Raw genomic sequence first — 112,460 nt, 5'->3', positions numbered from 1 at the left:
TGCTGGCTCAGCCCCGGCAGCACCTCGCACTGGAGACACCCCGCGTGCAGACCCCCGCCCTCCCGGAACTGGCCCACACCCGCACCCGGCCCGTCCACTGGGTCGCCACGGCGGCGGCCATGGCCGCGGTGGTCGCGGGCGCCGGACTGCTCCAGCCCCAGCGCGCCGCCGGCACCGCCCACGCGGCCCCGGGACCCGCGCCCTCCGCGCCCGACCCCACCGGGGTCGACTTCCCCCTCGACTGCCACGGCTTCCCCGAGAAGATCACCGCCCGCGCCGCGGGCGACCTCGACGGCGACGGCCGCCCCGAGACCGTGGCGGCCGTCCGCTGCGACGCCGGATCGGGCACCCCGCCGCACGGGATCTACGTACTCACCCGCGAAACGGCCGAAAACGCTCACCCCCGCGTCGTCGCGACCCTGCTCACGCCCGCGAAACGGCAGATCGTGACGGCCCTCGCCGTCCGCGACGGCGCCGTCACCGCCCAGCTCAGCGGCTACTCGTCACTCGACGTGCCCCGTTGCTGTCCCGACCTCACCCGTGACGCCGCCTGGCGCTGGACCGGCACGGCCTTCCTCGAGAGCGACCGATCGGAACCGGCCACCTCGGGGAGTGTGTGATCCGTCACTCCGCGTCAGGGCCGTAGACCTCGACCCTGTCCGAAACACGCCTTACGTGGATGCAGTCGCCCGGGCACTCCTTCGCCGAGTCCACCACGTCCCGCAGCAGCGGCAGCGGCACCGGCGTCGTCGCCCCCGCCTCCTGCAGCAGCTCGTCGTCGGCGCTCTTCACGTACGCCAGACCGTCGATGTCCAGCTCGAAGACCTCCGGCGCGTACTGCACGCAGATCCCGTCCCCGGTGCACAGGTCCTGATCGATCCAGACCTCCAGGGCCTCCTGGCCCTCGCCGGCGGACTCCGCGGCCACCTCGTGCTGCACGGTCATCTCTCCTGCACTTCCCTGCGCGCTGTGGTCCAACACGACGCAAGTCGCGCCAGCCCCGACGGGTGTTGAACAGTTCGACCTTACAACCGGCCGCTTTCAGATGTTGATGGGTGGGTATTCCCCTGGCGTGAGGGAGTACGCAAGGGTGAAGATCAGACACACCTCTACCGTCTTTGTGATCTAGGGGTTTCAATCACCACCAGCCCAGGTAGGGTCAGGAAGCGTCCAGCTCCCCTTGGAGGAGGTGAGGACCGTGGCAGCCCACGACGACGACATCAACCGCGGCATCCGGCCGGGGCGGGGGTCCGAAGACCCCGCCGGTCAGGTTGCCTATCTCGAGCAGGAAATCGCCGTCCTGCGCCGGAAGCTCGCCGACTCTCCGCGACACACGAGGATTCTCGAAGAGCGGATCGTCGAGCTGCAGACCAACCTGGCCGGCGTCTCCGCTCAGAACGAACGACTGGCGAACACACTCCGTGAGGCCCGCGACCAGATCGTCGCCCTCAAGGAAGAGGTCGACCGCCTCGCACAGCCGCCCGCCGGATTCGGCGTCTTTCTCCAGGCCAACGAGGACGGCACCGTCGACATCTTCACCGGAGGCCGAAAGCTCCGCGTGAACGTGAGCCCCAGCGTCGAGCCGGAAGACCTCCGGCGCGGCCAGGAGGTCATGCTCAACGAAGCGCTCAACGTGGTCGAGGCCATGGAATACGAGCGCTCCGGCGACATCGTCACCCTCAAGGAGGTCCTCGAGGACGGCGAGCGCGCCCTCGTCATCGGCCACACCGACGAGGAGAGGGTGGTCAGGCTCGCCGAGCCCCTGCTGGACATCACCCTCCGCTCCGGCGACGCCCTCCTGCTCGACCCCCGCTCCGGGTACGTGTACGAGGTCATCCCCAAGAGCGAGGTCGAGGAGCTCGTCCTCGAAGAGGTCCCGGACATCGACTACGACAAGATCGGCGGCCTGGGCAACCAGATCGAGCTGATCCGCGACGCCGTCGAGCTCCCCTACCTCTACCCCGACCTCTTCAAGGAGCACGAACTGCGGCCGCCCAAGGGCGTCCTGCTGTACGGGCCCCCCGGCTGCGGCAAGACGCTCATCGCCAAGGCCGTCGCCAACTCCCTTGCCAAGAAGGTCGCCGAGGTCTCCGGCCAGCCCGCCGGGAAGTCCTACTTCCTGAACATCAAGGGCCCCGAGCTCCTCAACAAGTACGTCGGCGAGACCGAGCGGCACATCCGCCTCGTCTTCCAGCGGGCCCGCGAGAAGGCCAGCGAGGGCACCCCCGTCATCGTCTTCTTCGACGAGATGGAGTCGCTCTTCCGCACCCGCGGCTCCGGCGTCAGCTCCGACGTCGAGAACACCATCGTCCCCCAGCTCCTCGCCGAGATCGACGGCGTCGAGGGCCTGGAGAACGTCATCGTGATCGGCGCCTCCAACCGCGAGGACATGATCGACCCGGCCATCCTGCGCCCCGGCCGGCTCGACGTGAAGATCAAGATCGAGCGTCCCGACGCCGAAGCGGCCAAGGACATCTTCACGAAGTACCTCAAGGCCTCCCTGCCCCTGCACACGGACGACCTGTCCGAGCACCAGGGCTCCCCGGAGACCACGGTCGCCAGCATGATCCAGACCGTCGTCGAGCAGATGTACGCGGAATCCGAGGAGAACCGCTTCCTCGAAGTCACGTACGCGAACGGCGACAAGGAAGTCCTCTACTTCAAGGACTTCAACTCCGGCGCCATGATCCAGAACATCGTGGACCGGGCCAAGAAGATGGCGATCAAGAACTTCCTCGACCACAACCAGAAGGGCCTCCGCGTCTCCCACCTGCTCCAGGCGTGCGTGGACGAGTTCAAGGAGAACGAGGACCTCCCGAACACCACCAACCCCGACGACTGGGCCCGGATCTCCGGAAAGAAGGGCGAGCGGATCGTGTTCATCCGTACCCTCGTCACCGGAAAGCAGGGCGCGGACACCGGACGCTCCATCGACACGGTGGCCAACACCGGTCAGTACCTCTGAAAAACAGGGCGGCTGCGGGTGCCCTACCAGGGGCACCCGCAGCCGACTGCATTTCCGGCCGGAACCGCACCCACGGCAATGACCGAAATGATCTCCCCAGCAGCGCGGAGCCGTTCTAGGCTCTTCCGTACCGCCGGCCGCGCGAATGCGGAGACGGGCACCGCACACGCACCCACCGCACACGCACCGGAGCACCAGCGGTACTGAGCGCCGCTCCCGAAGCGGAGCGCCGCCGGGCAAGGAGGGCCGCATGACCGTACGGCGAGTAATGGGCATCGAGACGGAGTACGGGATCTCCGTCCCCGGCCACCCCAACGCCAATGCCATGCTCACCTCGTCCCAGATCGTCAACGCCTACGCGGCGGCGATGCACCGGGCGCGCCGCGCCCGCTGGGACTTCGAGGAGGAGAACCCGCTGCGGGACGCCCGCGGCTTCGACCTCGCCCGTGAGGCCGCCGACAGCAGCCAGCTCACCGACGAGGACATCGGCCTCGCCAACGTCATCCTCACCAACGGCGCCCGCCTCTACGTCGACCACGCCCACCCCGAGTACAGCTCGCCCGAGGTCACCAACCCCCGCGACGCCGTCCTCTGGGACAAGGCCGGCGAACGGATCATGGCCGAGGCCGCCGAGCGCGCCGCCCAGCTCCCCGGCGCCCAGCCCATCCACCTCTACAAGAACAACACGGACAACAAGGGCGCCTCCTACGGCACGCACGAGAACTACCTGATGAAGCGGGAGACCCCCTTCTCGGACATCGTGCGCCACCTGACGCCCTTCTTCGTCAGCCGCCAGGTCGTCACCGGCGCCGGCCGCGTCGGCATCGGCCAGGACGGCCGCGAGCACGGCTTCCAGATCAGCCAGCGTGCGGACTACTTCGAGGTCGAGGTCGGTCTGGAGACCACCCTCAAGCGGCCCATCATCAACACCCGCGACGAGCCGCACTCGGACGCGGAGAAGTACCGCCGGCTGCACGTGATCATCGGCGACGCCAACCTCTCCGAGATCTCCACCTACCTCAAGCTCGGCACCACGGCCCTGGTCCTGTCCATGATCGAGGACAACTTCATCACCGTGGACCTGGCCGTGGAGCAGCCGGTGCGGACCCTGCACCAGGTCTCCCACGACCCCGGCCTCACCCAGCTGATCACGCTGCGCAGCGGCCGCACGCTGACCGCCGTGCAGCTCCAGATGGAGTACTTCGAGCTCGCCCGCAAGTACGTCGACGAGCGTTTCGGGGCCGACGCGGACGAGCAGACCAAGGACGTCCTCACTCGGTGGGAGGACGTGCTGAACCGGCTCGAGGGCGACCCGATGAGCCTGTCGGGCGAGCTCGACTGGATCGCGAAGCGGGAGATCCTGGAGGGCTACCGGCGCCGGGACGGACTCGGCTGGGACGCGGCCCGGCTGCACCTGGTCGACCTGCAGTACTCCGACGTACGGCCGGACAAGGGCCTGTACAACCGTCTGGTGGCCCGCGGCAAGATGAAGCGGCTCCTGTCCGAGGACGCCGTGGAGCGGGCCGAGAGCAAGCCGCCGGAGGACACCCGGGCCTACTTCCGCGGCCGCTGCCTGGAGCAGTACGCGGACGACGTCGCGGCCGCCTCCTGGGACTCGGTGATCTTCGACCTCCCGGGCCGCGACTCCCTCCAGCGGGTCCCCACCCTGGAACCCCTCCGGGGTACCCGCAAGCACGTCAAGGAACTGCTCGACCGATGCCGGACCGCGGAGGACCTTGTCCGGGTCCTGTCGGGCAGCTGAACGCGGCTGAAAGCCGGTCCGTCCGGGAATCATGGAAGTAATCCCGGACGTACGAAAAGTACGGGACCGAAAGTCGGACCCTCCTTGTAGGGTCTGAGCAGGGTCTGATCTTGAGATCTCGAACCGAGTAGCGGGGTGAGGTAGACATGGCGACCAAGGACACCGGCGGCGGACAGCAGAAGGCGACGCGCTCCACCGAGGAGGTCGAGGAGCAGACCGCGGAGGCGGCCACCGACCTCAAGGAGCGGCAGGAGAAGCTCTCGGACGACGTCGACTCCGTCCTCGACGAAATCGACGACGTCTTGGAGGAGAATGCGGAGGACTTCGTGCGCTCCTTCGTTCAAAAGGGTGGCCAGTAAGGCCATTTGACCTTCGAAACGAAGGGCGAGGGGCGGGAATGGCGGGCTTGGAGATGAAGCGCTGTGCGCGGTGCGGGGAGGAGAAGCCGCGCACGGCGTTTGCGATCAAGAGGTCCAACCTGGACGGCAGGCAGCGTGAGTGCCGGGACTGCCAGGCTGAGCTTCACCGTAACCGGCAGGTCGCCTTGGGGCGCAAGGTGCGCCCCAAGGTCGACGTACCGGACGGGCACAAGCTCTGCCTGCGCTGCGGTGAGGTGAAGCCGCACTCCGACTGGCATCGCAACAGCAGCGCCTCCGACGGTCTCTCTACTCGCTGCAAAACGTGCACGGCGGCCGAGGGCAGAGCAGGCCACCTCAAGCGCCAGTACGGCATCACCGAGGCCGAGCGCGATCAGATGATCAAGGACCAGTTCGGCATCTGCCCGATCTGCCTGACTCCGGGGCCCGTGCATGTGGATCACTGCCACGAGACGGGTAAGGTCCGTGGCGTACTGTGCTTCAACTGCAATTCCGGCATCGGCAAGTTGGGCGACGACCCCGACACACTGCGTCGGGCCATCAATTACTTGGAGGGACAGGCGTGGAAGCCAATTTTGATCGCACCGGGCGTCTACCAGCTGCCTTCCTGACGCCGGGGTCCTCGTCCTTCATGGACTTCCTGGGGAACCACGCGCCGGAGATGCTGCCGGGCAACCGGAGGCTGCCCGAGGGCATCGTCGAGGCGCCGCACGGCACCACGATCGTGGCCGCGACGTTCCCCGGAGGCGTCGTGCTCGCCGGTGACCGGCGGGCCACGATGGGCAACATGATCGCGCAGCGCGACATCGAGAAGGTCTTCCCGGCCGACGAGTACTCCGCGGTGGGCATCGCGGGTACGGCCGGCCTGGCCGTCGAGATGGTCAAGCTGTTCCAGCTCGAGCTGGAGCACTTCGAGAAGGTCGAGGGCGCCACGCTCTCGCTGGAGGGCAAGGCCAACCGCCTCTCCACCATGATCCGCAGCAACCTCGGCATGGCCATGCAGGGCCTGGCCGTGGTGCCCCTCTTCGCCGGCTGGGACGAGGGCAGGGAGAAGGGCCGGATCTTCTCCTACGACGTCACCGGCGGCCGCTCCGAGGAGCACGGGTACGCCGCCACCGGCTCCGGTTCGATCTTCGCCCGGGGGTCGATGAAGAAGCTCTACCGCGACGACCTGACGGAGGAGCAGGCCACGACCCTGGTCGTGCAGGCCCTCTACGACGCGGCCGACGACGACTCGGCGACCGGTGGCCCGGACCTGGCCCGCCGGATCTTCCCGATCGTCACCGTCATCACCGACGAGGGCTTCCGGAGGCTCACGGACGACGAGTCCGCGGCACTGGCCCGCTCCATCACCGAGCGCCGCCTGGAACAGCCCGACGGGCCGCGCGCCGCGCTGCTCTGATCATTCGTCATCGAGTTCGTCACTGAGAAGGAAGGGACGGATAGCCGGTGTCGACGCCGTTCTATGTGTCACCCCAGCAGGCCATGGCCGACCGGGCGGAATACGCCCGCAAGGGCATCGCCCGCGGCCGCAGCCTCGTCGTGCTGCAGTACGCCGACGGAATCGTGTTCGTCGGCGAGAACCCGTCCCGTGCGCTGCACAAGTTCAGCGAGATCTACGACCGGATCGGCTTCGCGGCCGCCGGCAAGTACAACGAGTACGAGAACCTGCGCATCGGCGGTGTCCGGTACGCGGACCTGCGCGGCTACACGTACGACCGTGACGACGTCACGGCCCGCGGTCTGGCCAACGTGTACGCCCAGACGCTCGGCACGATCTTCTCGTCGGCGGGCGAGAAGCCGTACGAGGTGGAGCTGGTGGTCGCCGAGGTCGGTGCGACGGCGGCGGGCGACCAGATCTACCGGCTGCCGCACGACGGCTCGATCGTGGACGAGCACGGCTCGGTCGCGGTCGGCGGGAACGCGGAGCAGATCAGCACCTACCTCGACCAGCGGCACCGGGACGGGATGTCCCTGCCGGAGGCGCTGAAGCTGGCGGTGCAGGCGCTGTCCAGCCAGGCCAACGGGTCGGACCGGGACATCCCGGCGGACCGCTTGGAGGTGGCGGTGCTGGACCGTACGCGGAGCCAGCAGCGCAAGTTCAAGCGGATCCGGGGGCGGCAGCTGGAGCGGCTGCTGCAGCCGGAGGTGTCCAAGGAGACGCAGGCGGAGGTCGTCTCGAGCGACGGCGCCTCGGAGGACGACGGGGAGTAGTCCCTCCCCGCGCAGTCCCTCCGGTCGTGCCCCGGTCCCGTGGTTTCCGCGGGGCCGGGGCTCCGTCGTGTCCGGGGGGAGCGCGCCGCGGCCGGGCCGGGGACCGGGTCGGGGGCGGGCGCGCGGGTGCGCACGGGGAGGCGCCGGGCCGGGAGGGCCGGTGTCCGTGCCCTCGGCGGGCGTCAGGCGGTGCGCGGCGGTGCGGCCGTGGAGCCGCGGACGACCAGTTCGACGGGGAGCTCGGGGGCGTCCCAGGTGCGGCCGTCGAGGACCGCGAGAAGGGCGTTCATGCCGTGCTCGCCGACCTGCTCGGCGGGGAGGGCGACGGTCGTGAGCTCGGGCTCGACGGCGGTGGCCAGGGCGAGGTCGTCGAAGCCGGTGACGGAGAGGTCGTCGGGGACGCGCAGGCCGAGGCGGCGGGCGGCCTTGCAGGCGCCGGCGGCGAGGATGTCGTCGTCGCAGACGATGGCGGTGGGGCGGTCGGAGCCCGCGCTGCGGCGGGTGAGGGCGGCCTCGGTGGCGGCGCGGGCGGCGTCGACGGTGAGGGCGGCGCGGGTGCTCGCGAGGCGGGTGCCGGGTGTTTCGGCGAGGGCTTCCGCGACGGCCAGGGCGCGGACGTGGAAGGTCCAGGTGTCGACGTCCGCGGCGAGGTGGAGGACGTGGCGGTGGCCGAGTCCGACCAGATGGCGGGTGGTGCGGCGGATGCCGTCGGCGATGGCCGGGTTGACGTACGCGGCCGCCCCGCCGGCGGCGGGGTCGCTGTCGAGCATCACGAGGGGGAGGTCGGCACCCTTGATGGCCTCGAGGGCGTCGACGGCCATCGACGAGGCGATGACGCCGTCGAGGGCGGTGCGGGCGGAGGCGAAGGGGTCGCGGGCGGGGCCGATGCCGCCGGGGCTGGGGTTGGGGTAGAGGACGACGCCGAAGTCGTGGGCGGCGGCGACGCGGGCGGCGCCGGTGTAGACGCGGGCGAAGAACTCGTTGGTGAGGGCGGGGACCACGAGCAGGGCGGTGCGGGTGGTGCCGAGCCGTAGGCCGCGGGCGGCGAGGTTGGGGCGGTAGCCGAGCTCGGCGGCGGCACTGCGGACGAGGTCGGCGGTGCGGGGGGAGACCCGGCCGGTCCACTTGTCGCCGAGGACGAGCGAGACGGTGGCCTGGGAGACGCCGGCGGCGCGGGCCACGTCACGGCTGGTGGGCCTCGTCACGTTCTGCCTCCAAAGGGCCTGGTCAGGGGATCCGGAGTGGACCGGTCGGCTGGGCTCATGGTACGTATGACTTCTGAAGTTATACGTAAAACCCCGGTGGGTGCCGGGCGGGAAGGTGGCGGGGATGGCCGCGGGATACGCGGAGCTGCTCAGGACTCGGTACGCCGCGCGGCTGCTGGTGGGCACGCTGGTGGGCCGGCTGCCCACGGCGACGGCGAACATCGCCGTCGTGCTGTTCATCCGGGCGGAGGGCGGCAGCTACTCCCTCGCGGGCGCGCTCGCGGCCGCCTACGGACTGGCGACGGCGGTGGGCCAGCCGCTGCTCGGCCGGGCGGTGGACCTCTACGGCCAGCCGCGCGTCCAGCTCCCGGCCGCGGTGGTGTCGGCGCTGGCGATGGGTGTGCTGGCGGTGGCGGGCACGGGCTCGCTGGTGCTGGCGTACGCCGCCGCGGTGGTGGCGGGCCTGTTCACGCCCCCGCTGGAGGGCGGCCTGCGGGCGCTGTGGCCGAGCGTGCTGGGCGGCCGCGAGGAGCGGGTGCACCAGGCGTACGCCATGGACGCGGTGGCCCAGGAGATCATGTACACGGTCGGCCCGCTGCTCGTGACGCTGCTGGTGGCGCTCTGGTCGCCGGCGGCCGCGCTGATGGTGATCAACTTGCTGGGCGTGCTGGGCGCGCTGGCGGTGGTGACCGCGCAGCCGGCCCGGGTGTGGCGCTCGGCGCCGCGCGAGGCGCACTGGCTGGGCGCGCTGCGGTCCAAGGGGCTGCTGGCGCTGCTGACGGCGTTCTTCTTCGTGGGCTCGGCGCTGGGTTCGATCAGCGTGGCGGGCGTGGCGTACGCGGACGACCACGGCGGCCAGGCGGTGTACGGCTGGCTGATGGCGGCCGTGGGTCTGGGTGCGCTGGTCGGCGGTGTGGCGTACGGGGCCCGGCAGTGGGCCGGCGCGCCGGAGCGGCGGCTGCGGGTGCTCGTCGGGCTGCTGGCGGCGGGGTACGTGCCGCTGCTGCTGGTGCCGGGTCCGTGGGCGATGTCGGCACTGGCGGCGCTGGCGGGCGTGTGTCTGGCGCCCTCGCTGGCCTGTGCGTTCCTGGTGGTGGACCGGCACGCTCCGACCGGCACGGTGACCGAGGCGTTCTCGTGGCTGGTGACGTTCTTCGGCGTGGGCGCGGCGATCGGTACGGCGGCGGCCGGTCCGGTGGCGGAACTGGCGGGCACGTCGGCGAGCTTCGCGGTGGCCGCGGGCGGCGGCGCTGCCGCGTTCGTGGTCCTGATGGTCACTCAGCGGGTGATGTCGACGGGCGGCCGGAGCGTGGCCGTGGCGGTCTCGGAGCCGGCCGGCGAGGCCGGGGACCGGGTCGCGGACGCGGCGGCGGACCGGGTCGCGGACGCGGCGGCGGGCGTGTCCGCCTAGCGGCGCGGGCCCTTGGGGTCCTCAGGGCGGAAGGCCCGTCGGCGGTGGCGCCGGCGGGCCTTCCGCGCGTCCGGGTCCGGTGTGTCGTGGGAGCGTCGCGCGGTCCGGTCGGGAAAATGATCGAAACGGCGCTGCCGAACCCGGTTTGCGAGCAGTGCGGAAGGCGTAATGTTCAGACATGGACCGCCGCATTTTCGGGCTGGAGAACGAGTACGGCGTCACGTGCACGTTCAGGGGACAGCGCCGACTGTCTCCTGACGAAGTGGCGCGCTACCTCTTCCGCCGTGTCGTGTCATGGGGCCGCAGCAGCAACGTGTTCCTGCGGAACGGCGCCCGCCTGTATCTGGACGTGGGTTCGCATCCGGAATACGCAACTCCCGAATGCGACAACGTGACCGAACTGGTCACCCACGACAAGGCCGGCGAGCGCATTCTCGAAGGTCTGCTGGTCGACGCGGAGCGCCGCCTGCACGAGGAGGGAATCGCGGGCGACGTCTATCTCTTCAAGAACAACACCGACTCGGCGGGCAACTCGTACGGTTGCCACGAAAACTATCTGGTGGCGCGGCACGGGGAATTCTCCCGGCTCGCGGACATCCTGATCCCGTTCCTGGTGACGAGGCAGCTGATCTGCGGCGCGGGGAAGGTGTTGCAGACCCCCCGTGGTGCGGTCTACTGCGTGAGCCAGCGTGCGGAGCACATCTGGGAGGGCGTCAGCTCGGCGACCACCCGCTCGCGCCCCATCATCAACACCCGTGACGAGCCGCACGCGGACGCCGAGCGCTACCGCCGGCTGCACGTCATCGTCGGCGACTCGAACATGTCGGAGACGACGATGCTGCTGAAGGTCGGGGCGACCGACCTGGTGCTGCGGATGATCGAGGCCGGGACCGTGATGCGGGACCTGACGCTGGAGAACCCGATCCGGGCGATCCGCGAGGTCAGCCACGACATCACGGGGCAGCGCAAGGTGCGGCTGGCCAGCGGCCGGGAGGCCTCGGCGCTGGAGATCCAGCGGGAGTACTACGACAAGGCGGTGGACTTCGCAGAGCGCCGCGGGATCCGTACCGGCACGGTGGAGCAGGTCCTGGAGCTGTGGGGCCGCACGCTGGACGCGGTCGAGGCGCAGGACCTGGACCGGATCGACACCGAGATCGACTGGGTCATGAAGTACAAGCTCATCGAGCGGTACCGGGCCAAGCACAACATGACCATGTCGAACCCGCGGGTGGCGCAGATAGACCTGGCGTACCACGACATCCACCGCCGGCGGGGCCTGTACTACCTGCTGGAGCGCAAGGGCCAGGCGGCGCGGGTGTGCAACGACGTCAAGATCTTCGAGGGCAAGTCGGTGCCGCCGCAGACGACTCGGGCGCGGCTGCGCGGCGACTTCATCCGGCGGGCGCAGGAGCAGCGCCGGGACTTCACGGTGGACTGGGTGCACCTGAAGCTCAATGACCAGGCGCAGCGGACGGTGCTGTGCAAGGACCCGTTCCGGTCGGTGGACGACCGGGTGGAGAAGCTGATCGCGGGCATGTGACGCGGGGAGCGGCGGGCCGGACGGGGGGCCGTCCGGCCCGCCGCGGTGCGTGTCCCCGGTGGTGCGGGCCCGGTGCGTTCTCGTGCGGGCCCTCGGCACGCCTTAGAGTGGCGGCGACCGATGTGCCGTGAGAGAGATCTGAGGAACACGTGCGCCGACTTGCCGGCCTGCTGGTCGTCCCCCTTCTGCTGCTGTCGACTGCGGCGTGCGGGGACGACAAGGAGGGCTCCGACTCCGCCAAGACGTCCGACGGCGCGCCCGCGATCACCGCGGGTGCGAAGTTCGGGGAGAAGCCGACCCTCGCGAAGGGGGAGGGGAAGCCGCCGAAGCAGCTGAAGGTCGTCGTCCTCTCCGAGGGCAAGGGCCCCGCCCTGAAGAAGGGCGATGCGACCGATGTGAACTACTACGGTCAGCAATGGGACAAGGACAAGCCGTTCGACAACAGCTTCGACCGCGGTGAGCCCTTCAACCTGACGATCGGCGCCGGCGGCGTCATCAAGGGCTGGGACCAGGGCCTGGAGGGCCAGAAGGTCGGCAGCCGCGTCGAGCTGGTCATCCCGCCGGAGCTGGGTTACGGGGCGCAGGGCCAGGGCGACATCAGCCCGAACGCGACGCTGGTGTTCGTGGTGGACATCCTGAAGGCGAAGCAGATCCCGGCGTCCGCGCAGGGCAAGGTCGTCCCGCAGGAGGACAAGAACCTGCCGGTGGTGGGGACGAACACCGACGGCAAGGCCCCAGAGCTGACGATTCCGAAGGTCGCCGCGCCGACGAAGCTCGTGTCCAACTACGTGCTCGAGAGCGCGGGCGCGGTCGTGAAGCCGACCGACAAGGTTGCCGTGAAGTACGTGGGCAAGCTGTGGAAGGACGGCAAGGTCTTCGACAGCACGTACGCCACGGGTACGGGCAACCCGGTGACGTTCCCGCTCGACCAGCTGACGCTGAAGGGCCTGAAGGACGGCATCGTGGGCAAGAAGGTGGGCAGCCGCATCCTGCTGGTCATCCCGCCGGACCAGGGTCTGGGCAACAAGGAGTCCAACGGTATTCCGGCCAACTCGACCCTGGTGTTCTCGCTGGACATCCTGGCCGTGATGTAAGACTGTCCGGGTTGCCCAGCTTTAAAAGTTTCAAGGAGCAGTGTCTGTGAACATCGAGAAGCCCGAGATCGACTTCCCCGAGGGCCCGGCGCCGTCCGAGCTCGAGATCGTCGACATCTGGGAGGGCGACGGGGCCGTCGCCAAGAAGGGCGACTTCGTCAAGGTCCACTACGTCGGCGTGGCCTTCTCCACGGGCGAGGAGTTCGACGCGTCCTGGAACCGCGGCACCCCGCTGCAGTTCCAGCTCGGTGTCGGCCAGGTCATCGCGGGCTGGGACCAGGGCGTGCAGGGCATGAAGGTCGGCGGCCGCCGCAAGCTCACGATCCCGGCGCACCTCGCGTACGGCGACCGCGGCGCGGGCAGCGCGATCGCCCCCGGCGAGACGCTGATCTTCGTCTGCGACCTGATGGGCGTCTGATCCGCCCGATCGCGATCGCTTGAGGGACCCCCGCCGCCCGGCGTGGGTCCCTCGCTTTTGTCCGGGCGCGCCGGGGCGGTACGGTCAACGGTCACAAGGACTTTGAGAGGGGCGAGGGGCGTCGTGGCGATTGCCAAGGCCGAGCGGCTGATGAATCTGGCACTGTGCCTGCTCGGCACCCGCCGACCGCTCAGCAAGCGGGAGCTGCGCGGCTCCATCGAGGCCTACATGGAGGCCGGCACCGACGACTCCTTCAACCGCATGTTCGAGCGGGACAAGGACGACCTGCGCGAGCTGGGCCTGGTGATCGAGACCGTCGAGGCGCTCGACGGGGAGATCGGCTACCTGGCCCGCCGGGACAGCAACCGGCTGCCGCCGGTGTCGTTGGACGCCGAGGAGGCCGCGGCCCTGGGGCTGGCGGCCAAGGTGTGGCAGCAGGCCCGGCTGGCGGGCGCCGCGAGCGGCGCGCTGCAGAAGCTGCGGGCCGCCGGGATGCCGGAGGCGGGGGACCCGTACGAGGGCCAGCACAGCGCCATCGAGCCGCGGATCCCGGTGCACGAGGCGGCGTTCGAGCCGCTGATGCTGGCCTGCCGCGACCGTCGGCCGGTGACCTTCGACTACCGCAAGTCCAACGCGGTGCGCCCCCAGCAGCGCCAGGTGGAGCCGTGGGCGCTGGAGTGCTGGCGCGGCCAGTGGTACCTGGCCGGCTTCGACCGGGAGCGGGGCGCGGAGCGGGTGTTCCGGCTGTCCCGGATCACGGGGAAGGTGAAGTCGCGCGCCGGGAAGTACACGGCCGACGTGCCGGACGTGGTGACCGTGCGCGAGACGGTGGCGAGCTGGGCCGGTGAGACGGCGGACCGCTCGGCGCGCATCCGGCTGCGCCAGGGCGCGGGGTACCCGCTGCGGGCCCGCGCGACGGCCGTGCGGGACGCCGGCGGCGGCTGGGACGAGCTGGAGATCCCGTACGGGCACGGGCTGGACGCCTGGCTGGTGGAGTTCGGGCCGGACGTGATGGTGCTGGAGCCCGCCGATCTGCGGGCCGACGTGGTGGACCGGCTGCGCGCCGTGGCCAAGGGCTGAGGGGGACTCGAACGACATGGCCGCCAACGCCATCGACCAGACCCGGCGGATGCTGTCGCTGGTGACGTACCTGCGGGAGCGCCCGGGAGCGCGGATCGCTGACGTCGCCCGCGCCTTCGGGATCAGCGAGGACGAGCTGATCTCGGACCTCGACGTGCTGCCCATGTGCGGGACGAGCTTCCGCGGCGGGGACCTGCTGGACATCGACACCGACGGCGAGCGCATCTGGTGGCGCAACCCGGACGCGTCGGGGGAGTCCACGGCGGAGCCGCTGCGGCTGGCCGCCGACGAGGCGACCGCGCTCCTGGTGGCCGCGCGGGCCGTGGCGACGCTGCCGGGCCTGCGCGAGAGCGACCGGCAGGCACTGCTGCGGGCCACCGCGAAGCTGGAGGCGGCGGCCGGCGAGGCGGCCGGGGCCAGCTCCCGGCTGAACGTGACCTTCGAGTCCGAGGGCGGGGTGTTCGCCGACGTCGACCGGGCGATCTCGGAGCGGCGGCGGCTGTGGCTGCGCTACTACTCGCCGGCCCGCGACGAGCTGACCGAGCGCACGGTGGACCCGATCCGGCTGTTCGCGGTGGGCCACACGTACATGGAGGGCTGGTGCCACCTCTCGGAGGCGCGGCGCACCTTCCGGCTGGACCGGGTGGCCGAGATCCGGCTGCTGGACGAGCGGGCCGAGCCGCCGGCGATCGAGCCGCGGGACCTGTCGGAGGGGCTGGTGCAGCCTTCGGCGGAGGACCCTGAGGTGGTCGTCGAGGTGGGGCCCGGCGGACGGTGGGTGGCCGAGTACTACCCGCACGACAGCGCCCGCGAGCTGGCGGACGGCGGTCTGCGGATCACGCTGCGCACCCCAGATCCGGCCTCCTTGCGCCGGCTGGCGCTGCGGCTGGGCCGGGACGGGCGGATCGCCGCACCGCAGGAGCTGGCGGACAGCGCGCGGCGGGCGGCCCGGGAGGCGCTGGCGGCGTACGAGGAAGAGCACTGAGGCCGGGCGGGGAAGCGCACCGGGGCGGTACGAGGAACTGAGGGGGACGCGCGGATGAGGATGGTGCAGTTCAAGGCCGCCTGCCCGGACTGCCGGGCGCGCTTCGAACTCGACGCCGGCCAGTTGCGGCTGGCCATCGGGGGCAGCCGGCGCAGCACGTTCTACTCCTTCACCTGTCCCGAGTGCGGGGTGGCCGTGCGCAAGCCGGCGGGGGAGCGGATCGTCGAGCTGCTGACCGGCGGCGGCGTGCGGACCCTGCGCAGCGTCTGAGTAGGCTCGTCCCCATGCTGTGGCCGATGCTCGCAATTGCCCTGGGTTTCCTCGGACTGTCCGTGCTGGGCGTGCTCGCGATCCGCGTGTACGTCGAGGTGCGGCGGCTGGCCCGCCAGGTGGACCGGGCCAGCCGGCGGATCGCGGGCGCGGCGGGCGACCTGGAGCGGGCCGCGGTGGACCTGGCCCGGACCGGCGGCGAGCTGCATTAGCACGGGCCTTCGGCATTCGACCGCAATACCGTGGTCTCCACCCCGCGAGACGGGCGAGGTATTGTCGGATGCCGCGCCCCGTTCTGCCCCGCAGGGGCGGCCACCGGGAGTACGCACGGGCGTTGCACCGTGTTTGCACTCGGCGGTTACGATCACTGCGATCCACAGGGCCGGAACCGACCGTCCGGCCGGTAGAGAACCGACCGACCCGCCGCCTCCGTGAGAAGGTACCGCTTATGTTTGGAAGGCTCGGCGCACCCGAGATCATCCTCATCCTCGTCGTCATCATCCTGCTGTTTGGCGCGAAGAAGCTTCCGGACATGGCTCGGTCCCTGGGCAAGTCCGCTCGCATCCTCAAGAGCGAGGCGAAGGCGATGAAGTCCGAGGGCCAGCAGACCGCGCCCACCGGTCCGGCCCCCGACCCGGCCCAGGACCAGCCGGCTCCCCGCACCATCCAGGCCGCGCCCGGTGACGTGACCAGCGCGCGCCCGGTGACCGAGCCGACCGACACCACCCAGCGCTGACACCCCGCCCGCGCTGACACAGGGCCACACGCAGCCGTCGGAAACCGGCGACGGCCTGCCGCACGAGATGAGGACGTGGGTTGCTCAAGTCTGCCCGCAAGCAGGAGAAGGACCCCGAGGGGCGGATGCCCCTCGTCGAGCACCTGCGTGAACTCCGCAACCGGCTCGCGAAGGCGCTGCTGGCGATCGTCGTCGTCACGATCGTCGCGGCCTTCTACTACCGGGGGATCATCGAGCTCTTCACCAACCCGATCCTGAAGGCGGTGGGCTGCGAGTCCACCTTCGCGGAGCTGGCGAAGCAGCGGGACGGGACGTGCGCCCGAATCGTGCTCAACGGCCTGCTGACGCCCTTCACCCTGGCGCTGAAGGTCTCCCTGATGGCGGGTGTCACCCTCGCCTCGCCGATCTGGCTGTACCAGCTGTGGGCCTTCGTCGCCCCCGGGCTGCACCGGTCGGAGAAGCGGTACGCGCTCTCGTTCGTGGCGGCCGGCTTCCCGCTCTTCCTGTGCGGCGGCTACTTCGCGTACGAGACGCTGCCGACCATGGCCCAGGCCATGATCAGCCTGTCGCCGGCGGACCTCGACAACCAGCTGCCGCTGGACGACCTGCTCGACCTGATCACGCGCATGGTGGTGGTCTTCGGCCTCTCCTTCGAGATGCCGCTGCTGCTCGTGCTGCTGAACTTCGGCGGGGTGATCACCGGCAAGCGGATGCTCGGCTGGTGGCGGGGCATGATCCTCGGCATCACCGTCTTCGCCGCCGTCGCCACGCCCAGCACCGAGCCCATCAGCATGCTGGCCCTCTCGGTGCCGATCTGGGTGCTGTACTTCGCGGCCACCGCGATCGCGCTGCTCAACGACCGGCGCAAGGCCCGCCGCGAGGCCCAGGGCCCCGGCGACGACGAGGCCTCCGACCTGGATCTGACCCCCGAGGCGATCGGCGCGGTCGAACCGGTGGGCTCGGTGCCGTCGCTGCCCGAGCAGGCCGACGGCGGCCGGTCCCGGATCAACGGCTACGACGACGCCACCTGACCGACCCGCCCCGCCCCCCCGCCCCGCCCCGGCCACGGCCCCCGAGCGCCCGGGCGACGGGCGGGCCACCGGGTCCTCCCCTCCCACCGCGCGACCGCGGCCGGGGCGCGCACACCGCGCCGCCGGCCGCTTTCGCGTTTCCGTCCCGCCTGCGCGTTCCCGGCCGCTTTCGCGTTCCCGGCCGTGTTCGGGTGCAGAACGGGTGCTGTACGGGTACTGACCGGTTTGTCAGACCTTCAGTAAAGATCGCGACGGCTGTCAGAGGGGCCGGGTAGTCTCGGAGACAAGATGACAGAGGATCTCTCACCCGCCGAGCGGTACGCCGCCGCGCGGATCCGCGCCGCCGAGGAGGCCACCGCGCTGGCCCCCTTCCGCGAGCTGTACGACTTCGGGCTCGACCCGTTCCAGATCGAGGCCTGCCGGGCCCTGGAGGCGGGCAAGGGCGTGCTGGTGGCCGCGCCCACCGGCTCGGGCAAGACGATCGTCGGCGAGTTCGCCGTGCACCTGGCCCTGCGGCAGGGGCGCAAGTGCTTCTACACCACCCCCATCAAGGCCCTGTCGAACCAGAAGTACGCGGACCTGGTCAAGCGCTACGGCGCCGAGAAGGTCGGCCTGCTCACGGGTGACAACAGCGTCAACTCCGAGGCTCCCATCGTGGTCATGACCACCGAGGTGCTGCGGAACATGCTGTACGCCGGCTCCCAGTCGCTGCTGGGCCTGGGGTACGTGGTGATGGACGAGGTGCACTACCTCTCCGACCGGTTCCGCGGCGCCGTCTGGGAGGAAGTGATCATCCACCTCCCCGAGTCGGTGACCCTGGTGTCGCTGTCCGCGACGGTCTCCAACGCCGAGGAGTTCGGCGACTGGCTGGACACCGTCCGCGGCGACACCGAGGTGATCGTCTCCGAGGAGCGGCCGGTCCCGCTGTGGCAGCACGTCATGGCCGGGCGGCGGATCTACGACCTCTTCGAGGAGGAGAGCGACCACGGCGGCCGCGGCTCCGCCCGCCGCGAGGTCAACCCCGACCTGCTGCGCATGGCCCGCATGGAGAACAGCCGCACGTACAACCCGCGGGACCGGCGGCGCGGCAAGATGGTCCGCGAGGCCGACCGCGAGCGCGAGCGGCGGGCCCGCAACCGGGTCTGGACCCCGGGCCGGCCCGAGGTCATCGAGCGCCTCGACAGCGAGGGCCTGCTGCCCGCCATCACCTTCATCTTCAGCCGCGCCGGCTGCGAGGCGGCCGTCCAGCAGTGCCTGTACGCGGGGCTGCGGCTGAACGACGACGCGGGCCGCCTCCAGGTCCGCGAGATCGTCGAGGAGCGCACCGCCTCCATCCCGGCCGAGGACCTGCACGTCCTGGGCTACTACGAGTGGCTGGAGGGACTGGAGCGGGGCATCGCCGCGCACCACGCGGGCATGCTGCCCACCTTCAAGGAGGTCGTGGAGGAGCTGTTCGTCCGCGGCCTGGTCAAGGCGGTCTTCGCCACCGAGACCCTCGCACTGGGCATCAACATGCCGGCCCGCACGGTGATCCTCGAGAAGCTGGTCAAGTGGAACGGCGAGCAGCACGCCGACATCACCCCCGGCGAGTACACGCAGCTGACCGGCCGGGCCGGTCGGCGCGGCATCGACGTCGAGGGCCACGCCGTGGTGCTGTGGCAGCGGGGCATGGACCCGGCCGCGCTCGCGGGCCTGGCGGGCACCCGTACGTACCCGCTGCGCTCCAGCTTCAAGCCGTCGTACAACATGGCCGTGAACCTGGTCCAGCAGTTCGGGCGGCACCGCTCGCGGGAGCTGCTGGAGACCTCCTTCGCGCAGTTCCAGGCCGACCGCTCGGTGGTCGGCATCTCCCGGCAGGTGCAGCGCAACGAGGAGGGCCTGAGCGGCTACAAGGCGGGCATGACCTGCCACCTCGGGGACTTCGAGGAGTACGCCCGACTGCGCCGCGACCTCAAGGACCGGGAGAACGAGCTCGCCAGGCACGGCGCCGCGCAGCGCCGGGCCCAGGCCGCGGCCTCGCTGGAGAAGCTGAAGCCGGGCGACGTCATCCACGTGCCGACCGGCAAGTTCGCCGGCCTGGCGCTCGTCCTGGACCCGGGCGTGCCCGGCGGGCGGTCGAACGGCCACCGCGGGTACGAGTACCAGGAGGGCCCGCGCCCGCTGGTGCTGACCGCGGAGCGGCAGGTCAAGCGGCTGGCCGCGATCGACTTCCCGGTGCCGGTGGAGGCGCTGGAGCGGATGCGGATCCCCAAGTCCTTCAACCCGCGTTCCCCGCAGTCCCGCCGCGACCTGGCCTCGGCGCTGCGCACCAAGGCCGGGCACATCGAGCCCGAACGGCACCGGCGCGGCCGGGCCGCCGCGGCCGACGACCGCGAGATCACGCGGCTGCGGGCCGAGCTGCGGGCGCACCCCTGCCACGGCTGCGACGAGCGCGAGGACCACGCCCGCTGGGCGGAGCGCTACCACCGGCTGCAGCGGGACACCAGGCAGCTGGAGCGGCGCATCGAGGGCCGGACGAACACCATCGCCCGGACCTTCGACCGGATCCACCGGCTGCTCACCGAGCTGGACTACCTGCGCGAGGACGAGGTCACCGAGCACGGCAGGCGGCTGGCGCGGCTGTACGGCGAACTGGACCTGCTGGCCTCGGAATGCCTGCGGGAGAAGGTCTGGGAGGGCCTGACCCCGGCGGAGCTGGCGGCCTGCGTGTCGGCGCTGGTCTTCGAGGCGCGGCAGTCCGACGACGCGGTGGCGCCGAAGCTGCCGGGTGGCGGCGCGAAGCCGGCGCTGGGTGAGATGGTGCGCATCTGGGGCCGGTTGGACGCCCTGGAGGAGGAGCACCGGATCAACCAGGCGGAGGGCGTGGGCCAGCGGGAGCCGGACCTCGGCTTCGCGTGGGCGGCGTACCAGTGGGCCTCGGACAAGAGCCTCGACGAGGTGCTGCGCGAGGCCGAGATGCCGGCCGGCGACTTCGTGCGCTGGTGCAAGCAGGTCATCGACGTCCTCGGCCAGATCGCGGCCGCGGCACCGGCGGAGGGCAGCACGGTGGCGAAGAACGCCCGCAAGGCGGTCGACGCCATGCTGCGCGGCGTGGTCGCGTACAGCTCGCTCGGCTGACCCGGCCTCAGGGGGAGGCCTCCCAACCCGGGAGGTCCTCCCAGGCCTGCAGGGTGCGGGAGGACTCGAACCGGTGGTTCAGCCCCGTCACCGGGTCGGTGAACTCCAGTGTGCGGGCCAGGAGTTGGAGGGGGCGGCGGTAGTCGTCCGGGTCCGGGTCGAGGACGGCCGGGTACACCGGGTCGCCCAGGATCGGCACGCCGAGGGCGTTCATGTGCACCCGCAGCTGGTGGGTGCGGCCGGTGGCCGGGGTGAGGCGGTAGCGGCCCAACCCGGCCCGGTGGGCCAGGAGTTCGACGTGGCTCTCGGCGTTCGGCTCGCCCGGAAGCTCCTCGGCGGCGATCACCCCGCGGGTCTTCTCGATCCGGCTGCGCACGGTGCGCGGGAGCGCCAGGGCGGGGTCGTACGGGGCGACCGCCTCGTACTCCTTGCGTACCCGCCGGTCCTGGAACAGGCCCTGGTACGCGCCGCGGTCGGCCGGCCGCACGCTGAACATCACCAGGCCCGCGGTGAGCCGGTCCAGCCGGTGCGCGGGGCTCAGGTCGGGCAGGCCGAGCCGGTGGCGCAGCAGGGCCAGCGCGGTCTGGGTGACGTGGCTGCCGCGCGGGGTGGTGGCCAGGAAGTGCGGCTTGTCGGCCACGAGCAGGTGGTCGTCGCGGTACAGCACCGGCAGCGGGAACGGCACCACCGGCTCGGCCGGCAGGTCCCGGTGGAACCAGACGAACGCCCCCGCCGTGTACGGGTCCCCGGGACGGACCGGGGTGCCGTCGGCCCCGTACACCTCGCCGCGCTCCAGCAGCCGCGCCATCGCGCCGGCCCCGGCGCCGCCCTCGTACCGGTGGCGCAGGTACGTGCCCGGGTCCGGCCACGCGCCCTCCGGGAGCCGCAGCCGCACCGGGTCGATGCCGAGGCGCTGGGGGAGGGGCGAGGCGGGGATCGGGGCTCTGCGTCTCATCGTGGCCAAGGCTACGGGGTGCCGGCGGGGCCAGGGGCCCCGGGCAGCCGGCCCCGGGGCCCCTGGCGGGCGGCGCTCAGTGGGCGCGCTGGAAGGTGCCCAGGCCGTTCTCGTCGAGGTACTCGATGCGGACGGTGCCGTCCTTGAAGGTCACCCCGGTGCGGCCGACCGCGTTCTCCCCGACCGTCTCGAAGCTGAACGTGTCGCCGTCGTAGTGAGTCAGCGGGAAGTCCATGGGCTTCGGGCCCAGGTGCAGGACGAGCCCTCCGCCGCCGGGCTCGGCGGTGACGGTCAGCTTGCCGTAGTACGGGTTGTCGTACGTGCCCGTGTACGCGCTGTCGGCGCGGGCCGGCCGGGCGTCGGCCGGCGGGTGGGCGTAGTCCGTCTCCGACTTCCCCTGGCCCAGCTGCTCCTCGTAGGCCTTGGAGACCACCGGTAGCCAGTCGCGGGTCGGCTTCCCGTGCTCGACGGTGTCGAAGAAGTTGAGGGCGATGACGTCGGCCTGGCCGAGGGGGGCGCCGTTGGTGAGGACGACGATGCCGAGGTGCTCGGCCGGGACCATGGTGACGTTGGTGTTGGCCCCGAGCGCGAAGCCGCCGGAGTGGCTCAGGTGCAGCCGGCCCTTGTCGTCGTTGCGGACGTTCCAGCCCAGGCCGTAGAAGCCCGGCATGGTGTTCGCGGCCGGCGGGTGGGTCACGATCTCCGGCACGTGCGTGGCCGCCAGTCCGTCGGCGTCGATGATCTGCTGGCCGTCGAGCTTGCCGTCGGCGAGCTGCAGGCGCAGCCAGCGGGTCATGTCCCGGGCGTTGGAGCTGACCCCGCCGGCGGGGGACTGGGCGTCGGCGTCGCGCTGGTAGCGCGGCTTCCAGGTGCCGTCGGGCTCCTTGACGTGCGTGAGCGCGCGGTCGGGGGCGTTGAGGTAGTCCTCGTACCGCGAACTGGTGTGGTTCATTCCGGCCGGCTTGTAGAGGACGTCGGCGGAGAGCTTGTCCCACGGGACGCCCTTGGCCTGGGCGACGGCCTCGGCGGCGGCGGTGAGGCCGAAGTTCGTGTACGCGTAGCTGGCGCGGAACGGCGTCAGCGGCTCGTAGCGCAGGTGGGACAGGATGTACGAGCGGTCGTAGCCGAGGTCTTCGAGGAGGTCCCCGGCGTGGTCCGGCAGGCCCGAGCGGTGCGAGAACAGGTCGGCCGCGGTGACGTGCTCGCTGACCCAGGGGTCCTTGAGCGTGACGCCCGTCAGGGGCTTGGCCCAGCCGTCCGCCCCGATCGCGCCGGCCACCACCGTGCTGGCCAGCGGCTTGGAGACCGAGGCGAGTTGGAAGACGGTGTCGGGGTCAATCTTCCGGGAGGGGTCCTCGGTGCTGCGGACGCCGTAACCCTTGAGGTAGACGAGCTTGTCGTTCTGGACGACGCCGACCGCGACGCCGGGGACGCCGGTGCGGCGCATGACCTCCTCGACCTGGGAGTCGAGTCTGCCGAGGGCGCTGCGGACGGGGTCGGGGGACGGGGTGGGGCTGGGTGCGGCGGTGGCGGCTGCCACGGCTCCCGCCGCCAGGGTGAGCCCGGTGGCCAGGGCCAGTCCTCTACGTCGGTGGCGCATGGTCCCATTGAACGACGGTCGACGGGGGCGCGCGCGTCGGCGGGGCCGGGCCTGCGGCCCCGCCGGGTCAGGACTCCTGCTCGGCCTCCACCTGGGCGTTCCAGGCACGCTTCGTGTTGCGCCAGGCCTCGTCCGTGTGGCCGAGGCGCCAGTAGCCGGAGATCGAGAGCCGCTCGCGCGGCACGCCGCGCTCCAGGCGCAGGTGGCGGCGCAGCTCCTTGACGAAGCCGGCCTCGCCGTGGACGAAGGCGTGCACCGAGCCGACCGGGAAGTCCAGGCCGGTGACGGCCTCGACCAGGCGCTCGCCCACCGGGCGGCCGCCCCGGTGCAGCCACACCGGCTGCACCCCGTCGGGCGTGGCGACCTTCACCTCGTCGGCCTTGCCCTCGACCTCGATGAAGCAGCGCACCTGCGCGCCGGCCGGCATCCGCTCCATCGCCGCCGCGATCGCCGGCAGTGCGCTCTCGTCGCCGACCAGCAGGTGCCAGTCCGCCGCGGCGTCGGGGGCGTAGCCGCCGCCGGGGCCGAGGAAGTGCACCCGCTCGCCCGGTCGCACCCGCGCCGCCCAGGGGCCGGCCAGACCCTCGTCGCCGTGCAGGACGAAGTCGATGGTGAGCTCGCGGTGGGCCGGGTCCCAGGACCGCACGGTGTACGCGCGCTGGCGCGGCCACTGCTCGCGGGGGAAGGAGGCGCGGATCTCCTCCATGTCCCAGGGCTCGGCGTAGGTGACGCCGTCGGCGGGGAACAGCAGCTTGACGTAGTGGTCGGTGAACTCGCCCGCCTCGAAGCCGGCCAGTTCCGGTCCGCCCAGCACCACGCGCACCATGTGCGGACCGAGCCGCTCGGTGTGTACGACGGTGGCCGTGCCGACCATGCGTGTGCGCGCCTCCTTGAGGGCCACTACTCCTGCCACGGTGGTACCCCGTTTCCCCTGACGTGTCACTTAGGTTTGCCTAACCTAGCACCTCAGGCCCGAAGTGTGGAGAGCAACCTCTCCACCGCTCCACCCAGACCCCACCGTCGCACCAGGTCGGAGAGGGCCTCGGGGTCCGCCGGAGCCTTCGGCAGCGTGGGGTCGAACGGCGGAAGCGGAACGTCGGAGGCCACCTTGACGACCTTGGGGGCGACCGCGACGTACGGCCGCGCCTCGTCGAGGCGCCGGCGCTGCGCCGGGGTCAGCTTCGACGCCGGATCGTCGACCGCGGCCATGATCCCGTCGAGGCTGCCGTAGGCGTCCAGCAGCTTCGCCGCCGTCTTCTCGCCGATGCCGGGCACTCCCGGCAGGCCGTCGCTCGGGTCGCCGCGCAGCAGCGCCAGGTCCGCGTACCCGGGGCCGTCGACCCCGTACTTCTCCGCGAGGACCGCCTCGTCGGTGATCTGGAGCGTGCCCACGCCCTTGAGGGGGTAGAGCACGCGCACCTGCCGGGCGTCGCTCACCAGCTGGTACAGGTCGCGGTCGCCGGTGACGATGTCCACCGGGCCGGTGGCCCGGCCGGCCAGCGTGCCGATCACGTCGTCCGCCTCGTACCCGGCGACGCCCACGCGCGCGATGCCGAGGGCGTCCAGGGCCGCCTCGATCACCGGCACCTGCGGGGCGAGGGTGTCGGGGACCTCCTCCTCGTCCGGTCCGGCCGCCGTCTCCACGGCGACGCGGTGCGCCTTGTAGGAGGGGATGAGGTCCACCCGCCAGTGCGGCCGCCAGTCGGCGTCCATGCACGCCACCAGCTCGTCGGGGTGGTGGTCCTGGACGAGCCGCGCGATGAAGTCGAGCAGCCCGCGCACGGCGTTGACGGGCGTCCCGTCGGGGGCGCGCACGGAGTCGGGGACGCCGAAGTAGGCGCGGAAGTAGAGGGATGCGGTGTCGAGGAGCATCAGGCGTCGGGTCACGCTGACGATGATGCCGCAGCCCGCCCGCGGCCCCGGCGCGCACCCGGGCGGCCACGCTGCGTGAGCGTACGGATGCGGAGTTCGCCGTGCGCGCGAATCCGGGGGCGGAAGCTGCGTAAGGTGCTTACAGCACACCCCTGTGCGACCCGGACCAAGGGGAGGGCAGCCCCGGCCATGGACGAGAAGGACAAGGACAAGGACAAGGAGAGGGACGGCAAGGAACCGCTTCGGGTGGGTGCCGCGGTCCGCAAACGGCGCCGGCAGCTCCAGCTCACCCTCGCCGCCGTCGCGGCGCGAAGCGGCCTCTCGGTGCCGTTCCTGAGCCAGATAGAGAACGAGCGGGCCCGCCCCAGCATGCGCTCCCTGGAACGGGTCGCGGACGCGCTGGAGACCACCGCCGTGGAGTTGCTGGCCGCCTCCGACAGCACCCGCACCGTCGACCTCGTGCGTGCCGGCGACGCCTCCGGGCTCGCGCCCGCCGGGGTGCGCCCCCTCGTCCGCGGCCACCACCAGCTGCACGCCCTGGAGTTCACCGGCGAGCAGGACGCGGGCCGCGAGTACCAGCACCGCAACGACGAGCTGATGTACGTGGTCGAGGGCTCCTGCCAGGTCGAGGCCGAGGGCCGGGCCTACCGGCTGGAGGCCGGGGACTCGCTGTTCCTGTCCGGCGGGGTGCGCCACCGCTGGCGGTCCACCGGGGAGGGCACCCGCCTGCTGGTCGTGGCGGTCGGCGGCCACGTCGACGCCGTCACCGAGCCCCCCGGCCGGTGAGCGCGGACCGGGGCCCCAGGGTCGTCTCCCTCGTGCCGTCGCTCACCGAGGCCGTCGCCGCGACGGCCCCGGGGCTCCTGGTCGGCGCCACCGACTGGTGCAGCCACCCGCCCGGCCTGGACGTCGTACGCATCGGCGGGACGAAGAACCCGGACGTGGCCGCGGTCCTGGCCCTGCGCCCGGACCTGGTGGTCGCCAACGAGGAGGAGAACCGGGCCCCGGACCTCGACGCGCTGCGCGAGGCCGGGGTCGAGGTGCTGGTCACCGAGGTGCGCGCGCTGCCCGACGCCTTCCGGGAGCTGGAGCGGGTGCTGGTGGCCGGCTGCGGGCTGTCCCGCCCGGCGTGGCTGGGCGCGGCCGAGGAGGCCTGGGCGTCGGTGGCGCCGGCGGGGGAGTGGCGCGCGGTCGTACCGATCTGGCGGCGGCCCTGGATGGTGCTCGGCCGCGACACCTTCGCCGGCGACCTGCTGGCCCGGCTCGGGGTGCGCAACGTGTACGCCGACCACCCCGAGCGGTATCCGAAGGTGCCGCTGCCGGAGCTGGTGGGCTCCGGCAGCGACCTGGTCGTGCTCCCCGACGAGCCGTACGCCTTCACCGCGGCGGACGGTCCCGAGGCCTTCCCGCAGGTGCCCGCCGCCCTCCTCAGCGGGCGGCACCTGACCTGGTACGGGCCCTCGCTCGTACGGGCCCCGGAGGTGCTCAGCGCGGGGCTGCGAGCAGCCGTCCGCTGACCAGCCCGCGGAGGGTGTGGGCGGCGGCGGCCAGCCAGGCCAGCACCAGCAGGGCGTAGAGCCCGGCGGCCAGCCACTCCAGTGCGACCAGGCCGGTGTGCCGGGCGAGGCCGGCGGCACCGGTGACGCAGGTGCCGACCGGGAAGGTGAAGGCCCACCAGGTCATCGCGAATCCCATGCCCCGCCGGGCGGCGCGCACCACCAGGGCGGTGGCCAGGGCGAGCCACAGCAGGGCGAAGCCCATGACGGGGACGCCGTAGACGACGGCGAACACGGACAGGCCCTCGGCGTAGGGGGCGCCGATCGCGCGGGGGGCCTGGTCGGCGAGCTGGTTGACGGCCGTGGTCGACTGGCCGAGCGGGCCGAGCACCAGGAACAGGGTCGGGGTGAGCGCCGGCGGCAGCGGCCCGCCGACGATCAGCCGGCCGAAGATCAGGGGCAGCATCAGCAGGGTGGCCAGCAGGCTGAGCCCGAACATGGCGTAGCAGGCCAGCAGCAGGGCCTCGCGGGCCTGGCCGGCGGCCAGGTGCGGGATCAGCAGGGGGCCGAGCGCGGCCGAGACCATGGGGGCGACCAGCGGCAGCAGCCACACCGGGCCGGCCGAGCCGGCATCGACCTTGTGGCGGGCCACCATCAGGTACGGCACGGCCACGGCGGCCACCAGGCCGACGGCGGTGCCGGCCGCGTACAGCACGGTGTCCACGGCGACGGCCGGGCCCTGGCCGATGAGGTCCCCGCCGACCAGCAGGGTACCGGCGCCGACGGCCAGCAGGGCCATCGACAGGCAGCCGTAGAAGGGGGCGACCGCCGGGTCCAGCAGGTGGGCGCGGGCCTGGTCGCGGTGGTGCAGCCAGTGCCCGGCGCGGGCGGTCAGGACGGTGACCAGCGCGGCCGCCGACAGGACCCACATGGACTGGGAGAGCCCGCGCAGGCCCGGGAACTGGTACGGCAGGCCGGCGCCGGCGTTGGCGATGATCGCCGTGCCCATGACGGGGGCGTACCAGTGGGGACCGAGGTGGCGCAGGGCGGGGAGCCGGCGCCGCTCTTCCCGCCGTTCGGTTGCGGCGGTGAGGGTGCTGGGGTGGTGCATGACGGTGGCCATGGCCCCAGCGTCGCGCGGGGGGAACGGACGCAGTAGAGATGATCTCCCTATGGGCCCATAAACTGGATTTATGAGTGAGGGAACGTCCAGGGGCGGGGGTGCACCGGCTGTGCCGCTGTCCCACCGGGTGCCCGACCTGGGATCGCTGGAGCTGCTGCTGGCCGTGGCCCGGCTGGGCAGCCTCGGAGCCGCGGCGCGCGAACTGGGGATCACCCAGCCGGCCGCCAGTAGCCGGATCCGGGCCATGGAGACCCGGCTGGGGGTGTCCCTGGTCGAGCGCTCGCCGCGCGGCTCGCGGCTGACCGAACAGGGGGCGCTGGTCACCGACTGGGCGCAGCGGATCATGGAGGCGGCGGCCGCCTTCGACGCCGGGGCGCAGGCGCTGCGCGGGCGGCGGGACTCGCGGCTGCGGGTGGCCGCCAGTCTGACGATCGCCGAGTACCTGCTGCCGGGCTGGCTGATCGCGCTGCGCGCGGAGCGGCCGGGCACCGCGGTCTCGCTGCAGGCCGGGAACTCGGCGGCGGTCGCCGAGCGGGTCCTCGCGCGCGAGGCGGACCTGGGGTTCGTGGAGGGGCGCGCGGTGCCCGACGGACTGGACTCGGCGGTGATCGCCCACGACCGGCTGGTGGTGGCGGTCGCGCCCGGACACCCGTGGGCGCGACGGGCCTCCGGGGTCCCGGCCCACGAGGTGGCGGCCACGCCGCTGATCCTGCGGGAGCGCGGTTCGGGCACCCGGGAGGTGCTGGGCGCGGCGCTGGCCGCGTACGGCGGACTGGCGGACCCGCTCCTGGAACTGGCCTCCACCACGGCGGTGAAGGCGGCCGCGGAGAGCGGGGCCGGTGCGTGCGTGCTGTCGGAGCTCGCGGTGCGCGAGGAGCTCACCGCCCGCCGGCTGGTGGCCGTACCGGTGGCGGACACGTCACTGGAACGGTCGCTGCGGGCGGTCTGGCCCGGGGGCGCCCGCCCCGCCGGCCCGGCCCGCGACCTGCTGTCGCTGACGCGCCGGCGGGGGTAGGGGGTCTACGCCACCGGGGCCGGCGCGGGAGCCGCGGCGGGGGCCGGGACCGCGGCCGGGGCGGTGGCGGCGGTCTCGACGAGCGAGCGCATCACGCGCAGGTCCGTGCCCCGCTCGGGGTGCCACTGGACGCCCAGGACCCACTGCTCGCCCGGGAGTTCGACGGCCTCCACGGTGCCGTCGTCGGCCCACGCGGAGACGACGAGCCCGCGGCCCAGGGTCTCGACGGCCTGGTGGTGGTAGGTCGGCACGTCGGTGGGCTCCGGCGCCAGGGTGCCGTACCGGGTGCCGGCCACCGGCGCCACACGGTGGTCGCACATGACGCCGGGTGCCTTCACATGGCCGTCGATGTGCTGGACGAGGGTCCCGCCGAGGGCCACGTTCAGGGCCTGCATGCCCCGGCAGATGCCCAGCAGCGGGATGCCGCCGTCCTCCAGCGCGGCCCGGATCAGCGCCAGCTCCCAGGTGTCCCGGGCCGGGTTGGGGGCCCCGGTACGGGGGTCGCGCTCGGCCCCGTAGCGCGCCGGGTCGATGTCCGGGCCGCCCGCGACGACCAGGCCGTCGAGCCGGGTCAGCAGCTCCGCCGCCCGTTCCGGATCGTCCGGGGGCAGCAGGACCGCCGTACCGCCCGAGGCCTGTACGTACTCGTGGTAGCCGGACGGCGCCAGGGCCGCCGGTACGTCCCACGGGCCGTAGCGGGCGGACGCCTCGAGGTAGGTGGTGATGCCGATGAGCGGCCTGGGCACGGCGGGAACCTCCCGGAGCAGGGGTGAGCGGGTCGCGGCGGGGCTGGGTCGGTTTCGGAGTCGGTCGGGGTCGGTGGGGTTGGCCTTGGGCGGGCGGGGCCGGTCGGGTGTCAGTCCCGGTCGAGTTCTGCCTCGGCCGCCGCCAGCGCCGCGAACTCCTCCTCCGGCGCGGAGGCCACCAGGTGGTGCCGACTGTAGAGCGCGAAGTACGCCAGGGCGGCCGCGTACACGGCCAGTGCGATGAACGCGGCCTCCTTGTCCACCAGGAAGGTGGCGACCAGCGCCGAAAGGGCGAGCACGAAGGCGGCCGTGGAGGTCGCCACCCCGCCGGGCGTCCGGTACGGCCGGGCCAGCCCCGGCTCGCGGCGGCGCAGCACGATGTGGGACAGGGCCATCAGCGCGTACGAGATGGTGGCGCCGAAGACCGCGATGTTGAGCATGCGGGGGCCGTCGCCGGTGCCGGCGGCCAGCGCGAAGCCGAGCGCGCCCGGGATCAGCAGGCCCAGGTACGGGGCCTTGCGGCGGCTGGTCAGGGACAGGAAGCGGGGCAGGTCGCCGGCCCGCGAGAGGGCGAAGAGCTGGCGGGAGCCGGCGTAGATCAGGGAGAAGAACGAGGCGACGAGGCCGGCCAGGCCCGCGTAGTTCACGAAGGTCTTCAGCCACGACAGGCCCGGGTCGCCCTCCAGGGCCACCACGAGGGGGTTGCCCGCCGCCTGGATGGCGTCGGCGCCGCGCGCCCCGGTGGCGACGAGGAAGGTGACCAGCGCGAGCAGGGCGAGGATGCCCATCGAGGTGGCCAGCGCCCGGGGCATGGAGCGGACCGGGTCCTTGGCCTCCTCGGCGGCCAGCGGTACGCCCTCCACGCCCAGGAAGAACCACATGCCGAACGGGAAGGCGGCCCAGATCCCGAGCACGCCGAACGGCAGCCAGGAACTCGACCCGAAAGCCGAGGCGTCCACGGCGATGTCGTCGAGCCGGCCCGCGTCGAAGTGCCCCAGCGCGCCCACCGCGAAGACCAGCAGGGCGGCCACGGCCACCGCCGTCACGATCAGGCTGAAGCGCAGCGCCTCGCCGACGCCCCACAGGTGGATGCCGATGAACAGGGCGAAGCAGGCCAGGTAGACGGGCCAGCTGGAGGTCAGTCCGAAGAGGTGCAGGGACTCGACGTAGTCGCCGATGAAGATGGCGATCGCGGCCGGGGCCAGCACGTACTCGATGAGGATGGCGGTGCCCGTCAGGAAGCCGCCCCAGGTGCCCAGCGCCCGGCGGGCGAAGCCGTAGCCGCCGCCCGCGGTGGGCAGGATCGCCGACAACTCGGCGAGGGAGAAGACCAGGCAGGCGTACATCGCGCCCATGAGGAGGGTGGCCAGGGCCAGGCCGCCGAAACCGCCGTGCGCCAGACCGGTGTTCCAGCCGGAGAAGTCGCCGGAGACGACGTACGCGACGCCGAGGCCGGTCAGCAGCAGCCAGCCGGCGCTGCCGCGGCGCAGCGTGCGCCGCTCCAGGTAGGCGGCGTCGGGGGAGGGGTCGGCCCCGGCGGACGGGGCGGGCGGAGGGACGGGGGTGAGGCGCGCCTCGGTGTCTTCGGCCATGGGTGGTCCTGCCTCGGGGTGATGGAGGGGAGGAGCAGGGGCAATGGTTCGAGGGCATACCTTTGCCGCATGCGGGGAGACGGCGCAAGACCCCTGGGTTAAACCGGCGTTACGGGTCGGCCGCCGCGGGCGTCGCCGCAGCCGCAGCCCGGCGAGCCGCGGCCGGACCGGTCACGTCAGGAACCCCCGCAGCAGCGCCGCCGTCCCGCAGCAGTGCTCGCGCATCACCTCGCGGGCCGCCTCCGGATCGCGGTCCAGGATCGCGTCGACCAGGGCGGCGTGCTGGCGCTGGGAGTGCTCCAGGTTGCGCACCAGCAGCGGGATGCAGTCCAGCAGGTCGTTGACGGTCGCCCGGACCGCCGCGTACTGGGCCGTCAGCGTGGCGGAGCCGGAGAGCTCGGCCAGCGTCAGGTGCAGCAGTGTGTCGAGGCGGCGGTATTCGGTCAGCGGGGCGTCCTCGGTCGCCGCGAGGGCGCCCCTGAGGCGCGCCGCGCCCTCCTCGTCGAGCCCCTGGGCGGCGCACAGCCCGGCCGCGCCGGTCTCCAGCACCTCGCGGAAGCGCAGCACGTCCTCGATGTCCACCCCGGCCACGCGCCGGCGCAGTTCCGCCTCGGCGCCGCTCGCCGGGGTGTCGGGGCGCGGCCGTACGAACGTACCGCCGTACCGCCCGCGTCTGCTCTCCACCAGTCCCTGGTCCTGGAGCACCTTGAGCACCTCGCGCAGCGTCACCCGGCTGATGCCCATGCGGTCGGCCAACTCGCGCTCGGGGGGCAGGCGTTCGCCGCCGGGTACCAGGCCGAGCCGGACGACCTGCAGGATCTGCTCCAGGGCCTCCTCGAAGCCGTTGCCCGCGCGCACCTGACGGAGCACCGGGCCGAGCCGGTCGGGTCCCGCGCCGTCCCTCGTCGGTTCGCCCTGCTGCCGTGCTCCCCCGCCGTGCGCCTGCGGGCCGTCGTTGACGCTTTCCGGTGCCATGTTCCGCCATCCCCTTCCCAATCAATGGTCTCTCCCCATACCTTAGGCCTCCTCGGCTCACCCGAAGGAGAGAATCCCGTGGTAGACCGCACACCGCCGCTTTCGCCGGACGAGCTCCGCGCCCTGGTCGCGAACGGCGAGATCGACACAGTGGTCCTGGCCTTCACCGACATGCAGGGCAGGCTGCAGGGCAAGCGGTTCGCCGCACCGTTCTTCCTCTCCGACGTGCTCGACCACGGCACCGAGGGATGCAACTACCTCCTCGCCGTCGACGCCGACATGAACACCGTCGACGGGTACGAGATGTCCTCCTGGGACCGCGGCTACGGCGACTTCGCCATGCACCCCGACCTGTCCACCCTGCGCCGCCTCCCCTGGCACCCCGGCACCGCCCTCGTCATGGCCGACCTCGCCTGGGAGGACGGCTCGCCCGTGGTCGCCGCCCCCCGGCAGATCCTGCGCCGCCAGCTGGACCGGCTCGCCGAACTCGGCCTCGCCGCGCAGGTGGGTACGGAGCTGGAGTTCATCGTCTTCAAGGACACGTACGAGCAGGCCTGGGAGGCGAACTACCGGGGCCTGACCCCCGCCAACCAGTACAACATCGACTACTCGGTGCTCGGCACCGGCCGCATCGAGCCCCTGCTGCGCCGCATCCGCAACGAGATGGCCGGCGCGGGACTGACCGTGGAGTCCGCCAAGGGCGAGTGCAACCTCGGCCAGCACGAGATCGCCTTCCGCTACGACGAGGCCCTCGTCACCTGCGACCAGCACGCGGTCTACAAGACGGGCGCCAAGGAGATCGCCGCCCAGGAGGGCGTCTCCCTCACCTTCATGGCCAAGTTCAACGAGCGCGAGGGAAACTCCTGCCACATCCACCTCTCGCTCACCGACGCCGACGGCCGGAACGTCATGGCCGGTGACGGGCCCGGCGGCATGTCGGACACCATGCGCCACTTCCTGGCAGGACAGCTCGCCGCCCTGCGCGAGTTCTCCCTCCTCTACGCGCCCAACATCAACTCCTACAAGCGGTTCCGGCCCGGCTCCTTCGCCCCGACCGCCGTCGCCTGGGGCCGCGACAACCGCACCTGCGCCCTGCGCGTCGTCGGGCACGGCCGCTCGATGCGGTTCGAGAACCGCGTACCCGGCGGCGACGTCAACCCGTACCTCGCCGTCGCCGGCCTGGTCGCCGCCGGCCTGTACGGCATCGAGAACCGTCTGGAGCTGCCCGAGGCCTGCGCCGGCAACGCCTACACCGCCGACTACGAGCACGTCCCCGGCACCCTCCGCGAGGCCGCCGAGCTGTGGGAGAACAGCGCCGTCGCCAAGACCGCCTTCGGCCCCGAGGTCGTCGCGCACTACCGCAACGCGGCGCGCGTCGAACTCGACGCCTTCGACTCCGCGGTGACCGACTGGGAACTGCGCCGCTCCTTCGAACGCATGTGAGGCACGACTTGTCGCTCCCCCCGCACCAGCACCCGCTCGACGCGCCCACCGAGCACCAGGTCCTCAACCCGGCCACCGAGGAGGTGGTCGCCACCGTCCCCGCCGCCTCCGCCGCGGACGTCGACGCCGCCGTGGCGCGGGCCGCCGCGGCGCAGCGCGCCTGGGCGGCCGCCGCGCCGGCCGACCGGGCCCGGCTGCTGCGCCGGTTCGCGACCGTGGTCGACGAGCACCGCGAGGAGCTCGCCCGGCTGGAGGTCACCGAGGCCGGCCACACCGTCGGCAACGCCCGCTGGGAGGCGGGCAACGTCCGCGACCTGCTCGACTTCGCGGCCGGCGGCGTGGAGCGGCTGTCGGGCCGTCAGATCCCGGTGCCCGGCGGCCTCGACGTCACCTACCTCGAACCGCTCGGCGTGGTCGGCGTCATCGCGCCGTGGAACTTCCCCATGCCCATCGCCGCCTGGGGCGCCGCCCCCGCGCTGGCCGCCGGCAACGCGGTGCTCCTCAAGCCCGCCGAGACCACCCCGCTGACCGCGCTGCGGCTCGCCGAGCTGGCGCTGGCGGCCGGGCTGCCCGAGCACCTCTTCCAGGTGCTGCCCGGCGCCGGTCCGGTCGCCGGCACCGCGCTCGTCGAGCACCCGGACGTCGCCAAGATCGTCTTCACCGGGTCCACGAAGGTCGGCAAGCAGATCATGGCCGCCTGCGCCCGGCACGTGAAGCGGGTGACCCTCGAACTCGGCGGCAAGAGCCCCAACATCGTGTTCGCCGACGCGGACGTCGAGGCCGCGGCAGCCGCCGCTCCGATGTCGTTCCTCGACAACACCGGCCAGGACTGCTGCGCCCGCACCCGGATCCTCGTCCAGCGCTCCGTGTACGACCGGTTCATGGAGCTGCTGGAGCCCGCGGTCAAGGAGGTCGCCGTCGGCGACCCCGCCGACGAGGCCACCCAGATGGGCCCGCTGATCTCGCGGGTGCAGCTGGACCGCGTCCGCTCGTACGTCACCGACGACCTGGAGACCATCCGCGGCAGCGCTCCCGACGGCCCCGGCTTCTGGTTCCCGCCGACCGTCGTCACCGGGGTCGACCCGGCCGCGCCGGTCGCCGCCGAGGAGGTCTTCGGGCCGGTCGCCGTGGTGCTGCCCTTCGAGGACGAGGCGGACGCCGTCCGGCTGGCCAACGCCACCGAGTACGGCCTGTCCGGCTCGATCTGGACCCGCGACGTGGGCCGGGCCCTGCGCCTCTCGCGCGCCGTCGCGGCCGGCAACCTCTCCGTCAACTCCCACAGCAGCGTCCGCTACTGGACCCCCTTCGGCGGCTTCAAGCAGTCCGGCCTGGGCCGCGAGCTGGGGCCCGACGCCCTCACCGCCTTCACCGAAACCAAGAACGTCTTCATCAGCACGGAGGCCTGAACCACCATGACCACCGAAGCCACCCCCGAGGCCGTCTGCCGCCGCCTGGTCGGCCGGACCGCCGTCATCACCGGCGCCGGCAGCGGCATCGGCCTCGCGACCGCCCGCCGACTGGCCTCCGAGGGCGCCAACGTCGTCTGCGGCGACATCGACGAGACCGCGGGCAAGGCCGCCGCCGAGGCCGTCGGCGGCACCTTCGTCAAGGTGAACGTCACCGACCCCGAGGAGGTCGAGAACCTCTTCAAGGTCGCCCACGACACCTACGGCTCCGTCGACATCGCGTTCAACAACGCCGGAATCTCCCCGCCCGACGACGACTCCATCCTCACCACGGGGCTCGACGCGTGGAAGCGGGTCCAGGAGGTCAACCTCACCTCCGTCTACCTGTGCTGCAAGGCCGCCCTGCCGTACATGCAGCGCCAGGGCCGGGGCTCGATCATCAACACCGCCTCGTTCGTGGCCGTCATGGGCGCGGCCACCTCGCAGATCTCGTACACCGCCTCCAAGGGCGGCGTCCTGGCCATGTCGCGCGAGCTCGGCGTGCAGTTCGCCCGCGAGGGCATCCGGGTCAACGCCCTGTGCCCGGGGCCGGTCAACACCCCGCTGCTGCAGGAGCTGTTCGCCAAGGACCCCGAGCGGGCCGCGCGCCGCCTGGTGCACATCCCCGTCGGCCGGTTCGCCGAGGCCGACGAGATCGCCGCCGCGGTGGCCTTCCTCGCCAGCGACGACTCCTCGTTCGTCAACGCCACCGACTTCCTCGTCGACGGCGGCATCTCCGGGGCGTACGTCACCCCCCTGTAAGCCACCACGAGGGCGGCGGCCCTACCGCCGGGCCGCCTCCCACCCCCCACACGGACAGCCGGGCGCCACCCACCTCCTCGGGCGCCCGGCTGTCCGGCGTCCGCCCCGCCCCCTTCCCCCACCTCTCGCCCCGCCTCCACCCCCCACCTCTCGCCCCCCCCGGCCCACCGACTCCAGGGAGCACCATGCGCAGACACGTCCCGGCCGCGCTCGCCCTCGCCGCCACGGCGGCCGCCGCCCTCCTCCCCGCGCCCGCCGCCCAGGCCGCCCCGGGCACCCCGGCCGTCCGGACCGTCCCGCCCCGGCAGGGCGACTGCGCCCGCCCCGTGGTGGGCGCCGGCTGGTACGGCGAGAACCGGGCCCGCCTCCAGGAGCTCATCGACACCTACGGCCGCTGCACGTCCCAGCGGCCCGGCCGGCACCGCCCGGTCGCCGTCTTCGACTGGGACAACACCGTCGTCAAGAACGACGTCGGCGACGCGACCTTCTACTGGCTGCTGCGCAACGGCAAGGTCCGTCGGCCGGCCACCGGGGACTGGACCACCACCAGCCGCCACCTCACCCCCGCGGCCGCCGCCGCGCTGTCCACCGCCTGCGACGCGCTCGCCGCCCCCGGCGACCCGCTGCCCACCGGCACCCCCGGGGGCACTGCCTGCGCCGACGAGCTGTCCGCCGTCTACGGCACCGGCGCCACCCGCGCGGGCGCGCCCGCCTTCGCGGGCTGGAACCGCCGCACCACCGAGCCCGGCTACGCCTTCCTCGCCCAGCTCACCCAGGGCTGGACGGCCGCGCGGATACGGTCCTTCGCCGCGGCCGCACGCCGGGAGAACCTCGCCGCCCCCGTCGGCACCACGCAGCGGGTCGGCAGCTCCTCCGTCACCGGCTGGGTGCGCTACTACGACCAGCAGACGGACCTCGTCCGCGCACTGCAGCGGGCCGGCTTCGACGTGTGGATCAGCTCCGCCTCGCCGCAGCCGGTCGTGGAGGTGTGGGCACGCGGCGCGGGCATCGCCGCCGACCACGTCATCGGCATCCGCAACGTCACGCGCCACGGCGTCACCACGGCGCGCCTGGAGGGCTGCGGATCGGTCCCGGACGGCGCCGACACGATGATCACGTACATCGACGGCAAGCGCTGCTGGATCAACCAGGAGGTCTTCGGCGTACGGGGCGCGGCCGCCGAGCGGGTCCAGCCGGCCCGGCACCGCCAGGTGTTCGCCGCCGGCGACTCCGACACCGACGTCTCGTTCCTGCGCGACGCCACGGCCCTGCGGCTGGTGCTCAACCGCAACAAGAACGAGCTCATGTGCCGGGCCTACGACGACGCCGACGGGCGCTGGCTGGTCAACCCGATGTTCATCGAGCCGAAGAAGCAGAGGACGAGCCCCTACCCCTGCGCCACCACCGGCTACACGGCCCCCGACGGCACCCCCGGCCCGGTACGGCGCGCCGACGGCAGCGTCGTACCGGACCAGGCGGACACGGTGTTCTGACGGATCCGCGGGCGCGGGCCGGCGGCGCGGGTACGGGGCACCGCGCCCGGTGCGCGCGCGACGTCCGGAGGGCGCCTCACCACGTCCGGATGGCGCGTCACCACGTCTAGAGGAAGGTGCGCCCCTCACCGCGGTACGTCGGGACCGTGGCGGTGACCCGGTCGCCCTCGACGAGGTGCAGCTCGTCGAAGCGCTCGCACAGCTCGCCCGCCTTCGCGTGCCGGAACCACACCCGGTCCCCGATCAGCAGGTCGTCCGCCGGCGCCCCCAGGAGCGGGGTCTGCACCTCGCCCGCCCCCTCCTGGGGGTCGTACCGGAGCCCCTCCGGCAGGTACGGCACCGGCAGCCGGTCCGCGCCCGCCGCGCCCGACGCCGGGTACCCGCCGCCGAGCACCGTCACCACGCCCACGCCGGGCCGGCGCACCACCGGCTGCGCGAACAGCGCCGCCGGGCGGCCGCGGAAGGACGTGTAGTTGTCGAACAGCCGCGGCACGTACAGCCCCGAACCGGCCGCGACCTCCGTCACCGCGTCCTCGGCCACGGTGGACTCCACGCTGCCCGTGCCACCGCCGTTGACGAACTCCAGGTCCGGTACGACCGACCGGACCGCGCGCACCGCCTCCGCCCGCCGCGCCGCCAGCTCCCGGCGGGCCGCCGCCTGCATCAGCCGGACGGCCCGGGACCGCAGCGGCCGCCCGGCCACCGCGTCGCCGACGCCCGCGATGTGGCCTTCGTACGCCATGAGGCCGACCAGCCGGAACCCCGGACGGGAGGCGATCTGCCGGGCCAGGTCCGCGAGTCGGGAGGGCTCGCGCAGCGGCGAGCGGCGCGCGCCGACGCGCACGCGCCCCCCGAGGAGGTGGAGCGCGGTGTCCAGCTCCAGGCACACCCGGACCTCCTCGACGCCGCCCGCGCGGGCCGCGTCGACGAGCTCCAGCTGTGCCGGGTCGTCCACCATCACGGTGACGGCGGCGGCCAGCTTCGGGTCGCCCGCCAGCTCGGCGAAACCGGCCCGGTCCGCGGACGGGTACGCGAGCAGTACGTCCTCGAAGCCCGAGCGGGCCAGCCACAGGGACTCGGCCAAGGTGTACGACATGACGCCCGCGAAGCCGTCGCGGGCGAGGACGCGTTCGAGCAGGGCCCGGCAGCGCACCGACTTGGTCGCCACCCGGACCGGCTTCCCGCCGGCGCGGCGCACCAGGTCCGCCGCGTTGGCGTCGAAGGCCTCCAGATCGACGATGGCGAGCGGGGCGTCGAGGTGCGCGGTGGCCCGGTCGTACCGGGCCCGGTCAGCGGCGGGAGTCGTCACCGGTGTCGTCATGGGCGCAGCTTGCCAGACCTGATTACCGGGGGGTAGGGGGAAGATCGAGCCCGTAGAGTACGGCCATTCGGGTCTTCGGGGACGGGGGGACGTACGCGCATGACCACCGACCACCCTGCCGGCGGCCGTGTCGACACCGGCTCCGGATCGAACGGTCGCTTCCCGGACGACGGCCGGGACGGCCGCGTTCCGGACCGCGGCTCCGACGGCTTCCCGCGCGGCGGCTTCCGGGGCGATGGCGTCCCGGACCGCGGCTCCGACAGCCTCCGGGCCGACGGCCTCCGGGCCGGCGGCTTCCCGGCCGACGGCCTCCGGGCCGGCGGCTTCCCAGACGGCCTCCCGGACCGCCGCCGTCCCGGGCGCCACGTGGCCGGGCGCGACCTCCCCGCCCCCGGGGCCGGGACGGGCGGGGTCCCGACGCGGGCGGCGGGCGACGCGGGTGCCGACGCGGTCGCGGACCCTCGGCCGGGCGCGGAGCCCGAGCCCGGCCGCGGGCGCGGGCGCCGTGCGGTGGCCGTGGTGTGCGCCGTGCTCGGGAGCGGGCTCATCGGCGGTGCCGCCGCCGGCACCTGGCTGCTCGGCCGCGCCGATGCCGCGCCGCCCGCGGCGGCGTACACCCGGGCGGCCTCGATGTGGCGGGCCGAACCCGTCGACACCCTCTTCCCGCCCGTACTGGTCGGCGACGGCGCGGGGCCGGGCGGGGCCGACCGCCGCTGGACCCGGGTCGCCGTGGACCCCGGCACCGGCTGCCACGCGTGGGCGGTCGCCCTGGGCTGCGCCCACGAGGTGCGGGCCACGTACACCGACGCGACGCGCAGCGCGGTCGTCGGCGCGGGACTCGTCTTCACCGTCGCCCCGGCACCCGCGCAGGCCGCGCTGAAGACCCGCCTCGGGGGCCGCACCCCGCTGCCGACGGCGTACGGGATCCCCGACCGGGCCCGGGCCAGCTGGACGGTGTCCGTCCTGACGGACGCGCCCGCCGTGGTCTACGCGGTGTCCGGGTTCGCGGACCGGCGCCCCGTCGCGGCGCCCCGGCCGGCTGCCGCGGCGATGGCCTCCGACGACCGGAGCGCGGTGGCGCAGGCGGGGCTCGGCCACGAGGCGAGAGCGGTCGCGGACCGACTCGAGCGGGGGCTGCGGCGTCGCGTGGCCGCGTCCGGTCCCGTGGTTGCGGGGGCCGGCCGGTGAACGCGCTTCGGTGGGGGCGGCGGGGCCTGGTCGTGGCGGTTGCGGGCGCGGTGCTCGCGGCGGGCGGGGGCGGGGCGGCGGTGGCCGACGGGATCCGGGACCGGCAGTGGGGGCTGGCGGCGCTGCACGCGCGCCAGGCGTGGCGTACGACCCAGGGGGCGGGGGTCACGGTCGCCGTCCTCGACACCGGGGTCGACGGCACCCATCCCGACCTGCGCGGAGCGGTGCTCCCGGGCAAGGATCTCATCGGCTTCGGCGCCGGCCGCGGCGACCGCCCCTGGGCCCGCCACGGCACGGCCATGGCCGGGATCATCGCGGGCCGGGGCCACGGACCCGGCCGCGAGCAGGGCGTCCTCGGCATCGCCCCGGCTGCCGACGTCCTCCCCGTGCGCGTGATCCTCGAGGAGGGCGACCCGGGCCGGGCGCGGGCCCGCGAGCGCAAGGGCGGCGCCCTCGCCGAGGGCATCCGCTGGGCCGCCGACCACGGCGCCGACGTGATCAACCTGTCCCTCGGGGACGACAGCGAGACCGCCCACCACGAGGCCGCCGAGGACGAGGCCGTCCAGTACGCCCTCGCCAGGGGCGTCGTGGTCGTCGCCTCCGCCGGCAACGGCGGCCAGGACGGCGACCGCGTGTCCTACCCGGCCGCCTACCCGGGCGTCATCGCCGTCACCGCCGTCGACCGCGCCGGCACCAAGGCACCCTTCTCCACCCGCCACTGGTACGCCGACGTCAGCGCCCCCGGGGTCGACGTCGTCATCGCCGACCCCGACCGGCACTACTACGAGGGCTGGGGCACCAGCGCGGCCGCCGCCTGGGTCTCCGGGACCGTCGCCCTGATCCGCGCCGCCCACCCCGGGCTGAGCCCGGCCCAGATCGGACGGCTGCTGGCCGACACCGCGCGCGACGAGCCCGCCGGCGGCCGCGACGACGCGCGCGGTCACGGCCTGGTCGATCCCGCGGCCGCCCTCGCCGCCGCGGCCCGGCTGCGCCCCGAGCCGCCGCAGCCCACCCCGGCCCCGGCCGCCGCGGTGTATTTCGGGCCCGGACCCGAGCGCACCGCGCCCCCGCCGCCCGCCCGCCGCCTGCCCGCGGCGGCCGTCGCGGGCGCGGGTGCGCTGCTGCTCGCCGCCGCCCTCGTCCTCGGGCGCCGCCGCCGCGCCGCGGAGCGGGGCGGTCCGACGGGATAGGGTCGGGGGATTGTGGCGCATGACAAGAACATCCCCGACCCCGGTTTCGCCGACGACGACGGCTCCGCCGACCCCGTGCTGAGCGCGGCCCTCGCCGCCTGGTCCGAGGACAGATCGGCCGAGCCCCGCGTGCTGGCGGCCCTCAAGGACGCCCGGCTGCTGGTCCCCGTGGTCGCCCTGCTCGGCGAGGTCGAGACCGACCCCGAGACCGGCCTGCGCCGCGAGAAGACCTCCGACATGGCGGTGCCGACGCTGACCGCGGGCGACCGGCGGGCGCTCCCGGCGTTCACCTCGCTCGACTCCCTCGCGCGCTGGGACCCCAAGGCCCGCCCGGTGGCGGTACCGCTGCGCCAGGCGCTCGCGGCCCTCGTGCACGAGAAGGCGGACACCCTCGTGCTCGACCTCGCGGGCCCGGTCCCGTACCAGGTCACCGGCTCCGCCCTGCTCGCCCTCGCGGAGGGCCGCACCAGTGCCGCCCCGCTCGACGACCCCGCCGTCACGGAGGCGGTCCGGACGGTCGTCGCGGGGGAGCCGGCGGTCGTACGGGCCCATCTCGTGCCCGGCGGCGCGGACGCCGACGGGATCCTGGCCGTGGCCCTCGACGCCCCCGCGGCGGAGGTGCCGCAGGCGGCCCGCCGGATCGCCGGGGCGCTCGCGGCCGACGAGACCCTGCGGGCGCGCCTCGTGCGCGGGCTGAACCTCGCCCTGCTGCCCGCGGACGCCCCCGCCCCCGGCGAGCCGCTGTACGCCCGCTGAGGCGGGACGCCCGTACGGCGCAGGCGGTACGAGACGTGCGGAAGGGCCCGGGGACCACGTCCCCGGGCCCTTCCTCGAAGGTCCGGAATGACGACCGCCCGTGCGCGGGCGGCCCGCGCCGGTCAGCCGAAGACCGGGCCGGTGAACTTCTCGCCGGGGCCCTGACCGGGCTCGTCCGGGACCAGGGACGCCTCGCGGAAGGCGAGCTGGAGGGACTTCAGGCCGTCGCGCAGCGGCGCCGCGTGGAAGGAGCTGATCTCGGTCGCGCTCGCGGTCACCAGGCCGGCCAGCGCGGTGATCAGCTTGCGGGCCTCGTCGAGGTCCTTGTGCTCGGAGTCGGGCTTGTCCAGGCCCAGGTTGACCGCGGCGGCGCTGAGCAGGTGCACCGCGACCGTCGTGATCACCTCGACCGCGGGCACCTCCGCGATGTCGCGGGTCAGGGTCTCGTAGTCGGGGGCCTCGTCGGCCTCGGTGGCGGTGGGGGGCGTCGCGTCAGTCATGCCACACACGATAAGCCGCACCGGTGAAGCGGACGACGCCCACCCGCTTCCGCCCGGCCCCGGGGGACCGCCGCACCGGCCCGGGCGGCCGGGCCGCGCGCGGTCGGCACCCCGGTCCGCGGGTCCGGCCGCCGCGCGCGGGGCGGCCGGTTCGCGTCGCCGGGCGGGGGCTGCTAACCTTGTGTGACGACCGGCCGGAGACGCATGTCCCCGGCCCACAAGTGGAGGCTCCGTACTCCCACCCGACCGTCCCCGAGGGACGGCGGGTCACCGGTCAGGCGGCAGCCATCGTTCCGTACGGACGATGGAAGCCGCCCGAGATGCGCGCCCCGTGATGACTCACGGCGGTGCTCCGGTAGTACGAGGAGCTCCCGCCTGTGTCCGTCCGGGGCATTTTTCGTGTTCCGGCGCGGTCGGTCTGACGAAACAGACGTCCGCGGCTGTCCCCCAGGCAGTCGTGTGGTGCTACCGAGGAGGATCCATCAGCGCCGAGCCCCGCATCAACGACCGGATTCGCGTTCCCGAGGTGCGACTTGTCGGTCCCAGCGGCGAGCAGGTCGGAATTGTTCCGCTTGCCAAGGCCCTGGAGCTTGCGCAGGAGTACGACCTGGACCTGGTCGAGGTCGCGGCGAACGCCCGTCCGCCCGTGTGCAAGCTCATGGACTACGGGAAGTTCAAGTACGAGTCGGCCATGAAGGCCCGTGAGGCGCGCAAGAACCAGGCGCACACGGTCATCAAGGAGATGAAGCTCCGGCCGAAGATCGACCCGCACGACTACGACACCAAGAAGGGTCACGTCGTCCGGTTCCTCAAGCAGGGCGACAAGGTCAAGATCACGATCATGTTCCGTGGTCGCGAGCAGTCCCGGCCGGAGCTCGGCTACCGACTGCTGCAGCGCCTGGCGGAGGACGTCCAGGACCTCGGTTTCGTCGAGTCGAACCCGAAGCAGGACGGCCGCAACATGATCATGGTCCTCGGTCCGCACAAGAAGAAGACCGAGGCGATGGCCGAAGCCCGCGAGGCGCAGGCCGCCCGCAAGGCCGAGCGCCAGGGTGGTCAGGCCGCCGCCGAGGCCCCCGAGGCCGACGCGGACGCCGACGCCGCTGCGACGGAGACCGCCGAGGCCTGATCCCGGAGCAGCCGCCCCGGGTCACAAGACACAACTGACGCTCCCGTGCGCCGGTCCGCGAGGACCGGTGGGGGCGCCACTGACGAGGAGATAACGGCGCTATGCCGAAGAACAAGACGCACAGCGGTTCCAAGAAGCGCTTCAAGATCACCGGCTCCGGCAAGGTGCTCCGCGAGCGCGCCGGCAAGCGCCACCTGCTCGAGCACAAGTCGTCCAAGCTGACGCGTCGCCTCACCGGCAACGCCGAGATGGCCCCGGGCGACGCCGCGAAGATCAAGAAGCTTCTCGGCAAGTGACGTCGCTCCGCTCCCGGCACGGGAGCGGAACTGCGACGGCTGGACCGGGACCCAATCGTTTTGGGCCGTGTGAAGACAACCACGGCCCCGCTACAAGGAGTTAAAAAGTGGCACGCGTCAAGCGGGCAGTAAACGCCCACAAGAAGCGCCGGGCGATCCTCGAGGCGGCCTCCGGCTACCGCGGTCAGCGTTCGCGCCTGTACCGCAAGGCCAAGGAGCAGGTCACCCACTCGCTGGTCTACAACTACAACGACCGCAAGAAGCGCAAGGGCGACTTCCGCCAGCTCTGGATCCAGCGCATCAACGCCGCTGCCCGCCAGAACGGCATGACGTACAACCGCCTCATCCAGGGTCTGAAGGCCGCCAACATCGAGGTGGACCGCAAGATGCTGGCCGAGCTGGCCGTCAACGACATCAACGCGTTCGCCGCGCTCGTCGAGGTCGCCCAGAAGGCGCTCCCGGCCGACGTGAACGCCCCGAAGGCCGCCGCCTGAGCGACCTGACGGTCGCACGAGCCGCACGAGGCTGAACCGGACCCGCAGGCGCCATGCCTGCGGGTCCGGTGTTTTCCGCCCCCCTTCGGCGTTCCCGCGCCGCCCCCGCTCCCTTCCGGACCCGACAGAGAGACCGCCGAGCCATGGCAACCCCCGCCGAGCTGATCTCCCCGCGCTCCCCGCGGGTGGCCGCCGCCAGACGCCTCGCGCGGCGCAACTTCCGCACCAAGGAGCGCCGCTTCATCGCCGAGGGCCCCCAGGCCGTCCGCGAGGCCGTGGCCCACCGGGGCCCCGACGGGCCCACGCTCATCGAGCTCTTCGCCACCGTCGAGGCCGCCGAGCGCTACACCGAGATCATCGACGCCGCGCGCGCCTCCGGGGTCCGGGTCCACTACGCCGCCGACGAGGTGCTGGCCGAGGTCTCCCAGACCGTCACCCCGCAGGGCCTGGTCGGGGTCTGCCGGTTCCTCGACACCCCCTTCGAGGAGATCCTCGGCGACCGCCCCCGCCTCGTCGCGGTCCTCGCGCACGTGCGCGACCCCGGGAACGCCGGCACGGTACTGCGCTGCGCCGACGCCGCCGGCGCCGACGCGGTGATCCTCACCGACGCCTCCGTGGACCTGTACAACCCCAAGTCGGTACGGGCCTCCGTGGGCTCCCTCTTCCACCTGCCGGTCGCCGTCGGCGTCCCGGTCGAGCAGGCCGTCGCGGGGCTGCGCGCCGCGGGCGTACGGATCCTCGCCGCCGACGGTGCCGGCAAGGACGACCTCGACGCGGAGCTCGACGCGGGCACCATGGGCGGGCCCTCGGCCTGGGTGTTCGGCAACGAGGCGTGGGGACTGCCCGAGGAGACCCGGGCGCTGGCCGACGCGGTCGTCCGCGTCCCCATCCACGGCAAGGCCGAGAGCCTGAACCTCGCCACCGCCGCGGCCGTGTGCCTCTACGCGTCCGCGCGTGCACAGCGGGCGCCCGGAGGGTGCCGCTCCGTGACCCCCAGCTAGTAATGTGACGCCCCGGGGGCCCACTGCGCCTCCGAGATGTGGGGTACGGGGACATGACCGTCGGGACGAACGGCTCACCGAGGGCCGCGGCAGCAGCTGCGATCCCGCCGCAACCGCTGCCCGCGGCCGGCCCCGGACCCACGGCCGGCCCCGGACCCGCGGCCGGCCCGGGATCCGCCGCCGGACCGGGCCCCGCGGCCGCGGCCTCCGCCGGGACCTCCGGTGGGGCGCCCGCCGCCGGCACGGTCCCCGGACTCGACCCCGACGAGCTCCCCGACGGCCTCGTCGTCGCCGACGAGGCCGGGCACGTGGTCTGCTTCAACCGCGCCGCCGCCCGCATCACCGCCACCGACCCGGCCACCGCCCTCGGCGCCCGCATCGAGCACGCGCTGCCGCTGGAGGACCTCGAGGGCCGGCGCTGGTGGACGGTCACCGACCCGTACGGCGGCCTGGCCACCCGTACCGGCCAGCCCGAGCGCTACCTCCTCCTGCCCGGCGGCCACGAGGTGCTGGTCTCCGCCCGGTACGTGCGCGAACGGCCCGCCGGCCCCCTGCACCGGCTCGTCGTCTCCCTGCGCGGCACCGAGGCACGGCGCCGCACCGAGCGCAGCCACGCCGAGCTCATCGCCACCGTCGCCCACGAACTGCGCTCCCCGCTGACCTCCGTCAAGGGCTTCACCGCCACGCTGCTGGCCAAGTGGGAGCGGTTCACCGACGACCAGAAGCGGCTCATGCTGGAGACCGTCGACGCCGACGCCGGCCGGGTCACCCGGCTGATCGCCGAGCTGCTCGACATCTCCCGCATCGACTCCGGCCGGCTGGAGCTGCGCCGCCAGCCCGTCGACATCGCCACCGCCGTCGGCCGCCACGTCCAGGCCCTCACCGCGAACGGGCAGGCCCCCGAGCGGTTCCTGGTCCGCATCGGGCGCCCGCTGCCGGACCTGTGGGCGGACCCCGACAAGATCGACCAGGTGCTCGGCAACCTCCTCGAAAATGCCGTGCGGCACGGCGAGGGAACCGTCACCATCGACGTGGCACCCGCCCACACCAAGACCGAGAGGGGGACGGCGGTCACCGTGACGGACGAAGGCCCCGGCATCCCCGAGGAGTCCATGAGCCGCGTGTTCACCCGCTTCTGGCGGGGCAGCAAGCGCGGCGGGACCGGTCTCGGCCTGTACATCGTCAAGGGCATCGTCGAGGCCCACGGCGGGACGATCACCGTCGGGCGCGGCCCCGGAGGCGGCGCCGAGTTCCGATTTACCCTGCCCGTGGGCGCGCCGGCCTACCTCTCGTAAACCTCCGAGAGTCTCGCCAGGCGGCCCACGGGCTCCTCCACGCCCGCCCGCCCCGTAGACTCGTCCTTTGGCACCTTTGCGTCCCTTTGACGAACTCAACCGGTCGGAGCGGGGACCACCAGCCAGCCCATCGGAAGTACGGGAAGAGATGTCGGCACCGAACAAGTCGTACGACCCTGTCGAGGTCGAGGCACTGAAACCGGAAGAGATCGAGCGCATGCGGGACGAGGCGCTCGCCGCCTTCGCGGCCGCCTGCGACCTCGACGCACTGGCGCACGCGAAGACCGCCCACGCCGGCGGCACCTCGCCGCTCGCCCTCGCGAACCGCGAGATCGGCGCCCTGCCGCCCCAGGCAAAGGCCGAGGCGGGCAAGCGCGTCGGCCAGGCCCGCGGCGCCGTGAACAAGGCGTACGCGGAGCGGCTCGCGGCCCTGGAGGCCGAGCGCGACGAGCGCGTCCTGGTCGAGGAGGCGGTGGACGTCACGCTGCCCTACGACCGCGTCCCGGCCGGCGCCCGGCACCCCCTGACCACCCTGATGGACCGCATCGCGGACATCTTCGTGGCCATGGGGTACGAGGTCGCCGAGGGCCCCGAGGTCGAGGCGGAGTGGTTCAACTTCGACGCCCTCAACTTCACGCCCGACCACCCGGCCCGCCAGATGCAGGACACCTTCTTCGTCCGCGGCCCCGAGGGCGTCGAGGGCGACGAGTCCGGTGTCGTGCTGCGCACCCACACCTCGCCGGTGCAGGCCCGCGCCCTCCTGGAGCGCCGCGAGCCGCCCGTCTACATCGTCTGCCCGGGCCGCGTGTACCGCACCGACGAGCTCGACGCCACGCACACCCCGGTCTTCCACCAGGTCGAGCTGCTGGCCGTCGACGAGGGCCTCACGATGGCCGACCTCAAGGGCACCATCGACCACATGGTCAAGGCGCTCTTCGGTGACGACGTCACCACCCGCCTGCGCCCGAACTTCTTCCCGTTCACCGAGCCGTCCGCCGAGATGGACATGCAGTGCTACGTGTGCCGCGGCGCGTCGGTGGGCAACCCCGACCGCCCCTGCCGCACCTGCTCCAGCGAGGGCTGGATCGAGCTCGGCGGCTGCGGCATGGTCAACCCCAAGGTGCTCACCGCCTGCGGTGTGGACCCCGAGAAGTACAGCGGGTTCGCCTTCGGGTTCGGCATCGAGCGGATGCTGATGTTCCGCCACAACGTGGAAGACATGCGAGACATGGTCGAGGGTGACGTCCGGTTCACCCGGCCGTTCGGGATGGAGATCTGATGCGGGTCCCGCTTTCTTGGCTGCGGGAGTACGTCGACCTGCCTGCGGGCGAGACCGGTCGTGACGTGCAGGCCAAGCTCATCGACGCCGGTCTGGAGGTCGAGACCGTCGAGCAGCTGGGCGCCGACCTGACGGGCCCGCTCGCGGTCGGCCAGGTGCTGACCATCGAGGAGCTGGAGGGCTTCAAGAAGCCGATCCGCTTCTGCACCGTCGACGTCGGCCAGGCCAACGGCACCGGCGAGCCCCAGGAGATCGTCTGCGGCGCCCGCAACTTCGCGGTCGGCGACAAGGTCGTCGTGGCCCTGCCCGGCGCGGTGCTGCCCGGCGACTTCGCGATCGCCGCGCGCAAGACGTACGGCAGGAACTCGCACGGCATGATCTGCTCCGGCGACGAGCTCGGCATGGGCGACGACGGCACGCACGGCATCATCGTGCTGCCGCCGGAGATCGAGGTCGGCATCGACGCGATCGAGCTGCTGGAGCTGAACGACGAGGTCCTCGACATCGCCGTCACCCCGGACCGCGGCTACTGCCTGTCCCTGCGCGGCGTGGCCCGCGAGACGGCCACCGCGTACGGGCTGCCGCTGCGCGACCCGGCGCTGCTCGACGTCCCGGCCCCGAACTCGTACGGCTACCTGGTCAAGGTCTCCGACCCGACCGGCTGCGACCGCTTCACCGCGCGCACCGTCACGGGCCTGGACCCCGAGGCCAAGTCCCCGATCTGGCTCAAGCGCCGCCTTCAGAAGGCCGGCATGCGCCCGATCTCGCTCGCGGTCGACGTCACGAACTACGTGATGCTGGAACTCGGCCAGCCGCTGCACGCCTACGACCGCTCCCGCCTGGACGGTCCCATCGGCGTCCGCCGCGCCGAGCAGGGCGAGAAGTTCACCACCCTCGACGGCGTCAAGCGCGTCCTCGACGCCGAGGACCTGGTGATCACCGACAACAGCGGGCCGATCGGCCTCGCCGGCGTCATGGGCGGTGCCGACACCGAGATCGCCGACGCCGTGGCCGACCCGGAGACGGGCGCCGTCACCGGCACCACGGACGTCGTGATCGAGGCCGCGCACTTCGACCCGATCACCATCTCCCGCACCGCCCGCCGCCACAAGCTGTCCTCCGAGGCGTCCAAGCGCTTCGAGCGCGGCGTGGACCCGCAGGCCGCCGCCGCTGCCGCGCAGCGCACGGTCGACCTGCTGGTCCTGCTGGCCGGCGGTACCGCCGAGGCGGGCGTCACCGAGCTGGCCGCCCCGGTCGCCCCCCGGACCGTCGCCATGCGCGCGGACCACCCGGACCGGGTCGCGGGCGTCGAGTACGGCCGCGAGACCGTCGTACGCCGCCTCCAGGAGGTCGGCTGCGACGTCTACGGCCAGGACGAGCTCGTCGTCACCGTGCCGTCGTGGCGTCCCGACCTCGCCGAGCCCAACGACCTCGCCGAGGAGGTCATCCGGCTCGAGGGCTACGCCAACCTGCCCTCGACCCTCCCGCAGGTGCCCTCCGGCCGCGGTCTGACCGCCCGCCAGCAGCTGCACCGCCGGGTCGGCCGCGCGCTGGCCGGCGCCGGCTACGTCGAGGCGCTGAACTACCCGTTCCTCGGCGACAGCGTCTTCGACCAGCTCCAGCTGCCCGCGCACGACGCGAGCCGCCAGGTCGTCACGCTCGTCAACCCGCTGTCCGACGAGGAGCCGGCGCTGCGCACGACGCTGCTGCCGGGCCTGCTCGGCGCGCTGCGCCGCAACGACAGCCGCGGCAGCCACGACCTCGCGCTCTTCGAGACCGGCCTGGTCTTCCGCGCCGGCGACCGGCCGGGCGTCGCGGTGCGCCTCGGCGTGGACCGCCGTCCCACGGACGAGGAGATCGCCACGCTCAACGCGGCGCTGCCCGCCCAGCCGCGGTACGCCGCGGTCGTGCTGGCCGGTGCCCGCGAGCAGGCCGGCTGGTGGGGCAAGGGCCGTCCGTCCGACTGGGCCGACGCGGTCGAGGCCGCCCGCTCGCTGGCCCGTGCGGCCGGCGCCGGCCTGGTGGTCCGCCAGGGCCAGTACGGTCCGTGGCACCCGGGCCGGTGCGCCGAGCTGATCGTCACCCTCGACGGTGTCGAGCAGGTCATCGGCCACGCCGGCGAGCTGCACCCGCGCGTCGTCAAGGCGCTCGGGCTGCCCGCCCGCACCAGCGCGATGGAGCTCGACCTGGACCGCCTCCAGCGGGCCGGCGGCGAGGCCCTCCAGGCGCCCCGGATCTCCGCCTTCCCGGTGGCGACCCAGGACGTCGCGCTGATCGTCGACGCGTCGGTCCCGGCCGCCACGGTCGAGGCCGCGCTGCGCAAGGGCGCCGGTGAACTGCTGGAGTCGCTGCGGCTGTTCGACGTCTTCACCGGCGAGCAGGTCGGCGAGGGCAAGAAGTCGCTGGCGTACGCGCTGCGCTTCCGCGCCGCCGACCGCACGCTGACGGCCGAGGAGTCCACGGCCGCCCGCGACGCCGCCGTCGCGCTCGCCACCGAGCGCACCGGCGCGGTGCTGCGCGGGGCCTGACCGCCCCGCCGGGCGCCCGGGGGGTCACCATCGCCCCGGCGCGTCCGCACCGAGGAGTCCCCCGAGGGGCCCATCCGAAGGTTTCGGGTGGGCCCCTCACTCATTCGGGTGAGATCCTCCGGCAGGGGTCTCAGCAGGATCCGGCCACTCGACACAATCGTTCCGGCCGCGGGACGACGGGCGAGAGCCGAGGGTCCCCACACAGGCTTTCAGCGCCCCGGGGGCGACGCGAGCCCCAGACACGAGACGGCCTCTACCTCAGGGCTCCGGGGAGGCCGACGTGACGGGATCCAGGGTGCGGTGCCCGCTGACCGGGGACCTGCCCCCGCTGCGCCGGGCGTGCCTGACCGCCTGGGCGCTGGCCGCGGTGACGTGGGAGCTGGGCGCCCCCGAAGCACTGCACGCCCCCTTACTGACCCGACTGGCCACCTGCGCCGCCTTCCTGGGCCTGGGCGCGGTCGCGGCGCTGTGCCTGCGCCAGGGCGTGCTCGCCGAGCTGCGGCGCGCCCAGGAGGTCGCCGGAGCCGCCCAGCGGGCCCTGCTGCGCCCCCTGCCGCCCCGCATGGAGGGGCTCGCCCTGGCCGCCGTCCAGGTGTCCGCCAGCCGCGGCGCGACGATCGGCGGCGACCTCTACGCGGCGCTGCCGACCCGGTACGGGGTGCGCGTGGTGATGGGCGACGTCCGCGGTCACGGCCTGCCGGCGCTCGGCGCGGCCGCCGCGGTCCTCGGTAGCTTCCGCGAGGCGGCCTACGACGAACGGGACCTGGGCGGCGTACTGCGGCGCATGGAACGGGCGTTGCAGCGGCACCTGCGCGAGCGGGCCCGCACCGAGGCCGCGGACGGACCCCAAACCGGGCCCGCTGCCGAGGAGTTCGTGACCGTCCTGGTCCTGGAGATCGCCCCCGACGGGGTGCTGCGGGCCCTCAACTGCGGCCACCCCTGGCCCTTCCGGCTCCGCCGCGCCGGCACCCCGCTCGGCCACGCGGAACCCTGGGCCGGCGGCGAGACGCTGCCGCCGCTCGGCGTGCTCCCGCTGCCGGCGGAGCTGCTGGTGCGGCCGTGCGGGGTGCTGCTGCCGGGCGAGGCGCTGTTCCTGCACACCGACGGGGTCGCCGACGCCCGTGACCGGGCCGGCCGCCACTTCCCCCTCGGCGGGGTGCTCAGGGAGGCGGCCGGCGCGACGGGCACGCCCGCCGGCCTGGTCGCGGGCGTGCACGCCGCTCTGCTGCGCCACACCAGCGGGCAGCTCGCCGACGATGCCGCCCTGCTGGTGGTGCGCAACGACCGCCGCCTGGTGCCCGTGCAACCGAGCGGGCAGGCGGTGCGCCGGGGCAGTGACCCCGCACGGGACCTGACAGGACCCGAGAGCGGAGCCTTGGCGCGGCGGCCGTGGAGCGCCGCCCGCCCTGCCGCGGAGTGTCGGGCAGACGGCAGGGCAGGCGGCGCGTAGTCGGGCCGTCGCACTGTACGAGGGGGAGCCGACGGCCCTGGCTACCTCTTGGCGAGGCGCTTCAGTCAACCGGTCCCGGGGGCCTCCGCGGCAGAGTGCGCCGCGCATTTATGCGCGCACTCGGTTCACACCCCGTGTGAAGCCCGGCCCCACTACGCTGGCTCCGACGAGTTCTTGGAGGGGCCCATGCTGCCCAACAGCCTGCTCGACGCCCTCCTCGCGGAGGCGGGCATCTCGCACGCCGGACTCGCCGCCCGGGTCAACCAGGCGGGCCGGACGCGGGGTTTGGCCCTGCGGTACGAACACACCGCCGTGGCCCGCTGGTTGAAGGGCCAGCGGCCGCGCGGCCAGGTGCCCGACCTGATCTGCGAGGTGCTCGCCGCCCGGCTGGCCCGCACCGTCACCCTCGACGACATCGGCCTGGGCGTCCCCGGCACCCCGGCCGAGCCGGGCCCCTCCCCGCTGGCCGGGTTCGTGGACCGGGCCACCGCCCTGTGGCGCTCCGACGGACAGGGCCGCCCCCAGCACCTGGCCGCCGCCGCCCTGACGGGCACTCCGGCCGTGATGCCCGTGTGGGAGTGGGAGAACCCGCCCGAGGACGCGGACGTGGCCCGGCCCGCCTGCGCGGCGGCTGCCGGCGGCGCGGCCGTCGGACCCGAGCACATCGAGGTCCTGCGGGCCGCCCGGGCCCACTACGAGCTGCTGTACCGGCGGGCCGGCGGGATGGCCACCCGCGGCCGGGTGGTCCGCTTCCTGGGCAGCGAGACCGCCCCGCTGCTGCGCGGCAGCTACCCCGACGACCTGGGGCGCCGGCTGCACCGGGCGGCCGGGTCGCTCGTCGCGGTCGCGGGCATCTGCGCGTACGACTCGGACGCCCACGGCCTGGCCCAGCGCTACTTCCACCAGGCGCTGCGGCTGGCCAAGGCCAGTGGCGACCGCGGACTCGGGGCGTACGTCGTCGCCCTGCTCGTCAACCAGTCCCTCCACCTGGGCGAGTACCGGCAGGCGGTGGCGTTCGCGGAGGCCGCGCTGCGCGCCGCCGGCGCCCGTACCACCCCGGCGCTCACCGCCGACCTGTACGCGATGCAGGCCAAGGCCTACGCGCGGCTCGGCGACGGGGCGACGGCGCTGTCCTGCATCGGGCGGGCGGAGGAGGCCGCCGGGCGCATCCGGCCGGCCGGCGAACCGGACGAGACCGGCTACGTACAGCCCGGGCTGGTGAACGTACAGGTGGCGGAGGCGCTGCTGGCCCTGGGGGACCTGGCGGCCGCGCACGCGCACGCCGCGGCGGCCGTGGCGAGTCCGGCGCACGACCGCGGCCGCGTGCACCGGCTGGCGATGCTGTGCGAGGTCGAGCTGCGGCGCGGGGAGGTGGACCGGGCGGGCGCGGCGGCGGCCGAAATGGCCGAGCGGGCGCGGGGGATGGAGTCCCGGCGGCTGCGGGACCGGCTGCGCACCGTGCGGGCCGCCCTGCTGGCCAGCGGCAGCGCGGAGGCCCGGCAGGCGGCGGGGCTCGTCGACGAGGCGCTGCGGGTGCCGCTGTGGGCGGCCGGGACGTGGAGCACGTCGTGATCCGGGCCGGGTGACGCCGCCGCCCGGGCGGCGGCGTCACCCGCGCGCCGGTCAGCTGTACGGGTAGAAGCCGGAGCCCGTCTTGCGGCCCAGCCGGCCCGCGTCGACCATGCGCTGCAGCAGCGGGGGAGCGGCGTACAGAGGCTCCTTGTACTCGGTGTACATCGAGTCGGCGATCGAGACGATGGTGTCCAGGCCGATGAGGTCGGACAGCTTCAGCGGGCCCATGGGGTGGGCGCAGCCGAACTCCATGCCGTTGTCGATGTCCTCGCGGCTGGCGATGCCCGACTCGAACATCCGGATCGCGGAGAGCAGGTAGGGCACCAGCAGCGCGTTCACCACGAAGCCGGAGCGGTCCTGGGCGCGGATCGGGTGCTTGCCCAGCACCTGGGTCACCAGCGCGTCGGCGCGCTTGATCGTCTCCTCGCTGGTGGTCAGCGCCGGGATGAGCTCGACGAGCTTCTGCACCGGGGCCGGGTTGAAGAAGTGGATGCCGATGACCTGGTCGGGGCGCGAGGTCGCGACGGCCAGCTTCACGAGCGGGATCGAGGAGGTGTTGGAGGCCAGGATGGCGTCCGGGCGGGTGATCACCTGGTCGAGGACCTGGAAGATCTCCGTCTTGACCTGCTCGTTCTCGACCACGGCCTCGATGACCAGGTCGCGGTCGGCGAACTCGCCGAGGTCGGTGGTGAAGCTGAGGCGGGCCAGGGTGGAGTCCCGCTCCTCGGCCGTGATCTTGCCGCGCTCGGCGGCCTTGGTCAGGGAGTTGTACAGCCGGGTGCGGCCGATCTCCAGGGCTTCGCCGGTGGTCTCGGCGACCTTGACCTCGAGACCGCTGCGCGCGCACACCTCGGCGATGCCCGCGCCCATCTGGCCACAGCCCACTACGCCGACGCGGGTGATGTCGGTAGGGAGGTCCGTCACTTGGTGCCCTTTCGGTGCTCATCCTCGGCGGGTCCCCCGTGGGTCAGTGTCACTGCTCTCCGGCGCCCGCCACGCCCCACGACGTTACTCCCGCCGCTGCGCCCCCTGAAGGGGCGGGGCGGGCATGCTGTGCGGGAACGATCTGTCGTTACTCTGCGGAACGGGAGTGTCACATGACGTACATGGGGCGGCGGGGCCTGCTCGCGGGCGCGGCCGGGGCGGCGGCCGCGGTGATCGGCGCGGGGACGGCCGCCGCAGCGGGGCCGCGCACGGGGCGTACGGAGCCGTCCGCGGAGCCGGGCGGCCGGCGGCGGCGCCGCCGGGACGGGGCGCCGGAGTTCCGGGGCATGTGGCTGGCGACCGTGGAGAACCTCGACTGGCCGTCGCGGGCCGGGTTGAGCGCTGCGGCGCAGCGCAGCGAGCTGATCGGGTACCTCGACGCGGCGGTGCGGCGCCGGCTCAACGCGGTGGTCCTCCAGGTCAGGCCGACCGCCGACGCGATGTGGCCCTCGGAGCACGAGCCCTGGTCGCAGTGGCTCACCGGCACGCAGGGCAAGGACCCGGGGTGGGACCCGCTGGGCACGGCGGTGGCCGAGGCGCACGCGCGCGGACTGGAGCTGCACGCCTGGTTCAACCCGTACCGGATCGCCAACCACACCGACCTCTCGCGGCTGGCGGCGGGCCACCCGGCGCGCGAGTACCCGGAGTGGACGGTGGAGTACGGAGGTCGGACGTACTACAACCCCGGGCTGCCGGAGGTGCGGGCCTTCGTGCAGGAGGCGATGCTCGACGCGGTCGACCGCTACCCGCTGGACGCGGTGCACTGGGACGACTACTTCTACCCGTACCCGGTCAGCGACGAGTACTTCGACGACGACGACGCGTACGACGAGTACGGCGGGGCCTTCGCCTCCCGCGGCGACTGGCGCCGCGACAACGTCAACGCGCTGGTGCGGGAGATGCGCGAGGGGATCGCGCGGGTGCGGCCCGGCACCCGCTTCGGGATCAGCCCGTTCGGGGTGTGGCGCACCCGGGACCAGGACCCGCTCGGCTCCCCGAACGGGCCGAGCCTGTGCTCGTACGACGACCTGTACGCGGACACCCGGCTCTGGATCGAGCAGGGTTGGCTCGACTACGTCGTACCGCAGCTGTACTGGCACATCGGACACCCCGCCGTCGACTACGCCACGCTCGCGACCTGGTGGGCCGAGACGGTCCGGGGCTCGGGCGTGGACCTGTACGTCGGCGAGGCGCTGTACCGGTGCGACCCGGAGAGCGAGACGGCCGCCTGGCGGAAGGTGGACGAGCTGTCCCGGCACCTGACGTACGCGGCCCGGTACGCGGAGGTCCGCGGCCACGTCTACTTCTCGGGGAAGCAGGTGGCCGCGGACCCTTCGGGTGCCATGGCGAGGGTGGTCGCCGACCACTACCCCACGGCGGTGCCGCCCCGCTGACGGTCAGCCGCGGCGGTGCCGCCCTCGCGGGCGGTCCCCGCGGTCGCCGTCAGCGGTACGGCGCACGGTTCAGTACGGCTCTGTGGGCGGGTGCTTGACCACGCAGTCCGGCCCCGGAGACATCACGGCCTCGTGCCCGTCCTGGAAGCGGACGCGGTACGGCGGGCTGCCGTTCTCTCCCAGGACCTGGGTGATCTCGCCCACCCGGTCGTGCTGGCCCACGATCCTGCCGTGCTGCACCAGCTGGTCGCCCTCGGTCGCTCGCATCTGCTTGCCTCCTCGGAGCCGGTCGTGTGCGGTGACAGCAGTTTACGGCGATTCGTCGGTATTGAGCCTGTCGGGTCGCGTTCTGCGGGCTCAGGCCCGCTGGGTGACCGCGATGCAGACGAGGACGGCCACGGCGGCGGCCGGGGCGGCCGGGCTCAGCCGCTCGCCGAGCAGGGTCACCGACCAGACGAGGGTCAGGAGCGGCTGGGCGAGCTGGAGCTGGCTCGCCCGGGCCGCGCCGATCTCCGCCATGCCGCGGTACCAGACGTACAGGCCGAGGAACGTCGAGCCGGCCGCGACCCAGACCAGACCGGCCAGGCCGTGGCCGGTCAGGTGCACCGGCTCGTACGCCAGGCCGATCGCGGCGCCGGCCGCGGTCAGCGGCAGGCACAGGACCAGCGCCCAGCCGATCACCTGCCAGCCCGGCATCGTACGGGCCAGCCGGCCGCCCTCGGTGTAGCCGGCCGCGCACACCAGCAGCGCGCCGAACAGGTACGCGTCCCCGGTCGAGAGCGCGCCGCCGCTCTGCTGGAGGGTGAAACCGATGACCACGGCGGCACCGGCGACGGCCGCGGTCCAGAACGTGCGGGAGGGGCGCGTGCCGCCCCGCAGGCTGGAGAACACGGCCGTGGTCAGCGGCAGCAGGCCCACCACCACCGCCGCGTGCGAGGTCGTGGAGGTCTGCAGCGCGAGGGTCGTGAGCAGCGGGAAGCCGACGACCACGCCGCCGCCGACCACGGCGAGGCCGGCCCAGTGGGCGCGGTCGGGCAGCCGGACGCGCAGCGCCAGCAGGAACCCGGCCGCGATGAGGGCGGCCAGCACGCTGCGGACCGCCACGAGGGACCAGGGGCCGAAGCTCTCCAGGCCCCACGCCGTGGCCGGGAAGGTGAGCGAGAAGGTGAGCACGCCGAGCGCGGCGAGGGTCGTGCCGGAGGAGACGGCCCGGCGCGGGGCGGCGGCTGCGGGGGTCGCAGCGGTGGCGGTGCCTCCGCTCCCGAGGCCGGCGCTGCTGGTAACCGCTATCGTCGGGACGGTAGTAGCGCTATTCTGTGCTCTCATGCAACAGCGTAGCAGCGTGACTGAATTGGCGGAAAGCCTTCGTTCTGAGCTCAACCGCTATCCAGTAGAGGGAAAGCTGCCGTCCAGTCGGGCCCTCGTCGAGCGCTTCCGGGTCAGCCCGGTCACCGTCTCGCGGGCCCTGGCGCAGCTGGCCGCCGAGGGCCTGGTCGTCACCCGGCCCGGGGCCGGGGTGTTCCGGGCCGCTCCGCGGGAGCCGGCCGCCGTCGCCGGCGACACCTCCTGGCAGGAGCTCACGCTCAGCGCCGAGGGTCCCGGCGACGCGGGGCCGCGCTCGGTCGACGCGTCCGGGGTGCTGGCCAGCCTGACCGCCCCGCCGCCCGGGGTCATCGAGCTGAACGGCGGCTACCTGCACCACTCGCTGCAGCCCGAACGCGCCATGGCGGCCGCCCTCACCCGCGCCGGGCGGCGGCCGGGCGCCTGGGGGCGCCCCCCGCTGGAGGGGCTCACCGAGCTGCGCGCCTGGTTCGCCCGCGAGATCGGCGGCTCCGTCACCGCGGCGGACGTCCTCGTCACCGCCGGCGGCCAGAGCGCCCTGACCACGGCCCTGCGCGCGCTGGCCGCACCCGGCGCCGCGGTGCTCGTCGAGTCGCCGACGTACCCGGGCATGCTGTCCATCGCACGCGCCTCCGGGATGCGCCCGGTACCGGTGCCGGGCGACGCCGACGGGGTGCGCCCCGACCTGCTGGAGCAGGCCTTCCGCGCCACTGGGGCCCGGGCGTTCGTCTGCCAGCCCCTCTTCCAGAACCCCACCGGCGCCGTCCTCGCCCCCGGGCGCCGCGCCGAGGTGCTGCGGATCGCCCGGGCCGCCGGGGCGTTCGTCGTCGAGGACGACTACGCCCGCTACATGGGGCACGACGACGGCGGCCCGCTGCCGGTGCCGATGGCCGCCGACGACCCGGACGGCGTGGTGGTGCACGTCCGGTCGCTGACCAAGGCCACCTCGCCGAGCCTGCGGGTGGGGGCGCTGGCCGCGCGCGGCCCGGTGCTGGAGCGGCTGCGCGCGATCCAGGTGGTGGACAGCTTCTTCGTGCCGCGGCCGCTGCAGGAGGCGGCCCTGGAGCTGGTCGGCGCCCCGGCCTGGCCCCGCCACCTGCGTGCCGTCGCCACCGCCCTGCGCGAGCGCCGCGATTCCCTGGCGGCGGCCCTGCGCCGGGAGCTTCCCGGCCTGGCCCCGGCCCACCTGCCGTCCGGCGGCTACCAGTTGTGGTGCCGGCTGCCCGAAGGCACCGACGAGGCCGCTTTCGCCGCCGCCGCGCTGCGCGCCGGCGTCGCGGTCGCGCCGGGCCGCCCGTACTTCAGCGCCGAACCGCCCGGCCCGTACGTCCGGCTCAGCTTCGCCGGCGTGGCGGGCCCGACGGAGCTGGCGGAGGCGGCACGGCGGCTGGCGGGGTGCGGGGGGGGTGTGACGGGGTCGCGACACCGGTACGCACCAACACCTTGACCCGTCGCCCGCCGAGCCCCACCATCACCGCATGCATGTTCGGGTCACGCTCGTCGCGGCAGCCCGCAGTGCCCCGCTGCTCGCCGAGCGCTTCGACGACGACCGCCCGCTCGACCGGAACGGGTGGCAGGACGTGGCGGTGGCCGCCCACGGCCTCGTGCCGCTCGGCGCCGCCGAGCTGCGCTACTGCTCCCCGACGCCGCGCAGCCGCGCGACCGGGGAGGCGCTCGGCTTCGCCCCGCTCGCGCAGCCGGCCCTGCGCGAGTGCGACATGGGCCGCTGGCGGGGCCTGACGCTGGGCGAGGTCGCGGCGCGCGAGCCCGCAGCGGTGGACGCCTGGCTCGCCGACCCGTTGTCCGCCCCGCACGGCGGCGAGTCCCTGACGGACTTCATCACGCGGGTCGGGGGCTGGCTCGACACCCGCGCCCTGTACTTCGTCCACACGGACCAGCGGACCGCCGGGGACGGCGCGATCGTCGCCGTGGCCGAGCCCTCAGTGGTGCGGGCCGCGCTGGTGTACGCGCTCAAGGTGCCGCCGCTGACCTACTGGAACGTGGACGTCCGACCGCTCGCCGCGGTCACCCTCACCGGCTGGGCCGGATGCTGGCAGATGTCGCTCCGGGCGGCCGCGTGACGTGCCGGGACGTGCCGCCCGGAGCGCCGGCTGACCTGCACGGAAATCGCTTGGAACACACGTACGGCGCTGGCTAGTTTGCCCCCATGGACGACGTACGAGAGCCGCACCTGCACATCACCACCCTCGCCGAGCGCCCCGAGCTGCGCGACGAGATGTGGGGCATGAAGGACACCTGGCCCGAGTTCACGATGCACGACCCGGTCGGGTGGATGCTGATGGGCCGGATCGCCGCCGAGCTGCCCGAGTACGTCCTCGTCGCCACGGACGGCACGGGCGCGGTGGTGGCCCGTGCCTTCAGCGTGCCGTTCGCCCTCCACACGGAGGGCCGGGGCGAACTCCCCCCGCGCGGCTGGGACCAGGTGCTCATGTGGGCCTTCTCGGACCTGCGGCACGGCGTCGCCCCCGACACCGTCAGCGCCATCGAGATCAACATCCACGCCGACCACCAGGGCAGGGCGCTCTCAGGCCGCATGCTCGCGGCGATGCGCGCCAACGCCAGGGCCCGCGGCTTCCGCGAGGTGGTCGCCCCGCTGCGCCCCAACGCCAAGCACCTCGAACCGGAGACGCCCATCGAGGAGTACGTGCTGCGCACCCGCCCCGACGGCCTGCCGCACGACCCGTGGCTGCGCGTCCACGTGCGCGCGGGCGGCGTCGTCGAGAAGGTCTGCCCGGCCTCCATGACGGTCAGCGCCTCGCTGGAGGAGTGGCGGTCCTGGACGGGCCTGCCCTTCGACGCGCGGGGCCCGGTCGTCGTACCCAAGGCCCTGGTACCGGTGCACTGCGAGCCGGACCTGGGGTACGCCGTCTACGTCGAGCCCAACGTGTGGGTCCGGCACCCGCTGGAGGACTCGGTGACGGACGGCGGCCGGGAGGCGGGGACGGAGCCCGCGGTGACCGACGGAGCGGCCGGGGTGCCCGGGGCGGCCGCCGCGGCCGCGGCGCGCGTCGCGCCGTCCGTCACGGCCGGCGACCGGGAGTCCCTCACCGCCTTCCTCGACTACCAGCGCGCCACCCTGGCGTGGAAGTGCTCGGGCCTCACCCCCGATCAGCTCCGGCTGAAGGCGGTGCCGACCTCGGGACTCTCGCTGCTCGGCCTGGTCCGGCACGCGGCGGAGGTGGAGCGCGGCTGGTTCGCCAACGTGGTGCGCGGCGAGGGACGCGGGGCGCTGTGGCCGCGTGTGAACGGGGAGTTCGCCGACTTCCGCGTCGAGGACGCCGACGTCGAGGAGGCGTTCGCGTTCTGGCACGCCGAGTGCGACCGCTCGCGGGCGGCCGCGGCGGCCGTCCCGTCCCTGGACGACACCGTCGACTTCCGAGGCGAGACCTACTCGCTGCGCTACGTCGTGACCCACATGATCGAGGAGTACGCCCGCCACAACGGCCACGCCGACCTGCTGCGCGAGGCGATCGACGGAGCGGTGGGGGAGTGACGGCCCCCGCGCCCGCCGCGCCCCCCGCCGCGCCCGTCGCGCCCCCCGCGCGCGCCGGGGGCGGGCCGGTGACGGGCGAGAGCCCGGTCCTGTGCGGGCTGGCGGCCGACCCCCGCCTGCCCTGACCGGCTGCACCGCACGGGCGCGGGTCAGCTCAGGACCGGGCCGACGACCGACGTGACGGCCCGGGTGACGGCCTCCGGGGTCGGCGGGGTGCCCGTGCGGTCGGCGAAGAGGAGGTGGGCGGTGCCGATCAGGGTGGGGGCGAGGGCGTCCGCCGCGGCCTCGGGGGCGAGGCGGCCCAGCTCGCGCTCGGCGGCCAGGTAGTCGGCGAGGGCCGCGGCGGCCTCCGCCAGGACCGGGACACCGGTCGGGCGCGCCGTGCGCAGCCGGGCCCGGAGGACGTCCCGGGAGGTCACCAGGCCGACGACGGCCACCGCGACCGACGCGAAGAGGTCCGTCAGGAAGGCCGTGACGTTCCCCGCGACCGTGCCGGTCCCCGCCCCGGCGCACAGGGCCGCCCCCTGCGCCTCGACGCGGGCGACCCGGTCCGTCACCAGCTCGGCCAGGAACGCGTCGAAGTCCGCGAAGTGCCGGTGCAGGACCCCCTTCGCGCAGCCCGCCTCCGTGGTGACGGCGCGGCTGGTCAGCGCGCTGGGTCCGTCCCGCAGCAGGACGCGGTCGGCGGCGGCGAAGAGCTGTGCGCGCACGTCCTGGAGCGCCACGCCGGTGGGTGCCATGAAGTCCTCCCGAAGACCGTGGCCGACGGGCGTCGGCCGTTGACCGTTGACCGTTGACCAGTGGGCATGTGCCCACTCATAGTGGGCACATGCCCACCTTAGCGTCGGGAGAACCCGACCCCACCCCGCAGCCGCACGGATCGCACCGCCGACGCGACGTCGCCGAGTCCTTCGGAGACGACGCCGAGCGCTACGAGCGCGCCCGCCCCCGCTACCCCGACGCGTTGGTCGCCCGAGTGACCGCCGCCGCGGCGGCCGGTCGCGTCCCGCCGGCCGCCGCCCCGGCCGGCACCGCGCCGCCGCCCGGCAGCAGCGGTCCTGCCTGCAGCGGTCCTGCCGGCAGCGGTCCGGCCGGCGCCCCGCCCGCCGTGCTCGACGTCGGCTCCGGCACCGGGATCGCGGCCCGTCAGTTCCGGGCCGCCGGGTGCCGCGTGCTCGGTGTCGAGCCCGACGCCCGGATGGCCGCCGTCGCCGAGCGCCTCGGCGTGCGGACGGAGACGGCGACGTTCGAGGAGTGGGACCCGGCCGGCCGCACCTTCGACGCGGTCGTCGCCGCCCAGGCCTGGCACTGGATCGACCCGGCGGCCGGCGCGGCCAAGGCGGCCGCCGTCCTGCGCCCCGGCGGCCGGTTCGCCGCGTTCTGGAACGCCCTGCGGCTGCCGCCCGCCGCCGCGGAGGCCTTCGGTGCCGTCTACGCCCGCCTCCTCCCGGACCTGCCCTTCGACCCCCGCGCGCTCACGGACCAGGGGGAGCAGGCCTACGCGAAGGTCCTCGACCGGACCGTCGAGGGCCTGGGTGCCGCCGGCTCCTTCGGCCCGCCGGAGCGCGGGCGGGACGCGTGGGAGTGGACGTACACCCGAGAGGCGTGGCTCGACCAGCTGCCGACGCTGGGCGCCTTCACCCGCCTCCCCGCCGACCGCCTCGCCGGGCTCCTCGACGCCGTGGGCACCGCCGTCGACGCCCTCGGCGGCTCGTTCACGGCGCGGTACACCACGGTCTCCGTCACCGCCGCCCGCCTCCGCTGACGACCGGCCCCTCGCCGGCAGCGGCCCCGTGGCGGTCGTCGGGGCCGCTGTCAGTGCGCCGTGCCATGCTGGGGGGCATGGGCTTGGAGGACCTGAAGCGGTTGCGGCGTGCGCGGGACACCATGGACCGCGACTACGCGGAGCCACTGGACGTGCCTGCCCTGGCGGCCGTCGCACTGATGTCCGCGGGGCACTTCTCCCGCAGCTTCCGCACCGCCTTCGGCGAGACGCCGTACAGCTACCTGATGACCCGCCGCGTCGAGCGCGCCAAGGCGCTGCTGCGGCGGGGCGACCTCAGCGTCACCGAGGTGTGCTTCGCGGTCGGCTGTACGTCGCTGGGCTCGTTCAGCTCGCGTTTCACCGAACTCGTCGGCGAGACCCCGAGCGCCTACCGGGCCCGCTGCCACGAGGCCGGCGCGCCGATCCCCGCCTGCGTCGCCAAGATCCACACCCGGCCGGTGCGGGCCGGCGGCTGACCGGCCGCCACCGGGCCGCACGACCCGCCGCGGTCCCACCCACGCCGACCGCCCGGCACGGCGAGGAGCGGGATCGGCGCGCGGCTCGTAGCGTCGAGGGCATGAACGTCAAGCTGTCCCAGTGCTTCATCGCGGTCGACGACCACGACAAGGCGCTCGCCTTCTACCGGGACGTCCTCGGCCTGGAGGTGCGCAACGACGTCGGGTTCGAGGGGATGCGCTGGGTGACCGTCGGGTCCCCCGCCCAGCCGGACGTGGAGATCGTCCTCGAACCGCCGCTCGCCGACCCCGGCGCGTCCCCGGCCGACCGGCAGGCGATGGCGGAGCTGCTGGCCAAGGGCCACCTGCGCGGCGTGATCTTCTCCACCGACGACGTCGACGCCACCTTCGAACGCATCCGCGCCGCCGGCGGGGAGGTGCTGCAGGAGCCGATCGACCAGCCCTACGGCGTCCGCGACTGCGCCTTCCGCGACCCGGCGGGCAACATGCTCCGCTTCAACCAGCCCCGCACGGGCTGAAGAGCGCATACGGTGGACCGCTCACGGTCGGCGGGCCCGTACCAGGGGGCCGCCCCCGGGCCGTGCAAACGGATGGAGACGAGACGATGCGCAGGGCCACGAGGACGGACGTGCACGCGTCGGAGCCGCACGCCGCCGACAGCCACGACCTCATCCGCGTGCTCGGCGCGCGCGAGAACAACCTCAAGGACGTCAGCATCGAGATCCCCAAGCGCCGGCTGACGGTGTTCACGGGCGTCTCCGGCTCCGGCAAGAGCTCGCTCGTCTTCGACACGATCGCCGCCGAGTCGCAGCGGCTGATCAACGAGACGTACAGCGCCTTCGTCCAGGGGTTCATGCCCAGCCTCGCGCGCCCCGACGTCGACGTGCTCGACGGCCTGACCACCGCGATCATCGTCGACCAGCAGCGGATGGGCGCCGACCCGCGCTCGACCGTCGGCACCGCCACCGACGCCAACGCGATGCTCCGCATCCTCTTCAGCCGGCTCGGCAGCCCGCACATCGGCCCGCCCGGCGCGTACGCCTTCAACGTCCCCTCGGTCCACGCGACCGGCGCCATCACCGTCGAGCGCGGCGACCAGAAGGCCCAGAAGGCGACCTTCCGCCGCACCGGCGGCATGTGCCCGCGCTGCGAGGGCCGCGGCTCCGTCAACGACATCGACCTGTCCCAGCTGTACGACGCCGCCAAGTCGCTCGCCGAGGGCGCCCTGACCATCCCCGGCTACAGCATGGACGGCTGGTACGGGCGCATCTTCGCGGGCTCCGGTTTCTTCGACATGGACAAGCCGATCCGCAGGTACACGAAGCGGGAGCTGCACGACCTGCTCCACAAGGAGCCCACCAAGATCAAGGTCGAGGGCATCAACCTCACGTACGAGGGTCTGATCCCGAAGCTGCAGAAGTCGATGCTGGCCAAGGACGTCGACGCGCTGCAGCCGCACGTCCGCGCCTTCGTGCAGCGGGCGGTCACGTTCACCACGTGCCCCGACTGCGACGGCACCCGCCTCACCGAGGCGGCCCGGTCCTCGAAGGTCGCGGGCATCAGCATCGCCGACGCCTGCGCGATGCAGATCAGTGACCTGGCGGACTGGGTCCGCGGTCTCGACGAGGCGTCGGTGGCCCCGCTGCTGGCCAAGCTCCGGCACTCCCTGGACTCCTTCACGGAGATCGGCCTCGGCTACCTCTCGCTCGACCGGCCCGCGGGCACGCTCTCGGGCGGAGAGGCGCAGCGCGTCAAGATGATCCGCCACCTCGGCTCGTCCCTCACCGACGTCACGTACGTCTTCGACGAGCCCACCGCGGGCCTGCACCCGCACGACATCCAGCGGATGAACGAGCTGCTGCTGCGGCTGCGCGACAAGGGCAACACCGTCCTCGTCGTCGAACACAAGCCGGAGGTCATCGAGATCGCCGACCACGTCGTCGACCTCGGCCCCGGCGCCGGAGCCGCGGGCGGCTCGGTCTGCTTCGAGGGCACCGTCGACGGGCTGCGGGCGGCCGGCACGACCACCGGCCGCCACTTCGACGACCGCTCTGCCCTCAAGACGTCCGTCCGTAGGTCCACCGGCGCGCTGGCGGTCCGCGGCGCGACGACGCACAACCTGCAGGGCGTCGACGTCGACATCCCGCTGGGCGTCCTGACCGTCATCACCGGCGTGGCCGGCTCGGGCAAGAGCTCGCTCGTCCACGGGTCGATCCCGGCCGAGGAGGGTGTGGTCTCGGTCGACCAGAGCCCGATCCGCGGCTCGCGGCGCAGCAACCCGGCGACGTACACCGGGCTGCTCGACCCGATCCGCAAGGCCTTCGCCAAGGCCAACGGCGTGAAGCCGGCGCTGTTCAGCGCCAACTCCGAGGGCGCCTGCCCCACCTGCAACGGCGCCGGCGTCGTCTACACCGACCTGGCGATGATGGCCGGCGTGGCCACCACCTGCGAGGAGTGCGAGGGCAGGCGCTTCCAGGCCTCGGTCCTCGAGTACCGCCTCGGCGGGCGGGACATCAGCGAGGTGCTCGCGATGCCCGTGACCGAGGCTGAGGAGTTCTTCGGCGCCGGTGAAGCGCGCACGCCGGCCGCGCACAGGATCCTGGAACGGCTCGCCGACGTCGGTCTCGGCTACCTCAGCCTCGGCCAGCCCCTCACCACGCTCTCGGGCGGCGAGCGGCAGCGGCTGAAGCTGGCCTCGCACATGGGGGAGAAGGGCGGGATCTACGTCCTGGACGAGCCCACCACCGGCCTGCACCTCGCCGATGTCGAGCACCTCCTCGGCCTGCTCGACCGGCTCGTCGACTCGGGCAGGTCCGTGATCGTCATCGAGCACCACCAGGCGGTCATGGCCCACGCCGACTGGATCATCGACCTCGGCCCCGGAGCCGGCCACGACGGCGGCCGGATCGTCTTCGAGGGCACCCCCGCGGACCTCGTCGCCGCCCGCTCCACCCTCACCGCCGAACACCTGGCCGCCTACGTCGGCGCCTGACGCCCCCGTCCCCCTCCGGCCCCCAACCCGCCCACCGCGGCGTCGTCGCGCACCTGTGACCGAGCGCGCCATCTGGCCCGGATGGACAGCTACGGCGCTCAGGATCATTCTGCCTGCGGCAGGGGTCGGCCTGCCGGTGGACTCGGCCTTACCGACCTCCTCGGAGTGAACGGTCGCCGGCCTGCTCGGTCGGGTTTGGGCCGCCGCGGCTTGCTCGGTTTCGGTGCACGCGTGGTCGAGCGATGCGGCAACCCGGGGAAAGGGTCGCCGGGTGCGGCGCGCTGCCACCATGAGTGGCGGCGAATGATGTTGTGGTGGTGCGATGTCAGCACTTCTGCCCCGCCGTCAGCCGGGACAGCAGCGCCGCCTGCGCCTTTGGCCAGGCCGCCGACGCCGCCAACCGGAACAGCAAGGCCGCCTGGGGTTGTGGCCGATCCACGGAGTTCTTGTTCTGGCCTTCGCCGCCGCGATCCTCGCAACCACCGTGACGTTCTACGCCGGGTGGAAACTGCTCGGCGTCCAGGGGCTGGCACGCGAGCAGCGCATCGGCTCCAGGGAGCTGTTCGATCTTGTGAAAGTATCATTCGGTGTGGTCGCGGGCGCCGGGGCCCTGGTTGCCTTGGTCAATGGCTATCGGCGTCAGCGCGTTGACGAGGCCGGAGCCCTGCGCGAAGAGACTCGCCTGCACACAGAACGCTTCACCAAGGCTGTGTCCCAACTCGGCGAAACGTCTGAGGCCGTCCGCCTCGGCGCCGTACATGCCCTGGCCAGCCTTGCTGACGACGCCCCCACCCCCGACCTTCAGCAGACCTGCGTCGACGTGCTGTGCGCCTACCTTCGCCTGCCCTACAGTGCTGAGGCTGACCTGTCCGACGGCGACGCTGGGGCCCGGCACGCGTACCTGGCCCTGCGGGAAGTGCGGCACACGGTCATCCGTCTCATCCGCGACCACCTGCGTCTGTTACCGGACCATCCACACTCGTGGCAAGGGCTTCGCTTCGACTTCACCGGTGTCGTCTTCGACGGAGGCGACTTCAGCGGCGCGAAGTTTTCCGGCGGCAGGGTCGATTTCAGGGACGCGACCTTCTCTGGCGCCCGAGTCGACTTCAAGGACACGAAGTTCTCCGGCGTCAGGGTCGACTTCAGGGGTACGAAGTTCTCCGACGGCGAGGTCACGTTCCGCAGCGCCGCGTTTTCCGACAGCGAGGTCGACTTCAGGGACGCGACCTTCTCAGGCGCCCGAGTCGACTTCAGCGCGAACTTCCTCGACACCTCAGCCTCCTTCCGTGGCGCAAACTTCTCTGCCGGCACGGTGACCTTCGACGACGCAAGGTTCCTCGGCCGCGGGGTCGACTTCTGCAGTGTGTTCTCTGGCGGCACCGTCCTCCTCGGCGCGGCGTTCTCCGGCGCCACCGTCTCCTTCCGCGGCGCAGAGTTCTCCGGCGCCACGGTCGGCTTCGGCGGCGCGACGTTCTCCGGCGCCACGGTCTCCTTCCGCGGCGCAAGATTTTTCGCTGGAGTGGTGGAGTTCTGCGGCACAAGGTTCTCCGACAGCCAGGTCACGTTCCGGGCTGCTGGGTTCATCGGCGCAAAGGTCTCCTTCCTCGGCGCGGCGTTCTCCGGCGCCAAGGTCGACCTGTCGGCTGCGAGCGGGCAACCGCCATCGGGTCTTGTGCCACCGGCTGAGAAGCCACTGCCCGACGGGCTGATCTTGCCTACCGAGTGGTACCCCGCGAAGGCCTGAGCCGGCAAGATTGTCCGCCCGACCACGGCGATCCGGGGATTGAGGAACATCGCCATCAAAGCGTGCCCTAAGCAATCCGGGACTCGCCGCTCCCGTCCGGTCCCATGACCCTTCGTTGCCCAGCTGCCGGCCGTTCAGGCCAGGATCACCGCCTTGGCCAGCGGAAGGAGGGGGGCCGCCGGACATCCGCTACCGCACGATTCCGACGCCCCACCAGCCCACTGAGCCCTCCCCCGGCCGCCCTGGTTCAGGTGCCCCAAGTTCACGCAGATCAGAGGGCTCGGACCTGATCGGTGGCCTCTCAAGAGGCCAAATGGAGTACACAGCGGGCCAACCAGGGCGCTCAACGGCCAGATAGCGTGCTCAGTCGCAGCACCCCGTCCGGGGTGGCGCGGAAGACCTTTGCATAAACGTGCATCGATACGTATAGTCATGCCATCGAACGATGGAGGGTCCGATGGTGGTACGAGCAGCGGTGGCCGGTGCGAGCGGGTACGCGGGCGGAGAACTCCTGCGCCTGCTCCTCGCGCACCCCGAGGTCGAGATCGGCGCGCTGACCGGCGCGTCCAACGCCGGCCAGCGCCTCGGCGCCCTCCAGCCCCACCTCCTCCCGCTCGCCGACCGCGTGCTGGAGCCGACCACCCCCGAGGTGCTGGCCGGCCAGGGCCGACGGCACGACGTGGTGTTCCTCGCGCTCCCGCACGGCCAGTCCGCCGCGGTCGCCGAGCAGCTCGGCCCGGACGTGCTGGTCGTCGACATGGGCGCCGACTTCCGCCTGCAGGACGCCGCCGACTGGGAGGCGTTCTACGGCTCCCCGCACGCCGGCACCTGGCCGTACGGCCTTCCCGAACTGCCGGGCGCCCGCACCGCGCTGGAGGGGTCCAAGCGCATCGCGGTGCCCGGTTGCTACCCCACCGCCGTCTCGCTCGCGCTCTACCCGGCGTACGCGGCCGGCCTCGCCGAGCCCGAAGCCGTGGTCGTCGCCGCCTCCGGCACCTCCGGCGCCGGCAAGACCCCCAAGCCGCACCTGCTCGGCGCCGAGACCATGGGCAACATGACCCCGTACGGCGTCGGCGGCGGCCACCGCCACACCCCCGAGATGAGCCAGAACCTCTCGGCCGCGGCGGGGGAGAAGGTGTCCGTGTCCTTCACGCCCACCCTCGCTCCCATGCCCCGCGGCATCCTCGCCACCTGCAGCGCCAAGGCGGCCCCCGGCACCACCGCCGACTCGCTGCGGGCCGCGTACGAGAAGGCGTACGCCGACGAGCCCTTCGTCCACCTGCTCCCCGCCGGGCAGTGGCCCGCCACCGCCGCCGTGTACGGCTCCAACGCCGTGCAGGTCCAGGTCGCGTACGACCCGGCCGCCGGCCGGGTCATCGCGATCAGCGCCATCGACAACCTGACCAAGGGCACCGCGGGCGGCGCGGTGCAGAGCATGAACATCGCCCTCGGCTTCGACGAGGCACTGGGACTTTCCACGATTGGAGTGGCGCCGTGACGGTTACGGCTGCACAGGGATTCACCGCGGCGGGCATCGCCGCGGGAATCAAGGAGAACGGCAACCCCGACCTGGCCCTCGTGGTCAACCACGGCCCCCGCCTGGCCGCTGCCGGCGTGTTCACCTCCAACCGCGTCAAGGCCGCCCCGGTGCAGTGGTCCGAGCAGGTGCTGCGCGGCGGCGCCGTCAGCGCCGTCGTCCTCAACTCCGGCGGCGCCAACGCCTGCACCGGCCCCCGGGGCTTCCAGGACACCCACGCCACCGCCGAGAAGGCCGCCGACACCCTCAACGCGGGCGGCATCGCGGGCGGCGAGCACAACGCCGGCGAGATCGCCGTGGCCTCCACCGGCCTGATCGGCGTCCTGCTCCCCATGGACAAGCTGCTGCCCGGCGTCGAGACCGCAGCCGCGGCCCTCGCCGAGGACGGCGGCGAGGCCGCCGCCATCGCCATCAAGACCACCGACACCGTGCACAAGACGGCCGTCTTCGAGGGCGACGGCTGGACCGTCGGCGGCATGGCCAAGGGCGCCGGCATGCTCGCCCCGGGCCTGGCCACCATGCTCGTGGTCCTCACCACCGACGCCGACCTCGACAGTGCCGCCCTCGACACCGCACTGCGCTCGGCCACCCGGCTCACCTTCGACCGGGTCGACTCCGACGGCTGCATGTCCACCAACGACACCGTGCTGCTGCTCGCCTCCGGCGCCTCCGGCGTCACGCCTCCCGCCGCCGACTTCGCCGACGCCGTCCGGACCGTCTGCGACGACCTGGCCCGCCAGCTCATCGGCGACGCCGAGGGCGCCAGCAAGGACATCCGCATCGAGGTCGTCGGCGCCGCCAGCGAGGAGGACGCCGTCGAGGTCGGGCGCTCCATCGCCCGCAACAACCTCCTCAAGTGCGCCATCCACGGCGAGGACCCCAACTGGGGCCGGGTGCTCTCCGCCATCGGCACCACCAAGGCCGCCTTCGACCCCGACCGGCTGCACGTGGCCATCAACGGCGTCTGGGTCTGCAAGAACGGCTCGGTGGGGGAGGACCGCGACCTGGTCAGCATGAAGGACCGGGAGGTCCGCATCACCGCCGACCTCTCCGCCGGCTCCGAGTCCGCCGTGATCTGGGCCAACGACCTGACCGCCGAGTACGTCCACGAGAACAGCGCCTACTCCTCATGACCGGTACCGCGCGGAAGCACACCGCCCTCCCCAAGGCCCAGATCCTCATCGAGGCCCTGCCCTGGCTCACCCGCCACCACGGCAAGACCGTCGTGATCAAGTTCGGCGGCAACGCCATGGTCAACGAGGAGCTGAAGGCCGCCTTCGCCCAGGACGTCGTCTTCCTGCGGCACGCCGGCATCAAGCCCGTCGTGGTCCACGGCGGCGGCCCGCAGATCAGCGCCCAGCTCGACAAGCACGGCCTGGTCAGCGAGTTCAAGGCCGGGCTGCGCGTCACGACGCCCGAGGCCATGGACGTCGTCCGCATGGTCCTGGCCGGTCAGGTCCAGCGCGAGCTGGTCGGGCTGCTCAACCAGCACGGGCCGCTGGCCGTCGGTCTGACCGGCGAGGACGCCCACACCATCTCCGCCGTGCAGCACAAGCCGGAGATCGACGGCGAGCTCGTCGACATCGGCCGGGTCGGCGAGATCACCGCCATCGACACCGGGGCCATCGCGGCGCTGCTGGAGGACGGCCGCATCCCGGTCGTCTCCTCCATCGCGCGCAGCGCCGACGACGGCCACATCTACAACGTCAACGCCGACACCGCGGCAGCGGCCCTCGCGGCCGCCCTCGGCGCCGAGACGCTGATGGTCCTCACCGATGTCGAGGGCCTGTACGCGGACTGGCCCAACAGCGACGAGGTCATCAGCCGGCTCACGGTCAGCGAGCTGGAGAAGCTGCTGCCCGAGCTGTCCAGCGGCATGGTGCCCAAGATGGAGGGCTGCCTGCACGCCGTGCGCAACGGCGTCCGCACCGCCCGCGTCATCGACGGGCGGGTCCAGCACTCGATCCTGCTGGAGATCTTCACGGACGAAGGAATCGGCACGATGGTCGTGCCCGACGAGCAGGGAGGGGACCGGACATGAGCGGCGGTACGACGTCCAACCAGGAGCTCGCCCAGCGCTGGCGGGACACCCTGACCGACAACTACGGCACCCCCGCCGTCGCCCTGGTCCGCGGCGAGGGCGCGCAGGTCTGGGACGCCGACGGCAACGCGTACACCGACTTCGTCGGCGGCATCGCGGTCAACGCCCTCGGCCACGCGCACCCCGCGATCGTCCGGGCCGTGTCCGACCAGGTCGCCACCCTCGGCCACGTGTCCAACCTCTACGCCTCCGAGCCGGTCCTCGCCCTCGGCGAGCGGCTGCTGCAGCACTTCGGCCGGCCCGGCCGGGTGTTCTTCTGCAACTCCGGTGCCGAGGCGGTCGAGGCGGCGTTCAAGATCGGCCGGCTCACCGGCCGCACCCACATGGTCGCCACGAACGGCGGTTTCCACGGCCGGACCATGGGCGCCCTCGCGCTCACCGGCCAGCCCGGCAAGCAGACCCCCTTCCTGCCGCTGCCCGGCGACGTCACGCACGTGCCGTACGGCGACGTGGAGGCGCTGCGCGCGGCCGTCACCGAGGAGACGGCCTTCGTCATCCTCGAACCCGTCCAGGGCGAGTTCGGCGTCGTCGTCCCGCCCCCGGGCTACCTCAAGGCCGCCCGCGAGATCACCCGGGCCACCGGCACCCTCCTCGTCCTCGACGAGGTCCAGACCGGCGTCGGCCGGTGCGGCCAGTGGTTCGCGCACCAGGCGGACGAGGGCGTCGACCCCGACCTCGTCACCCTCGCCAAGGGCCTGGGCGGCGGCCTGCCCATCGGGGCCGTGGCCGCCTTCGGCCCCGCCGCCGACCTGCTCAAGCCCGGCCAGCACGGCACCACCTTCGGCGGCAACCCCGTCGCCTGCGCCGCGGGCCTCGCCGTGCTCGACACCATCGCGGCCGAGGGGCTGCTCGACCAGGTCAAGGAGCGCGGCGAGCGGCTGCGTTCCGGAATCGAAGCCTCCGGCCACCCGCTGGTCTCCCACGTCCGCGGTGCGGGCCTGCTGCTGGGTATCGTGCTGACCGAGCCCCTCGCCGCCCAGGTGCAGCGCGCGGCTCAGGACGCCGGCTTCCTCGTGAACGCCCCCGCCCCCGACGTCGTACGCCTCATGCCCGCGTACGTGGTCTCGGAGGACGAGGTGGACGCTTTCGTGCGGGCCCTGCCCGGCATCCTCGACAACGCAGGCAACGCAGGCGGCGGACGGACCGGAGAATGAGACGACGATGAGCCAGGCGCAGGACAACGAGCAGTACGGGTCCTCCCGCGCGGACTCCGGAGGCGGCCCCGCCGTCCCGCAGACCCGCACCGCCCGCCACCGCCGGATCGTGGACATCCTCAACCGGCAGCCGGTCCGCTCCCAGAGCCAGCTGGCCAAGCTGCTCGCCGACGACGGGCTGAGCGTCACCCAGGCGACGCTCTCGCGCGACCTCGACGAGCTGGGCGCGGTGAAGATCCGCAACACCGGTGGCGAGCTCATCTACGCGGTCCCCAGCGAGGGCGGCTTCCGCACCCCGCAGGCACCGCTGGGCGAGTCGGCCAAGGAGGAGCGCATGCGGCGCCTCTCCGGTGAACTGCTGATCTCCGCGGAGGCCTCCGCCAACCTCGTGGTCCTGCGCACCCCCCCGGGGGCGGCCCAGTTCCTGGCCTCGGCCATCGACCAGGCCGAACTGCACGCCGTGCTCGGCACCATCGCGGGCGACGACACGCTCATGCTCATCAGCCGCGACCCGGCGGGCGGCCAGGCCCTGGCCGACCACCTCCTGAAACTGGCCCAGAAGGAGGGCTGACCCCTCCCGTGCGAAGGGCCCCGGCGGACGCCCGCCGGGGCCCTTCGCGCATCCGGTGCGGCGAAGCGTGCGGCCTGGCTAGTAGGCGGTCACGTCCAGGGCCCCGGAGCGGGTGCCGATCGCGATGTGCGGGTGGCGGTGCGGGTCGGCCCAGGTCAGGATCCGGCGCATGTCCCGCTCCGGGACGGACACGCACCCGGCCGTGGCGCCGCGCCCGTTGACGTGCAGGAAGATGCCGGCCCCCCGGCCGCGCACCGGCCGGTCGTAGTTGAACCCGATGACCAGCGCGTACGCGTACTGGGCGGCGTACGAGACCAGGTGCTCGGCCTCCCCGGGCGCGCAGTCCGCGGGCAGCGGCTCGACCCAGCGGTTGTAGCGGGTGGAGGCGTTGTCCTGGCACCACCACGACTGCGGCGTCACGCGCCGGTACCGGAACGCGGTCCCGGCCGGCGCCATCTGGATCCCGAAGGCGTACGGCAGCGCGTACAGCCCGGCCGGGGTCGTGCTGGTGCCCTGCACGCGGGTGGTCCCCTCCGCCAGCCCGTGCGCGCCGAACCGGGCCGGGGCGCTGCCGGCCTCGAACCACCGGCCCGCGCGCCGGTCCCACCAGGTCACGGTGCCCGTGGTGGAGCCGGGCGCGGGCGCGACGGCGGTGATCAGCTGCGTGCCGCCGCCGGTGTCGGCCATCCGGGCGGGCAGGGGCAGTGCCGCCGGCCGGGTGTCGGTCGGCCCGACGGGGCCGGGCGGTGCGGCGTGTGCGACGGGGCCGAGGAGCAGGGCTGTTCCGGCGGCCAGGGCGGCGGCGATGCGCACGGGCGGACCTCTCGGTGCGGGAGGGAAACGGACGGCGCATCAGACGGTACGCGGCGGCGACCCTACCGGACGCGCCGGGCGCGCGGCCGGGTCGTGCGGTACCCGCCTCAGGCCGTACGCGGCGGCAGCGGGAGCGGCAGCGCGGGGCAGGCCGTCGAGGCTGGTGCCGATGTGCTCCTTCTTCTCGCAGTACGCGGCGAACTCCTCGTCCGTCTTGCGCCCGAAGTACTCGGCGTGCAGCGTGCGTTCCTCGCGGTAGTCCATGAACGGCACGGCGTAGCCGCAGGTGTCGGAGATCCGGTTGGCGTGCACCAGGACGACCGCGCGGGCGGAGGGGCCGTCCACGGCCTCGAACAGCCCGATCAGTTCCGGCCAGCGGGGGTCGTCGCGGAACACGGCCTCGCCCTGGCCGTGCACGCGCACGATGTTGGGGGGGCCGTCGAAGGCGCACCACATGAGGGTGATGCGGCCGTTCTCGCGCACGTGCGCGATGGTCTCGGCGCCGCTGCCGCCGAAGTCCAGGTACGCGAGCGTCTGCTCGTCGATCACCACCAAGGTGCCGGCCCGGCCCTTGGGCGAGAGGTTGATGTGGCCGTCCCCGGCCAGTGGCGCCGTGGCGGTGAAGAACACCGGCTGCGCCTCGATGAAGGTCCGCAGCCGTCCGTCTATTCGTTCGTACGTTTTCCCCATGGGGTGAGTATCCGCCACCACGGCAGGTGGTGTCGGCCCGATTCCGGCAGGGGGGCACGGACCGGCGTCGGGGCCGCGGCCGGAGAGGTGGCCTCCGCACCCTCGGCGCGCAACTCCCGCCGCCCGTCGGCCGGTCCGGTGCCCGCCCAGGGGTCGCCGCCGTACCGGGCGGACAGCAGACGGGCCGCGGCCCGGCGGCGGTGCTCCGGCCCGGCGGGGTCGAGGCGCTGCCTGAGCCGCTGGTCCGGGAGGCGGTCGTCGAAGGGCAGCAGCGCCCGGGTCGCCTCACGGACGACCGAAGGTGACGGGTCGTCGACCAGGGGCAGCATCGACTCCGGGCGCGCCCGCCCCAGCAGCCGCAGCCCGGTCACCGCGTCCGCCCGTACCAGTCCGTCGGGGTGGGCCAGCAGTGCCGTCAGGACGGCCGCGTCCGCGTCGCGGGCCCGGGTGCCGGGCGTCCGGCACTCGCCCAGCCCGACCGGCGCCCGGCGCGGCACCGCCGCCGGACCCGTGCACAGGTCCCGGTAGAGCGGTCGCGGGTCGGTGCCGTACTGGCGCAGCACCCAACGGGCGCATGCCCGGACGAGGGGCGAGCGGTCGAGGAGGTACGGCGGCGCGAGATCCGGCCGCCCGGCCCGGTGCAGCGCCGTGACCCCGGCCGCCCTCACTTCGGCGGGCCGGGCCGCGAGCAGCGGTGCGATCGCGTCGGGGACGCCGGCCGGGTCCGGGTCCCGTTCGCGGCTCCTGCCGGCGGCCTCGGGGAGCGCCGCGAGGGCGGCGTCCGCGTACAGCCGCTGGACGACCACGTCCCGGTCCGCGGCCGCCAGGGCCGCGAGCTCCGCCGCCGGAAGGTGGCCCTGCGCCACGGTCAGGCGGGCTCCGAGGCGGCGGGTGGGCAGATCGGCGCCGACCCGCAGCCGGCGGGCCGGATCGCGGCCGGGCAGCGTTCCGAGCGCCGTCACGATCAGCTCCTGGGCCCAGCCGCCGCGCTCGCGCAGGCCTCCCCGCAGCGCAACCGGCACCAGGGCCAGGACCTCCGCCGGGGGAAGCTGTGCCAGCAGCCGGGGGAGCAGGGCGCGGGCCCGCTCCCGTACCGGCCGCGCCCAGTCGGCGCACCGGATCACCACCAGCGGCAGCAGCTCCGCGTGGTCCGCCGCGATCCGGTCGAGGGCGGCCTCGCGGACACGGCCGTCCGGGTGGCACAGGGCGAGGGCGAGCTCGGAGCCGCGCAGCGGGCGGCCGCCGCGGCCGTCGGCCGCGGACGGCCCCGGCGCGGGGGCGGGCAGCCGCTCGGGCCGGCCCCACCGGCGTACGCCGAAGTCGAGCGCGAACCAGCGGCCGGCCGCGGTCTGCTCGTCGACGTGCCGGAGGCCCAGGGCCCGGGCGACGTCCGCCCCCTCGGCGATCCGGCGGGCCATCAGCACGCCGGCGGCCGTGTCCGTACCCGTCCCGGCGTCCTCGCCCGTACCGGCGTCGGCGCCCGCGTCGGTGTCCATGTCGCCCCTTTCGCCGTGTGCTCGGCCGCTCGGGAGCAGCGTAGACGGCGGGCCGGGGCTCTGCCTCCGAGTATTCGCCCAGGTCAGAGCTGTGCCGCCAGGGCTCGTTGACGAAACATACGGAGTCATGCATAGTTATGCCTGTCGTTGATTGCACCGTAAGGAGAAACCCGTGACCGAGCGCGTCGTACTCGCCTACTCGGGCGGCCTGGACACCTCCGTCGCCATCGGCTGGATCGCCGAGGAGACGGGCGCCGAGGTCATCGCCGTTGCCGTGGACGTCGGCCAGGGCGGCGAGGACCTGGACGTCATCCGCAAGCGCGCGCTCGCCTGCGGTGCCGTCGAGGCCGAGGTCGCGGACGCCAAGGACGAGTTCGCCGAGGAGTACTGCCTCCCGGCGATCAAGGCCAACGCCCTCTACATGGACCGCTACCCGCTGGTCTCCGCGCTGTCGCGCCCCACGATCGTCAAGCACCTGGTCGCCGCCGCGAAGAAGCACGACGCGTCGATCGTGGCCCACGGCTGCACCGGCAAGGGCAACGACCAGGTCCGCTTCGAGGCCGGCATCCAGGCCCTCGGCCCGGACCTGAAGTGCATCGCCCCGGTCCGCGACTACGCCATGACCCGGGACAAGGCCATCGCGTTCGCCGAGCGGGCCGAGCTGCCGATCGCGACGACGAAGAAGTCCCCGTACTCCATCGACCAGAACGTCTTCGGCCGCGCGATCGAGACCGGCTTCCTCGAGGACATCTGGAACGCCCCGATCGAGGACATCTACGAGTACACCCAGAACCCGGCCGTGGTCCGCGAGGCGGACGAGGTCGTCATCTCCTTCAAGGAGGGCGTCCCGGTCGCCGTCGACGGCAAGCCCGTCACCGTCCTGCAGGCCATCCAGCAGCTCAACGAGCGGGCCGGCGCCCAGGGCATCGGCCGGATCGACATGGTCGAGGACCGGCTGGTCGGCATCAAGTCCCGCGAGGTGTACGAGGCCCCGGGCGCGATCGCGCTGATCACCGCGCACCAGGAGCTGGAGAGCGTCACCGTCGAGCGCGAGCTGGCCCGCTACAAGCGGCAGGTCGAGCAGCGCTGGGGCGAGCTGGTCTACGACGGCCTGTGGTTCTCGCCGCTCAAGCGCGCCCTGGACGGTTTCATCAACGAGGCCAACCAGCACGTCACCGGCGACATCCGGATGACCCTGCACGGCGGCCGCGCCGTCGTCACCGGCCGGAAGTCGGACCAGTCGCTGTACGACTTCAACCTCGCCACCTACGACACCGGCGACACCTTCGACCAGTCGAAGGCCCAGGGCTTCATCGAGATCTTCGGCCTGTCGTCGAAGATCGCGGCCAAGCGCGACCTCGCCTGATCCCAGGCAGCAGGACCGTACGCCGCGCCACCCACCGGTCCCCCCGGGCGCCCGTGAGCGCATCGCCGGGTCGGCCGCGGCGCGGCGTACGGTGAAAACGACCGCCTCCCCGCTCCTCCGCGGCGGGGAGGCGGCCGTACATCCCGCCGATGCATCCGGGCACCGGCAGCACCCCCTCTTGCACACGCGAGGAGCAGAGCAGTGAGCAGCAACAACGGTGACGTCCGGCTCTGGGGCGGCCGGTTCGCCGACGGGCCCGCCGAGGCCCTGGCGAAGCTGTCCGCCTCGGTCCACTTCGACTGGCGGCTGGCCCCGTACGACATCGCCGGCTCCCGTGCCCACGCCCGCGTGCTGCACAAGGCCGGGCTGCTCACCGCCGACGAGCTCGAGCGCATGATCGCGGGTCTGGACCGGCTGGAGGCGGACGTCGCCGACGGCTCGTTCACCGGCACCATCGCCGACGAGGACGTGCACACCGCGCTGGAGCGGGGCCTGCTGGAGCGGCTCGGCCCCGACCTCGGCGGCAAGCTGCGGGCCGGCCGCTCCCGCAACGACCAGGTCGCCACGCTCTTCCGCATGTACCTGCGCGACCACGCCCGGATCATCGGCGGTCTGATCGCCGAGCTCCAGGACGCGCTGGTGGGCCTGGCCGAGGCGCACGCGGACGTGGCCATGCCAGGCCGTACCCACCTCCAGCACGCCCAGCCGGTGCTCTTCGCCCACCACGTCCTCGCGCACGTCCAGTCGCTGTCCCGGGACGCGGAGCGGCTGCGGCAGTGGGACACCCGGACGGCCGTCTCGCCGTACGGCTCGGGCGCGCTGGCCGGCTCCTCCCTCGGACTCGACCCGGAGGCGGTCGCGGCCGACCTCGGCTTCGAGCGGGGCTCCGCGGGCAACTCCATCGACGGGACGGCCTCGCGGGACTTCGTCGCCGAGTTCGCCTTCATCACCGCGATGATCGGGATCAACCTGTCCCGGATCGCGGAGGAGGTCATCATCTGGAACACGAAGGAGTTCTCCTTCGTGACCCTGCACGACGCCTTCTCCACCGGCTCCTCGATCATGCCGCAGAAGAAGAACCCGGACATCGCGGAGCTGGCGCGCGGCAAGTCGGGCCGCCTCATCGGCAACCTGACCGGCCTGCTGGCCACGCTCAAGGCCCTGCCGCTGGCCTACAACCGGGACCTCCAGGAGGACAAGGAGCCGGTCTTCGACTCCTGCGACACGCTGGAGGTCCTGCTCCCCGCCTTCACCGGCATGATGGCCACCCTGACGGTGAACCGGGAGCGGATGGAGGAGCTCGCCCCGGCCGGCTTCTCGCTCGCGACGGACATCGCGGAGTGGCTGGTCAAGCAGGGCGTGCCGTTCCGGGTCGCCCACGAGGTCGCGGGCGAGTGCGTCAAGGTCTGCGAAGCGGAGGGCATCGAGCTGGACGGCCTCACCGACGAGCAGTTCGCCAAGATCTCCGAGCACCTCACGCCCGAGGTCCGTACGGTCCTCGACGTCCCCGGCGCCCTGGCCTCCCGCAACGGCCGCGGCGGCACGGCCCCGTCGGCCGTCGCCGTCCAGCTGACCGAGCTGAAGGCGGACCTGGTCATCCAGCACGCCTGGGCCACCGCCAAGCAGAAGTAGCCCCGATCGTCGCCGGAGGGCGGTGGGTGCCGTCCGGCACCCACCGCCCTCACGCGTTGCGCCGCCGGGCCACGGCGGTCGCCACCGGGGCCCGGCGTTCGCCGGCGCGGCCCGGCGGTCGTCGGCGCGGCCCGGTCGACGCCGGCCGGCTCAGCCGATGCCGGCCCGGGCTCCGGCGAGGGCCTCCCGGAACAGCGCGCCCGTCTTGGCGTCGCTGAACTCCCCGGCGAGCGAGTCGAGGGCCTCCAGGACCGGGAGCGCCCGGACCGGTGCGACGTCGGCGAACGGCTGCCACGGATCGGGGAGCGGGCCGAGGACGAGCCACGGATCGGGGAGCGGGCCCGCGGATTCGCGCTCCAGGTGCGGCTTCGGCCACCGGATGTGGATCGGCCTCGGGGGCGGACACAGGTCCTCGATGTCCGAGAACGTGTCCAGCAGGGGCTCCATGCGGGCGAAGACCTCCTTCGGCTTCAGCTCGTGGGCCCTGCCGTCCAGGCTGGCCGCGGCCCGGGTCAGATCGCTGTACACGATGCGCGCCTTGGCCTCGGGCAGGGCCCGGACCAGGTAGCGCTGGGCCTGGGTGATCAGGAACCGGTCCCAGTCGTGGGAGTTCTTGATCCTCTTGATGACGAACGGGGGAAGGTCTCGCACGTCGTCCTCGGTGCGCATGGGGCAACCTCTCCCACCGGCCCGTCGGCGTGACGTCCGGCGTCCGGCCGACGGTCGGTGAAGGCTCGTGGGGCCTCCAGACTCGCAGCGGCACGCCCACGGCGACCGCCGGGACGGCCCGGACGGGTGACGGGCCCCTCAGGCGTCAACCCGTGGCAGGAGCTGCCGCGCTCTAAAATGAGACATGGATGTCTCAGATGGGGTATCGTTGTCTCATGGCCATGGATCGAGACCACGTACTGCGCGCCGCCGCCGCCCTGCTCTCCCGCAAGTCGACCGCGACGATGGACGAGGTCGCCAAGGCCGCCGGCATCGGCCGCGCCACGCTCCACCGGCACTTCGCCGGCCGCGACGCGCTCGTACGGGCCCTCGAGGACCTCGGCATCCGCGCGTTCGAGGGCGCCTTCGACCGGGCCGCGCTGGAGGAGGGCTCCGTCGTCGAGGCGCTCAGGCGCCTGGTCGCCGAGTCCGAGCCCGACGCCCAGCTGCTCGCCTTCCTCGTCACCGAGAACCAGCTCTTCGAGGGCGACCAGGTCAACGAGGGCTGGGCCCGGCTCGACGCCCGCGTCTCCGCGCTCTTCCGGCGCGGCCAGGAGCGGGGCGAGATCCGCATCGACCTCAGCCCCGCCTGGCTCACCGAGGCCCTCTACGGCCTCATCGCCACCTGCGCCTGGGCCGTGATGGACGGCCGGGTCGCCGCCAAGGACTTCCAACACATGATCATCGAGCTGTTGCTCGGTGGCGCACGACGGAGTGAGAAATGACCAGTACCGAACAGCTGCGGGCAGGGAAGGGAACACGGACCACCACCGCCACGCCGCCGGCCGCCGCCGGCTCGCGCGGCCGCTGGCTCGCGCTGTCCGTCCTGGTGCTGGCCGTGCTGCTGGTCGCGGTCGACGCCACCGTCCTGGGCCTGGCCACGCCGTTCCTGAGCGAGGACCTCCAGCCCTCCGGCGCCCAGCTGCTCTGGATCGGCGACGTGTACTCGTTCGTGATCGCCGGCCTGCTCGTCTCCATGGGCAGCCTCGGCGACCGCATCGGCCGCAAGCGGCTGCTGCTCACCGGCGCCGTCGCCTTCGGTGCCGTCTCCGTCCTGAACGCGTACGCCACCAGCCCCGAGATGATGATCGTCGCCCGCGCCCTGCTCGGCGTCGCCGGCGCGACCCTCATGCCCTCCACCCTGGCCCTGATCCGGAACATCTTCCAGGACCCCAAGGAGCGCAGCCTCGCCATCGGCATCTGGGGCGCCGCCGCCTCCGCCGGTGCCGCGGTCGGCCCGGTCGTCGGCGGGTTCCTGCTGAACCACTTCTGGTGGGGCTCGGTCTTCCTCATCAACCTGCCCGTGATGGCGCTCCTCGTCCTCGTCGGCGTCAAGTTGCTGCCCGAGTCGAAGAACCCGGTGGCCGGCCCCTGGGACCTGCCCAGCGTGGGCCTGTCCCTGGTCGGCGTCATCGGCCTCGTGTACGCCGTCAAGGAGACGGCCGCCTACGGGCCGACCGCCCAGGCCGGTGTGGCCGCACTGCTCGGCGCCGGCGCCCTGTGGCTGTTCGTCCGCCGCCAGCTCACGCTCCCCGCGCCGCTGCTCGACATGCGGCTGTTCCGCCACCGCGGCTTCTCCGGCGCGGTGCTGGCGGACCTGCTGACCGTGTTCGGCCTGTCCGGACTGGTCTTCTTCCTCTCCCAGTTCCTCCAGCTCGTCCAGGGCCGCGACCCGCTCGAGGCCGGCCTGGCCGAGCTGCCCGCCGCCCTCGGCGCGGTGGCCACCGGCCTCCTGGCCGGCCGGGCCGCCCGCCGGTTCTCGGTCCGGTCCGTCGTCACCGGTGGCCTGGCCGCCATCGGCCTGGCGCTGGGCGCGCTCGCCCTGATCGACCAGGACAGCGGCTATCCGGTCCTGGGTGCGGCCCTGCTGGTGGTCGGCGTCGGCGCCGGCTTCTCCTTCACGGTCACCGCCGACGTGATCCTCTCCAGCGTGCCGAAGGAGCAGGCCGGCTCGGCCTCCGCCGTCTCCGAGACCGCGTACGAGCTCGGCGCCGCACTCGGCATCGCCCTGCTCGGCTCCATCGTGACCGGCGTCTACCGGGGCTTCCCGGTGCCGGAGGGCGTACCGGCCCCGGTGGCCGAGGCGGCCCACGAGTCCCTCGGCGGGGCCGTCGAGGCGGCCGGGACGCTGCCCGGCGGGGCGGGGGAGCAGCTCGCCGCCGCCGCGCAGGGCGCCTTCGTGGACGGCCTGCACATGGCGTCGCTGGTGGGCGCCGCGGTCCTGCTGGCCACGGCGGTCGCCGCCTGGTTCCTGCTGCGCGGCCAGCAGCTCGCCGACCACGTCGAGCACTGAACCGAGGACCCGCTCGGCCGCTGACGCACCGCCAGCGGCCACTGCTCCGCCGGGAGTTGACAGTATGATCGCACGAGCGGCAGCATCCGCCCGATGGAGATCACCGACCTGACCCCGGCGGAGCGCCGCATCTGGCAGGCGTTCCCGTACGACGAGGGCGTGGACTTCCGCGGAGACCCCGACGAGGACGCCGCCGACGGCGCCGCGTGGGGCCCCGACCGCACCGTACGGGCCGAGGTCCTGCGCGCCCTGCTCCTGACCGCCCCCACCCGCGAGGGCGCCGCCGCCGGCCTCACCCTCCACGGCGCCCGGATCACCGGCACCCTGCGCCTGAAGTACGCCGCGATCGACCACCCGGTACGCCTGCGGACCTGCCACTTCGAGGAGGAGCCGGACCTCTACGGGGCCCGGATGCGGGTCCTGGCCCTCACCGACTCCGTCCTGCCCGGCCTGGAGGCCTCCAACCTGGACCTCGAGGTCTACCTCCGGCTCTCCTGCGCCCGCATCACGGGCCAGGTACGGCTCTCCGGGGCGCGCATCGGGGGCGGGGTGTTCCTCAACGACGCCGTGATCGGCACCCCCGGAGCGCCCGTCCGGCACGACGAGTCCCAGCCCACCAGCCTGCTGCTCAACCACACCACCGTCGGCACGGACATCCGCGCCAAGCGGCTCACGGTGCACGGCCGGTTCCTGCTCAACGGCACCACCGTGGCCGGCCGCGTGCTCCTCGATTCGGGGTCGTTCAGCAACCCGGGGGGCAGCGCCATCCACGCCGAGACCCTCTCCGTCGGCACCGACCTGTCCGCCAAGGACATCCGGGCCGTCGGCCGGGTCGACCTCAAGGGCGCCCGCATCCCCGGCCAGCTCGACCTGCACCGCGTCACCCTCTCCAACCCGGGCGGCCTGGCGCTGCGGGTCACCAGCGCCGACGTCGGGGAGCTGTGGCTGCGCGGTTCCGAGCCCGTCCGCGGCACCGTCAGCCTGCGCCGCTCCCAGCTCGACCTGCTCCACGTGCCGACCGAGGTGCTCCCCGACGGGATCCTCCTGGACGGCCTGACCTACCGCACCCTGGCGCCGCACCGCCCCGCCGAGGAGCGGCTGCCGCTGCTCGAACGCGACGAGGCGGGCTACCTGCCGTACGCGTACGAGCAGCTCGCGGCGGCCTACCGCACGGCGGGCGACGAGGCGGGCGCCCGCACCGTCCAGCTCGCCAAGCTCCGCCGCCACCGCCGGACCCTGCCCCGGTACGCCCGGATCTGGGGGATCCTGCAGGACGCGACCGTCGGCTACGGCTTCCGCCCCATGCGGGCGGCCGGATGGCTGGTGGCGCTGCTGCTCGTCGGATCCGTCGCCTTCGCGGTGCACCACCCCGCCCCGCTCAAGGCGGACGAGGCGCCGCAGTTCAACCCGGTCTTCTACACGCTCGACCTGCTGCTGCCGATCATCGGCTTCGGCCAGGAGAGCGCCTTCGCGCCGGCGGGCTGGCAGCAGTGGCTCTCGTACCTGCTGATCGTCACCGGCTGGACGCTGGCCACCACCATCGCCGCGGGCATCACCCGCGCCCTGAGCCGGCAGTAGTCACGAGCGCACGAAAAACGGCCGGACCCGACGGGTTCCGGCCGTTTTCGGAGCCTCGGCTCCTTGGAGCCTCAGGCGCGAGCGCTCACGCGGCTTCCTTCGCCTTGGTCGCGTACATGTCCACGTACTCCTGGCCGGAGAGGCGCATGACCTCGGTCATCACCGAGTCCGTGACGGCCCGCAGCACGTACCGGTCGCGGTCCATGCCCTCGTACCGGGAGAACTCCATCGGCTCGCCGAACCGCACCGTGACCTTGCCCGGCCGGGGCAGGCCCGCGCCGCCGGGCTGGAGCTTGTCGGTGCCGATCATGGCGAAAGGCACCACGGGCGCCCCGGTCATCAGGGTCAGCCGGGCGATGCCGGTACGACCGCGGTAGAGGCGGCCGTCGGGGGAGCGGGTGCCCTCCGGGTAGATGCCGAAGATCCGGCCCTCCTCCAGGATCCGGCGGCCGGTCATGAGGGCGGCCACGCCGCCGTTCGCCCCGTCGCGGTCGACCGGGATCATGCCGACACCCGTGAAGAACCAGGCCATCAGGCGGCCCTTGAGGCCCTTGCCCGTGACGTACTCGTCCTTGCCGATGAAGCACACCTGCCGCTCGCAGACCAGCGGAAGGATCATCGAGTCGATGAAGGTGAGGTGGTTGCCCGCAAGGATGACCGGACCGGTGCCGGGGATGTTCTCGGCCCCCTCGACCTGCGGACGGAACATCATGCGCAGGAACGGTCGAAGTGAAGCCCTGATCAGCGCGAAACGGGACAACGTGAGCCCTCCGGCGTCTTGAGTCGTTCGTGCACCGCGGTGCAGCGCAACGTCGGTGCAGGTGAGGACGATACTCGCGCGTCGGGGTGGAGCGCACATCGGGTTCACGTATCCGATACGCAGTGTTGACGCGTGTTTCCGTCGTGTTCCGGCCGCGATCGCCCCCGCGCAAGGTCGCGCTGCCTACCATCACCGGGCCGAATTCTCGGGCCGGAGGACCCCGGAGACCCCGGGTGGAGGGCCCGCCGAGCCGATCAGCCGAGGAGCACACACATGACACAGGGTGGGACGGCGCGTCGCCGGGTGCTGGGGGCGGCCGTGCTGGCCGCGGGCGGTACGGCCGTGGGCCTGGGGACGGGCCCGGCCGCTGCGGCCCAGGCCCGGGACGCGGGCCCGGCCTCCGGGGCCGTACGAGCGGCCGCCGAGCGGACCGCCGGGGACGGCGGCGGCACCGGCCGCGGCTACCGGAGCCTGCCCGTGCCGACGGTCATCGGCCACCGCGGAGCCAGCGGCTACCGGCCCGAGCACACCCTCGGCTCCTACCAGCTGGCCCTCGACACGGGCGCCCACGTGATCGAGCAGGACCTGGTCCCCACCAAGGACGGGCACCTGGTCTGCCGCCACGAGAACGAGATCGGCGGCACCACCGACGTCGCCGACCACCCCGAGTTCGCCGGCCGCCGCACCACCAAGACCGTCGACGGCGTGACGGTCACCGGCTGGTTCACCGAGGACTTCACGCTCGCCGAGCTCAAGACGCTGCGCGCGAAGGAGCGCATCCCCGCGGTGCGCCAGCGCAACACCCTCTACGACGGCCGCTGGGCCGTGCCCACCTTCGAGGAGGTGCTGCGCTGGGCGCGCCGCGAGGGCCGCCGCCGCGGCCGCGAGGTGTGGCTGCACGTCGAGACCAAGCACCCCACCTACTTCCGCTCCCTCGGGCTGGGCCTGGAGGAGCCGCTCGCGAAGCTGCTGCGCCGCTACGGCCGCGACCGCCGCGACGCCCCGCTGTTCCTCCAGTCCTTCGAGCCCTCCAGCATCCAGCGGCTGGCCCGCCTCGTGGACGCGCCGCGCGTGGTGCTGCTGTCCGCCGCGAACACCCGCCCCTGGGACTTCGAGCAGGCCGGGGACCCACGTACCGTCGCGGACCTGGTCAAGCCCGAGGGGCTGGCCTGGATCGCGGGCTTCGCCCAGGGCATCGGGCCCACCATGGACCTGATCCTGCCGCGCGACGCCGCCGGCCGGCTCGGCACCCCGACGACCCTGGTGGCCGACGGCCACGCGCGCGGGCTGGTCCTGCACCCCTACACCGCGCGCAACGAGAACGCCTTCCTGCCGGCGGACTTCCGCAAGGGCACCGACCCGAACGCCTACGGCGACGCCTTCGCGGCCTTCCGCCGGTACTTCGAGCAGGGCATCGACGGGATCTTCACCGACCAGCCGGACACCGCACTGCTGGCCGCCGCCGACTTCCACGGCCGCTGACCCTCCGCGGCGCCGGCCCGCATACGTCCGTTCGGGTGAGCCGCGGTCCGTGGGGCAACTCCGGGCCGCGGCCGTCGCGTCCCCCGGGCATGGACCTGGTGACCGAACTCGGCCCGCTGCTCTCCGCCGAGGCGGCGGCCGAGGCCCCCGCCGCGGGAATCGACCCCGCCGACCTCGAACAGGCCGTCTGGCTGCGCCTGCTGGAGCGCGACACGGCCGCCGCCCGCCCGCCCGAGGCCGCCCGCTGGCTGCGCCGCGCGGTACGGGCGGAGGCCCGTCGGGCCCGCCGCCGCGCGCTGCGCGAAGTGCCGTACGGGGACCGCCCGGCAGGGGGCGACCGAGGGCCGGAGCCGTCGGCGCTGGCGGGGGAGGAGGAGCGGGTCCTCCGGTCGGCCGTCGCCCGGTTGCCCGGACGGTGTCCGGAGCTGTTGGACGCGTTACTTTCGCCCCGGGACCTCACCTACCGGGAAATCGCAGGTGAGTTGGGTATCTCACAAGGAAGTTTGGGGCCCGTTCGTTCCCGTTGCCTGGGATGTCTGCGCAGAATGCTCGCGGCAGAGGTTGCGGCTCCTGAACGGCGGGGAAAGGAGCGGTAGACCGACGGGCTACCAGGTGAGCGGGAGGCATGCGCACATGGGCATGAGCGTGACCATCTCTGCGGCGAACGCGGAGGACGCCGAGCAGATCTTCAGACTGCAGTACCTGTGCTTCCAGAGCGAGGCCGAGCTCTACGGCAACTACCGCATCGACCCGCTCGTGCAGTCCTTCGACTCCGTCAGGGCCGAACTCACCGCGGACTGCGTGATGGTGGCCCGGCTCGGGGACGAGGTGGTCGGCATGGTGCGCGGCTCCGTGGACGAGAAGGGCACCGCCGCCATCGGCAAGCTCGGCGTCCACCCGCGCCTGCAGGGCCACGGCCTGGGCGCCCGGCTGCTGCACGCGGTCGAGGCCGCGCTGGCCGAGCGCGGGGACGCGGTCCGGTACCGGCTGTTCACCGGGCACAAGAGCGAGGGCAACCTGAGGCTGTACCGGCGCGCCGGGTACGTGGCGGTCGGCGACCGCACCGGCGAGGACGGGGTCCGGCTCATCGTGCTGGAGAAGGAGGCGCCCACGGTGGACTCCTTCGCGGTCAGCGCCTGAGCGGCCGCGGTGCGCGTACGGGCGCCCGTACGACCGTACGCGCGCCCCGGCGGTCCGCTACGCGGGCGCGCGCCGGGCGCGGCGCAGCCAGAGCATCCCGGTCACCGGCAGGAGCACCGGGATGAACAGGTAGCCCATGCCGAAGTCGGACCAGACGGTCGCGTCGGGGAAGGCGTCCGGGCGCGCCAGCGTCCAGGTGCCCACCGCGAGCACCCCGGCCAGCTCGGCGGCGCAGCACACCAGCGCCGCCTTGCGGGCCGCCTCGCCGCCGCGCACCAGCGAGTAGGTGATGAACGCGTAGACCAGCGCCGCCACGGCCGACAGCGAGTACGCCAGCGGCGCCCGGTCGAACTCCGTGGAGATCTGGTAGGCCGAGCGGGACACGGCGCCGACCACCATGACGCCGTACAGCCAGACGAGCAGCAGCCCCGGGCCCTTGACCAGGCGGCGGTCCCGCGCGGACGCGGCGGACGTGGACCCGGTCGCGGTCCCGGACTCGGTCGCGGCCCCCGCCGCGGAGGTCTCAGGCACCGGTGCCTCCCCAGATGTCGGTGAGCCGCACTTCCAGTACGGCCAGGACCACGGCGCCCGCGGCGACGGTCACCGAGCCCCACTTGGTGCGCTCGGTCAGCGAGAGGAATCCGGCGGCCGGGATCGCGCAGAGCGCGCCGATCAGGTACGCCGTGAAGATCACGCCACCCTCGTCGGGCTCGCCGCCCTGCGCCAGCTTGACGATGCCGACCACCAGCTGGGCCAGCGCCAGCACGGTCACCACGGCCATGCCGATGAAGTGCCAGTCCTTGGTCGGCTGGTCCCGGTAGGCGGCGAGTCCGCACCACCCGGCCAGGGCCAGCGCGGCCACGCCGAGGGTGAGGGTGAGGGCATCGAGCATGCAGCGAGGGTATTACGGGTCCGAAGACCCGGTGCGCCGGGCCCCCGCCCCGGGTCCCGGGGCAGGCCGCACCCCGAGCCCTTCTCGCTCGGCGCCCGGCGGCCGGGTGCCGACCCGGCGGACTGCGTGGTCCCGGAGGACGCCCCCGCCGGGCTCGCGGCGGGTCACGCGACCGGCATGCGGACCGTGGCCTTGACCACAACGCACCCCGCCGGGGCGCTGTTCGCGGACGCGGTCGTACCGGACCTTTCGGCGGTGTCCGTCCAGGTCAGGAACGGTGTCCTGGAGGTCGGGACGGAGGGCTGGGCAAGTCCGGTCCTGTCCGGTATGCGGCCGAATTCTGTCCGGTATGCGGACAGAATTGATCGCCTCGGCGGACGGTCTGCTTTACTGGGGCCCATGACCACGACGAGCAGCCGCACCCTTGCGACCGAGGCGATGATGACGCCCGGTGCTCGTTGTATGTGTCGAATGTGCGCCTTCTGAGGGCCCCTTTCCCGCGCCTCGCGCCCCGAAGCGAGACCCCGGCCGAGCCTGTCCGCCCCGCGGAACGCTCCCGCCCCGCGCACGTGTTGACGCCCGGTTCCTCCTGGTTTCGACCCGTATCGCGTCCCCAGATGCAACGCCCCGTGCCCGGCGCCGCACCGCCGCGCACTCGACAGCGACGGAATTCCTGTGATCACCACAAAAGGCCTCACGAAGGTCTACCAGTCCCGTGGCCGCGAGGTCACCGCCCTGGACGGCGTCGACCTGCACGTCCGCGAGGGTGAGATCTACGGCGTCATCGGACAGAGCGGCGCCGGCAAGTCCTCCCTCATACGCTGCGTCAACCTCCTGGAGCGTCCCACCTCCGGCACCGTGACCGTGGACGGCACCGACCTCACCGCGCTCGCCGGCAACGGCCGCCGCGCCGGCAGGGAACTGCGCGAGGCCCGCAGCCGCATCGGCATGGTCTTCCAGCACTTCAACCTGCTGTCCTCGCGCACCGTCGCCGCCAACATCGAGCTCCCCCTGGAGATCCTCGGCGTCGACCGCCGCGAACGCAGCCGCAAGGCACTCGAACTCCTCGACCTCGTCGGCCTCGCCGACAAGGCCGGCGCCTACCCCGCCCAGCTCTCCGGCGGCCAGAAGCAGCGCGTCGGCATCGCCCGCGCCCTGGCCGGCGACCCCAAGGTGCTCCTCTCCGACGAGGCCACCAGCGCCCTGGACCCCGAGACCACCCGCTCGATCCTCCAGCTCCTGCGCGACCTCAACCAGCAGCTCGGCCTGACCATCCTGCTCATCACGCACGAGATGGACGTGGTCAAGAGCATCTGCGACTCCGCCGCACTGATGAAGAAGGGCCGCGTCATCGAGTCCGGCACCCTCTCCGAGCTGCTCGCCACCCCCGGCTCCGAGCTCTCCGCCGAGCTGTTCCCGGTGAGCGGAGCCGCGACCGGCCCGGAGCGCACCGTCGTGGACGTGACCTTCCGCGGCGAGTCCGCCACGCAGCCGGTGATCTCGCAGCTGTCGCGCACGTACAACATCGACATCTCGATCCTCGGCGCCGCGATGGACACCGTCGCCGGACGCCAGGTCGGCCGCATGCGCATCGAGCTGCCGGGCCGCTACGAGGACAACGTCGTACCCGTCGGCTTCCTGCGCGAGCAGGGCCTCCAGGTGGACGTGGTGGACGACAGCCTGGCCGCCGCGGAGGCGGTCGCCGAGGCCGAGCTGATCAAGGACGGTGCCCAGTGACCTGGTCGGAAATGCAGCCCCTGCTGACCCAGGGCACGTACGACACCCTCTACATGGTGCTGTGGTCCACCCTGGCGACGGTGGCCGGCGGACTCCCGCTGGGCCTCCTCCTCGTCCTCACCGACAAGGGCGGACTGCTCCAGAACCGGGTCCTCAACAAGGCCATCGGCGTGGTCGTGAACATCGGCCGCTCGCTGCCCTTCATCATCCTGCTGATCGCCGTGATCCCGTTCACGACCCTCGTGGTCGGCACGTTCATCGGCCCCAGCGCGATGATCGTCCCGCTGGCCATCGGCGCCGTCCCGTTCTTCGCCCGCCTCGTCGAGACCGCCGTCCGCGAGGTGGACCACGGACTGGTCGAAGCCGTCCAGTCCATGGGCGGCGGCGTGCCCACCCTGGTCTGGAAGGTGTTCCTGCCGCAGGCGCTGCCCTCGCTCGTCGCGGCCGTGACCACCACCGTGATCACCCTCATCGGCTACTCCGCCATGGCCGGCGCCGTCGGCGGCGAGGGACTCGGTTCCAAGGCCATCACCTACGGGTTCCAGCGCTTCGAGACCGGCTTCATGGTGGCCACGGTCGTCGTGCTCGTCGTACTCGTCACGGTGATCCAGCTCGTCGGCGACGGCGCGGTACGGCTGCTGGCCCGCCGCGGCCGCACCGCCTGACCCCCAGACCTTCCTCTCCCCACTCAGCCCGCACTCGTTGTGCTCGGGCGCAGTCAGCACCACCCAGAAAGGCACTCTTCGTGCGCAAGAACACCAAGCTCACCGCCGCCGCCCTCGCCACCGCCGGGCTCGCCCTCGGCCTCACCGCGTGCGGCACCTCCTCCGACCCGTCCTCCGCCACGGGCGACGGCGCGAAGGCCGACGGCTCCAAGCCCCTGGTCGTCGCGGCCTCCCCGGTCCCGCACGCCGACATCCTGAAGTTCGTCAAGGACAACCTGGCGGCGAAGGCGGGCCTCAAGCTGGAGGTCAAGGAGTTCACCGACTACGTCCTGCCCAACACCGCCACCCAGCAGGGCCAGGTCGACGCCAACTACTTCCAGCACAAGCCGTACCTCGACGACTTCAACGCCAAGAACAAGACGGACATCGTCCCGGTCGTCAACGTGCACCTGGAGCCCCTCGGCCTCTACTCCAAGAAGGTCAAGGCCCTCACGGACCTCAAGGCCGGCCAGACCGTCGCCGTCCCGAACGACACCACCAACGAGGGCCGCGCCCTCCAGCTGCTGGCCGCCAACGGCCTGATCAAGCTGAAGGACGGCGTCGGCACCAGCGCCAAGCTGTCCGACATCACCGACAAGAAGGGCCTGGAGTTCAAGGAGCTGGAGGCCGCCACGGTCCCGCGCGCCCTGAACGACGTGGACGCCGCCGTCATCAACGGCAACTACGCCCTCGAGGCCGACCTCAAGCCCGCGAAGGACGCCCTGGCCCTGGAGAAGGCCGAGGGCAACCCGTACGCCAACTTCCTGGCCGTGAAGCGCGGCAACGAGAACGACCCGCGGGTCAGGAAGCTCGCCGAGCTGCTGAACTCGCCCGAGGTCAAGAAGTTCATCGCCGACACGTACGACGGCTCGGTCATCCCCGCCTTCGGCAAGCCGGCCGCCTGATCCGGCACGCCCCGGACGAGCCCGCCGGACCCCGGAACCTCAGGTTCCGGCGGGCCTGGTCCGGCGTACCCGCAACCGCCCGGAACCGCACCGGGCCAGGGACGACTCGGCCCCGCACCCTCCTGAGCCAGGGGTGCGGGGCCCAGTCATGCGCACCCGAGGGCCGATGCTGCATGCTGTGCCAGGAAAGCCCTCTCTAACTGGCCGTCAAAGGCCCTGAAAAGGCCCGGAATCCGGTCCCACGGCATGGAGCTGCGCATGACTACCACCTTCCCGGACGTCTCCATCAGCACCGACCGGCTGGTGATGCGACCTTTCGAGGAGGCCGACGTCATGGCGCTCGCCGAGATGATGAACGACGAGCTCGTCACCGCCTGGACCTCCGTCCCGCACCCCTACACCGCCGCCGACGCGCGGGCCTGGGCGGGCCGCCTCGCCCCGGCCGAGCGCACCGAGGGCAGGGGCATCGTCCTCGCGGTCACCGAGTTCCTCACCCAGCGCCTCGTCGGCATCGTCCACCTCCGGAACACCGACTGGCGCACCCGCAGCGCCGAGGTCGGGTACGTCACGGCCCCCTGGGCCAGGGGCGAGGGCTACGCCAGCGAGTCCGTGCTCGCCGTCGCCCAGTGGCTCTTCCGCGACCAGGGCTTCGAACGCCTCGAACTGCGCACCGCCGCGGACAACACCGCCTCCCAGCAGGTGGCCCAGAAGATCGGTTGCATCAGTGAAGGCGTCCTGCGCAACGCGGGCATAGTCCGCACCCAGACCCTCGACGGCGGCTGGGCGGAGGTCCGTACCGATCTCATCGTCTGGAGCCTGCTGCCCGAGGACCTCGACGGCGTCGACGACCAGCTCGCCGACGCGGGCGGCTACACCGCCGGACACACCGACTGGAACTAGCCCCGCTGTCCCGACCCGAACCGACCAGGACGATCGGGCCGGGCCCGCCGAGCCCGCGCCCGCGTACGCCGTGACCAGGTAGTCTCACGGGTACCGCGCGGTACGGACCAAAGGAGACTGACGCACATGGCCGACCGGGTCACGGTGATCGGCTGGGACGGCTCGCCCCTCACCGCGGCCGCGAAGTCCGCGCTGTCCGCCGCCACCCTCGTGGCGGGCTCCGCCCACCACCTGGACCTCGCCGAGATCCCCCCGGCCGCCGAGCGCGTCCGCCTGGGCAGCATCGGCCTGGCCGCCCGTACGATCGCCGGCCACCGCGGCACCGCCGTGGTCCTCGCCGACGGCGACCCCGGCTTCTTCGGCGTCGTACGCACCCTCCGCGCCCCCGAACACGGGCTCGAGGTCGAGGTCGTCCCCGCGGTCTCCTCCGTCGCCGCCGCCTTCGCCCGCGCCGGCATGCCCTGGGACGACGCCCGCGTGGTCGTGGCCCACCCGCGCACCCTGCGCCGGGCCGTCAACGTCTGCCGCGCCCACCCCAAGGTCGCCGTGCTGACCTCCCCGGGAGCGGGCCCCGCCGAACTGGCCCTGCTCCTCGACGGCGTCCACCGCACCTTCGTCATCTGCGAGGAACTCGGCACCGCGCGCGAGCAGGTCACCGTCCTCACCTCCGACAAGGTGGCCGACCACACCTGGCGCGACCCCAACGTCGTCATCGTCATCGGGGGCGGCGGCACCGTCGACGGCGTCGACGGTGGCTGGCTCGCCGGCGCCCACCCCGGTGCCGCCCGCGAGCGCGGCTGGGCCCGCGCGGAGGAGGGCGCCACCGAGGGCGCCGGCGGCCAGCTGCGCGCCGCCCAGCTGGCCCGCCTCGGACCCCGCACCGGCGACCTCGTCTGGGACATCGGCACCGGCACCGGCGCCCTGGCGGTCGACGCCGCGGCCTTCGGCGCCGCCGTCATCGCGATCGACGCGGACCCACGCGCCTGCGAACGCGCGACCCTCGCCGCCCGGGCGCGGGGCGTCCAGCTCCAGGTCGTCCACGGCCGTGCCCCGCACGTCCTCGAATCCCTCCCCGAGCCCGACGTCGTACGCATCGGCGGGGGAGGGGCCGACGTGGTCACCGCCTGCGCCGACCGGCGCCCCGAGCGCATCGTCGCCCACGCGGCCACCCGCGACGAGGCGGAAGCCCTCGGCCGCGCCCTCACCGACAGCGGCTACGACGTGGAGTGCGTCCTGCTGCAGTCCCTCTGCCTCGACCCGCACAGCTGGGACGAACGCGAGCGGTCGGTCGTCTTCCTCCTCTCGGCGCAGCGCGCGGAGAGCCGCTGAGGCACGGCGGCGCGCGCCGGAGCGTTCGCCGGGCGACCCGTCCGGCCGTCCGGCCGTCCGGCATGCGGAACGGGCCCGGCGCGGGGCGCCCCGTGATCCTGACGGCGCGCCACGCGCGGTAGGCTGGCCGACCGTTGTACTGCACTGGACCGTGCGGGTGATTCCCGTCCCAAATGTCCGGACAAGGCGCCCTGCTCGGGCGCCTTTTGTGGTACGGCGAGACCGGAGGACGCGCAACGTGGCGCAGTCCACAGCGGGCCATGGCGGTAAAGGCTGTCATGGCGGCGAACGACCGCGACAATGCTTGTTGTCGGCGGGCGTTCGTGCCGCGCGGCTCACCCGCTCGTTGTTCATACGGGCGCCGGGTGTGCCGCGATCGGGCGCCCCGGGCGACCTGATCGAAGAAGCACAACCGATGGGCGAGGGGTACGCATGACTGACACCGGCCAGGTTCCGGGCGAGGGTCTCCCGGAGAACGCGGGCATGGTGGATCAGCAGGGCGGCATCCCCGCCGCGGAGCCGGGCCTCCCGGTTGCGGGCGCGTACACCTATCTCGACCCGGCCGACAACGGCGCCGACGAGGACGAGGTGCTGCTCATGCCCAGCGGCACCGGCCAGGGCGTCTGGAGCGACCCCCAGATCGTGCCCCAGGCCGCGCCCGCGCCCTTCGCCGAGGACCCCTTCGAGACCGGGTCCTTCCAGACCGGGAGCTACGAGCCGGGCGCCTTCGAGACCGCCGGCTACGACCCGGCCGCCACCCAGGCCCCGGGCGGTGCGGGCCTCCCCGCCCCCGGCGGCTACGAGATGGGCTCGCACGAGGCCGGCGGCCGCGACTCCGGCGCCGTGGACCTCGGCGGCGTCCGCATGACGCCGCCCGCCGGCGTGCCCACCACCCCGCCCCCGGCCCGCCGCCCGCTGCACATGGGCCCGCCGGTCCCCGACGCCACCGGCGGGGTCGTACGCTCCCTCGCCGACCGGGGCCCCGCCGCCCCGGCCGAGCCGGTCCCCGCCGCGCCGCTCGCCGCGCCCGCCGCCCCGGTCGCCGCCACCGCGCCCGCGGCCATGCCGGTACGCCAGCCCGGCCCGCCGACCACCGGCCCCGAGTACTTCGACGTAGCGCGCACCGAGCACCTCGACGCGGGCGTGCTGCCCGGCCCGCAGCTGGGCGAGATCCCGCCGCAGGCGGGCGCCCCCTGGGGTGCGGAGGCGCCGCAGGTCGCCGCTCCGGTGGCGCCGGCCGCCGTCGCCGAGCCCGTGCCCGGCGCGGCACCGGAGGCCGCGGCCGCGCCCGGCGCACCGGTCGGCCCCGGCACCGCCGGTGCGCCGGTCCCGCCCGCGGCCGCCGACCCGGGCCTGCCCGGCGAGGCCGCCGGGCAGCCGGTCGCCGTCCCCGGTGGACCCGCCGAAGCGGTCGTGGCGGCCGCCGTCCCCGCCCCGGCCCCGCAGGCCACCCCCGCCGAAGGTGTGGCCGTCCCCGCCGAGGTCCTCGCTGCCCCCGCGCCGGAACAGGCTGCCGCGGCGGCCCCCGCCGCTCCGGCCGAGCCCGTCGCGGCCGCCGCCGAGCCGGTGGCCGAGGCCGTCGCGCCCGCGCCCGGCCCGGTCCTGGCCGACGTCCTGGTCTCCGGCGGCGCCGCCGTCGCGGCCCAGCCCGCGCCCGCCGCGCCGGAGGCCCCGGTCGCCGAGTCCGTCGTCGCAGCTCCCGTCGTCGCCGAGTCCGCCATCGCCGATCCGGCCGCCGCCGAGGCCGCCGTCGCCGCGGCCACCGGTCCCGCCGAGCCGGTGGTGCCCGAGGCCGCCGTACCCGTGCAGGCCGCCGCCGAGCCGGCGGTCGTCGCGCCCGCGGAGCCCGCCCCGGCGGAGTCGCAGCCCGTCGCCGAGGCCGCCGTCGAGGCGCCCGCCGAGGGTGCCGCCCAGCCGCTCGCGGCCGAGGCAGCGCCCGCGGCCGAGGCCGCGGTCGGGCCGGCGCCCGAGCCCGTGGTCGTGGAGCCCGCCGCCGAGCCGGTCGCGGCCGAGCCGGTCCTCGCGCAGCCGATGGCCGCCGAGCCGGTCGCCGCCGAGGCCGCCGCCGCCGAGCCGGTCGCCGTGCCGGTCCCCCCGGTCGCCGCCGACGCGGTCGCCGCCGAGCCGCAGCCCGTCCCCGTACCGCAGCAGCCCGAGGCCCCGGCCGCCGAGGGTGACCCCGCGCAGGGCCCGGAAGCCGTGCCCGCCGAGGCCCTGACCGTCGTCCCCGAGACCCCGGAGGCGGCACCGGAGCAGCCGGCCGCCGCGTCCGAGGCCGTCGCCGCCACGGACGCCCTCGCCCCGCAGGCGCCCGCGGACCAGGCCGGCCCGGTGGAGCCCGTCGAGCCGACCGCACCCGTCGACGCCGCCGACGGGGCCGCCGGAGCCGACGAGGCCGCCGGAGCCGACGAGGACCGCCCCGCCCCGGCCCCCGGCTACGCCGACGCCGAGCGCGAGGCCGTCCTGCGGGTGATGCGCGAGCGCCGCGACATCCGCAACGGCTTCCGCACCGACCCGATCCCGCACGAGGTGCTGCTGCGCGTCCTGGAGGCCGCCCACACCGCCCCGAGCGTCGGTCACTCCCAGCCCTGGGACTTCGTGGTCATCCGCTCCGCCGACACCCGGCGCACGATGCACGAGCTCGCCACGCGCCAGCGCGAGGCCTACGCCAAGTCGCTCCCCAAGGGCCGGGCCAAGCAGTTCAAGGAACTGAAGATCGAGGCCATCCTCGACACGCCCGTGAACATCGTGGTCACCGCCGACCCGACCCGCGGCGGCCGCCACACCCTGGGCCGCCACACCCAGCCGCAGATGGCGCCGTACTCCTCCGCCCTCGCGGTGGAGAACCTGTGGCTCGCCGCCCGCGCCGAGGGCCTGGGCGTCGGCTGGGTCAGCTTCTTCGACGAGCGCGAGATGGTCCGCGCCCTCGGCCTGCCCGAGCACCTGGAGGTCGTCGCCTACCTGTGCGTCGGGTACGTCGACGAGTTCCCGGACGAGCCCGAGCTGATGCAGGCGGGCTGGTCCAAGCGCCGCCCGCTGTCGTGGGTCGTCCACGAGGAGACGTACGGCCGCCGCGCGCTGCCCGGCGAGGAGCCCCACGACCTGCTCTCCGAGACCGTCTCCAACATCCGCCCGCTCGACGCCAAGGCGCTCGGCGAGGCCTGGGAGCGGCAGAAGCGCATGACCAAGCCGGCCGGTGCGCTCGGCATGCTGGAGATCATCTCCGCGCAGCTGTCCGGGCTGTCCCGGATGTGCCCCCCGCCGATCCCGGAGCCCGCGGCCGTCGCGATCTTCGCGGGCGACCACGGCGTGCACGCCCAGGGCGTCACCCCCTGGCCGCAGGAGGTGACCTCCCAGATGGTCGCCAACTTCCTCGGCGGCGGCGCGGTCTGCAACGCCTTCGCGAACCAGGTGGGCGCCGAGGTCTGCGTCGTCGACGTGGGCGTCGCCGGCGAGCTGCCGGCCACCCCGGGCCTGCTGCCGCGCAAGGTCCGCGCCGGCACCGCCGACATGACCACCGGTCCCGCCATGACCCGCGAGGAGGCGATCGCGGCCATCGAGGTGGGCATCGAGACCGCCCGCGACCTCGTCGCGGCGGGCAACAAGGGCCTCCTCACCGGTGAGATGGGCATCGCGAACACCACCGCCTCCGCCGCACTGATCTCCGTCTTCACGGACACGGACCCGTCCGAGGTCACCGGCCGCGGCACCGGCATCAACGACGAGACCCTGGCCCGCAAGACCGAGGTCGTGCGCCGGGCCATCGAGTTCCACCAGCCGGACCCGGCGGATCCGATCGGCGTCCTGGCGGCCATCGGCGGCCTGGAGCACGCGGCCATGGTGGGCCTCGTCCTCGGCGGCGCGTCCCTGCGTACGCCGGTCATCCTCGACGGCGTCAGCGCCGGCGCGGCCGCCCTGGTGGCCCGCGCCATCGCCCCGGAGTCCCTGGCGGCCTGCATCGCCGGCCACCGCTCCGCCGAACCGGGCCACGTCGCCGCCCTGAACAAGCTCGGGCTGCGCCCGCTGGTCGACCTCGACCTCCGCCTCGGCGAGGGCACCGGCGCCCTCCTGGCGCTCCCGCTGGTCCAGAGCGCCGCCCGCGCCATGCACGAGGTGGCCACGTTCGACTCGGCCGGCGTCACCGAGAAGTAACCCGTACCGATTCCGCCGGCGGGGCTGCGACCGCAGCCCCGCCGGCGGCCACTCCGGCCCCGCCGGCGCCTGGGGGCGGCCGGGGGTCCGGGGCCCCGCCCCGCAGGGCGACGGTCCCGGCACCCGCCGTATCGTGGACCCGGCACGCACACGAAACCGCACGTCACAAAGGACACGCCGCTCCAGCGCAGCAGCGGCACCCAGGCACACCGCCCCTCAGGAGCCGCACCGCCATGGCAGCACAGGAACCCCAGGCCCCCGCGTACCCCGTCGGCCTGCGCCTCACCGGCCGGCGCGTCGTCGTCATCGGCGGCGGCCAGGTCGCCCAGCGCCGCCTGCCGGCCCTCGTCGCGGCCGGTGCCGACGTCGTCCTGATCTCCCCGTCCGCCACCCCCTCGGTGGACGCCATGGCGGAGACCGGTGAGATCCGCTGGGAGCGCCGCCGCTACCAGGAAGGCGACCTCGCCGACGCCTGGTACGCCCTGATCGCCACCCGGGACCGCGAGGCCAACGACCGGGCCTCCGCCGAGGCGGAGCGCGCGCGCGTCTGGTGCGTGCGCAGCGACGACGCCGAGGCCGCCACCGCCTGGACCCCTGCCACCGGCCGCAGCGAGGGCGTCACGGTCGCCGTCCTGACCGGCAACGACCCGCGCCGATCCGCCGCCGTCCGCGACGCCATCGTCGAGGGGCTCCGGGACGGTTCCCTGGCCGCCCCCGAGCACCGTACGAAGGACCTGCGCGGCCCCTCCGTCGCGCTCGTCGGCGGCGGTCCCGGCGACCCCGACCTCATCACCGTGCGCGGCCGCCGCCTGCTGGCCCAGGCCGACGTGGTCATCGCGGACCGCCTCGGCCCCCGCGACCTGCTCGACGAACTCCCCCCGCACGTCGAGGTCATCGACGCGGCGAAGATCCCGTACGGCCGCTTCATGGCCCAGGAGGCCATCAACAACGCCCTGATCGAGCACGCCAAGGCCGGCAAGGCCGTGGTCCGCCTCAAGGGCGGCGACCCGTACGTCTTCGGCCGCGGCATGGAGGAGGCCCAGGCGCTCGCGGAGGCCGGCATCCCCTGTACCGTCGTGCCTGGCATCTCCAGCTCGATCTCCGTGCCCTCGGCCGCCGGGATCCCCGTCACCCACCGCGGTGTGGCGCACGAGTTCACGGTGGTCAGCGGCCACGTCGCGCCCGAGGACCCGCGGTCGCTCGTCGACTGGGCCGCGATGGCCAAGCTCACCGGCACCCTGGTGGTCCTGATGGGCGTGGACAAGATCGGCGCCATCGCCGCCGCGCTCGTCGCGCACGGCAAGGCCGCCGAGACGCCCGTGGCCGTCATCCAGGAGGGCACCACGGCGGCCCAGCGCCGCGTGGACGCCACCCTGGCCACCGTGGGCGAGACCGTACGCGCGCAGGACGTCCGCCCGCCCGCGGTCATCGTCATCGGCGACGTCGTGAACGTGGGCGTCCCGCCGATCCCCACCACCGCCTGACATCCGGAAGGCGGCCGCCCGCGGCGGTCGCCCCACCCACCCGGGACCGGAGCCGAGTAACCGCGGGTAACCCATCTCGTGCCCGCCCGTTGGCACCACACCCAGGACAAGGCAGTATCACCCTGTGGCTGATCTCATCACCGTCGAGGACCCCGACGACCCGCGCCTGCGCGACTACACGGGCCTGACCGACGTCGAACTCCGGCGCAAGCGCGAGCCCGCCGAGGGCCTGTTCATCGCCGAGGGCGAGAAGGTCATCAGACGGGCCAAGGAAGCCGGCTACGAGATGCGCTCGATGCTGCTGTCCGCGAAGTGGGTCGACGTCATGCGCGACGTGATCGACGAGCTCCCGGCCCCCGTCTACGCGGTGAGCCCGGAGCTCGCCGAGCGCGTCACGGGCTACCACGTGCACCGCGGCGCGCTGGCCTCCATGCAGCGCAAGCCGCTGCCCACCGCCGACGAACTGCTGGCGGGCGCCCGCCGCGTCGTGGTGATGGAGTCCGTGAACGACCACACCAACATCGGCGCGATCTTCCGCAGCGCCGCCGCCCTCGGCATGGACGCGGTACTGCTCTCCCCGGACTGCGCTGACCCGCTCTACCGCCGCTCGGTGAAGGTCTCGATGGGCGCGGTCTTCTCGGTGCCGTACGCACGCCTGGACTCCTGGCCGCGCAGCCTGGAGACGGTCCGCGAGCACGGCTTCAAGCTGCTCGCCCTCACCCCGCACGAGAAGGCCTCGGCCATCGACGACGCCGCCCCGCACACCCTGGACCGGGTGGCGCTGATGCTGGGCGCCGAGGGCGACGGCCTGTCCACGCAGGCCCTGCGCGCGGCCGACGAATGGGTGCGCATCCCCATGGCCCACGGCGTCGACTCGCTCAACGTCGGCGCTGCCGCGGCGGTCGCCTTCTACGCGGTGGCCACGGGCCGCCCGGGCGCCTGAGGCCCCGCGCTCCCGTTCGCGACCCGACGCCTGCCGCGGGCTTCCCTCAGAACTTCTGCGCCGCCGCGATGCCCAGCGCCACGATCAGCGTGACCACCACGAACACGATCAGCCGCTGCCGCAGCAGCTTCCGGTCCGGCCCCGCCGGCCGCCGCGTCCCCGCCCCGGTGGCCCGGGCCGCACCCCGACCGTCCGTACGGGGGCCCGTGCGGGGCCTGGCCTGCGGGCCGGTGCGCGGTCCCGACCGCACGGTGTCGCGGGCCTGGCCCGCCACCGCGCCACCGGGGGTGCGCGGCCCCGTTCCGGAGGCCGGGCCCGTGGCCGGACGGGTGCCGGCGCCCTGCTGGGGGCGCGGCGCGGGGGTGCCCGCCGGCCGGCGCTCGGTGCGCTGGTGCGCGTACTGCTCCGCCAGCCGGCCGCTGGGCCGGTCCTGCTGCGTGCGCGGCGCCGGCGGCCGCAGGTCCGGCAGCCCCTGCGCCTCGCGGGCCGCGATCTCCTTGAGCCGCATCGACAGTTGGAGCGTGGTGGGGCGCTCCTCCGGGTCCTTGGCCAGGCAGGCCTGCACGAGCGGGGCGAGCGAGTCCGGCACGCCGTACAGCTGCGGCTCCTCGTGCACGACCCGGTACAGCATCACCTCGGAACTGCCGTGGCCGAAAGGCGAGTCGGCGGTGGCGGCGTACGCCAGGGTGGCGCCGAGCGCGAACACGTCGGTGGCCGGGGTCACGGCCGCGCCGCGCACCTGCTCGGGCGCGAGGAAGCCGGGGGAGCCGACGGCGGTGCCCACATGGGTGAGGGTGGACGCCCCGGTCGCCCAGGCGATGCCGAAGTCGATGATCCGGGGACCCTTGGGGGAGAGCAGGATGTTCGAAGGCTTGAGGTCGCGGTGGACGACCCCGGCCTCGTGCACGGCGACCAGGCCCTCCGACAGCGCGGCGCCGATGGCGGCGATCTGCGCGGCGGAGAGCGGGCCGCCCTCGTTGACCTTGTCGTGGAGCGAGGGCCCGGGCACGTACTGGGTGGCGAACCAGGGGCGCTCGGCGTCCAGGTCGGCGGCCACCAACCGGGCCGTGCAGCCCCCGCGGATGCGGCGGGCCGCCTGCACCTCGCGGGCGAAGCGGGAGCGGAACTCCTGGTCCTCGGCGAGGTCCGGGCGGATCACCTTGAGCGCCACGCGCTGGCCGCGCCGGTCCGAGCCCAGGTAGACCACGCCCATGCCGCCCGCGCCGAGGCGGCGGTGCAGCCTGAAGTTGCCGACGACACGCGGGTCCTCGCGCCGGAGCCGCATCATCGCCATGTCCACCCCGCTGCCCGGTCGTCCTGTTGACGTGGCACAGCTTACGGACGATCCGGCAAGTGTGCTCAGAGGCCGCGCCCTCCCGCCGGGATTCGATCGTCCGTGCGGCGGGGGCCACTTGAGGGTCGGTCAGGAACCGTGCGTCGAACGTCCGTACGAGATCCGTTCGACGGCAAATGCCTTGCGGTGAAGGGGGATTGACCCCCGCGGGACGCGTCGGTCCGCTCCGAGGGGCGCGCGGGCGGACGGACGTCCCCACGGACCGGCGCCCGCCCGGGCGCGGCGGCGGGCCGGACCCGGGGCGGACCGCGGGGCGGCCGGAAGTGATCGAAGTCACGCGGTGACGAGGTGTAAACGGCGTAGCGCCGCACCCCTTCCGGGATGACCCCTAGACGGGCGCCGCCGTCTCCACCCAGGGGAGTACACGGGAGGGCGGGGCGTCATCCTCCTGGAGGCCCGGGAATGGGTACGACGGCATGAGGACCGGGCGGCCGCGCGCTCCTAGGCTTGAGGTCAAGCGGCGGGTGAAGCACTCGTCCCCCGAGGTCACCAGCCCGCCGCTGCCAGATCGACGGGGAGAGGACCGGGGAGCGGACCATGGCGTACACGGCAGGGCGGACCATCCTCCGCACGCGGACGCGCAAGCCCTCCGGTACGCGCCACCCCCTGGTGGCCGCGGCGATGGTCCTCCCCCTCGCCGCCCTCCTGGTCGTCGTCTTCGGCGGCTGGGACGCGGTGGTGACACAGGCGTCGTCCGTGGGCGCGATGCTGGGGCGCTGAGAGGCGCCCCGGGCCCGGGAGAGCGGCCCGGGCCGGGACATCCGCGCCGGTGGCCCCGTGGGGACGGGGGCGCGGCGGACGGCAGTGAGAAAAGGGTGCCGCCCCAGGACCGAGAGGTCGCGGGGCGGCACCCTTTCGCGCGGACGCGTCGGCCCCTCCTCCACGTGGCTGCGCTCCCGGCGCGGCTGCGCACCGGGATGTGGGTTCGAGGACCGGTGGCGCGTACGATCCTGGGGTTGCGGCGCAGGCCGTACGACCGACCGGGGACGACTGGGGGCACCGTGAACGCGCGCTTCGCGGCGGAACTCGCCGCGCTCGTCACCTGCGCGGGCCCGCGCGGCCGCACCGGCGTACCCCGCCAGCACACCCTCCTCGCCGACCGCCCCGACGGCACCGTCGTGCGCAGCGGCAACGTCGTCGTCAAGGCCCACGCGCCCGGCACCGACCAGGCGCAGCTGGCCGTACGCGTCCGCCTGGCCGCCGCCCCGCCCCTGGACGGGATCCTGCTCGCCCCGCTGCCGGTGCTGACCGCCGAGGGCGCGTACACCACGCTCCTGCGCGGTCGCGCGGTGACGGCCTGGCCGCACGGCGCACCGGTGGACCCGGCCGCGCCCGAGGCCGCTCCGTGGGAGGACGCGGCCCGGCTGCTGGCGAGGCTGCACGGCCTGCCGGCCGCCGTGCTGCCCGAGCCGCTGCCACCGATGCGCGGTCCGGCGAAGGTGGCCCGCGCCCTGTCCCGGATGGCGGCCGCCGGGCCGCACCCCGACGCGGCGACCGTGCTGGCGGCGGCGGCCCGACTGCCCGCGTGGGCGCGCGGCGAGGGTCCGGCCCCCGCCTCGGCCACGGTGTGCCACGGCGACCTGCACCTCGGTCAGCTGGTCCGCCACCCCGTCCCCGACGGGCCCTGGCTCCTGATCGACGTGGACGACATGGGGCTGGGGGACCCGGCCTGGGACCTGGCCCGTCCCGCCGCCTGGTACGCGGCCGGCCTCCTCGACCCGGAGGTGTGGGAGCGGTTCCTGGGGGCCTACCGTGCGGCGGGCGGTCCGGCGGCCGGTCCGGCCGGCCGGGACCCGTGGCGGGAACTGGACGTGGCGGCCCGCGCCCTGACGGTGCAGACCGCCGCGCTCGCCATCGCCAAGTCCGTCCAGGAGGAGCGCGGACTGGACGAGGTGGAGCGGATGATGGCCGACAGTTGTTCCCGAATTGCCACACTCCCGCCGGACTTGGAGTCGGTGCTTCCGTCGTAGGGTGAGGCTCACGTCGCCGGGCAGGATTCCGGGGACGACCACGTCCGACGGCGAGGAGTGAAGCCGATCATGCAGTGCCCGAAGTGCCACGCCATGATGCACACGTACAACCGCAACGGTGTCCAGATCGAGCAGTGCAGCGGCTGCCGCGGCATATTCCTGGACTACGGGGAGCTGGAGGCGCTGACCCGCCTGGAGTCGCAGTACGGCCAGCACGTCCCGCCGCCGCCGGCGCCGCCCGCCTACCCGGCCGGCCAGGCGCCCGCCTGGGGTGCCCCGCAGCACCACGGCGGCCACGGTCACCACGGGCACCACGGCCACCACAAGAGCGGCTTCGGCCGACTGCTGTTCTCCTCCTGAGGCACCGGCCCGCGCGGCCGCCCTTCGACGACGTGACGCGCCTGGCGCAGCCCTCCGGCCGCCGGGCGCGTTCCCGTTCCGCCACCCACCCACCGACCGCTGCTCCCCGTCGGGCAGGCGCACGGCCCCGGGCAACGCAGAAGCCCCGGCCGATCGGGTCGGCCGGGGCTTCCGGGTGGTGCGCGATACTGGGATTGAACCAGTGACCTCTTCCGTGTCAGGGAAGCGCTCTCCCGCTGAGCTAATCGCGCGGGGACCTTCTTCGCGTGATGCGAAGCCGCAGGTCGGGCGGTGTTGCGTGCGCGATACTGGGATTGAACCAGTGACCTCTTCCGTGTCAGGGAAGCGCTCTCCCGCTGAGCTAATCGCGCGGGTGATCCGTGAGGATCCAGTGGACGATACTGGGATTGAACCAGTGACCTCTTCCGTGTCAGGGAAGCGCTCTCCCGCTGAGCTAATCGTCCTTGGAGGTGGAGACGGGATTTGAACCCGTGTAGACGGCTTTGCAGGCCGTTGCCTCGCCTCTCGGCCACTCCACCAGGAGTCTGCAGGGGGTCGGGAAGATCCCCCACATTCGAGCGGACGACGAGATTCGAACTCGCGACCCTCACCTTGGCAAGGTGATGCTCTACCAACTGAGCCACGTCCGCAGGTCGCCGGTGTTGCTTCCGGGGTTTTTTCCCTTCGCTCCCCGGCGACGTGTTGAACTCTAGCGGATTCCCGGGCCAGCTCAAAAACGCGTTTGCGCAGCGTGCTGCGGTGGGTTCACCGGCCGCCACCGCACCGTCCACCGGGCGCCACCCGCCGGCGGGCTTCCGGCGGCCCTTCGACGGCCCTCCGGGCCCACCCCCGTCCAGCTCAGCGCCCCCGCCGCCGTCCCACCACCGCCCGGCCGCCACCCCGCCGCCGCCCGCGCGTCGCCCCCGCGCCGGAGACGGGCGCCGGAGCCGGGCCACGCCGTCCCACCGGCGGCCCCCCGCCACCCGTCCTACACTCACAGCCGTGCAGTACCTCCCTCCCCTCGCCCGCTTCGGCGGCCTCCTCGCAACCGACCTGCGCGACGTGACCAGCGATCCGTCGGCCCTCGACTCCACCGGCTTCTGGGCCGTGGCGGCGGACTTCGAGGGCCGCCTCGTGTGCGCGCGCTTCGGGGACGTCCGCCCCGACCCGGTCCCCGCACCCGTGGCGGGCGGCTGGCACGGTCCCGCCACGGACGCGTGGACCTCCTCCCTGGACCGGGAGGCCTACGTCTCGGGCGTACGGCGCATACGCGAGCACATCGCCCGCGGCGAGGTCTACCAGGCCAATCTCTGCCGGGTGATGTCCGCGCCGCTGCCCGACCCCGCCGCCGACGTGGACGCGCTGACCGCGCTGCTGGCCCGGGGCAACCCCGCGCCGTACGCAGGAACGATTCGGCTTCCGGCGCACGGCGTGGAGATCGCCACCGCCTCGCCCGAGCTGTTCCTGCGCCGCACCGGCCGCACCGTCGAGTCCGGTCCCATCAAGGGCACCGGCCGTACCGCCGCGGACCTGCTGCCCAAGGACCACGCCGAGAACGTGATGATCGTCGACCTGGTCCGCAACGACCTCGGTCGCGTCTGCGCCACCGGCTCCGTGACCGTCCCCGAGCTGTGCGCGGTGGAGGAGCACCCCGGCCTGGTCCACCTCGTCTCCACCGTGCGCGGCCAGCTCGCCGACGGCGCCGGCTGGCCCGAGCTGCTCGCCGCCACGTTCCCGCCCGGCTCCGTCACCGGCGCCCCCAAGTCCTCCGCCCTGCGGATCATCGCGGCCCTGGAGACGGCGCCCCGTGGCCCGTACTGCGGCGGCATCGGCTGGGTCGACGCCGACCGCGGCACCGGCGAGCTGGCCGTCGGCATCCGCACCTTCTGGATCGACCGGGAAGCCCCGGCGGGCCCCAGGCTGCGCTTCGGCACCGGCGCCGGCATCACCTGGGGGTCCGACCCCGAGCGGGAATGGGCCGAGACCGAGCTGAAGGCCGCCCGACTGCTCGCGGTAGCGTCGGGCACGCACGAGGCGACGGGAGGAACCGTACGGTGAGGATCTGGCTCGACGGAGAGCTGCGGGACGCGGACGGCGCACGGGTGTCGGTGTTCGACCACGGGCTGACGGTGGGCGACGGCGTCTTCGAGACCATCAAGGCGGCGGACGGGCGGCTCTTCGCGCTCACCCGCCACCTGGACCGGCTGGCCCGGTCGGCGCGCGGCCTGGGCCTGCGCGAGCCCGACCTCGACGAGGTCCGCCGCGCGTGCGCCGCCGTCCTGGAGGCGAACCCGATGCCGCTGGGCCGGATGCGGATCACGTACACCGGCGGCCTCTCGCCGCTCGGCTCCGACCGGGGCGACGCCGGCCCCACGCTGGTGGTCGCGCTCGGGGCCACCACCCGCCGGCCCGACAGCACGGCCGTCGTCACCGTCCCCTGGGTACGCAACGAGCGCGGCGCCCTGACGGGCCTGAAGACCACGTCGTACGCCGAGAACGTCGTCGCCCTCGCCCGGGCGAACGCCGCCGGCGCCTCGGAGGCCCTGTTCGCCAACACGGTCGGACAGCTCTGCGAGGGCACCGGGTCCAACGTCTTCGTCGTGCTCGACGGGGAGCTGCACACCCCGCCCGTGCCCTCGGGCTGCCTCGCCGGGATCACCCGCGCGCTGGTCGTCGAGTGGTCCGGCGCGAAGGAGACCGACCTGCCCCTGGCGGTGCTGGAGAGCGCCGACGAGGTCTTCCTGACCTCGACGCTGCGCGACGTCCAGGCCGTCCACCGCGTCGACTCGCGCGACCTGCCGGGCGCCCCCGGGCCGGTCACGGCCGAGGCGATGCGGACCTTCGACGCCCGCGCGGCGGAGGACTGGGACCCGAAGTAGCCCCGCGGCGGCGCCGCCCCCGTTCCCGCCCCGGTTCCCGTCCCCGCGCGGTCCTGCGCGTCGGGCCTGGCCGCGGGGGCGGCGGCCGGGTGGCGGGGGCGGGGCGGTCAGCCGGCCTGGGCCGCCCGGGCCCGCTCGGCGAGCAGCTGCGTGAGGCTCGACAGGTCCTCGGCGCTGTAGCTGCGGCTCTCGTTGTCCTTGCCGACGACCAGGGTGAGCACGGTGCCGGTGCGCACCATGGTGATGCGGCTGGTGTGGGTTACGTACGCGGCCCCCTGGCTCGTCGAGAGCACGACGGCCAGGCGTTCGTCGCCGATCTGCCCGATCGTCAGGGCGTGCGCGCCCTGCTCGCGGGCCGCCCCCGCCTTCTTGGCGTACGCCGCCCGCGCCGTGGCCTCGTCCGGGTAGGCGAACACCCGGAACTCGGTCTCCATGGAGTACCGCCCGAGGTAGAGCGAGCGCGCCTCGTAGGAGGATCCGTCGTCCTGCGAGGACGGGGCCGCGGTCGGGGCGCTCTGCTCGACCCACCCTGCCGGCAGGCTCGCCGCGTCCGGGAGGACGGCCCGCGCCGCCTCCGCGTCCGCCAGCGCTGCCGCCCGGGCCGTCGTGCCGCCCGCGGTGCCCGAGCCGCCTCCCGTGCCACCCTCCGAGGTTCCCTCGCGGCCCGAGCCGTCACTGCCCGGCGCCGGTCCGTTCCCGTGCCATCCGGGTGCGGCGCCGGGCCGGCCCGGATCGTCGCCCAGCAGCTGCGCGCCGCCGTAGACGAGGATCACCACCAGCACCGCCAGCCCGGCGCACACCGCGACCAGGGCGGCCCGTCCCGAGGGCGTGTCGGCGAAGGTCACCGGGCCCAGGGCGATGGTGCTGCCGCGCACCCGTGACCCGCCGTCGATCACGATGCTCCCCGGGCCGTGCGGTGCCGGCGGCGCGGGCGGCGGCGGACCCGCGAGCAGCGGGGCCAGGGCGCGGGCCAGCTCGGCGGCGAACGCGCCGTCCGCCGCCACGAGGGACGCCAGTTCGTCCCGCAGTCCCTCGGCCGCGGCCTCGTCCCCGGGTCGCTCGTCCACGGCCGCCAAAGCCGCCCGTCCCGTCGCACCGGCGGTGAGCCGCTGCCGCACCAGGTCGGAAAGGGCCTGGCCGGCCCCCGTGGCTGCGGCCCCCGCCGCCCCGCTGCCCAGCTCGGTCATCGTGCGGACGGCCGCCGCCACCAGCTCCGTGGAGTCCACGGACACCCCCTGTGTGTGGTGTACACGACTTCTTCAGAGCGGCCCAGTATGCGGCAACTACCTTGCAAGCGCAGCAGGTTGGCATCGCGGCGTGGCCTCCCCCGGGGCTCCGGGCGGAGAGGTGACGGACGGGGGGTCCGGCGGGTAGAACACCTGTGATGACCACGACACTGCGGCCGGCCGGGCCGCTCCAGGAGACCGGGGACGGAGCGCGCTCGCGCCCGTACGAGGTCCGCGTGAACAGCCGCGTCGTCGGGACGGTCGAACTCGCCGCCGACACCCCGTTCGGCCCGTCCGTCGGCGTGATCCGCGGCCTGTGGATCGACCGGCCGGACCGGCGCCGCGGCCGCGGCACGGTGGCCGCGCTCGCCGCAGAAGAGGTGCTGCGCGGCTGGGGCTGCCGGCGGATCCAGGTCGCGGTGCCGGCCGAGGCGGTCGAGGCGCTGCGGATGGCGACCGCCCTCGGCTACACCGAGGCCGGCCGGAACATGGCCAAGAAGATCGCCGCCCGGCCGCCCGCGCTGCCCCGCGGCGCGGTCGGCCGCCCCATGACGGCGGGGGAGTACGACGCATGGCTCGCCCGCGCGGTCGCGGCGTACGCGCGCACGTGGGCGGAGCGGGGACTGCCCGCCGCCGCCGCGGAGGCGAAGTCCCGCGCCGACCACGCACAGAACCTGCCGCGGGGCCTGGAGACTCCCGGTACGACCTTCACCGTGCTGGAGCACGGCGGGCAGCCGGTCGGGCACGTGTGGACCGCGGCCGGCCCCGCCCTGCCGCGCGGCGACTCCGCCCTTCCCGGTGGCGTGACCTCGTACGTCTTCGACGTCGAGGTGGCCGAGGAGCACCGCGGCCGGGGCCACGGCCGGACCCTGATGCTGCTGGCCGAGCGCGCCGCCGCGGGGGCCCGCTCCCGGCTGCTGGGCCTGCAGGTCTTCGCGGACAACGCCCCGGCCCTGGGCCTGTACCGCTCCCTGGGGTACCGCACGGTGCAGTTCACCCTCGGCAAACCCTTGATCTGAGCGGCTGGTCCCCAGGTCCCCCGGACCCCCGGTCCGGGGGACGGACCGACCGGGGGCGTGCGGCAGGGGCCCGCGGCGGCCGTGCGCCGACGGAGGCCCTAGCCGGCGTCGGCGGCCAGCAGGCGGTCGGCGATCTCCTCGATGCGGGCCCGCAGCCCCTCCTGGCTCTTGCCGCCGTCGAGGCGCTCGCCCCCGATCACGTACGTCGGCGTGCCCGTGACGCCGATGGCCTTGCCCTCGGCCTGGTCGGCGTCCACGATCAGGATGTGCCGGCCGTCGATGAGGGCGGTGTCGAACTCCTCGGCGTCCAGGCCGAGTTCCTTCGCGACGTCCAGCAGGACCGCCTCGCCGCGCCGGTCCAGTTCCGCGGTGCGCGCCAGCACGGCCTCGATGTACGGCCAGCCCCGGCCCTGCTCGAAGGCCTCCTCGGCGGCCTGCGCCGCGGCGAACGCGTGCTTGTGCTTCTCCAGCGGGAAGTGCCGCAGCCGGATGTCCATGCGGTCCCCGTACCGGGCCCGCAGGGCGCGCACGTCCTCCAGCGCGGCGTGGCAGTCGGGGCACTGGAGTTCGCACCACACGTCGAGGACGACGGGCTCGGTGGCGCCGGAAGGCTGGGTTTCGCTCATGCGCCCAGTCTTCCAGACGCCTCACGGAGGGGAGGAACCCCGAGATCCCCCGGAGATCCGGCCCCCGGGGGCTTCGGCCGTGGCCGCGGTGGACATGCACGATGCAGGATGGAAGGAACCGGACCACCGGACCGATCGCGGGACGGCGCACACACCAAGCTGGAGGACCGCATGCTCGCCGAGACCATCTGTTCCGCGGCGTCCGCGGCGGGCCTGGGCATCGCCGCGCTGACCGCCTACCGCAGGCGCTTCCTGACCGCCACGCGCATAGCGGCGTACTCGCTGGTGCCGATCGGCCTCGTGCTCACGGGGGTCGTGGCCTGGCTCGCCGGGATCGTCTTCAAGCCCTCGGTGTGGATCGGCTTCGGCCTGCTTGCGCTGGCCTGGGTGCTCCTCATGGCCACCCGCGCGGTCGAGCGCCGGGGCGGGGCCTCCCGCAAGGACCGGAAGGCCGCGGCCTCGGGTGCCGACCGGGGCTCGGTCGCACCCGGCGCGTCGACCCCCGCGGCCCCGTCGCTCGGAACGGCCCGGTCCGCCCCCGCCAAGCCCCGGCCGGCCGGGGCGCCGGAGGACGACTTCTCCGACATCGAAGCGATCCTGAAGAAGCACGGGATATGAGGAGATCCGCCACGAATCGGACGCGTTCTGGCCGAGGATGATCAACTCCCGCACCCGGTGGGCGTGTTGATCGCCGGTGTCGGGTCCGGTGCGCCATCATTCGCCCCGAGATGCTCGACACGTCGCGGGGCGAGCCCGCCACCACTGCGCCCGCGCCTGCCGCGTCCGAAGAGGACCCGCAGCGCGGCTGCCTCTTCGCGCTGTCGCAACCGCCCCTGATGATCTTCCTGACGGTCATCGGCACCCTGCTCCTGCTGGCGGCCACCCACGACCTGTTCCTCCTGTAGACCGTCCCTTCCGGAGGGAGCGTGATCCCGGGGCGGCGGGGCGGGGTCGGTGGGCCGGTGCGTTACTCGGCGGCTTCCTTGCGGCGGGCGCGGTAGGCGGCCACGTGGAGGCGGTTGCCGCAGGTGCGGCTGTCGCAGTAGCGGCGCGAGCGGTTGCGGGACAGGTCGACGAAGGCCCGCCGGCAGTCCGGGGCCTCGCAGCGGCGCAGCCGCTCGCGCTCGCCCGAGACCAGGATGAAGCTCAGCGCCATCCCGCAGTCCGCCGCGATGTGGTCGCCCACGGACGCGCCCGGCGCGAAGTAGTGCACGTGCCAGTCGTAGCCGTCGTGATCGGTCAGTCGCGGGGTGGTGCCCGCGGCGGCGACCAGGTCGTTCACCACGCCGGCCGCCTCGCGGGTCGTGGTGGCGGAGAAGATCTGCGCGAAGCGTCCCCGTACCGCCCGCACCCCCGCCAGGTCGCGGGCGCCGAGCTCGCCGACGTCACTGATCTCGTGCTGGTGCACGAACGTGCGCAGCGCCCCGACGTCCAGGAGCCCGTCGGGCCCACCCGGCTCGGGGGCGGTGTTCACGAGATCGACGACGACGTCGAGCGCGCGACGCGTGTCGTGGGGGATCTGCATGGTTCTCGCTCCCTGGGGACCACAGCGGGCGGGCCGGTGCCCGCCGATGTGGCCGAACTTTAGCGGCTTCCCCAAAAAGCGCACGGGCGCAGTCCGCGCGGGTGGCTCCCGCGAGAACTGCGCCCGCACTGCGTATGTGGTTGTCCGGCTCGCACCGTCGCCCCGAGTCGGACGGTGCGCAGCGGCTCCCGCCCTGGCTCAGCTTTCCGCCAGGATGTGGGAGAGCTCCTGGTCGAGGTCGAAGTGGCGATGCTCGGTGCCGGGGGGCACGGCCGCGTCGGTCCGCTTCAGGAACGACTCCAGGGCCCTCGCGGGGGCCTCCAGTAGGGCTTCTCCCTCCGGTGAGCTCAGGGCGATGCACACGACGCCCTGACCGTGGCTCCGGGACGGCCAGACGCGGACGTCGCCGGTACCGGTGGGCCGGTGCAGCCCCTCGGCGAGGAGGTCGCGGGCGAACACCCACTCGACCGTTTCCTCGGCGCCGGTGTGGAAAGTGGCGTGCACGGCGTAGGGGTCGGCCGTCTCGTACCGCAGGCCCGCGGGGACAGGCAGTGAGGACTCGCTCGACACAACGAGGCGCAGGTGCAGCTCGCAGCTGACCGTGGTGTTCATAAGCGCCAGGGCCTTTCGCTCAGTGTGCGCTCGGGGATTCGCACGTCGGCGAAATCGACATGCCACCTACGGTGCCGTTGTAAACCCCTCTGACCGTTTTGCGGTCGTTCAGGTACCTCTTACGGCGGATCCCACAAGCCGTTCACGTGTGCTGGGACCTCCGGTAGGTTGGCTCCCATGAATACGGGGAGTGACCACCGGGACGACGCGGAGAGCCCGGCCGGAGAGCGGGGCGACGCGGTCGGGCCCGCCGGAGGATCCGAGAACGGCCCGGACGAGGAGGCGCCGCTCGGCTCGCGGGCGCCGGCCTTCATCAAGCGGAGCCGGAGCCTGCACGTGAGCTGGCAGGTCGGCGTCTTCGTCGTCGGCCTCGCCGTCGTGGCCCTGGGCGTGATCATGCTGCCGCTGCCCGGCCCCGGCTGGCTGGTGATCTTCGCGGGCATGGCGATCTGGGCCACCGAGTTCGTCTGGGCCCAGCTCGTGCTCCGCTGGACCAAGCGCAAGGTCACGGAGGCGGCGCAGAAGGCCCTCGACCCGAAGGTCCGGCGGCGCAACATCATCCTGACCACCATCGGCCTGGTGATCGCCGGCACCCTGCTCGGGATCTACGTCTGGAAGTTCGGCTTCGTGATGCCGTGGAAGATCGGCGAGTGACCGGCCTCCGCACCGCCGGCGACCCGCTCGCGCCGCCGCCCGGCGGCCGGCGGGCGCCCGCTGGGCCGTCCGTGGTCCTGAGTACCCCCTGACATGGGGTAATGTTTGCGGTGCGCCCGGGCGATTAGCTCAGTGGGAGAGCGCTTCGTTCACACCGAAGAGGTCACTGGTTCGAACCCAGTATCGCCCACCCGGACACCGGCCCCGGAGACTCGACGAGTCTCCGGGGCCGGCTGCGTTTTCCGCCCCTGCGGGCTATCTCCCCCGCCGCCCCTCCCCGCCCCGCCTGCCGGACGGGACCGGGACGGCCGCCGGGGCCGGGGAGGGAGGGGCGGGAACCGACTGCGCCCCGGCCCTGCACGGGGTGCCCTCAGCGCATGCGGGTCAGGGCCTCGCGCAGGCGGCGGGCGTCCCGCAGGCGCTTCTCGTACGTCGCGCCGACCGCCAGGAGCAGGGCGCCCGCGAGGGCCGGCGGGAGCCAGCGCGGCAGGGCGTCGACGACCTGGACCACGTACGGGGCCAGCTCGTGCAGCCCGTCGAGCACCAGGACGCCACCGCCCAGCAGCAGCGGGGCCCCCAGCCGGCGCCGGGCCCCGGCCAGGGTCACCGCCAGCGCGCCCAGGCCGAGCAGGAGCGGGCGCAGCCAGTGCGGGTCGCTCCAGGCGGCCACCAGGCTCGGCACCAGCATCGCCGCCAGCCCCGGCCCGTACGCCGTCCAGGACGAGGCCCCGGGATCGCGCCGGCGGCGCAGCAGGCCCACCACCAGGGCCGGCACCGTCACCGGCAGCGTGTACGCCTCGGGGACGGTCACCCCGGAGGCGGCCAGCCGCACCCACGCCGCGAGTACGAACAGCACCCCGGCCGCGTAGCCGACCCGCCGCCGGTCCGGGCGCACCGCGGTGCCCGCGGCCAGCACCCCGCAGAGGCCCAGCACCAG

104 protein-coding genes, 6 tRNA genes and 3 pseudogenes (1 of these 113 only partly in view) are annotated in these 112,460 nt (G+C 73.7%); 79 read left to right on the top strand and 34 right to left on the bottom strand.

Annotated features, from left to right (window positions below):
• The first annotated feature begins 44 nt into the window (after positions 1-44).
• A complete protein-coding gene (locus IF43_RS0101885; protein ID WP_030193005.1) occupies positions 45-620 on the top strand; it encodes a hypothetical protein in 576 nt (191 codons plus the stop codon).
• A gap of 4 nt (positions 621-624) precedes the next feature.
• Here the strand turns inward: IF43_RS0101885 and IF43_RS0101880 are convergent, their stop codons facing one another.
• Positions 625-945 carry a ferredoxin gene (locus IF43_RS0101880; RefSeq protein ID WP_030193003.1) on the bottom strand — a complete coding sequence of 107 codons (321 nt, stop codon included), beginning with the start codon at positions 943-945 and terminating at the stop codon, positions 625-627.
• Positions 946-1,198: 253 nt separating this feature from the next.
• Between IF43_RS0101880 and arc the strand changes: the two genes are divergently transcribed.
• From arc to prcA, 6 genes are all read left to right on the top strand, one after another.
• Positions 1,199-2,965 carry a proteasome ATPase gene (gene arc / locus IF43_RS0101875; RefSeq protein WP_030193001.1) on the top strand — a complete coding sequence of 589 codons (1,767 nt, stop codon included), beginning with the start codon at positions 1,199-1,201 and terminating at the stop codon, positions 2,963-2,965.
• 250 nt (positions 2,966-3,215) lie between these two features.
• Entirely contained in the window at positions 3,216-4,727 is a 1,512-nt protein-coding gene (gene dop / locus IF43_RS0101870; RefSeq protein WP_078909847.1) for a depupylase/deamidase Dop, read from the top strand.
• 146 nt (positions 4,728-4,873) lie between these two features.
• Positions 4,874-5,086 (top strand): ubiquitin-like protein Pup, encoded by a 213-nt coding sequence (locus IF43_RS0101865; protein WP_030192998.1) that lies wholly within the window; start codon positions 4,874-4,876, stop codon positions 5,084-5,086.
• Positions 5,087-5,124: 38 nt separating this feature from the next.
• A complete protein-coding gene (locus tag IF43_RS0101860; protein WP_030192997.1) occupies positions 5,125-5,715 on the top strand; it encodes an endonuclease VII domain-containing protein in 591 nt (196 codons plus the stop codon).
• Positions 5,667-6,506, top strand: a complete 840-nt coding sequence (gene prcB, locus IF43_RS0101855) for a proteasome subunit beta (RefSeq protein WP_030192996.1) — start codon at positions 5,667-5,669, stop codon at positions 6,504-6,506. Before IF43_RS0101860 ends, prcB begins: the two co-directional genes overlap by 49 nt.
• 47 nt (positions 6,507-6,553) lie before the next feature.
• Positions 6,554-7,318, top strand: coding sequence for a proteasome subunit alpha (prcA, locus tag IF43_RS0101850; protein WP_030192995.1), 765 nt, complete (start codon positions 6,554-6,556; stop codon positions 7,316-7,318).
• Positions 7,319-7,500: 182 nt separating this feature from the next.
• On the opposite strand, the gene IF43_RS0101845 is transcribed toward prcA, so the two are convergent.
• Entirely contained in the window at positions 7,501-8,523 is a 1,023-nt protein-coding gene (locus IF43_RS0101845; protein WP_030192994.1) for a LacI family DNA-binding transcriptional regulator, read from the bottom strand.
• Between the two features lie 124 nt (positions 8,524-8,647).
• Between IF43_RS0101845 and IF43_RS0101840 the strand changes: the two genes are divergently transcribed.
• The 11 genes from IF43_RS0101840 (at position 8,648) to IF43_RS0101790 (ending at position 20,205) form a co-directional block, all read left to right on the top strand.
• Entirely contained in the window at positions 8,648-9,934 is a 1,287-nt protein-coding gene (locus tag IF43_RS0101840) for an MFS transporter (RefSeq protein ID WP_051794527.1), read from the top strand.
• A gap of 178 nt (positions 9,935-10,112) precedes the next feature.
• Complete coding sequence (gene pafA / locus IF43_RS0101835; protein ID WP_030192990.1) at positions 10,113-11,474, top strand: Pup--protein ligase; 1,362 nt, start codon at positions 10,113-10,115, stop codon at positions 11,472-11,474.
• 149 nt (positions 11,475-11,623) lie between these two features.
• Positions 11,624-12,568 carry an FKBP-type peptidyl-prolyl cis-trans isomerase gene (locus IF43_RS0101830; protein ID WP_030192988.1) on the top strand — a complete coding sequence of 315 codons (945 nt, stop codon included), beginning with the start codon at positions 11,624-11,626 and terminating at the stop codon, positions 12,566-12,568.
• 46 nt (positions 12,569-12,614) lie between these two features.
• Complete coding sequence (locus IF43_RS0101825; RefSeq protein ID WP_030192987.1) at positions 12,615-12,986, top strand: FKBP-type peptidyl-prolyl cis-trans isomerase; 372 nt, start codon at positions 12,615-12,617, stop codon at positions 12,984-12,986.
• Between the two features lie 123 nt (positions 12,987-13,109).
• Entirely contained in the window at positions 13,110-14,066 is a 957-nt protein-coding gene (locus IF43_RS0101820) for a YafY family protein (protein WP_030192985.1), read from the top strand.
• A 16-nt stretch (positions 14,067-14,082) separates the two neighbouring features.
• Positions 14,083-15,051, top strand: a complete 969-nt coding sequence (locus tag IF43_RS0101815) for a YafY family protein (protein WP_030192983.1) — start codon at positions 14,083-14,085, stop codon at positions 15,049-15,051.
• A 54-nt stretch (positions 15,052-15,105) separates the two neighbouring features.
• Complete coding sequence (locus tag IF43_RS0101810; RefSeq protein ID WP_030192981.1) at positions 15,106-15,321, top strand: hypothetical protein; 216 nt, start codon at positions 15,106-15,108, stop codon at positions 15,319-15,321.
• Positions 15,322-15,335: 14 nt separating this feature from the next.
• Positions 15,336-15,533, top strand: a complete 198-nt coding sequence (locus tag IF43_RS0101805; protein WP_030192979.1) for a hypothetical protein — start codon at positions 15,336-15,338, stop codon at positions 15,531-15,533.
• Positions 15,534-15,769: 236 nt separating this feature from the next.
• Positions 15,770-16,057 carry a Sec-independent protein translocase subunit TatA gene (gene tatA, locus IF43_RS0101800; RefSeq protein WP_030192976.1) on the top strand — a complete coding sequence of 96 codons (288 nt, stop codon included), beginning with the start codon at positions 15,770-15,772 and terminating at the stop codon, positions 16,055-16,057.
• A gap of 80 nt (positions 16,058-16,137) precedes the next feature.
• Positions 16,138-17,088, top strand: a complete 951-nt coding sequence (gene tatC / locus IF43_RS0101795; protein WP_030192974.1) for a twin-arginine translocase subunit TatC — start codon at positions 16,138-16,140, stop codon at positions 17,086-17,088.
• 288 nt (positions 17,089-17,376) lie between these two features.
• The gene (locus tag IF43_RS0101790) at positions 17,377-20,205 is read left to right on the top strand and encodes an RNA helicase (protein ID WP_030192972.1); all 2,829 of its coding nucleotides are present in this window, start codon (positions 17,377-17,379) and stop codon (positions 20,203-20,205) included.
• A gap of 7 nt (positions 20,206-20,212) precedes the next feature.
• On the opposite strand, the gene IF43_RS0101785 is transcribed toward IF43_RS0101790, so the two are convergent.
• The 4 genes from IF43_RS0101785 to IF43_RS0101770 all read right to left on the bottom strand — a co-directional run bounded on the left by IF43_RS0101785 (position 20,213) and on the right by IF43_RS0101770 (position 24,632).
• Positions 20,213-21,160, bottom strand: a complete 948-nt coding sequence (locus IF43_RS0101785) for an RluA family pseudouridine synthase (RefSeq protein ID WP_030192970.1) — start codon at positions 21,158-21,160, stop codon at positions 20,213-20,215.
• Between the two features lie 76 nt (positions 21,161-21,236).
• Complete coding sequence (locus IF43_RS0101780; RefSeq protein WP_030192969.1) at positions 21,237-22,760, bottom strand: serine hydrolase; 1,524 nt, start codon at positions 22,758-22,760, stop codon at positions 21,237-21,239.
• 67 nt (positions 22,761-22,827) lie between these two features.
• A complete protein-coding gene (locus IF43_RS0101775) occupies positions 22,828-23,634 on the bottom strand; it encodes a siderophore-interacting protein (protein ID WP_030192968.1) in 807 nt (268 codons plus the stop codon).
• Between the two features lie 92 nt (positions 23,635-23,726).
• Positions 23,727-24,632 carry a 5'-3' exonuclease gene (locus IF43_RS0101770; protein WP_030192967.1) on the bottom strand — a complete coding sequence of 302 codons (906 nt, stop codon included), beginning with the start codon at positions 24,630-24,632 and terminating at the stop codon, positions 23,727-23,729.
• 189 nt (positions 24,633-24,821) lie between these two features.
• On the opposite strand from IF43_RS0101770, the gene IF43_RS0101765 reads away from it, so the two are divergent.
• Positions 24,822-25,418 carry a helix-turn-helix domain-containing protein gene (locus IF43_RS0101765; RefSeq protein WP_051794525.1) on the top strand — a complete coding sequence of 199 codons (597 nt, stop codon included), beginning with the start codon at positions 24,822-24,824 and terminating at the stop codon, positions 25,416-25,418.
• Complete coding sequence (locus IF43_RS0101760) at positions 25,415-26,149, top strand: helical backbone metal receptor (RefSeq protein ID WP_030192965.1); 735 nt, start codon at positions 25,415-25,417, stop codon at positions 26,147-26,149. Before IF43_RS0101765 ends, IF43_RS0101760 begins: the two co-directional genes overlap by 4 nt.
• On the opposite strand, the gene IF43_RS0101755 is transcribed toward IF43_RS0101760, so the two are convergent.
• A complete protein-coding gene (locus IF43_RS0101755; protein WP_051794544.1) occupies positions 26,118-27,239 on the bottom strand; it encodes a TDT family transporter in 1,122 nt (373 codons plus the stop codon). The two genes, IF43_RS0101760 and IF43_RS0101755, sit on opposite strands and share 32 nt — an antisense overlap.
• 82 nt (positions 27,240-27,321) lie before the next feature.
• Here IF43_RS0101755 and IF43_RS0101750 point away from each other — a divergent pair, with 82 nt between their 5' ends.
• Positions 27,322-28,266 carry a LysR family transcriptional regulator gene (locus IF43_RS0101750; RefSeq protein WP_199922657.1) on the top strand — a complete coding sequence of 315 codons (945 nt, stop codon included), beginning with the start codon at positions 27,322-27,324 and terminating at the stop codon, positions 28,264-28,266.
• A gap of 5 nt (positions 28,267-28,271) precedes the next feature.
• Here the strand turns inward: IF43_RS0101750 and IF43_RS0101745 are convergent, their stop codons facing one another.
• The 3 genes from IF43_RS0101745 to IF43_RS0101735 form a co-directional block, all read right to left on the bottom strand.
• Complete coding sequence (locus IF43_RS0101745) at positions 28,272-29,012, bottom strand: gamma-glutamyl-gamma-aminobutyrate hydrolase family protein (RefSeq protein WP_037887153.1); 741 nt, start codon at positions 29,010-29,012, stop codon at positions 28,272-28,274.
• A gap of 110 nt (positions 29,013-29,122) precedes the next feature.
• Positions 29,123-30,604, bottom strand: a complete 1,482-nt coding sequence (gene eat, locus IF43_RS0101740) for an ethanolamine permease (RefSeq protein ID WP_030192960.1) — start codon at positions 30,602-30,604, stop codon at positions 29,123-29,125.
• 171 nt (positions 30,605-30,775) lie between these two features.
• The gene (locus tag IF43_RS0101735; protein WP_078909845.1) at positions 30,776-31,579 is read right to left on the bottom strand and encodes a FadR/GntR family transcriptional regulator; all 804 of its coding nucleotides are present in this window, start codon (positions 31,577-31,579) and stop codon (positions 30,776-30,778) included.
• Positions 31,580-31,657: 78 nt separating this feature from the next.
• On the opposite strand from IF43_RS0101735, the gene IF43_RS0101730 reads away from it, so the two are divergent.
• The 4 genes from IF43_RS0101730 (at position 31,658) to IF43_RS0101715 (ending at position 36,722) form a co-directional block, all read left to right on the top strand.
• Positions 31,658-33,022 carry a glutamine synthetase family protein gene (locus IF43_RS0101730; RefSeq protein ID WP_030192956.1) on the top strand — a complete coding sequence of 455 codons (1,365 nt, stop codon included), beginning with the start codon at positions 31,658-31,660 and terminating at the stop codon, positions 33,020-33,022.
• Between the two features lie 8 nt (positions 33,023-33,030).
• The gene (locus tag IF43_RS0101725; protein WP_051794523.1) at positions 33,031-34,428 is read left to right on the top strand and encodes an aldehyde dehydrogenase; all 1,398 of its coding nucleotides are present in this window, start codon (positions 33,031-33,033) and stop codon (positions 34,426-34,428) included.
• A gap of 6 nt (positions 34,429-34,434) precedes the next feature.
• Positions 34,435-35,229 (top strand): 3-oxoacyl-ACP reductase, encoded by a 795-nt coding sequence (locus IF43_RS0101720; RefSeq protein WP_030192952.1) that lies wholly within the window; start codon positions 34,435-34,437, stop codon positions 35,227-35,229.
• A gap of 185 nt (positions 35,230-35,414) precedes the next feature.
• The gene (locus IF43_RS0101715; protein ID WP_030192950.1) at positions 35,415-36,722 is read left to right on the top strand and encodes a haloacid dehalogenase-like hydrolase; all 1,308 of its coding nucleotides are present in this window, start codon (positions 35,415-35,417) and stop codon (positions 36,720-36,722) included.
• 106 nt (positions 36,723-36,828) lie between these two features.
• Here IF43_RS0101715 and IF43_RS0101710 read toward each other — a convergent pair whose 3' ends face one another.
• Entirely contained in the window at positions 36,829-38,031 is a 1,203-nt protein-coding gene (locus tag IF43_RS0101710; RefSeq protein WP_030192949.1) for an amino acid deaminase/aldolase, read from the bottom strand.
• A gap of 111 nt (positions 38,032-38,142) precedes the next feature.
• Here IF43_RS0101710 and IF43_RS41995 point away from each other — a divergent pair, with 111 nt between their 5' ends.
• From IF43_RS41995 to IF43_RS0101695, 3 genes are read left to right on the top strand one after another with little or no spacing between them, the layout of a single operon-like run.
• Entirely contained in the window at positions 38,143-39,231 is a 1,089-nt protein-coding gene (locus IF43_RS41995) for a hypothetical protein (RefSeq protein WP_199922656.1), read from the top strand.
• A 26-nt stretch (positions 39,232-39,257) separates the two neighbouring features.
• Positions 39,258-40,421 (top strand): type VII secretion-associated serine protease mycosin, encoded by a 1,164-nt coding sequence (mycP, locus tag IF43_RS0101700; RefSeq protein ID WP_030192947.1) that lies wholly within the window; start codon positions 39,258-39,260, stop codon positions 40,419-40,421.
• Between the two features lie 12 nt (positions 40,422-40,433).
• The gene (locus tag IF43_RS0101695; RefSeq protein WP_030192946.1) at positions 40,434-41,177 is read left to right on the top strand and encodes an SseB family protein; all 744 of its coding nucleotides are present in this window, start codon (positions 40,434-40,436) and stop codon (positions 41,175-41,177) included.
• Positions 41,178-41,299: 122 nt separating this feature from the next.
• Here the strand turns inward: IF43_RS0101695 and IF43_RS0101690 are convergent, their stop codons facing one another.
• Positions 41,300-41,677 carry a DUF1844 domain-containing protein gene (locus IF43_RS0101690; RefSeq protein ID WP_030192945.1) on the bottom strand — a complete coding sequence of 126 codons (378 nt, stop codon included), beginning with the start codon at positions 41,675-41,677 and terminating at the stop codon, positions 41,300-41,302.
• Positions 41,678-42,134: 457 nt separating this feature from the next.
• On the opposite strand from IF43_RS0101690, the gene infC reads away from it, so the two are divergent.
• The 9 genes from infC to IF43_RS0101645 all read left to right on the top strand — a co-directional run bounded on the left by infC (position 42,135) and on the right by IF43_RS0101645 (position 52,721).
• Positions 42,135-42,806 (top strand): translation initiation factor IF-3, encoded by a 672-nt coding sequence (gene infC / locus IF43_RS0101685; protein ID WP_078909844.1) that lies wholly within the window; start codon positions 42,135-42,137, stop codon positions 42,804-42,806.
• Between the two features lie 101 nt (positions 42,807-42,907).
• Positions 42,908-43,102: a 50S ribosomal protein L35 gene (rpmI, locus tag IF43_RS0101680; protein ID WP_030192941.1), complete on the top strand. Its 195-nt coding sequence runs from the start codon at positions 42,908-42,910 to the stop codon at positions 43,100-43,102.
• 107 nt (positions 43,103-43,209) lie between these two features.
• Positions 43,210-43,596 carry a 50S ribosomal protein L20 gene (gene rplT, locus IF43_RS0101675; protein ID WP_030192939.1) on the top strand — a complete coding sequence of 129 codons (387 nt, stop codon included), beginning with the start codon at positions 43,210-43,212 and terminating at the stop codon, positions 43,594-43,596.
• A 143-nt stretch (positions 43,597-43,739) separates the two neighbouring features.
• On the top strand, positions 43,740-44,597 hold the full coding sequence (locus IF43_RS0101670) for an RNA methyltransferase (protein WP_030192937.1): 858 nt from the start codon (positions 43,740-43,742) through the stop codon (positions 44,595-44,597).
• Positions 44,598-44,650: 53 nt separating this feature from the next.
• Positions 44,651-45,892, top strand: coding sequence for an ATP-binding protein (locus tag IF43_RS0101665; RefSeq protein ID WP_030192935.1), 1,242 nt, complete (start codon positions 44,651-44,653; stop codon positions 45,890-45,892).
• 148 nt (positions 45,893-46,040) lie between these two features.
• Entirely contained in the window at positions 46,041-47,171 is a 1,131-nt protein-coding gene (gene pheS, locus IF43_RS0101660) for a phenylalanine--tRNA ligase subunit alpha (protein WP_030192933.1), read from the top strand.
• On the top strand, positions 47,171-49,699 hold the full coding sequence (pheT, locus tag IF43_RS0101655) for a phenylalanine--tRNA ligase subunit beta (RefSeq protein WP_030192930.1): 2,529 nt from the start codon (positions 47,171-47,173) through the stop codon (positions 49,697-49,699). Before pheS ends, pheT begins: the two co-directional genes overlap by 1 nt.
• A gap of 280 nt (positions 49,700-49,979) precedes the next feature.
• Complete coding sequence (locus IF43_RS0101650; protein ID WP_078909843.1) at positions 49,980-51,149, top strand: PP2C family protein-serine/threonine phosphatase; 1,170 nt, start codon at positions 49,980-49,982, stop codon at positions 51,147-51,149.
• 186 nt (positions 51,150-51,335) lie between these two features.
• Positions 51,336-52,721: a hypothetical protein gene (locus tag IF43_RS0101645; RefSeq protein WP_030192927.1), complete on the top strand. Its 1,386-nt coding sequence runs from the start codon at positions 51,336-51,338 to the stop codon at positions 52,719-52,721.
• Positions 52,722-52,772: 51 nt separating this feature from the next.
• Here the strand turns inward: IF43_RS0101645 and IF43_RS0101640 are convergent, their stop codons facing one another.
• Positions 52,773-53,645 (bottom strand): 3-hydroxybutyryl-CoA dehydrogenase, encoded by an 873-nt coding sequence (locus tag IF43_RS0101640; protein ID WP_030192925.1) that lies wholly within the window; start codon positions 53,643-53,645, stop codon positions 52,773-52,775.
• A gap of 173 nt (positions 53,646-53,818) precedes the next feature.
• Here IF43_RS0101640 and IF43_RS0101635 point away from each other — a divergent pair, with 173 nt between their 5' ends.
• Positions 53,819-55,099: a glycoside hydrolase family 10 protein gene (locus tag IF43_RS0101635; protein WP_030192924.1), complete on the top strand. Its 1,281-nt coding sequence runs from the start codon at positions 53,819-53,821 to the stop codon at positions 55,097-55,099.
• A gap of 69 nt (positions 55,100-55,168) precedes the next feature.
• Here IF43_RS0101635 and IF43_RS0101630 read toward each other — a convergent pair whose 3' ends face one another.
• Entirely contained in the window at positions 55,169-55,366 is a 198-nt protein-coding gene (locus IF43_RS0101630; protein WP_030192923.1) for a DUF1918 domain-containing protein, read from the bottom strand.
• A gap of 90 nt (positions 55,367-55,456) precedes the next feature.
• Positions 55,457-56,425 (bottom strand): DMT family transporter, encoded by a 969-nt coding sequence (locus tag IF43_RS0101625; protein WP_030192922.1) that lies wholly within the window; start codon positions 56,423-56,425, stop codon positions 55,457-55,459.
• Here IF43_RS0101625 and IF43_RS0101620 point away from each other — a divergent pair.
• The 4 genes and pseudogenes from IF43_RS0101620 to IF43_RS41985 all read left to right on the top strand — a co-directional run bounded on the left by IF43_RS0101620 (position 56,424) and on the right by IF43_RS41985 (position 59,954).
• A complete protein-coding gene (locus IF43_RS0101620; protein WP_051794522.1) occupies positions 56,424-57,887 on the top strand; it encodes a PLP-dependent aminotransferase family protein in 1,464 nt (487 codons plus the stop codon). The genes IF43_RS0101625 and IF43_RS0101620 overlap by 2 nt on opposite strands.
• Before the next feature lie 31 nt (positions 57,888-57,918).
• Complete coding sequence (locus tag IF43_RS0101615; protein WP_030192920.1) at positions 57,919-58,521, top strand: histidine phosphatase family protein; 603 nt, start codon at positions 57,919-57,921, stop codon at positions 58,519-58,521.
• 86 nt (positions 58,522-58,607) lie between these two features.
• Positions 58,608-59,366, top strand: a pseudogene (locus IF43_RS41990) (N-acetyltransferase); the annotation flags it as partial.
• Positions 59,346-59,954, top strand: a complete 609-nt coding sequence (locus IF43_RS41985) for a DinB family protein (protein WP_324605079.1) — start codon at positions 59,346-59,348, stop codon at positions 59,952-59,954. The pseudogene IF43_RS41990 and the gene IF43_RS41985, both read left to right, overlap by 21 nt.
• A gap of 149 nt (positions 59,955-60,103) precedes the next feature.
• Here the strand turns inward: IF43_RS41985 and IF43_RS0101600 are convergent, their stop codons facing one another.
• Positions 60,104-60,694 (bottom strand): TetR/AcrR family transcriptional regulator, encoded by a 591-nt coding sequence (locus tag IF43_RS0101600; RefSeq protein WP_030192917.1) that lies wholly within the window; start codon positions 60,692-60,694, stop codon positions 60,104-60,106.
• 89 nt (positions 60,695-60,783) lie between these two features.
• Here IF43_RS0101600 and IF43_RS0101595 point away from each other — a divergent pair, with 89 nt between their 5' ends.
• From IF43_RS0101595 to IF43_RS0101550, 10 genes are all read left to right on the top strand, one after another.
• On the top strand, positions 60,784-61,719 hold the full coding sequence (locus IF43_RS0101595) for a bifunctional 2-polyprenyl-6-hydroxyphenol methylase/3-demethylubiquinol 3-O-methyltransferase UbiG (RefSeq protein WP_030192915.1): 936 nt from the start codon (positions 60,784-60,786) through the stop codon (positions 61,717-61,719).
• Positions 61,720-61,796: 77 nt separating this feature from the next.
• The gene (locus IF43_RS0101590; RefSeq protein WP_030192913.1) at positions 61,797-62,195 is read left to right on the top strand and encodes a helix-turn-helix domain-containing protein; all 399 of its coding nucleotides are present in this window, start codon (positions 61,797-61,799) and stop codon (positions 62,193-62,195) included.
• A 101-nt stretch (positions 62,196-62,296) separates the two neighbouring features.
• Positions 62,297-62,713, top strand: coding sequence for a VOC family protein (locus tag IF43_RS0101585; protein ID WP_030192911.1), 417 nt, complete (start codon positions 62,297-62,299; stop codon positions 62,711-62,713).
• Between the two features lie 86 nt (positions 62,714-62,799).
• On the top strand, positions 62,800-65,187 hold the full coding sequence (locus IF43_RS0101580; protein WP_030192909.1) for an excinuclease ABC subunit UvrA: 2,388 nt from the start codon (positions 62,800-62,802) through the stop codon (positions 65,185-65,187).
• 322 nt (positions 65,188-65,509) lie between these two features.
• Entirely contained in the window at positions 65,510-66,931 is a 1,422-nt protein-coding gene (locus IF43_RS0101575) for a pentapeptide repeat-containing protein (protein ID WP_030192907.1), read from the top strand.
• 457 nt (positions 66,932-67,388) lie between these two features.
• A complete protein-coding gene (gene argC / locus IF43_RS0101570) occupies positions 67,389-68,429 on the top strand; it encodes an N-acetyl-gamma-glutamyl-phosphate reductase (RefSeq protein ID WP_030192904.1) in 1,041 nt (346 codons plus the stop codon).
• Positions 68,426-69,601 carry a bifunctional glutamate N-acetyltransferase/amino-acid acetyltransferase ArgJ gene (gene argJ / locus IF43_RS0101565; protein WP_030192901.1) on the top strand — a complete coding sequence of 392 codons (1,176 nt, stop codon included), beginning with the start codon at positions 68,426-68,428 and terminating at the stop codon, positions 69,599-69,601. Before argC ends, argJ begins: the two co-directional genes overlap by 4 nt.
• Positions 69,598-70,509, top strand: coding sequence for an acetylglutamate kinase (argB, locus tag IF43_RS0101560; protein WP_030192900.1), 912 nt, complete (start codon positions 69,598-69,600; stop codon positions 70,507-70,509). The genes argJ and argB overlap by 4 nt, the downstream gene beginning before the upstream one ends.
• Complete coding sequence (locus tag IF43_RS0101555; RefSeq protein ID WP_030192898.1) at positions 70,506-71,723, top strand: acetylornithine transaminase; 1,218 nt, start codon at positions 70,506-70,508, stop codon at positions 71,721-71,723. Before argB ends, IF43_RS0101555 begins: the two co-directional genes overlap by 4 nt.
• 7 nt (positions 71,724-71,730) lie before the next feature.
• The gene (locus IF43_RS0101550; RefSeq protein ID WP_030192896.1) at positions 71,731-72,294 is read left to right on the top strand and encodes an arginine repressor; all 564 of its coding nucleotides are present in this window, start codon (positions 71,731-71,733) and stop codon (positions 72,292-72,294) included.
• A gap of 78 nt (positions 72,295-72,372) precedes the next feature.
• Here the strand turns inward: IF43_RS0101550 and IF43_RS0101545 are convergent, their stop codons facing one another.
• From IF43_RS0101545 to IF43_RS35965, 3 genes and pseudogenes are all read right to left on the bottom strand, one after another.
• Complete coding sequence (locus tag IF43_RS0101545) at positions 72,373-73,107, bottom strand: L,D-transpeptidase (RefSeq protein ID WP_030192893.1); 735 nt, start codon at positions 73,105-73,107, stop codon at positions 72,373-72,375.
• 107 nt (positions 73,108-73,214) lie between these two features.
• Positions 73,215-73,797, bottom strand: a pseudogene (locus IF43_RS35970) (pyridoxamine 5'-phosphate oxidase family protein).
• The gene (locus IF43_RS35965; protein WP_051794520.1) at positions 73,773-75,293 is read right to left on the bottom strand and encodes a hypothetical protein; all 1,521 of its coding nucleotides are present in this window, start codon (positions 75,291-75,293) and stop codon (positions 73,773-73,775) included. Before IF43_RS35965 ends, IF43_RS35970 begins: the two are co-directional and overlap by 25 nt.
• Before the next feature lie 172 nt (positions 75,294-75,465).
• Between IF43_RS35965 and IF43_RS0101530 the strand changes: the two genes are divergently transcribed.
• Positions 75,466-76,659, top strand: coding sequence for an argininosuccinate synthase (locus IF43_RS0101530; RefSeq protein WP_030192888.1), 1,194 nt, complete (start codon positions 75,466-75,468; stop codon positions 76,657-76,659).
• 201 nt (positions 76,660-76,860) lie between these two features.
• On the top strand, positions 76,861-78,291 hold the full coding sequence (argH, locus tag IF43_RS0101525) for an argininosuccinate lyase (protein WP_030192886.1): 1,431 nt from the start codon (positions 76,861-76,863) through the stop codon (positions 78,289-78,291).
• A 150-nt stretch (positions 78,292-78,441) separates the two neighbouring features.
• Here the strand turns inward: argH and IF43_RS0101520 are convergent, their stop codons facing one another.
• A complete protein-coding gene (locus tag IF43_RS0101520; protein WP_030192884.1) occupies positions 78,442-78,960 on the bottom strand; it encodes a hypothetical protein in 519 nt (172 codons plus the stop codon).
• Between the two features lie 215 nt (positions 78,961-79,175).
• On the opposite strand from IF43_RS0101520, the gene IF43_RS0101515 reads away from it, so the two are divergent.
• From IF43_RS0101515 to IF43_RS0101505, 3 genes are all read left to right on the top strand, one after another.
• Positions 79,176-79,724, top strand: a complete 549-nt coding sequence (locus IF43_RS0101515) for a TetR/AcrR family transcriptional regulator (RefSeq protein WP_030192881.1) — start codon at positions 79,176-79,178, stop codon at positions 79,722-79,724.
• Entirely contained in the window at positions 79,721-81,292 is a 1,572-nt protein-coding gene (locus IF43_RS0101510) for an MFS transporter (protein ID WP_030192879.1), read from the top strand. The genes IF43_RS0101515 and IF43_RS0101510 overlap by 4 nt, the downstream gene beginning before the upstream one ends.
• 93 nt (positions 81,293-81,385) lie before the next feature.
• Positions 81,386-82,870: a hypothetical protein gene (locus IF43_RS0101505; RefSeq protein ID WP_030192877.1), complete on the top strand. Its 1,485-nt coding sequence runs from the start codon at positions 81,386-81,388 to the stop codon at positions 82,868-82,870.
• Positions 82,871-82,955: 85 nt separating this feature from the next.
• Here IF43_RS0101505 and IF43_RS0101500 read toward each other — a convergent pair whose 3' ends face one another.
• Positions 82,956-83,729, bottom strand: a complete 774-nt coding sequence (locus IF43_RS0101500) for a 1-acyl-sn-glycerol-3-phosphate acyltransferase (RefSeq protein ID WP_078909852.1) — start codon at positions 83,727-83,729, stop codon at positions 82,956-82,958.
• Between the two features lie 174 nt (positions 83,730-83,903).
• Between IF43_RS0101500 and IF43_RS0101495 the strand changes: the two genes are divergently transcribed.
• From IF43_RS0101495 to IF43_RS0101485, 3 genes are all read left to right on the top strand, one after another.
• The gene (locus tag IF43_RS0101495) at positions 83,904-85,112 is read left to right on the top strand and encodes a glycerophosphodiester phosphodiesterase (RefSeq protein WP_030192873.1); all 1,209 of its coding nucleotides are present in this window, start codon (positions 83,904-83,906) and stop codon (positions 85,110-85,112) included.
• 89 nt (positions 85,113-85,201) lie between these two features.
• Complete coding sequence (locus IF43_RS0101490; protein ID WP_030192871.1) at positions 85,202-85,708, top strand: RNA polymerase sigma factor; 507 nt, start codon at positions 85,202-85,204, stop codon at positions 85,706-85,708.
• A gap of 37 nt (positions 85,709-85,745) precedes the next feature.
• Positions 85,746-86,252 carry a GNAT family N-acetyltransferase gene (locus tag IF43_RS0101485; RefSeq protein ID WP_030192869.1) on the top strand — a complete coding sequence of 169 codons (507 nt, stop codon included), beginning with the start codon at positions 85,746-85,748 and terminating at the stop codon, positions 86,250-86,252.
• A gap of 57 nt (positions 86,253-86,309) precedes the next feature.
• Here IF43_RS0101485 and IF43_RS35960 read toward each other — a convergent pair whose 3' ends face one another.
• Both IF43_RS35960 and IF43_RS0101475 read right to left on the bottom strand, forming a co-directional pair.
• Entirely contained in the window at positions 86,310-86,696 is a 387-nt protein-coding gene (locus tag IF43_RS35960) for a hypothetical protein (protein WP_037887180.1), read from the bottom strand.
• 79 nt (positions 86,697-86,775) lie between these two features.
• Positions 86,776-87,144 (bottom strand): hypothetical protein, encoded by a 369-nt coding sequence (locus IF43_RS0101475; RefSeq protein WP_030192864.1) that lies wholly within the window; start codon positions 87,142-87,144, stop codon positions 86,776-86,778.
• A gap of 54 nt (positions 87,145-87,198) precedes the next feature.
• Between IF43_RS0101475 and IF43_RS42320 the strand changes: the two are divergent.
• The 9 genes and pseudogenes from IF43_RS42320 to IF43_RS0101430 form a co-directional block, all read left to right on the top strand.
• Positions 87,199-87,435 (top strand): annotated as a pseudogene (locus IF43_RS42320) (HAD-IA family hydrolase); the annotation flags it as partial.
• A 384-nt stretch (positions 87,436-87,819) separates the two neighbouring features.
• Positions 87,820-88,881, top strand: coding sequence for a methionine ABC transporter ATP-binding protein (locus tag IF43_RS0101465; protein WP_030192860.1), 1,062 nt, complete (start codon positions 87,820-87,822; stop codon positions 88,879-88,881).
• The gene (locus tag IF43_RS0101460; RefSeq protein WP_030192858.1) at positions 88,878-89,546 is read left to right on the top strand and encodes a methionine ABC transporter permease; all 669 of its coding nucleotides are present in this window, start codon (positions 88,878-88,880) and stop codon (positions 89,544-89,546) included. Before IF43_RS0101465 ends, IF43_RS0101460 begins: the two co-directional genes overlap by 4 nt.
• Before the next feature lie 80 nt (positions 89,547-89,626).
• Entirely contained in the window at positions 89,627-90,490 is an 864-nt protein-coding gene (locus IF43_RS0101455; RefSeq protein WP_030192855.1) for a MetQ/NlpA family ABC transporter substrate-binding protein, read from the top strand.
• 258 nt (positions 90,491-90,748) lie between these two features.
• Complete coding sequence (locus IF43_RS0101450) at positions 90,749-91,390, top strand: GNAT family N-acetyltransferase (RefSeq protein WP_234331913.1); 642 nt, start codon at positions 90,749-90,751, stop codon at positions 91,388-91,390.
• Between the two features lie 126 nt (positions 91,391-91,516).
• Complete coding sequence (gene cbiE / locus IF43_RS0101445) at positions 91,517-92,719, top strand: precorrin-6y C5,15-methyltransferase (decarboxylating) subunit CbiE (protein WP_030192852.1); 1,203 nt, start codon at positions 91,517-91,519, stop codon at positions 92,717-92,719.
• Between the two features lie 432 nt (positions 92,720-93,151).
• A complete protein-coding gene (gene cobT, locus IF43_RS0101440) occupies positions 93,152-96,871 on the top strand; it encodes a nicotinate-nucleotide--dimethylbenzimidazole phosphoribosyltransferase (protein ID WP_030192850.1) in 3,720 nt (1,239 codons plus the stop codon).
• Positions 96,872-97,104: 233 nt separating this feature from the next.
• Positions 97,105-98,355, top strand: coding sequence for a uroporphyrinogen-III C-methyltransferase (cobA, locus tag IF43_RS0101435; RefSeq protein WP_030192848.1), 1,251 nt, complete (start codon positions 97,105-97,107; stop codon positions 98,353-98,355).
• Between the two features lie 124 nt (positions 98,356-98,479).
• Positions 98,480-99,298, top strand: a complete 819-nt coding sequence (locus IF43_RS0101430) for an RNA methyltransferase (protein ID WP_030192845.1) — start codon at positions 98,480-98,482, stop codon at positions 99,296-99,298.
• Between the two features lie 46 nt (positions 99,299-99,344).
• On the opposite strand, the gene IF43_RS0101425 is transcribed toward IF43_RS0101430, so the two are convergent.
• Positions 99,345-100,592 carry a serine/threonine-protein kinase gene (locus IF43_RS0101425; RefSeq protein WP_199922655.1) on the bottom strand — a complete coding sequence of 416 codons (1,248 nt, stop codon included), beginning with the start codon at positions 100,590-100,592 and terminating at the stop codon, positions 99,345-99,347.
• A 597-nt stretch (positions 100,593-101,189) separates the two neighbouring features.
• On the opposite strand from IF43_RS0101425, the gene IF43_RS0101420 reads away from it, so the two are divergent.
• The 3 genes from IF43_RS0101420 to IF43_RS0101410 all read left to right on the top strand — a co-directional run bounded on the left by IF43_RS0101420 (position 101,190) and on the right by IF43_RS0101410 (position 102,982).
• Positions 101,190-101,372: a hypothetical protein gene (locus IF43_RS0101420; protein ID WP_030192839.1), complete on the top strand. Its 183-nt coding sequence runs from the start codon at positions 101,190-101,192 to the stop codon at positions 101,370-101,372.
• Between the two features lie 281 nt (positions 101,373-101,653).
• On the top strand, positions 101,654-102,622 hold the full coding sequence (locus IF43_RS0101415; protein ID WP_037887147.1) for an aminoglycoside phosphotransferase family protein: 969 nt from the start codon (positions 101,654-101,656) through the stop codon (positions 102,620-102,622).
• Positions 102,623-102,691: 69 nt separating this feature from the next.
• Positions 102,692-102,982 (top strand): zf-TFIIB domain-containing protein, encoded by a 291-nt coding sequence (locus tag IF43_RS0101410; protein ID WP_030192836.1) that lies wholly within the window; start codon positions 102,692-102,694, stop codon positions 102,980-102,982.
• Positions 102,983-103,158: 176 nt separating this feature from the next.
• Here IF43_RS0101410 and IF43_RS0101405 read toward each other — a convergent pair.
• From IF43_RS0101405 to IF43_RS0101385, 5 genes are all read right to left on the bottom strand, one after another.
• Positions 103,159-103,233, bottom strand: a tRNA-Val gene (locus IF43_RS0101405).
• A 48-nt stretch (positions 103,234-103,281) separates the two neighbouring features.
• Positions 103,282-103,353, bottom strand: a tRNA-Val gene (locus tag IF43_RS0101400).
• 21 nt (positions 103,354-103,374) lie between these two features.
• Positions 103,375-103,446, bottom strand: a tRNA-Val gene (locus IF43_RS0101395).
• Position 103,447: 1 nt separating this feature from the next.
• A tRNA-Cys gene (locus IF43_RS0101390) sits at positions 103,448-103,521 on the bottom strand.
• A gap of 38 nt (positions 103,522-103,559) precedes the next feature.
• Positions 103,560-103,632, bottom strand: a tRNA-Gly gene (locus IF43_RS0101385).
• A gap of 352 nt (positions 103,633-103,984) precedes the next feature.
• Here IF43_RS0101385 and IF43_RS0101380 point away from each other — a divergent pair.
• Together IF43_RS0101380 and IF43_RS0101375 are read left to right on the top strand one after the other, a co-directional pair.
• The gene (locus IF43_RS0101380) at positions 103,985-105,040 is read left to right on the top strand and encodes a chorismate-binding protein (protein WP_030192834.1); all 1,056 of its coding nucleotides are present in this window, start codon (positions 103,985-103,987) and stop codon (positions 105,038-105,040) included.
• On the top strand, positions 105,037-105,861 hold the full coding sequence (locus IF43_RS0101375; RefSeq protein ID WP_030192832.1) for an aminotransferase class IV: 825 nt from the start codon (positions 105,037-105,039) through the stop codon (positions 105,859-105,861). Before IF43_RS0101380 ends, IF43_RS0101375 begins: the two co-directional genes overlap by 4 nt.
• Before the next feature lie 107 nt (positions 105,862-105,968).
• Here the strand turns inward: IF43_RS0101375 and IF43_RS0101370 are convergent, their stop codons facing one another.
• Positions 105,969-107,087 carry a hypothetical protein gene (locus IF43_RS0101370; protein ID WP_158939129.1) on the bottom strand — a complete coding sequence of 373 codons (1,119 nt, stop codon included), beginning with the start codon at positions 107,085-107,087 and terminating at the stop codon, positions 105,969-105,971.
• A 158-nt stretch (positions 107,088-107,245) separates the two neighbouring features.
• Here IF43_RS0101370 and IF43_RS0101365 point away from each other — a divergent pair, with 158 nt between their 5' ends.
• Positions 107,246-108,106, top strand: coding sequence for a GNAT family N-acetyltransferase (locus tag IF43_RS0101365; RefSeq protein ID WP_030192827.1), 861 nt, complete (start codon positions 107,246-107,248; stop codon positions 108,104-108,106).
• Positions 108,107-108,204: 98 nt separating this feature from the next.
• On the opposite strand, the gene IF43_RS0101360 is transcribed toward IF43_RS0101365, so the two are convergent.
• The gene (locus tag IF43_RS0101360; RefSeq protein ID WP_030192824.1) at positions 108,205-108,732 is read right to left on the bottom strand and encodes a DsbA family protein; all 528 of its coding nucleotides are present in this window, start codon (positions 108,730-108,732) and stop codon (positions 108,205-108,207) included.
• A 171-nt stretch (positions 108,733-108,903) separates the two neighbouring features.
• On the opposite strand from IF43_RS0101360, the gene IF43_RS0101355 reads away from it, so the two are divergent.
• Both IF43_RS0101355 and IF43_RS41980 read left to right on the top strand, forming a co-directional pair.
• On the top strand, positions 108,904-109,350 hold the full coding sequence (locus tag IF43_RS0101355) for a hypothetical protein (protein WP_030192821.1): 447 nt from the start codon (positions 108,904-108,906) through the stop codon (positions 109,348-109,350).
• Between the two features lie 110 nt (positions 109,351-109,460).
• Complete coding sequence (locus tag IF43_RS41980; protein WP_199922654.1) at positions 109,461-109,637, top strand: hypothetical protein; 177 nt, start codon at positions 109,461-109,463, stop codon at positions 109,635-109,637.
• A 62-nt stretch (positions 109,638-109,699) separates the two neighbouring features.
• Here IF43_RS41980 and IF43_RS0101345 read toward each other — a convergent pair whose 3' ends face one another.
• Both IF43_RS0101345 and IF43_RS0101340 read right to left on the bottom strand, forming a co-directional pair.
• Positions 109,700-110,257, bottom strand: coding sequence for a CGNR zinc finger domain-containing protein (locus tag IF43_RS0101345; protein ID WP_030192819.1), 558 nt, complete (start codon positions 110,255-110,257; stop codon positions 109,700-109,702).
• A 198-nt stretch (positions 110,258-110,455) separates the two neighbouring features.
• A complete protein-coding gene (locus IF43_RS0101340) occupies positions 110,456-110,869 on the bottom strand; it encodes an SsgA family sporulation/cell division regulator (protein ID WP_030192817.1) in 414 nt (137 codons plus the stop codon).
• A gap of 177 nt (positions 110,870-111,046) precedes the next feature.
• On the opposite strand from IF43_RS0101340, the gene IF43_RS0101335 reads away from it, so the two are divergent.
• Together IF43_RS0101335 and IF43_RS0101330 are read left to right on the top strand one after the other, a co-directional pair.
• Complete coding sequence (locus IF43_RS0101335) at positions 111,047-111,523, top strand: TIGR02611 family protein (protein ID WP_030192814.1); 477 nt, start codon at positions 111,047-111,049, stop codon at positions 111,521-111,523.
• Between the two features lie 118 nt (positions 111,524-111,641).
• Positions 111,642-111,713, top strand: a tRNA-Val gene (locus IF43_RS0101330).
• A 180-nt stretch (positions 111,714-111,893) separates the two neighbouring features.
• Here IF43_RS0101330 and IF43_RS0101325 read toward each other — a convergent pair.
• Positions 111,894-112,460: the 3' end of an SCO7613 C-terminal domain-containing membrane protein gene (locus tag IF43_RS0101325; protein ID WP_199922653.1), read on the bottom strand. It continues 2,001 nt past the right edge of the window; 567 of the gene's 2,568 nt are visible here — the last part of the coding sequence; its start codon lies off the right edge, out of view; it ends in the stop codon at positions 111,894-111,896.

Source organism: Streptomyces sp. NRRL S-87, from assembly GCF_000719335.1.
Classification (GTDB): Bacteria; Actinomycetota; Actinomycetes; order Streptomycetales; family Streptomycetaceae; genus Streptomyces.
Note: the sequence above shows the minus strand (reverse complement) of the source record. Positions and strands in the feature narration are given on the sequence as shown.

Bases quoted from the DNA above. Each gene is read 5' to 3' on its own strand.
- IF43_RS0101880 (WP_030193003.1), bottom strand. From the start codon at position 945: ATGACCGTGCAGCACGAGGTGGCCGCGGAGTCCGCCGGCGAGGGCCAG.
- dop (WP_078909847.1), top strand. From the start codon at position 3,216: ATGACCGTACGGCGAGTAATGGGCATCGAGACGGAGTACGGGATCTCC.
- IF43_RS0101865 (WP_030192998.1), top strand. From the start codon at position 4,874: ATGGCGACCAAGGACACCGGCGGCGGACAGCAGAAGGCGACGCGCTCC.
- IF43_RS0101860 (WP_030192997.1), top strand. From the start codon at position 5,125: ATGGCGGGCTTGGAGATGAAGCGCTGTGCGCGGTGCGGGGAGGAGAAG.
- IF43_RS0101840 (WP_051794527.1), top strand. From the start codon at position 8,648: ATGGCCGCGGGATACGCGGAGCTGCTCAGGACTCGGTACGCCGCGCGG.
- pafA (WP_030192990.1), top strand. From the start codon at position 10,113: ATGGACCGCCGCATTTTCGGGCTGGAGAACGAGTACGGCGTCACGTGC.
- IF43_RS0101815 (WP_030192983.1), top strand. From the start codon at position 14,083: ATGGCCGCCAACGCCATCGACCAGACCCGGCGGATGCTGTCGCTGGTG.
- IF43_RS0101810 (WP_030192981.1), top strand. From the start codon at position 15,106: ATGAGGATGGTGCAGTTCAAGGCCGCCTGCCCGGACTGCCGGGCGCGC.
- IF43_RS0101805 (WP_030192979.1), top strand. From the start codon at position 15,336: ATGCTGTGGCCGATGCTCGCAATTGCCCTGGGTTTCCTCGGACTGTCC.
- tatA (WP_030192976.1), top strand. From the start codon at position 15,770: ATGTTTGGAAGGCTCGGCGCACCCGAGATCATCCTCATCCTCGTCGTC.
- IF43_RS0101790 (WP_030192972.1), top strand. From the start codon at position 17,377: ATGACAGAGGATCTCTCACCCGCCGAGCGGTACGCCGCCGCGCGGATC.
- IF43_RS0101785 (WP_030192970.1), bottom strand. From the start codon at position 21,160: ATGAGACGCAGAGCCCCGATCCCCGCCTCGCCCCTCCCCCAGCGCCTC.
- IF43_RS0101780 (WP_030192969.1), bottom strand. From the start codon at position 22,760: ATGCGCCACCGACGTAGAGGACTGGCCCTGGCCACCGGGCTCACCCTG.
- IF43_RS0101775 (WP_030192968.1), bottom strand. From the start codon at position 23,634: ATGGTCGGCACGGCCACCGTCGTACACACCGAGCGGCTCGGTCCGCAC.
- IF43_RS0101770 (WP_030192967.1), bottom strand. From the start codon at position 24,632: ATGCTCCTCGACACCGCATCCCTCTACTTCCGCGCCTACTTCGGCGTC.
- IF43_RS0101765 (WP_051794525.1), top strand. From the start codon at position 24,822: ATGGACGAGAAGGACAAGGACAAGGACAAGGAGAGGGACGGCAAGGAA.
- IF43_RS0101755 (WP_051794544.1), bottom strand. From the start codon at position 27,239: ATGCACCACCCCAGCACCCTCACCGCCGCAACCGAACGGCGGGAAGAG.
- IF43_RS0101750 (WP_199922657.1), top strand. From the start codon at position 27,322: ATGAGTGAGGGAACGTCCAGGGGCGGGGGTGCACCGGCTGTGCCGCTG.
- eat (WP_030192960.1), bottom strand. From the start codon at position 30,604: ATGGCCGAAGACACCGAGGCGCGCCTCACCCCCGTCCCTCCGCCCGCC.
- IF43_RS0101735 (WP_078909845.1), bottom strand. From the start codon at position 31,579: ATGGCACCGGAAAGCGTCAACGACGGCCCGCAGGCGCACGGCGGGGGA.
- IF43_RS0101720 (WP_030192952.1), top strand. From the start codon at position 34,435: ATGACCACCGAAGCCACCCCCGAGGCCGTCTGCCGCCGCCTGGTCGGC.
- IF43_RS0101715 (WP_030192950.1), top strand. From the start codon at position 35,415: ATGCGCAGACACGTCCCGGCCGCGCTCGCCCTCGCCGCCACGGCGGCC.
- IF43_RS41995 (WP_199922656.1), top strand. From the start codon at position 38,143: ATGACCACCGACCACCCTGCCGGCGGCCGTGTCGACACCGGCTCCGGA.
- IF43_RS0101690 (WP_030192945.1), bottom strand. From the start codon at position 41,677: ATGACTGACGCGACGCCCCCCACCGCCACCGAGGCCGACGAGGCCCCC.
- rpmI (WP_030192941.1), top strand. From the start codon at position 42,908: ATGCCGAAGAACAAGACGCACAGCGGTTCCAAGAAGCGCTTCAAGATC.
- IF43_RS0101670 (WP_030192937.1), top strand. From the start codon at position 43,740: ATGGCAACCCCCGCCGAGCTGATCTCCCCGCGCTCCCCGCGGGTGGCC.
- IF43_RS0101665 (WP_030192935.1), top strand. From the start codon at position 44,651: ATGACCGTCGGGACGAACGGCTCACCGAGGGCCGCGGCAGCAGCTGCG.
- pheS (WP_030192933.1), top strand. From the start codon at position 46,041: ATGTCGGCACCGAACAAGTCGTACGACCCTGTCGAGGTCGAGGCACTG.
- pheT (WP_030192930.1), top strand. From the start codon at position 47,171: ATGCGGGTCCCGCTTTCTTGGCTGCGGGAGTACGTCGACCTGCCTGCG.
- IF43_RS0101645 (WP_030192927.1), top strand. From the start codon at position 51,336: ATGCTGCCCAACAGCCTGCTCGACGCCCTCCTCGCGGAGGCGGGCATC.
- IF43_RS0101635 (WP_030192924.1), top strand. From the start codon at position 53,819: ATGACGTACATGGGGCGGCGGGGCCTGCTCGCGGGCGCGGCCGGGGCG.
- IF43_RS0101630 (WP_030192923.1), bottom strand. From the start codon at position 55,366: ATGCGAGCGACCGAGGGCGACCAGCTGGTGCAGCACGGCAGGATCGTG.
- IF43_RS0101620 (WP_051794522.1), top strand. From the start codon at position 56,424: ATGCAACAGCGTAGCAGCGTGACTGAATTGGCGGAAAGCCTTCGTTCT.
- IF43_RS0101625 (WP_030192922.1), bottom strand. From the start codon at position 56,425: ATGAGAGCACAGAATAGCGCTACTACCGTCCCGACGATAGCGGTTACC.
- IF43_RS0101615 (WP_030192920.1), top strand. From the start codon at position 57,919: ATGCATGTTCGGGTCACGCTCGTCGCGGCAGCCCGCAGTGCCCCGCTG.
- IF43_RS0101600 (WP_030192917.1), bottom strand. From the start codon at position 60,694: ATGGCACCCACCGGCGTGGCGCTCCAGGACGTGCGCGCACAGCTCTTC.
- IF43_RS0101595 (WP_030192915.1), top strand. From the start codon at position 60,784: ATGCCCACCTTAGCGTCGGGAGAACCCGACCCCACCCCGCAGCCGCAC.
- IF43_RS0101590 (WP_030192913.1), top strand. From the start codon at position 61,797: ATGGGCTTGGAGGACCTGAAGCGGTTGCGGCGTGCGCGGGACACCATG.
- IF43_RS0101585 (WP_030192911.1), top strand. From the start codon at position 62,297: ATGAACGTCAAGCTGTCCCAGTGCTTCATCGCGGTCGACGACCACGAC.
- IF43_RS0101580 (WP_030192909.1), top strand. From the start codon at position 62,800: ATGCGCAGGGCCACGAGGACGGACGTGCACGCGTCGGAGCCGCACGCC.
- IF43_RS0101575 (WP_030192907.1), top strand. From the start codon at position 65,510: ATGTCAGCACTTCTGCCCCGCCGTCAGCCGGGACAGCAGCGCCGCCTG.
- argC (WP_030192904.1), top strand. From the start codon at position 67,389: ATGGTGGTACGAGCAGCGGTGGCCGGTGCGAGCGGGTACGCGGGCGGA.
- argB (WP_030192900.1), top strand. From the start codon at position 69,598: ATGACCGGTACCGCGCGGAAGCACACCGCCCTCCCCAAGGCCCAGATC.
- IF43_RS0101555 (WP_030192898.1), top strand. From the start codon at position 70,506: ATGAGCGGCGGTACGACGTCCAACCAGGAGCTCGCCCAGCGCTGGCGG.
- IF43_RS0101550 (WP_030192896.1), top strand. From the start codon at position 71,731: ATGAGCCAGGCGCAGGACAACGAGCAGTACGGGTCCTCCCGCGCGGAC.
- IF43_RS35965 (WP_051794520.1), bottom strand. From the start codon at position 75,293: ATGGACACCGACGCGGGCGCCGACGCCGGTACGGGCGAGGACGCCGGG.
- IF43_RS0101520 (WP_030192884.1), bottom strand. From the start codon at position 78,960: ATGCGCACCGAGGACGACGTGCGAGACCTTCCCCCGTTCGTCATCAAG.
- IF43_RS0101515 (WP_030192881.1), top strand. From the start codon at position 79,176: ATGGCCATGGATCGAGACCACGTACTGCGCGCCGCCGCCGCCCTGCTC.
- IF43_RS0101510 (WP_030192879.1), top strand. From the start codon at position 79,721: ATGACCAGTACCGAACAGCTGCGGGCAGGGAAGGGAACACGGACCACC.
- IF43_RS0101505 (WP_030192877.1), top strand. From the start codon at position 81,386: ATGGAGATCACCGACCTGACCCCGGCGGAGCGCCGCATCTGGCAGGCG.
- IF43_RS0101500 (WP_078909852.1), bottom strand. From the start codon at position 83,729: ATGTGCGCTCCACCCCGACGCGCGAGTATCGTCCTCACCTGCACCGAC.
- IF43_RS0101495 (WP_030192873.1), top strand. From the start codon at position 83,904: ATGACACAGGGTGGGACGGCGCGTCGCCGGGTGCTGGGGGCGGCCGTG.
- IF43_RS0101490 (WP_030192871.1), top strand. From the start codon at position 85,202: ATGGACCTGGTGACCGAACTCGGCCCGCTGCTCTCCGCCGAGGCGGCG.
- IF43_RS0101485 (WP_030192869.1), top strand. From the start codon at position 85,746: ATGGGCATGAGCGTGACCATCTCTGCGGCGAACGCGGAGGACGCCGAG.
- IF43_RS0101475 (WP_030192864.1), bottom strand. From the start codon at position 87,144: ATGCTCGATGCCCTCACCCTCACCCTCGGCGTGGCCGCGCTGGCCCTG.
- IF43_RS0101450 (WP_234331913.1), top strand. From the start codon at position 90,749: ATGACTACCACCTTCCCGGACGTCTCCATCAGCACCGACCGGCTGGTG.
- cbiE (WP_030192852.1), top strand. From the start codon at position 91,517: ATGGCCGACCGGGTCACGGTGATCGGCTGGGACGGCTCGCCCCTCACC.
- cobT (WP_030192850.1), top strand. From the start codon at position 93,152: ATGACTGACACCGGCCAGGTTCCGGGCGAGGGTCTCCCGGAGAACGCG.
- cobA (WP_030192848.1), top strand. From the start codon at position 97,105: ATGGCAGCACAGGAACCCCAGGCCCCCGCGTACCCCGTCGGCCTGCGC.
- IF43_RS0101425 (WP_199922655.1), bottom strand. From the start codon at position 100,592: ATGGCGATGATGCGGCTCCGGCGCGAGGACCCGCGTGTCGTCGGCAAC.
- IF43_RS0101420 (WP_030192839.1), top strand. From the start codon at position 101,190: ATGGCGTACACGGCAGGGCGGACCATCCTCCGCACGCGGACGCGCAAG.
- IF43_RS0101410 (WP_030192836.1), top strand. From the start codon at position 102,692: ATGCAGTGCCCGAAGTGCCACGCCATGATGCACACGTACAACCGCAAC.
- IF43_RS0101365 (WP_030192827.1), top strand. From the start codon at position 107,246: ATGACCACGACACTGCGGCCGGCCGGGCCGCTCCAGGAGACCGGGGAC.
- IF43_RS0101360 (WP_030192824.1), bottom strand. From the start codon at position 108,732: ATGAGCGAAACCCAGCCTTCCGGCGCCACCGAGCCCGTCGTCCTCGAC.
- IF43_RS0101355 (WP_030192821.1), top strand. From the start codon at position 108,904: ATGCTCGCCGAGACCATCTGTTCCGCGGCGTCCGCGGCGGGCCTGGGC.
- IF43_RS41980 (WP_199922654.1), top strand. From the start codon at position 109,461: ATGCTCGACACGTCGCGGGGCGAGCCCGCCACCACTGCGCCCGCGCCT.
- IF43_RS0101345 (WP_030192819.1), bottom strand. From the start codon at position 110,257: ATGCAGATCCCCCACGACACGCGTCGCGCGCTCGACGTCGTCGTCGAT.
- IF43_RS0101340 (WP_030192817.1), bottom strand. From the start codon at position 110,869: ATGAACACCACGGTCAGCTGCGAGCTGCACCTGCGCCTCGTTGTGTCG.
- IF43_RS0101335 (WP_030192814.1), top strand. From the start codon at position 111,047: ATGAATACGGGGAGTGACCACCGGGACGACGCGGAGAGCCCGGCCGGA.